The 110,818-nt window shown below is 63.6% G+C and carries 110 protein-coding genes, 3 tRNA genes, 3 rRNA genes and 1 pseudogene (2 of these 117 cut by a window edge); 73 read left to right on the top strand and 44 right to left on the bottom strand.

Features of this window, described 5'->3' with window-relative positions:
• Positions 1-43 carry the final stretch of an NADPH-dependent FMN reductase gene (locus tag F7R26_RS11555; protein ID WP_150991032.1) on the top strand. Its footprint begins 518 nt before the window's first position, so only the last 43 of its 561 coding nucleotides appear in the window; the start codon falls outside the window, past its left edge; its stop codon occupies positions 41-43.
• A 130-nt stretch (positions 44-173) separates the two neighbouring features.
• Here F7R26_RS11555 and F7R26_RS11550 read toward each other — a convergent pair whose 3' ends face one another.
• The 4 genes from F7R26_RS11550 to F7R26_RS11535 form a co-directional block, all read right to left on the bottom strand.
• Positions 174-392 (bottom strand): hypothetical protein, encoded by a 219-nt coding sequence (locus tag F7R26_RS11550; protein WP_241754306.1) that lies wholly within the window; start codon positions 390-392, stop codon positions 174-176.
• A gap of 179 nt (positions 393-571) precedes the next feature.
• Positions 572-835, bottom strand: coding sequence for a hypothetical protein (locus tag F7R26_RS11545; RefSeq protein WP_150991036.1), 264 nt, complete (start codon positions 833-835; stop codon positions 572-574).
• A gap of 100 nt (positions 836-935) precedes the next feature.
• Positions 936-1,193 (bottom strand): hypothetical protein, encoded by a 258-nt coding sequence (locus F7R26_RS11540; protein WP_193692065.1) that lies wholly within the window; start codon positions 1,191-1,193, stop codon positions 936-938.
• Positions 1,194-1,251: 58 nt separating this feature from the next.
• The gene (locus F7R26_RS11535; protein ID WP_150993666.1) at positions 1,252-1,509 is read right to left on the bottom strand and encodes a hypothetical protein; all 258 of its coding nucleotides are present in this window, start codon (positions 1,507-1,509) and stop codon (positions 1,252-1,254) included.
• Between the two features lie 433 nt (positions 1,510-1,942).
• Here F7R26_RS11535 and F7R26_RS11530 point away from each other — a divergent pair, with 433 nt between their 5' ends.
• Positions 1,943-4,024, top strand: a complete 2,082-nt coding sequence (locus F7R26_RS11530; RefSeq protein WP_193692064.1) for a serine/threonine-protein kinase — start codon at positions 1,943-1,945, stop codon at positions 4,022-4,024.
• Positions 4,025-4,049: 25 nt separating this feature from the next.
• On the opposite strand, the gene F7R26_RS11525 is transcribed toward F7R26_RS11530, so the two are convergent.
• The gene (locus tag F7R26_RS11525) at positions 4,050-6,059 is read right to left on the bottom strand and encodes an SUMF1/EgtB/PvdO family nonheme iron enzyme (protein WP_150993581.1); all 2,010 of its coding nucleotides are present in this window, start codon (positions 6,057-6,059) and stop codon (positions 4,050-4,052) included.
• Between the two features lie 422 nt (positions 6,060-6,481).
• On the opposite strand from F7R26_RS11525, the gene F7R26_RS11520 reads away from it, so the two are divergent.
• On the top strand, positions 6,482-6,907 hold the full coding sequence (locus F7R26_RS11520; protein WP_150993583.1) for a DUF4399 domain-containing protein: 426 nt from the start codon (positions 6,482-6,484) through the stop codon (positions 6,905-6,907).
• A gap of 44 nt (positions 6,908-6,951) precedes the next feature.
• The gene (locus F7R26_RS11515) at positions 6,952-7,392 is read left to right on the top strand and encodes a DUF4399 domain-containing protein (protein ID WP_150993585.1); all 441 of its coding nucleotides are present in this window, start codon (positions 6,952-6,954) and stop codon (positions 7,390-7,392) included.
• A 75-nt stretch (positions 7,393-7,467) separates the two neighbouring features.
• Here F7R26_RS11515 and F7R26_RS11510 read toward each other — a convergent pair whose 3' ends face one another.
• A complete protein-coding gene (locus F7R26_RS11510; protein WP_193692063.1) occupies positions 7,468-7,707 on the bottom strand; it encodes a hypothetical protein in 240 nt (79 codons plus the stop codon).
• 101 nt (positions 7,708-7,808) lie between these two features.
• On the opposite strand from F7R26_RS11510, the gene F7R26_RS11505 reads away from it, so the two are divergent.
• The 8 genes from F7R26_RS11505 to F7R26_RS11470 all read left to right on the top strand — a co-directional run bounded on the left by F7R26_RS11505 (position 7,809) and on the right by F7R26_RS11470 (position 19,583).
• A complete protein-coding gene (locus F7R26_RS11505) occupies positions 7,809-8,066 on the top strand; it encodes a hypothetical protein (protein WP_150993666.1) in 258 nt (85 codons plus the stop codon).
• 58 nt (positions 8,067-8,124) lie between these two features.
• The gene (locus tag F7R26_RS11500) at positions 8,125-8,385 is read left to right on the top strand and encodes a hypothetical protein (RefSeq protein WP_193692062.1); all 261 of its coding nucleotides are present in this window, start codon (positions 8,125-8,127) and stop codon (positions 8,383-8,385) included.
• Between the two features lie 267 nt (positions 8,386-8,652).
• Positions 8,653-10,092: an efflux transporter outer membrane subunit gene (locus tag F7R26_RS11495; RefSeq protein WP_241754528.1), complete on the top strand. Its 1,440-nt coding sequence runs from the start codon at positions 8,653-8,655 to the stop codon at positions 10,090-10,092.
• Between the two features lie 216 nt (positions 10,093-10,308).
• Positions 10,309-12,897: an FHA domain-containing protein gene (locus F7R26_RS11490; RefSeq protein ID WP_150992905.1), complete on the top strand. Its 2,589-nt coding sequence runs from the start codon at positions 10,309-10,311 to the stop codon at positions 12,895-12,897.
• Positions 12,866-14,248 (top strand): HlyD family efflux transporter periplasmic adaptor subunit, encoded by a 1,383-nt coding sequence (locus F7R26_RS11485; protein ID WP_150992903.1) that lies wholly within the window; start codon positions 12,866-12,868, stop codon positions 14,246-14,248. The genes F7R26_RS11490 and F7R26_RS11485 overlap by 32 nt, the downstream gene beginning before the upstream one ends.
• A 109-nt stretch (positions 14,249-14,357) precedes the next feature.
• Positions 14,358-15,110, top strand: a complete 753-nt coding sequence (locus tag F7R26_RS11480; RefSeq protein ID WP_150992901.1) for a peptidylprolyl isomerase — start codon at positions 14,358-14,360, stop codon at positions 15,108-15,110.
• 20 nt (positions 15,111-15,130) lie between these two features.
• Positions 15,131-18,190, top strand: coding sequence for an ABC transporter transmembrane domain-containing protein (locus tag F7R26_RS11475; protein WP_150992899.1), 3,060 nt, complete (start codon positions 15,131-15,133; stop codon positions 18,188-18,190).
• 85 nt (positions 18,191-18,275) lie between these two features.
• The gene (locus F7R26_RS11470; protein WP_150992897.1) at positions 18,276-19,583 is read left to right on the top strand and encodes a sigma-54 interaction domain-containing protein; all 1,308 of its coding nucleotides are present in this window, start codon (positions 18,276-18,278) and stop codon (positions 19,581-19,583) included.
• A gap of 29 nt (positions 19,584-19,612) precedes the next feature.
• Here F7R26_RS11470 and F7R26_RS11465 read toward each other — a convergent pair whose 3' ends face one another.
• Positions 19,613-20,383: a PP2C family protein-serine/threonine phosphatase gene (locus F7R26_RS11465; protein WP_150992895.1), complete on the bottom strand. Its 771-nt coding sequence runs from the start codon at positions 20,381-20,383 to the stop codon at positions 19,613-19,615.
• Positions 20,384-20,498: 115 nt separating this feature from the next.
• Positions 20,499-20,786, bottom strand: a complete 288-nt coding sequence (locus tag F7R26_RS11460) for a hypothetical protein (protein WP_043347272.1) — start codon at positions 20,784-20,786, stop codon at positions 20,499-20,501.
• 624 nt (positions 20,787-21,410) lie between these two features.
• Here F7R26_RS11460 and F7R26_RS11455 point away from each other — a divergent pair.
• From F7R26_RS11455 to F7R26_RS11445, 3 genes are all read left to right on the top strand, one after another.
• Entirely contained in the window at positions 21,411-21,632 is a 222-nt protein-coding gene (locus tag F7R26_RS11455) for a hypothetical protein (RefSeq protein WP_150992893.1), read from the top strand.
• 107 nt (positions 21,633-21,739) lie between these two features.
• Positions 21,740-21,961, top strand: coding sequence for a hypothetical protein (locus F7R26_RS11450; RefSeq protein ID WP_150992891.1), 222 nt, complete (start codon positions 21,740-21,742; stop codon positions 21,959-21,961).
• A 143-nt stretch (positions 21,962-22,104) separates the two neighbouring features.
• Complete coding sequence (locus F7R26_RS11445; protein ID WP_150992889.1) at positions 22,105-23,553, top strand: sensor histidine kinase; 1,449 nt, start codon at positions 22,105-22,107, stop codon at positions 23,551-23,553.
• Here the strand turns inward: F7R26_RS11445 and F7R26_RS11440 are convergent.
• Positions 23,550-24,047 (bottom strand): acyl-CoA thioesterase, encoded by a 498-nt coding sequence (locus F7R26_RS11440; protein ID WP_150992887.1) that lies wholly within the window; start codon positions 24,045-24,047, stop codon positions 23,550-23,552. The genes F7R26_RS11445 and F7R26_RS11440 overlap by 4 nt on opposite strands.
• 498 nt (positions 24,048-24,545) lie before the next feature.
• On the opposite strand from F7R26_RS11440, the gene F7R26_RS11435 reads away from it, so the two are divergent.
• Positions 24,546-24,794: a hypothetical protein gene (locus tag F7R26_RS11435; RefSeq protein WP_150992885.1), complete on the top strand. Its 249-nt coding sequence runs from the start codon at positions 24,546-24,548 to the stop codon at positions 24,792-24,794.
• Between the two features lie 461 nt (positions 24,795-25,255).
• Here F7R26_RS11435 and F7R26_RS11430 read toward each other — a convergent pair whose 3' ends face one another.
• Positions 25,256-25,906 carry an SOS response-associated peptidase gene (locus F7R26_RS11430; protein WP_150992909.1) on the bottom strand — a complete coding sequence of 217 codons (651 nt, stop codon included), beginning with the start codon at positions 25,904-25,906 and terminating at the stop codon, positions 25,256-25,258.
• 119 nt (positions 25,907-26,025) lie between these two features.
• A complete protein-coding gene (locus F7R26_RS11425) occupies positions 26,026-26,289 on the bottom strand; it encodes an integrase (RefSeq protein ID WP_150992881.1) in 264 nt (87 codons plus the stop codon).
• A gap of 174 nt (positions 26,290-26,463) precedes the next feature.
• On the opposite strand from F7R26_RS11425, the gene dusA reads away from it, so the two are divergent.
• Positions 26,464-27,441 (top strand): tRNA dihydrouridine(20/20a) synthase DusA, encoded by a 978-nt coding sequence (gene dusA, locus F7R26_RS11420; protein ID WP_241754527.1) that lies wholly within the window; start codon positions 26,464-26,466, stop codon positions 27,439-27,441.
• Between the two features lie 869 nt (positions 27,442-28,310).
• Here dusA and F7R26_RS11415 read toward each other — a convergent pair.
• A complete protein-coding gene (locus F7R26_RS11415) occupies positions 28,311-28,610 on the bottom strand; it encodes a hypothetical protein (RefSeq protein WP_150992877.1) in 300 nt (99 codons plus the stop codon).
• Between the two features lie 1,368 nt (positions 28,611-29,978).
• Between F7R26_RS11415 and F7R26_RS11410 the strand changes: the two genes are divergently transcribed.
• The 5 genes from F7R26_RS11410 (at position 29,979) to rrf (ending at position 35,303) form a co-directional block, all read left to right on the top strand.
• Positions 29,979-31,509 (top strand): 16S ribosomal RNA (locus tag F7R26_RS11410).
• 61 nt (positions 31,510-31,570) lie between these two features.
• A tRNA-Ile gene (locus F7R26_RS11405) sits at positions 31,571-31,647 on the top strand.
• A gap of 47 nt (positions 31,648-31,694) precedes the next feature.
• Positions 31,695-31,770, top strand: a tRNA-Ala gene (locus F7R26_RS11400).
• Between the two features lie 315 nt (positions 31,771-32,085).
• A 23S ribosomal RNA gene (locus F7R26_RS11395) occupies positions 32,086-35,054 on the top strand.
• Positions 35,055-35,190: 136 nt separating this feature from the next.
• Positions 35,191-35,303: ribosomal RNA gene (rrf, locus tag F7R26_RS11390) — 5S ribosomal RNA — on the top strand.
• The 16S, 23S and 5S rRNA genes sit together here with 2 tRNA genes alongside, the layout of an rRNA operon.
• Positions 35,304-35,396: 93 nt before the next feature.
• On the opposite strand, the gene F7R26_RS11385 is transcribed toward rrf, so the two are convergent.
• A complete protein-coding gene (locus F7R26_RS11385) occupies positions 35,397-36,341 on the bottom strand; it encodes a DUF808 domain-containing protein (RefSeq protein WP_150993007.1) in 945 nt (314 codons plus the stop codon).
• A 358-nt stretch (positions 36,342-36,699) separates the two neighbouring features.
• On the opposite strand from F7R26_RS11385, the gene F7R26_RS11380 reads away from it, so the two are divergent.
• The gene (locus F7R26_RS11380) at positions 36,700-36,978 is read left to right on the top strand and encodes a hypothetical protein (RefSeq protein WP_150993009.1); all 279 of its coding nucleotides are present in this window, start codon (positions 36,700-36,702) and stop codon (positions 36,976-36,978) included.
• Between the two features lie 144 nt (positions 36,979-37,122).
• On the top strand, positions 37,123-37,341 hold the full coding sequence (locus F7R26_RS11375; protein ID WP_150993011.1) for a hypothetical protein: 219 nt from the start codon (positions 37,123-37,125) through the stop codon (positions 37,339-37,341).
• Positions 37,342-37,691: 350 nt separating this feature from the next.
• Here F7R26_RS11375 and F7R26_RS11370 read toward each other — a convergent pair whose 3' ends face one another.
• The 4 genes from F7R26_RS11370 to F7R26_RS11355 are packed head-to-tail and all read right to left on the bottom strand — an operon-like array spanning position 37,692 to position 39,893.
• On the bottom strand, positions 37,692-38,789 hold the full coding sequence (locus tag F7R26_RS11370; protein WP_150993013.1) for a tyrosine-type recombinase/integrase: 1,098 nt from the start codon (positions 38,787-38,789) through the stop codon (positions 37,692-37,694).
• Entirely contained in the window at positions 38,786-39,019 is a 234-nt protein-coding gene (locus tag F7R26_RS11365; RefSeq protein WP_170302025.1) for a DUF4224 domain-containing protein, read from the bottom strand. The genes F7R26_RS11370 and F7R26_RS11365 overlap by 4 nt, the downstream gene beginning before the upstream one ends.
• Positions 39,020-39,079: 60 nt before the next feature.
• Positions 39,080-39,295 (bottom strand): hypothetical protein, encoded by a 216-nt coding sequence (locus F7R26_RS11360; protein ID WP_150993017.1) that lies wholly within the window; start codon positions 39,293-39,295, stop codon positions 39,080-39,082.
• A 37-nt stretch (positions 39,296-39,332) separates the two neighbouring features.
• Positions 39,333-39,893: a DUF1643 domain-containing protein gene (locus tag F7R26_RS11355; RefSeq protein ID WP_193692061.1), complete on the bottom strand. Its 561-nt coding sequence runs from the start codon at positions 39,891-39,893 to the stop codon at positions 39,333-39,335.
• A gap of 34 nt (positions 39,894-39,927) precedes the next feature.
• Here F7R26_RS11355 and F7R26_RS11350 point away from each other — a divergent pair, with 34 nt between their 5' ends.
• Positions 39,928-40,185: a hypothetical protein gene (locus F7R26_RS11350; RefSeq protein WP_150993021.1), complete on the top strand. Its 258-nt coding sequence runs from the start codon at positions 39,928-39,930 to the stop codon at positions 40,183-40,185.
• 2 nt (positions 40,186-40,187) lie between these two features.
• Here F7R26_RS11350 and F7R26_RS40965 read toward each other — a convergent pair whose 3' ends face one another.
• Genes F7R26_RS40965 through F7R26_RS11335 form a run of 4 tightly spaced genes read right to left on the bottom strand, consistent with a single transcriptional unit; the run spans position 40,188 to position 42,224 of the window.
• A complete protein-coding gene (locus F7R26_RS40965; protein ID WP_241754305.1) occupies positions 40,188-40,409 on the bottom strand; it encodes a hypothetical protein in 222 nt (73 codons plus the stop codon).
• The gene (locus F7R26_RS40960) at positions 40,391-40,759 is read right to left on the bottom strand and encodes an ASCH domain-containing protein (RefSeq protein ID WP_241754304.1); all 369 of its coding nucleotides are present in this window, start codon (positions 40,757-40,759) and stop codon (positions 40,391-40,393) included. The genes F7R26_RS40965 and F7R26_RS40960 overlap by 19 nt, the downstream gene beginning before the upstream one ends.
• Entirely contained in the window at positions 40,753-41,277 is a 525-nt protein-coding gene (locus F7R26_RS11340; RefSeq protein WP_150993023.1) for a hypothetical protein, read from the bottom strand. Before F7R26_RS11340 ends, F7R26_RS40960 begins: the two co-directional genes overlap by 7 nt.
• Positions 41,274-42,224 (bottom strand): phage Gp37/Gp68 family protein, encoded by a 951-nt coding sequence (locus F7R26_RS11335; RefSeq protein ID WP_150993025.1) that lies wholly within the window; start codon positions 42,222-42,224, stop codon positions 41,274-41,276. The genes F7R26_RS11340 and F7R26_RS11335 overlap by 4 nt, the downstream gene beginning before the upstream one ends.
• A gap of 38 nt (positions 42,225-42,262) precedes the next feature.
• On the opposite strand from F7R26_RS11335, the gene F7R26_RS11330 reads away from it, so the two are divergent.
• A complete protein-coding gene (locus F7R26_RS11330; RefSeq protein ID WP_150993027.1) occupies positions 42,263-42,868 on the top strand; it encodes a hypothetical protein in 606 nt (201 codons plus the stop codon).
• 71 nt (positions 42,869-42,939) lie between these two features.
• Here F7R26_RS11330 and F7R26_RS11325 read toward each other — a convergent pair whose 3' ends face one another.
• The 3 genes from F7R26_RS11325 to F7R26_RS11315 are packed head-to-tail and all read right to left on the bottom strand — an operon-like array spanning position 42,940 to position 46,410.
• Entirely contained in the window at positions 42,940-44,856 is a 1,917-nt protein-coding gene (locus tag F7R26_RS11325) for a DNA cytosine methyltransferase (RefSeq protein WP_150993029.1), read from the bottom strand.
• Positions 44,853-45,320: a hypothetical protein gene (locus F7R26_RS41935; RefSeq protein ID WP_241754303.1), complete on the bottom strand. Its 468-nt coding sequence runs from the start codon at positions 45,318-45,320 to the stop codon at positions 44,853-44,855. Before F7R26_RS41935 ends, F7R26_RS11325 begins: the two co-directional genes overlap by 4 nt.
• A gap of 1 nt (position 45,321) precedes the next feature.
• Entirely contained in the window at positions 45,322-46,410 is a 1,089-nt protein-coding gene (locus tag F7R26_RS11315) for a hypothetical protein (RefSeq protein WP_170302024.1), read from the bottom strand.
• A 95-nt stretch (positions 46,411-46,505) separates the two neighbouring features.
• On the opposite strand from F7R26_RS11315, the gene F7R26_RS11310 reads away from it, so the two are divergent.
• From F7R26_RS11310 to F7R26_RS40950, 14 genes and pseudogenes are all read left to right on the top strand, one after another.
• Positions 46,506-47,468, top strand: coding sequence for a hypothetical protein (locus tag F7R26_RS11310; RefSeq protein WP_193692060.1), 963 nt, complete (start codon positions 46,506-46,508; stop codon positions 47,466-47,468).
• Complete coding sequence (locus tag F7R26_RS11305; RefSeq protein WP_241754302.1) at positions 47,465-48,130, top strand: phage baseplate assembly protein V; 666 nt, start codon at positions 47,465-47,467, stop codon at positions 48,128-48,130. Before F7R26_RS11310 ends, F7R26_RS11305 begins: the two co-directional genes overlap by 4 nt.
• Entirely contained in the window at positions 48,127-48,507 is a 381-nt protein-coding gene (locus F7R26_RS11300) for a GPW/gp25 family protein (protein WP_150993035.1), read from the top strand. Before F7R26_RS11305 ends, F7R26_RS11300 begins: the two co-directional genes overlap by 4 nt.
• 1 nt (position 48,508) lies before the next feature.
• Positions 48,509-49,648: a baseplate J/gp47 family protein gene (locus tag F7R26_RS11295; RefSeq protein ID WP_150993037.1), complete on the top strand. Its 1,140-nt coding sequence runs from the start codon at positions 48,509-48,511 to the stop codon at positions 49,646-49,648.
• Positions 49,649-50,320, top strand: a complete 672-nt coding sequence (locus F7R26_RS11290) for a hypothetical protein (RefSeq protein ID WP_170302027.1) — start codon at positions 49,649-49,651, stop codon at positions 50,318-50,320.
• A gap of 850 nt (positions 50,321-51,170) precedes the next feature.
• Positions 51,171-52,571, top strand: a complete 1,401-nt coding sequence (locus F7R26_RS11285; protein ID WP_170302028.1) for a gp53-like domain-containing protein — start codon at positions 51,171-51,173, stop codon at positions 52,569-52,571.
• Between the two features lie 11 nt (positions 52,572-52,582).
• Positions 52,583-52,978: a tail fiber assembly protein gene (locus F7R26_RS11280; protein WP_150993039.1), complete on the top strand. Its 396-nt coding sequence runs from the start codon at positions 52,583-52,585 to the stop codon at positions 52,976-52,978.
• A gap of 81 nt (positions 52,979-53,059) precedes the next feature.
• Positions 53,060-53,470 (top strand): hypothetical protein, encoded by a 411-nt coding sequence (locus F7R26_RS11275; protein ID WP_206702488.1) that lies wholly within the window; start codon positions 53,060-53,062, stop codon positions 53,468-53,470.
• The gene (locus F7R26_RS11270; protein WP_193692059.1) at positions 53,463-54,008 is read left to right on the top strand and encodes a glycoside hydrolase family 19 protein; all 546 of its coding nucleotides are present in this window, start codon (positions 53,463-53,465) and stop codon (positions 54,006-54,008) included. The genes F7R26_RS11275 and F7R26_RS11270 overlap by 8 nt, the downstream gene beginning before the upstream one ends.
• Positions 54,009-54,094: 86 nt before the next feature.
• On the top strand, positions 54,095-54,586 hold the full coding sequence (locus tag F7R26_RS11265; protein ID WP_150983668.1) for a hypothetical protein: 492 nt from the start codon (positions 54,095-54,097) through the stop codon (positions 54,584-54,586).
• Positions 54,573-54,992, top strand: a complete 420-nt coding sequence (locus tag F7R26_RS11260) for a hypothetical protein (RefSeq protein ID WP_150983667.1) — start codon at positions 54,573-54,575, stop codon at positions 54,990-54,992. Before F7R26_RS11265 ends, F7R26_RS11260 begins: the two co-directional genes overlap by 14 nt.
• Positions 54,989-55,246: a hypothetical protein gene (locus F7R26_RS11255; RefSeq protein ID WP_150983666.1), complete on the top strand. Its 258-nt coding sequence runs from the start codon at positions 54,989-54,991 to the stop codon at positions 55,244-55,246. The genes F7R26_RS11260 and F7R26_RS11255 overlap by 4 nt, the downstream gene beginning before the upstream one ends.
• 336 nt (positions 55,247-55,582) lie before the next feature.
• Complete coding sequence (locus F7R26_RS11250) at positions 55,583-56,788, top strand: hypothetical protein (protein WP_150983665.1); 1,206 nt, start codon at positions 55,583-55,585, stop codon at positions 56,786-56,788.
• Between the two features lie 416 nt (positions 56,789-57,204).
• Positions 57,205-57,543 (top strand): annotated as a pseudogene (locus F7R26_RS40950) (DNA adenine methylase); the annotation flags it as partial.
• A gap of 153 nt (positions 57,544-57,696) precedes the next feature.
• Here the strand turns inward: F7R26_RS40950 and F7R26_RS11235 are convergent.
• From F7R26_RS11235 to lexA, 8 genes are all read right to left on the bottom strand, one after another.
• Positions 57,697-58,935, bottom strand: a complete 1,239-nt coding sequence (locus F7R26_RS11235; RefSeq protein ID WP_150983662.1) for a hypothetical protein — start codon at positions 58,933-58,935, stop codon at positions 57,697-57,699.
• Positions 58,936-59,043: 108 nt separating this feature from the next.
• Positions 59,044-59,685 carry an SOS response-associated peptidase gene (locus tag F7R26_RS11230; RefSeq protein ID WP_150983661.1) on the bottom strand — a complete coding sequence of 214 codons (642 nt, stop codon included), beginning with the start codon at positions 59,683-59,685 and terminating at the stop codon, positions 59,044-59,046.
• Entirely contained in the window at positions 59,675-60,097 is a 423-nt protein-coding gene (locus F7R26_RS11225; RefSeq protein ID WP_150983660.1) for a hypothetical protein, read from the bottom strand. The genes F7R26_RS11230 and F7R26_RS11225 overlap by 11 nt, the downstream gene beginning before the upstream one ends.
• 20 nt (positions 60,098-60,117) lie before the next feature.
• The gene (locus F7R26_RS11220) at positions 60,118-60,384 is read right to left on the bottom strand and encodes a hypothetical protein (protein ID WP_150983659.1); all 267 of its coding nucleotides are present in this window, start codon (positions 60,382-60,384) and stop codon (positions 60,118-60,120) included.
• A complete protein-coding gene (locus tag F7R26_RS11215; RefSeq protein WP_241754301.1) occupies positions 60,372-60,674 on the bottom strand; it encodes a hypothetical protein in 303 nt (100 codons plus the stop codon). Before F7R26_RS11215 ends, F7R26_RS11220 begins: the two co-directional genes overlap by 13 nt.
• Positions 60,675-60,961: 287 nt before the next feature.
• Positions 60,962-61,037: transfer RNA gene (locus F7R26_RS11210), tRNA-His, on the bottom strand.
• 105 nt (positions 61,038-61,142) lie between these two features.
• Complete coding sequence (locus F7R26_RS11205) at positions 61,143-61,313, bottom strand: hypothetical protein (RefSeq protein ID WP_170301734.1); 171 nt, start codon at positions 61,311-61,313, stop codon at positions 61,143-61,145.
• A 108-nt stretch (positions 61,314-61,421) separates the two neighbouring features.
• Positions 61,422-62,078: a transcriptional repressor LexA gene (gene lexA, locus F7R26_RS11200; RefSeq protein ID WP_006163593.1), complete on the bottom strand. Its 657-nt coding sequence runs from the start codon at positions 62,076-62,078 to the stop codon at positions 61,422-61,424.
• Positions 62,079-62,306: 228 nt separating this feature from the next.
• On the opposite strand from lexA, the gene F7R26_RS11195 reads away from it, so the two are divergent.
• From F7R26_RS11195 to F7R26_RS11160, 8 genes are all read left to right on the top strand, one after another.
• A complete protein-coding gene (locus F7R26_RS11195; protein WP_150983657.1) occupies positions 62,307-63,305 on the top strand; it encodes an asparaginase in 999 nt (332 codons plus the stop codon).
• Between the two features lie 101 nt (positions 63,306-63,406).
• Positions 63,407-63,781: a 30S ribosomal protein S6 gene (gene rpsF, locus F7R26_RS11190; RefSeq protein ID WP_006163598.1), complete on the top strand. Its 375-nt coding sequence runs from the start codon at positions 63,407-63,409 to the stop codon at positions 63,779-63,781.
• Positions 63,782-63,855: 74 nt separating this feature from the next.
• The gene (priB, locus tag F7R26_RS11185; protein ID WP_150983656.1) at positions 63,856-64,155 is read left to right on the top strand and encodes a primosomal replication protein N; all 300 of its coding nucleotides are present in this window, start codon (positions 63,856-63,858) and stop codon (positions 64,153-64,155) included.
• 3 nt (positions 64,156-64,158) lie between these two features.
• The gene (gene rpsR / locus F7R26_RS11180) at positions 64,159-64,437 is read left to right on the top strand and encodes a 30S ribosomal protein S18 (protein WP_006163606.1); all 279 of its coding nucleotides are present in this window, start codon (positions 64,159-64,161) and stop codon (positions 64,435-64,437) included.
• Between the two features lie 31 nt (positions 64,438-64,468).
• Positions 64,469-64,921, top strand: coding sequence for a 50S ribosomal protein L9 (gene rplI / locus F7R26_RS11175; RefSeq protein WP_150983655.1), 453 nt, complete (start codon positions 64,469-64,471; stop codon positions 64,919-64,921).
• Positions 64,922-65,176: 255 nt separating this feature from the next.
• Positions 65,177-66,568: a replicative DNA helicase gene (locus F7R26_RS11170; RefSeq protein ID WP_043347242.1), complete on the top strand. Its 1,392-nt coding sequence runs from the start codon at positions 65,177-65,179 to the stop codon at positions 66,566-66,568.
• 211 nt (positions 66,569-66,779) lie between these two features.
• On the top strand, positions 66,780-67,406 hold the full coding sequence (locus F7R26_RS11165; RefSeq protein WP_043347240.1) for a DUF47 domain-containing protein: 627 nt from the start codon (positions 66,780-66,782) through the stop codon (positions 67,404-67,406).
• Positions 67,407-67,419: 13 nt separating this feature from the next.
• Positions 67,420-68,430, top strand: coding sequence for an inorganic phosphate transporter (locus F7R26_RS11160; RefSeq protein WP_150983654.1), 1,011 nt, complete (start codon positions 67,420-67,422; stop codon positions 68,428-68,430).
• A 97-nt stretch (positions 68,431-68,527) separates the two neighbouring features.
• Here the strand turns inward: F7R26_RS11160 and F7R26_RS11155 are convergent, their stop codons facing one another.
• From F7R26_RS11155 to F7R26_RS11135, 5 genes are all read right to left on the bottom strand, one after another.
• Positions 68,528-69,208, bottom strand: coding sequence for a C40 family peptidase (locus tag F7R26_RS11155; RefSeq protein WP_416351282.1), 681 nt, complete (start codon positions 69,206-69,208; stop codon positions 68,528-68,530).
• Positions 69,209-69,283: 75 nt separating this feature from the next.
• The gene (locus F7R26_RS11150) at positions 69,284-69,706 is read right to left on the bottom strand and encodes a hypothetical protein (protein ID WP_150983652.1); all 423 of its coding nucleotides are present in this window, start codon (positions 69,704-69,706) and stop codon (positions 69,284-69,286) included.
• Positions 69,707-69,915: 209 nt separating this feature from the next.
• Positions 69,916-71,637: a PhoH family protein gene (locus F7R26_RS11145; RefSeq protein ID WP_043347227.1), complete on the bottom strand. Its 1,722-nt coding sequence runs from the start codon at positions 71,635-71,637 to the stop codon at positions 69,916-69,918.
• Positions 71,638-72,008: 371 nt separating this feature from the next.
• Positions 72,009-72,473, bottom strand: a complete 465-nt coding sequence (locus F7R26_RS11140) for a peroxiredoxin (protein WP_150983651.1) — start codon at positions 72,471-72,473, stop codon at positions 72,009-72,011.
• 145 nt (positions 72,474-72,618) lie between these two features.
• Positions 72,619-72,999 carry an Mth938-like domain-containing protein gene (locus F7R26_RS11135; protein WP_150983650.1) on the bottom strand — a complete coding sequence of 127 codons (381 nt, stop codon included), beginning with the start codon at positions 72,997-72,999 and terminating at the stop codon, positions 72,619-72,621.
• Between the two features lie 318 nt (positions 73,000-73,317).
• Between F7R26_RS11135 and F7R26_RS11130 the strand changes: the two genes are divergently transcribed.
• The 7 genes from F7R26_RS11130 to crcB all read left to right on the top strand — a co-directional run bounded on the left by F7R26_RS11130 (position 73,318) and on the right by crcB (position 79,997).
• Complete coding sequence (locus F7R26_RS11130; RefSeq protein WP_150983649.1) at positions 73,318-74,550, top strand: pyridoxal phosphate-dependent aminotransferase; 1,233 nt, start codon at positions 73,318-73,320, stop codon at positions 74,548-74,550.
• A 54-nt stretch (positions 74,551-74,604) separates the two neighbouring features.
• Positions 74,605-75,915, top strand: a complete 1,311-nt coding sequence (locus F7R26_RS11125) for a homoserine dehydrogenase (protein ID WP_006161584.1) — start codon at positions 74,605-74,607, stop codon at positions 75,913-75,915.
• Positions 75,916-75,923: 8 nt separating this feature from the next.
• The gene (thrC, locus tag F7R26_RS11120; protein WP_150983648.1) at positions 75,924-77,372 is read left to right on the top strand and encodes a threonine synthase; all 1,449 of its coding nucleotides are present in this window, start codon (positions 75,924-75,926) and stop codon (positions 77,370-77,372) included.
• A gap of 214 nt (positions 77,373-77,586) precedes the next feature.
• Entirely contained in the window at positions 77,587-78,828 is a 1,242-nt protein-coding gene (locus tag F7R26_RS11115) for a molybdopterin molybdotransferase MoeA (protein ID WP_150983647.1), read from the top strand.
• Positions 78,829-78,842: 14 nt separating this feature from the next.
• Positions 78,843-79,100 (top strand): molybdopterin converting factor subunit 1, encoded by a 258-nt coding sequence (gene moaD / locus F7R26_RS11110; RefSeq protein WP_043347211.1) that lies wholly within the window; start codon positions 78,843-78,845, stop codon positions 79,098-79,100.
• Between the two features lies 1 nt (position 79,101).
• A complete protein-coding gene (moaE, locus tag F7R26_RS11105; protein WP_150983646.1) occupies positions 79,102-79,617 on the top strand; it encodes a molybdopterin synthase catalytic subunit MoaE in 516 nt (171 codons plus the stop codon).
• Positions 79,617-79,997, top strand: coding sequence for a fluoride efflux transporter CrcB (gene crcB, locus F7R26_RS11100; protein WP_150983645.1), 381 nt, complete (start codon positions 79,617-79,619; stop codon positions 79,995-79,997). The genes moaE and crcB overlap by 1 nt, the downstream gene beginning before the upstream one ends.
• Here the strand turns inward: crcB and F7R26_RS11095 are convergent.
• The gene (locus F7R26_RS11095) at positions 79,979-80,911 is read right to left on the bottom strand and encodes an alpha/beta fold hydrolase (RefSeq protein WP_150983644.1); all 933 of its coding nucleotides are present in this window, start codon (positions 80,909-80,911) and stop codon (positions 79,979-79,981) included. The genes crcB and F7R26_RS11095 overlap by 19 nt on opposite strands.
• A 228-nt stretch (positions 80,912-81,139) precedes the next feature.
• On the opposite strand from F7R26_RS11095, the gene F7R26_RS11090 reads away from it, so the two are divergent.
• From F7R26_RS11090 to clpB, 11 genes are all read left to right on the top strand, one after another.
• Positions 81,140-81,745, top strand: a complete 606-nt coding sequence (locus F7R26_RS11090) for a TetR/AcrR family transcriptional regulator (RefSeq protein ID WP_150983643.1) — start codon at positions 81,140-81,142, stop codon at positions 81,743-81,745.
• Positions 81,742-82,521 (top strand): enoyl-CoA hydratase/isomerase family protein, encoded by a 780-nt coding sequence (locus tag F7R26_RS11085; RefSeq protein ID WP_150983642.1) that lies wholly within the window; start codon positions 81,742-81,744, stop codon positions 82,519-82,521. Before F7R26_RS11090 ends, F7R26_RS11085 begins: the two co-directional genes overlap by 4 nt.
• Before the next feature lie 148 nt (positions 82,522-82,669).
• The gene (locus F7R26_RS11080; RefSeq protein ID WP_150983641.1) at positions 82,670-83,854 is read left to right on the top strand and encodes a substrate-binding domain-containing protein; all 1,185 of its coding nucleotides are present in this window, start codon (positions 82,670-82,672) and stop codon (positions 83,852-83,854) included.
• 20 nt (positions 83,855-83,874) lie between these two features.
• A complete protein-coding gene (locus tag F7R26_RS11075) occupies positions 83,875-84,699 on the top strand; it encodes an ABC transporter ATP-binding protein (RefSeq protein ID WP_416351331.1) in 825 nt (274 codons plus the stop codon).
• Positions 84,692-85,456 (top strand): ABC transporter ATP-binding protein, encoded by a 765-nt coding sequence (locus F7R26_RS11070; RefSeq protein WP_150983639.1) that lies wholly within the window; start codon positions 84,692-84,694, stop codon positions 85,454-85,456. Before F7R26_RS11075 ends, F7R26_RS11070 begins: the two co-directional genes overlap by 8 nt.
• Positions 85,457-85,549: 93 nt before the next feature.
• The gene (locus F7R26_RS11065; protein ID WP_150983638.1) at positions 85,550-86,581 is read left to right on the top strand and encodes a branched-chain amino acid ABC transporter permease; all 1,032 of its coding nucleotides are present in this window, start codon (positions 85,550-85,552) and stop codon (positions 86,579-86,581) included.
• 17 nt (positions 86,582-86,598) lie between these two features.
• A complete protein-coding gene (locus F7R26_RS11060) occupies positions 86,599-87,675 on the top strand; it encodes a branched-chain amino acid ABC transporter permease (protein WP_150983637.1) in 1,077 nt (358 codons plus the stop codon).
• Positions 87,676-87,737: 62 nt separating this feature from the next.
• Positions 87,738-89,285: an acyl-CoA synthetase gene (locus tag F7R26_RS11055; protein ID WP_150983636.1), complete on the top strand. Its 1,548-nt coding sequence runs from the start codon at positions 87,738-87,740 to the stop codon at positions 89,283-89,285.
• A gap of 121 nt (positions 89,286-89,406) precedes the next feature.
• Positions 89,407-91,572: a D-(-)-3-hydroxybutyrate oligomer hydrolase gene (locus tag F7R26_RS11050; RefSeq protein WP_150983635.1), complete on the top strand. Its 2,166-nt coding sequence runs from the start codon at positions 89,407-89,409 to the stop codon at positions 91,570-91,572.
• Positions 91,572-92,501, top strand: a complete 930-nt coding sequence (locus tag F7R26_RS11045; RefSeq protein ID WP_150983634.1) for a MaoC/PaaZ C-terminal domain-containing protein — start codon at positions 91,572-91,574, stop codon at positions 92,499-92,501. Before F7R26_RS11050 ends, F7R26_RS11045 begins: the two co-directional genes overlap by 1 nt.
• Before the next feature lie 198 nt (positions 92,502-92,699).
• Entirely contained in the window at positions 92,700-95,288 is a 2,589-nt protein-coding gene (gene clpB, locus F7R26_RS11040) for an ATP-dependent chaperone ClpB (protein WP_150983633.1), read from the top strand.
• A gap of 188 nt (positions 95,289-95,476) precedes the next feature.
• Here the strand turns inward: clpB and F7R26_RS11035 are convergent, their stop codons facing one another.
• Together F7R26_RS11035 and F7R26_RS11030 are read right to left on the bottom strand one after the other, a co-directional pair.
• Positions 95,477-95,845, bottom strand: a complete 369-nt coding sequence (locus F7R26_RS11035; RefSeq protein WP_150983632.1) for a hypothetical protein — start codon at positions 95,843-95,845, stop codon at positions 95,477-95,479.
• Between the two features lie 108 nt (positions 95,846-95,953).
• Positions 95,954-96,595, bottom strand: a complete 642-nt coding sequence (locus F7R26_RS11030) for a hypothetical protein (protein ID WP_150983631.1) — start codon at positions 96,593-96,595, stop codon at positions 95,954-95,956.
• Positions 96,596-97,142: 547 nt separating this feature from the next.
• Between F7R26_RS11030 and F7R26_RS11025 the strand changes: the two genes are divergently transcribed.
• From F7R26_RS11025 to F7R26_RS11015, 3 genes are all read left to right on the top strand, one after another.
• Positions 97,143-97,853, top strand: coding sequence for an RNA ligase family protein (locus F7R26_RS11025; protein WP_241754300.1), 711 nt, complete (start codon positions 97,143-97,145; stop codon positions 97,851-97,853).
• Positions 97,854-97,930: 77 nt separating this feature from the next.
• Entirely contained in the window at positions 97,931-99,055 is a 1,125-nt protein-coding gene (locus F7R26_RS11020; protein WP_241754525.1) for an AAA family ATPase, read from the top strand.
• Positions 99,056-99,287: 232 nt separating this feature from the next.
• Entirely contained in the window at positions 99,288-99,665 is a 378-nt protein-coding gene (locus F7R26_RS11015) for a c-type cytochrome (RefSeq protein ID WP_206702518.1), read from the top strand.
• Positions 99,666-99,853: 188 nt separating this feature from the next.
• Here F7R26_RS11015 and F7R26_RS11010 read toward each other — a convergent pair whose 3' ends face one another.
• The 3 genes from F7R26_RS11010 to F7R26_RS11000 form a co-directional block, all read right to left on the bottom strand.
• The gene (locus F7R26_RS11010) at positions 99,854-100,714 is read right to left on the bottom strand and encodes a cytochrome c (RefSeq protein WP_150983628.1); all 861 of its coding nucleotides are present in this window, start codon (positions 100,712-100,714) and stop codon (positions 99,854-99,856) included.
• Positions 100,715-100,838: 124 nt separating this feature from the next.
• Positions 100,839-103,568, bottom strand: a complete 2,730-nt coding sequence (locus F7R26_RS11005) for a UPF0182 family membrane protein (RefSeq protein ID WP_150983627.1) — start codon at positions 103,566-103,568, stop codon at positions 100,839-100,841.
• A gap of 384 nt (positions 103,569-103,952) precedes the next feature.
• Positions 103,953-104,855 (bottom strand): LysR family transcriptional regulator, encoded by a 903-nt coding sequence (locus F7R26_RS11000; RefSeq protein ID WP_150983626.1) that lies wholly within the window; start codon positions 104,853-104,855, stop codon positions 103,953-103,955.
• 286 nt (positions 104,856-105,141) lie between these two features.
• Between F7R26_RS11000 and F7R26_RS10995 the strand changes: the two genes are divergently transcribed.
• The 4 genes from F7R26_RS10995 (at position 105,142) to F7R26_RS10980 (ending at position 109,804) form a co-directional block, all read left to right on the top strand.
• Entirely contained in the window at positions 105,142-106,122 is a 981-nt protein-coding gene (locus F7R26_RS10995; protein WP_150983625.1) for a hydroxymethylglutaryl-CoA lyase, read from the top strand.
• Positions 106,112-107,266: a CaiB/BaiF CoA transferase family protein gene (locus F7R26_RS10990; RefSeq protein ID WP_150983624.1), complete on the top strand. Its 1,155-nt coding sequence runs from the start codon at positions 106,112-106,114 to the stop codon at positions 107,264-107,266. Before F7R26_RS10995 ends, F7R26_RS10990 begins: the two co-directional genes overlap by 11 nt.
• Positions 107,267-107,335: 69 nt before the next feature.
• A complete protein-coding gene (locus F7R26_RS10985; RefSeq protein WP_150983623.1) occupies positions 107,336-108,325 on the top strand; it encodes a Bug family tripartite tricarboxylate transporter substrate binding protein in 990 nt (329 codons plus the stop codon).
• 222 nt (positions 108,326-108,547) lie between these two features.
• Positions 108,548-109,804: a serine hydrolase domain-containing protein gene (locus F7R26_RS10980; RefSeq protein WP_150983622.1), complete on the top strand. Its 1,257-nt coding sequence runs from the start codon at positions 108,548-108,550 to the stop codon at positions 109,802-109,804.
• Here the strand turns inward: F7R26_RS10980 and F7R26_RS10975 are convergent.
• Positions 109,801-110,818 carry the 3' portion of an EAL domain-containing response regulator gene (locus tag F7R26_RS10975; protein WP_150983621.1) on the bottom strand. The gene runs 287 nt beyond the window's last position, so the window shows 1,018 of its 1,305 coding nt (coding positions 288-1,305); the start codon falls outside the window, past its right edge; the stop codon is at positions 109,801-109,803. The two genes, F7R26_RS10980 and F7R26_RS10975, sit on opposite strands and share 4 nt — an antisense overlap.

Below are 110,818 nucleotides of genomic sequence, written 5' to 3'. Positions count from 1 at the left end.
GGCTACCTATGCCGCCTGGATCGAGCGCAACGCGGCTCGTTAATCGGCAAGATAGCCGGCAAAGTAACCGCCAAAGTTCTCAAATCCCACCCCCCAGAAACACTGACGCCCGTTGCCGGCAGGGCAACGGGCGCGGAGGGCAGAATATCGCTGCCTTGCGCTTCTGATTCGACTTACTTGCGCTTGATGTCCCCGGCCGGCCGCGACTGCGTGCCTGCCAGCGGTTGGCCTGGAAAGCCCTCCGGATAGCTGATGACGCGCAAGGATCCCCCGAGCTTGCGCGACGTCCATGCATGACCGGCGCGCGTTCTCGCGCCGCCTGTGATTGCCACCATGGCTTCTCTGTCGAGATCCACGCTGTCGGGCAAATCCTTGATGACGATGACGGCCATGACTTCCTCCTGCAGGGTGGCGAAGGCCGGCTTGGCCGGGGCTCGCCGGGTGGGTGCGCGCGATGCGGCAAGCCCAGCCAGATCAGTATAGGCCACGGGTTTTACCTCCGGGGCAGTGCCAGCTCGTGCGCAACAGCCGTGGAAACCCTTGGGTTCCCACGGAGCGGGGCGCATCTCGCTCAGACCGCGGCGTGGGTTGCGGCCCACTGCGACGGGTTGACGTCGATGCTCAGCGGGCCGAAGCCGGAGCCGATCACGCCGACGTTGTTGAGCGTGTTTACGTTGATGCTCTGTAGCTGGGCGATGTTCTGGTTGACGTTGACATTGACGTTGGCCACCGGGCCCAGTCCTTGCAACCAGGAATTGCCGCCGCGCACCTCGGCCAGGGACTTGCTGTCGAGGTCTTGGTTAAGGGCGAGGTCGCGCACGATGATGGATGACATGATGGTTCTCCTAGACTTCACTTGACTTGATCGCTGGAAATGGCGGGTCCTGGCTGGCAGCGGAGGCGGCGGGACCGCCTCTTGCCGGTGCCGGGACCATTCAATAGATGTTGTTGCTGGCGTTCTGGGTCGACGTCACGTGGGACTTGATGTCGTCGGCAAAGGCGGTGTTGTTGCCGTTCATGTTGACGACGTTTTGCGTCTGGCCGATCAGCTGCTGGGCATTGAAGGTCGAGTCGATCTTGGTCAGGCTGAAGGCAGGCATGAAGGGCACGAAGCCGCCGCGCACGGCGCGCATGGCGCGGGTGTCGAGTTCTTCGGTGACCGACAGGTCCTTGATGGCGAGGATGGTAGTCATGGCAGTTCTCCGGGGTATTCAGTGGATGGCGAATTCGGCTTGGGGCGTGGCCCGCGGCTCAGTAGATGTTGTTGGTGGCGTTTTGCGTCGAGTCGACATGGGACTTGATGTCGGTCACGAAGGCGGCGTTGTTGCCGTTCATGTTCACGACGTTCTGGGTCTGGCCGATCAGCTGCGAGGCGTTGAAGGTCGAGTCGAGCTTGACCGAGCTGAAGACAGGCATGAAGGGCACGAAGCCGCCGCGCACGGCGCGCATGGCGCGGGTGTCGAGTTCTTCGGTGACCGACAGGTCCTTGATGGCGAGGATGGTAGTCATGGCAGTTCTCCTTGGGAGCGATTGGGACTTGGGTTCATTTGGGTTGAGCATCTGTGCTGCGCTCGGGAGGTACAAACGCATGGAGTGTGCCAAGGCGGGCCATGCCATCGCAGATCGCCCGCAAACGCAGGCGGGGCCTGGGGAAAAAATTTATCGAGCCGGAAAAGACGTGCCAGCAGGCGGTCCGGGGTGGCCTGGATCTGATGGGCGGCGGCCAACACAACAACACCGGGTGTTCGCGCATGTGCGACAGGCAGCGACTCTTGCGGCGCCATCGTGCCGCTGGCGTGGCTTGCCGGCGTTGGTGCAAAGCACGAGGGGTTTGCGATTGGCGTGAGTGCGCACTAGTATCCATCGTGGGCAGGTACTCGCTGTAGACGGGCGAGTGGGCGCTCAATGCGCAACTTCGCGCAATCACGTCGTGGCTGCATCGATGCCTAGCATTCCAGACCTGATACGTACCTTCCAAAGCGGTGGTCTGTCGCACGACGAACTGTTGGCCCGCATTGACAGCACCTTGGCCGCGGACCAGGCGAGCGCCACGCAGCTAGCGGACATGCTCAGCGAGGAGAACACCCGCTTCCCGCTGCCGCCTGGCGTTTATGAAGAGGTGTTGCGGCGCATCGAGCGCCGCGGGGCAACCCAGTTCGAGGATGGCGGCGAGGAAACCCGTGTGCAGACTGGCCACGCCGGCATGGCGTCCACGCCCTCCCCGCCACGGCAGCCGAGCACGAGCGATCAGGCAATTGCCGGGGCGGAGCAGACCAAAGGGGTGGGCGATACCTTGAATGGCCGCTTCGTGCTGGAGGAGTGCCTGGGCGTGGGCGGCATGGGAACGGTCTACAAGGCGCTCGATCTGCGCAAGCTCGAGGCCTCGGACCGCAAGCCGTACATCGCCATCAAGGTTCTCAATGTGCAGTTCCGCGGTCATCCGAAATCGCTGATCGCGCTGCAGCGCGAGGCGCGCAAGGCGCAGACGCTGGCGCACCGCAATATCGTGACGGTCTATGACTTCGACCGCGATGGCTCGGTGGTCTACCTGACCATGGAGTACCTGTCGGGCAAGTCGCTCAATCGTGTCTTGCGCGCGCCAGACTTTGCCGGCATGCCTTACGCCAAGGCGCTGCCGATCATCACCGGCATGGGCCGGGCTTTGTCTTATGCGCACGAGCGCGGCTTCGTCCACTGCGACTTCAAGCCCGCCAATGTCTTCCTCACCGATAGCGGCGAAGTGAAGGTGATCGATTTCGGTATCGCGCGCGTCTTCCAGCAACCGGCGGACGACGCGGACCCGACCGTGTTCGACCCGGGGACGCTCGGTGGCATGACCCCCGCCTATGCCAGCCCCGAGATGTTCGAGCATCGGGAGCCGGATCCGCGCGACGACATCTACGCGCTGGCTTGCGTGACCTATGAACTGCTGACCGGCAGGCACCCCTATGAGCGTCTGTCGGCTAACCAGGCGCGCGGCGCCGGCCTCAAGCCACAGCGCCCCAAGGTGCTCAGCCGCGGGCAGTGGCGAGCACTGCGCGCGGCGCTGTCTTTCGATCGCGCGACGCGCACGCCTACCGTGGCGCGCTTCCTGGCCGAGATGGGCGCCGAGCGCCACGGTGGCATGCCAATGGCCAAGCTGGGCGCCGCGTCCGTGGCCGGCGTGCTGCTGGCCGGCGGGCTGGGTTACTACGTGTGGCGCGCGCGCACCGCGCAGGAGGGCCGGCAGCCTGCCGCGCAATCCTCGGCAAGCGCGGTGGTATCCGCCACGCCCCAAGCCGCAGTGACGCCATCCGCCGCGCCGGGGTCGCCGCCGCTGGCGCAACCGAGGGAGCAAGCCCGGCCCGAGCGCGCGCTCTCCATGCAGGCCGTGGCGCCGGTGCTGGCACGCGCGCCTTGCTCGCTGCTGTCGGCCACCGGGCAGGGCCATGTACTGCAGGTGCGTGGCTACGTGGCGGAGCGCTTTGGCATCAAGCGCCTGAAAGACGAACTGGGCGCAGTGCCCGGCGTGCAGACGCTGAACCTGGACGTGCAGACGCTGGGCGATGACAAGTGCGACGTGGTCAAGCTGATCTCGCCTTACTGGTCGGGGCGCCGCAGCGCAACCGCGCTGACCACGATCCACACCCGAGCGCCCGGCGCGCAACTCACGGAGGGAACGCCACTGATCGTGGATATCACGACGCCGCCTTACGACACTTACGTCTACGTCGACTACTACATGGCCGATGGCAAGGTCGTGCATATGGTGCCAAGCCAGCGTGCCAAGGCCAACCAGGCACCCGCCAGCTACACCGCTGCCGTGGGCAGCCTCGGGGACTGGGTGATCTCGAAGCCGTTCGGCACGGAGTTGATCGTGCTGCTCACCACGCCTGCGCCGCTGTTCGACGCGCTGCGCCCCGAGTCAGAGCCCAGGCAGGACTACCTGCGCGCGCTCGACAGGCAACTGGGTCCGATGGCGGCGAAGCACGGAGAAAGCCACATCGGTGCCGACATGGTGCAGATATCCACCAACCCGCGCTAGCCAGGCAAGGCCCCATTGGCTGTGGCTACTTCAGGTCCCGTACGACGCGAAAGCCGTTTTGCGACTGGCGTACGCTCGCGCTGTACTTGAAGCGGGTGGAGGAGAGCATGTAGCTCGCGCCTTCATGCCATGAGCCGCCGCGGATCACGCGTACGCCGCAGCCGGGCTCGTCCCAGGCGCGTGCGTCGGCAGGTGCGTTCTTGTAAGAGACGTGCCAGCAGTCGGCAACCCATTCCCACACGCTGCCGTTCATGTCGTGGAGGCCATAGCCGTTGGCGGCAAAGGAGCCGACGTTGGCGGGTGCGTCGGCATTCCACGGTTCGCCGCAGTCCTTGCAGTTGGCCGTGCCTTTGCGCATCTGGTCGCCCCACCAGTAGAGCGTGGTGGTGCCGCCCCGGGCGGCGTACTCCCACTCGGCTTCGGTCGGCAGGCGGTAGTGCTTGCCGCTGACCTTGCTCAGCCAGGCGACGTACTGCTGGGCATCGTCCCAGCTCACATCGCGCACTGGGGCGTTCCTGGGTGCATTGGCGACAGTGGCGATGCGCTGGCATGCCCCCGCATCAGCGCAGGCACCCCATTGTTCCACCGTGACTTCGTACTTGCCGATGGCAAAGGGCTGGCCGATGGTGACGTGATGCGGCGGTTTCTCGGTCGGGTCACCGCCGTTGCTGCCCATGGTGAAGCTGCCCGCCGGCAGGCTGTGCAACACGGGACAGGCAGGGCAGTCCTTGATCTCGCCCGGCTTGATCTCGACCGTCACGGCGCCGGCCGCGGCAGCTCGCTGCGTGGCGGGTGAAGGTGCGCTTGCGGCCGGGGCGGGTGGAGTGGATGCGGCAGGTGCGGTTGCTGTGGGCGCGGCAGGCAGCGCCTGCACCTTGCCCGACTGCGCGCGCGCTGGCGGTGGCGTGACGGTGCCTTGCGCGGTGGCTTGCCCGGATGAGGCGCCTGGCGTGCGAGCACGCTCGGCAGGCGCGCCGGCCTGCGGCCCCGCCGCGCGCAGCCGCTCGATCCTGGCACGCGCCAGCGGCGCGAAGCGGCCGTTTGGATAGGCTTTGAGGTAGGCCTCGTAGTCGCTTGCGAAGTTGCTGTTCTTGATGGAGTCCCAGAAGCTGAGCTCGTACTGCTCGTCGCTGTCCTTGGGAAGGATGCCGCGATGCTGCGCAAGGATCAGCGGATCGGCTTGCGTGTGCGCGTGCGTGAAGGCTGCGTCGTCGTGGTCGATGTTGTCGCTTCCGGTGGTGGCTCCGGCGTTTGCCATGAATCGAAGCGGGGCGGATAACGACGATGATATCCACGGTTGCTGCCGCCGCCCGGTTTGCTGGCTCACGATTTCACCAGCCCGGCGCAGGGCCGCCTCGGCATCAAGGCCGGGCATGCGCATCGTGCGCAGCAGGGCGCCGGTGAACGCGCCGTGCCGCGCGCCCTCGGCCGCCACGGCACCTGGGGCCGTGGCATAGGCGATCAGCGTGTTGGCGGGGGCGGCGGGCGGCTTGACGGCACTGCCGCGATAGGGGTTGTCCAGGCAGCTATCGAGGATCACCACGTTAAGCATGTCCGGCCTTGGCGCCGACATGCTGGCCAGTATGGCGTCAAGCGCGGTGCCCGCGGTGAGCAAGCGGCCAGGTGTACGGCTGCCGGCATCGACGGGAATCATCACCGGGCTGTCCGCGACCTCGATGCCGTGCCCCGCGAAATAGAACAACCCCATGCCACCGGTCTGCAGGCGCTGCTGGAATTCGGCAAGCGCGCGCGCCATGCCTTCCCAGTCCAGGTTCTCGCGGAACATGACGTCGAAGCCGAGCGCGGCCAAGGTGCGGCGCATTGCCCTTGCGTCATTGGCGGCGTTGGGCAGCGGCTCGTCCACATAGGCGCCGTTGCCGATGACCAGGGCGAGGCGCTTGCCCGGAGCGCCTGCGGGGGCGGCGGCCGGTTGCCTTGTTGCTTGGGGGGGCAGGGTTGGCGTGTCGATACCGGCTTCGGCGCGCACGGCCGCAGCCAACCCGAGCAGGCACACGACAAGGAATTTTCGCCACATATGCAGGCCTTGTTCGTACGGCGCCGAAGTGCATCGGCGGTCCACGTGCCAACGGCGTGGCGCGGCACGCGAGAGCGATGATGCCCGGCCATCACCTGGCCGGACCGCCTCGTCCTTTGCGCCGACGTGATGCAGCGCTAGCGGCACTGGGCTGGCTCAATCAACCATAGCACAGCGATTGTGAATCCGGAGGTGCTTCGCAACACCGGGTGGCGTAGCAAGCTCACAGCCACGCGGCGCCTACGCGGCGCAGGGTATCGCCAAGTATCTTTTTGCTGTTTTCCGTTCTAAGCTGAATGACGAAATCGGATGGCGAAATGCAGCGCGCCGGCCTGAAGCCAATCAACGAATCAGCCAGAAGCCAAGCACCAATAGCAAGAATTCACCGCGTTTCGAGACAAGCTGTTCGGGAGGGCTAACGTATGCACAGGCGAACCGTGCTCGGCACATTGGCAGCGTCGCTGCTGGCTCCGTTGCCTTCGATCTCGTTGTCCACGACATCCCCGCCCAATGCCGAGGTCTACATCATCTGGCCGCCCGACGGCGCCGTGATCGATGGCGGCAAATTCTGGGTGCGCATGGGCCTGCGTAATATGGGGATCGCCCCCAAGGGCGTCGACATGGCCAACGTCGGCCACCACCACCTGTTGATCGACACCGACCTGCCGCCGATGGACAAGGAGATTCCGAATGACCGGAACCACCTGCACTTCGGCGCCGGCGAGACAGAGGCCCGGATCGAGCTGCCGCCGGGCAAGCACACCTTGCAGTTGCTGCTCGGCGACAAGGATCACAAGCCCCACGACCCGCCGATCTACTCCAAGAAGATCACGATCACCGTTCGATAAGGCCCCGGGCCGCCGGGCCGGCGGCCCGATACGGGAGACAGTCCATGCGTAAGCTCATTCCGGCTGCTGCGCTCGCCGCCAGCCTGTTTCTGATCGTTGGCATGCCGAGCGGTGCAAGCGCGGACGCCACGCCCGCACCCGCCAATGCCTACCTGTACATCGGCTTTCCCAACAACAATCAGGTCCTGCCGGCGGGCAAGCCGATCAAGGTGTGGTTCGGGCTGCGTGGCATGGGCGTGGCGCCGCGCGGCGTGAAGTTTCCAAACAGCGGCCATCATCATCTGCTGATCGACACCGACCTGCCGCCCATGGACAAGGAGATCCCGAACGACCGCAACCATCTGCATTTCGGCGCCGGCGAGACGGAGACCACGATCGAGTTGCCGCCGGGCAAACATACCTTGCAACTGCTGATGGCTGACGACAAGCACATTCCGCACAACCCGCCGATCTACTCCAAGAAGATCACGATCTACGTGAAGTAACGCCGATCGTTCATTCGGGTTCGGGTTTTTTTGCGGCGCCGCATGACGCGTGCCGGGCGTGCTTAGCTGCTGATCTCATTGCGCGCTTGACAGGCCGCGCTCGCTGCACAGTTCCCCTGCAAACGCATCGCTCCGGCCGCGCGCGTCGCGCGGTGCGAGCGTTTGTCGCCAGCGAGCAAACACATGGTGTCTGTTGTGTTTGCCGCCGCCCATCAGATCCAGGCCACCCCGGACCGCTTGCTGGCACGTCTTTTCCGGCTCGATAAATTTTTTCCCCAGGCCCCGCCTGCGTTTGCGGGCGATCTGCGATGGCATGGCCCGCCTTGGCACACTCCATGCGTTTGTACCTCCCGAGCGCAGCACAGATGCTCAACCCAAATGAACCCAAGTCCCAATCGCTCCCAAGGAGAACTGCCATGACTACCATCCTCGCCATCAAGGACCTGTCGGTCACCGAAGAACTCGACACCCGCGCCATGCGCGCCGTGCGCGGCGGCTTCGTGCCCTTCATGCCTGTCTTCAGCTCGGTCAAGCTCGACTCGACCTTCAACGCCTCGCAGCTGATCGGCCAGACCCAGAACGTCGTGAACATGAACGGCAACAACGCCGCCTTCGTGACCGACATCAAGTCCCATGTCGACTCGACGCAAAACGCCACCAACAACATCTACTGAGCCGCGGGCCACGCCCCAAGCCGAATTCGCCATCCACTGAATACCCCGGAGAACTGCCATGACTACCATCCTCGCCATCAAGGACCTGTCGGTCACCGAAGAACTCGATGCCCGCGCCATGCGCGCCGTGCGCGGCGGCTTCGTGCCCTTCATGCCTGCCTTCAGCCTGACCAAGATCGACTCGACCTTCAATGCCCAGCAGCTGATCGGCCAGACGCAAAACGTCGTCAACATGAACGGCAACAACACCGCCTTTGCCGACGACATCAAGTCCCACGTGACGTCTACCCAGAACGCCAGCAACAACATCTATCGTTGAAGCCACCGCTGCCCTCCCGGCGTGCCGGGCAGGGCGGCCCTTTTCTTGCCGCAGGGCCTCTATTTACAGGTTGGATCGCGCCGCTAGCGGATACACAATGCATGCATGGCGTGTTGATGGCGCGGCTCCTTCGCATCCGGGCCGTGACTGACCCGGCGCAACTGGCGCTGGCGATGTGGCTGACGGGGGCCAATGCCCGCCGTGGCCTCTTCATCCCGCCGACGCTCGCAGGAGGCGATCGTGCCAGACCATTCCACCCCGTTCATCATGCATGGTGCGCGCGCCGCGTTGCGGCGATGCCTGATGGCAGGCACCTGCCTGCTAGTGCTGGCCGCTTGCGCCGACTTTCGTCCGCCGGTGTACCAGCGGCCCGAAACGCCGGCCAAGCCGGACTGGGCACGCCAAGGATCGATCACGGTTTCGCCGGCGGAGACGATCGTGCCGAACTGGTGGCAGGCGTTCCGGGATCCATACCTCGACGGATTGGTCGACAAGGCGATTGCGGGGAACTACGACATCAAGGTGCTGGCCGCACGCATCAAGGTGGCGGGCGCGCAGATTGCCGAGGTCAAGGCTGGCGCGCTGCCGGTCTTTGACGTGGGGGCAGGGGCAAGCTTCGAGAAGAGCACAGGCACGTCGCTCGTCAAGACCTATAACCTCGGCACCCAGGTCAACTGGGACATCGATATCTGGGGCAAGGTGGAGAAGGGTGTGCAGGCCCAGACCGCCGAATTCAACGCAACCGAAGCGGATTGGCGTGCCGGCTACCTCACCCTGGTCTCGGATGTGTCCACCACCTACTTCCAGATACTGCAGTTCGACGAACAGATTGATCAGCAGAGCAAGACGCTAGCGAGGAACAAGCAGATCCTCTCCACCTACCAGGCCATGTTCCAGAACGGCCTGATCCCGAAGATCCGCGTGATGCAGCAGCAGGCCGAGATCAACCGGCTCACCAAGAACCTGCTGGAATTGCGCCGCTCGCGCGACATCTCCGAGAACGCGCTGGCCACGCTGGTGGGCGTGCCGGCCGGTGTGTTCAAAGTGCCGGCCGGGCGACTGCAGGAGCGCGTGCAGCTGCCGGCGGTGCCGGCCGGGCTGCCATCGCAATTGCTCTCGCGGCGCCCTGACATCGTGGCGGCGGAGTATCGCGTGCTCGAGTCCGTCAACCTGGTCGGCCAGGCGCGCCTGGCGCAGCTGCCCAGCGTCAGCCTGACGGGCCGCGGCGGCACGGCGAGCTTTGCGCTGAGCGACCTGCTGAAGTCCTTCACCTTCGGCTTCATGCCGAGCATCAATCTGCCCATGCTGGACCCGGGCGTGCGTGCCCGGGTGAAGACCAGCGAGGCGCAGACCAAGGTCGCCGAGAGCGAATACAGCCGCACCGTGATTACGGCATTCGAGGAAGTGGAGAATGCGCTGGTCAATGTCGACGCGCACAAGAAGCAGCGCGTGGAACTGCAGCAGGAGGTTGCGCAATTGCGCGTGGTGTCGGCGCAGATCGAGGCCCAGCTCAAGGAAGGCGTGGTGTCCCAGCTCGATGTATTCGAGACCGAGCGATCGCTACTGAGCGCGCAACAGGAATTGTTGGCCAACCACCAACAGATCCTGGCCGACACTGTCACCCTCTACAAGGCACTTGGGGGCGGGTGGCCAAGCACCGAGGTGAGCAACGCGCCGCAAGAGACGTCGCAGCAGGTCTCGAAGTAGGGGGCTGCAACCCGTTGCGCGCGAGAAGCCGGGCACGCCCGGCAAGGCGCGAAGTACGCCCCCGGCGGACGTTTGACTACGGGCAAGCGTGGCCTACTATGTCCTTAGTCAACACGTTCACGACGCAGCGGGCCGCACCGGCTCGCGCCGTCGCCATGAAACATGGCTTGCCGCCGGCGCACGCGTGGTGGCACGCGCTGTTGGTGGTATCGAAACATGGCTCCAGACGAAGCTCTGATTGTCGAGATGCGGGCGAAGGTGGGGCAGGCGTTCGATATCGTGCTCGAGCCTATCTCCAACCCTGAGCTCGGCGAAATCCGCATCGACGAGAGCCTGTTCGCCGTGGGTCGCGCGGAAGCGCCTTTCGCGGCATACCCGCCCGATGTGGCCGCGGTGCTCTCGCGCCGTCATGCGCGCATCTTCTCCGAGCATGGCGCGGCGTATATCGCTGACCTGGGCAGCAAGAACGGCACCACCGTCAACGGCGCGGCCGTGGCACAGCAGCCGGCCAGGCTGCGCGATGGCGACGAACTGCGCTTCGGTGCTGCGCTGTCCTACCTGGTGCGGCTACGCGCGCGCGCGCCGGTCCAGGCGGCAAGCCCGGCGCCGATGGTGCTGGCGCTCGTGCCCGAGCGCGACGATCTTGGGCTGCAGCCGATCGAGGTGGCTGGCTTTCCCTTCCTGATCAGCAAGGCGGATGAGGCTTTCTCCCGTTACAAGGAGAGTTATCCGCACCAGGTCAACTATGTCTCGCGCCGCCATGCGCACATCTTCCTGAAAGGGAACGATCCATTTGTCGAAGACCTCGGTAGTACCAACGGGACCTTCGTCAACGGCAAGCGGGTCGATGAGCACGCGGTCGCACTGGGCGAGGGAGACCTTCTTGCGTTCGGTGGCAATCATTTTGTCTATCGGGTTGGCATATGCAACGGGGCCGCCGCCGACGCCACCCTCACGCGTGCGATCCTGCCGCCGCCCGCTGTCGCCGAAGCGCCTGCCCAGGACAAGGCGGCTCCTGTCTTGGCCCCGGTGGCACCGGCACCCGCCGCGGCGCCAGCACCCGCCACGCCGGCGCATGATCCCGACAAGACCACGTTTGTCGCCGCGGCGGGTTCCTTCCTGGATATTTTCTGCGTCGACTATGCCGCCCAGCAGGAGGATGAGGTCAACCAGGAGGCATTGCCCCAGCCGGAAGGCGATGGGGGGGCGACGGATACGCCGCGCGCGCAGGGCAAGTTCGCGCTTGTCATGGGCAGGCTAGGCAGCAGCTTTGGCGCTTCGGAGCGCGCTGGCCTGAAGCGCGCGGCGCGCTGGGGCGGTGCCGTCGCCATAGCGGTAGTGGCGTTGCTGCTCTTCCTGTACTTGCGCGGCGCGCCCGAGCGCGAGATGAGGTCCTTGATGGCCGGCGGCGACTATGCCCGCGCCGCTGCCGTGGCCGACGCGTACCTGGAGCGCCACCCGGATAATGCACAGTTCCGCGCGATGGGTACCGAGGCGCTGCTGCGCGACCAGGTGCCGGGATGGATCGGCAAGCTGCAGGCGCGCGACTTCCATGGCGCCGAAACGGCGCTGGCGCGTATGAAGACGCTCGGCGCGCACAATGCCGACGCGCGCGGCGTGCTCGATGAACTCGACTGGATCGGGCGGCTGAACCGCTTCGTGGCCGGCCGGGGCGGCGTGGATGCGCCGATCCGCATCTTCACCGATGAGGCCAGCATGCGTGCGCTGCTCAAGCACTGGAATGACGACACGCCCGCGCACCAGCGCACGCTGGACCGCATTGCCGCCTATGTGCCGCAATTCAGGGAGCCCTATGCCGATGCACTCAGCTATGTGCGCAAGCTGCAGAGCGACGACTCGGTCTATCTGGCCGCCATCGACCGCTTGAATGCTTCGCTTGCCACCGGGTTGGCGAGCGACCACCCTGAGGCGCTGCAGGCCATGCTGGCGGACTACGCGGAGAAGTATCCAAGACTCGCCGGCATGGATCGCATCAAGGAGGACCTGCGGCAGTACATTGCGCTGGACGGCGCGGCGCGCGCCGCCACGCTTGGCCCGCTGATGGCCCAGATGGCCAAGGCCAGCTTTTCCACGCCGCCCTTCCAGGCGCGCTTTCGCGAACTGGCAGCCAGCCGCCTGCCGCCGCCGGATCTGGTGCGGCAGTACGCCGAGGTGGACAAGGCCTGGCGCGCGGGAGACAGCGCCAAGGCGTTCGCCGGGCTGCAAGCGATAAAGACGGGGCCGTGGGCCGAGGCCGCGGCCAGGGACCTCGCGCGCAAGCAGGCCGTCGCCGCGCAGTTTGTCGATCTGCAGAAGGCGCGCGGCAGCAAGGGCTATGAGGACGCCTTGCTGTCGTTCTACGCCATGCTCGATCCCGCCGAGGATGCCTACTTCCTGAAAGCGGTCGAGCCCGATGTGGCGGCGATACACGATGCCGCGATCCGGCGTGCGCAGGAACTGATGAACGCCGCGCTCGCGTCGTGGCGCCAGTATCGCCGCGATGGCGCCATCGGCGGCGAACAGCGGCTGGAGCCGGACATTTCCGCCAAGTTCCGCGCGCAGGCACGCCTGCTGTCCAATGCCAGCGCGCAAGCGCGCCAGGGCATGCGCATCTACGCGCAGTTGAAGGTTGGCGATACGGCGCAATGGAGCCAGGTCCGGGAGGATATCGATTCGGAGACGGAGATGCAGCGGCGTTCCCTGCAGGAACTGCGCATGGTGCTGAGCCCGGCGCTGCTCAAATCCAAGCTGGCATTGATCGGAGGGGAGGGTGATGAAGGACGACAGCCGAGACAATCGCCTTAAGCCGCTGTCCGAGGCGCTTGAGGACCACAGCGCTGAGGGCATTGCCATTCTCAGCGCGGAGCCGTGGAAGCTGATGCAGATCTCCGTGCTGGTCATGGTGTCGCTGGTCGTCTGTGCGCTGGCCTGGTCGTTTGTGGGCCACGCGGATGTGATCGTGTCCGCGGACGGCACTCTCGCCCCGGAGTCCGAAGTGCGGCGATTCTATGCGCCCGTGGACGGGGAACTGGCGGATCTCTATGTGGCCGAGGGCCAGCCGGTGAACAAGGACGACGTGCTGGCGCGGCTCAATGCGCGTGGCGCGATCGAGGCTGCCACCAATGCGCTGGAGGCGCAGCTCAAGCTGCAGGATTCCGAGCGAGAGTGGAAGCAGTTTCCCGACAAGAAGCTGTTGATGGAGCGCAAGGCGGCAGCGTTGAAGCAGCAGATCGATGTGGCGGAGCGCCTGCACGAGAATCGCACGGCAGAGGGCACGACCCGGCTCGCGGAACAACAGCGAGCACAGTTGCAGCAGGCGCGCAGCAACCTGGACAGCGCGCGTCGGACGCGTGAATTCGCGCGCCTGGAGCAGGACCGCTATGCCCGCCTGTTTGCGCTGCCGGGCGGCGGCGGGGTCTCGCAGTCACAGGTGGAGAGTAAGCGGATTGCGGCTGTCGAGGCGGAGAACGCGTTGCAGATTGCCCAGTCGCGCCTGGCCGAGCTGGATTCCAAGCTGAGCCAGGAATTCAACCAGGCCACCGTGCAGCTCGAAGGCAGCAGCCAGGAGCTGACCAACCTGCGCATCCAGTACGACGCCGCGCTGCGCGAGATAGCCAATACGGAAGACAAGCTGCGCCTGCAGGTGCAGACCGCGCGGCTGGTGGCCGAGGCCGCGGCGCGCATCCGTTTCGAGAATATCGACAAGGACAACTTCCTGCTGATCCTGGCGCCCGTGGCGGGCGTGATCACCGATGTCAGCTCCACGCAGCGCGGTGACAAGGTCCTGGCCAATACGCCATTGGGCGGCATCGCGCCCAAGAACGCACGCCCCGTGCTCAAGATCGAGATTGCCGAGCGCGATCGCGCCTTCCTGCGCGAGGGCTTGCCCGTCAAGCTGAAATTCAACGCCTTTCCTTACCAGCGCTATGGCTTGATTGCCGGCACGCTCGAGTACATCTCGCCAGCGACCAAGCTGGCGGGGCCGAACAAGCAGCCGGTGTACGAGGGGCGCGTCCGCCTGGCGCAAGACTACTACACGGTGGCGGACAACAAGTACCCGCTGCGCTACGGCATGACCGCCACGGCGGAAATCGTGGTGCGCGAGCGGCGCCTGATCGACCTGGGGCTGGATCCGTTCCGGCAGGTGGCGGGATGAAGCCAGCGGGTGGCGGCAACGCCCGGAAGGTGGTTGGAGACGCATCGGCGGCCCGCACTCGCGTGCGGGCGGATTCTGGCGAATGGGAAACCATCAAGGAGCTGACGAGATGACAGCGATTGTGCGGGTCGACGATGAAGTCATCGGGGTCGAGGAATTCATCCGGGTCCTGAAGCTCACGGGCCAATTCGAAGGGCTGATCGAGCAGATCGTCAGGGACAAGCTCACGGTGCACGCGGCGAAGAAGCAGGGCATCACCGTGTCTCCGCAGGAGATCCAGGAACGCGCCGATCAGTTCCGGCGCGTGCAGGGCTTGCACCGCGCGACGGAGATGAACCATTACCTCGATGTGCTCGGTGTGAGCCTGGACGAGTTCGAGGCGTTCGTGACCGATAGCCTCTACCAGGAAAAGATGCTTGCCGAGGTGGCCAGCGACAAGGCGGTCGAGGCCTACTTCAAGCTGCACTCGCCGAAGTTCGACAGCATCGAGGTGAGCCATATCGTGGTGGACGCCGAGGGCAAGGCAAAAGAGCTGATCTCCTATCTGCGCGACGATCCCGACAGCTTTGCCGAGATGGCGCGCGAGCACTCCATCGCGGACACGAAGGAGCAGGGCGGCGCGATCGGCAAGGTTCTGCGCGGCTCGCTGAAGACGGATATCGAAGCCAAGGTGTTCAACGCCGCCCCTGGCGACCTGCTCGGTCCGTTTCCGTCACAAGACCGCTCCTTCTTCGAGATCTTCATGGTGAGCGCCAAGCATCCTGCCATGCTCGATGCCGAGGTGGCGGCGGAGGTGCGCCGGCTCCTGCGTGAAGACTGGCTGATGGCCAGGGCGCAGGAACACGTCATCGAAGCGCGTTAGCCGCGAGGGCCCAGACGCATATGGAAGCCAGCCCCGAACTGCATCCGCTCGCCGATTTCCTGGCTGGCGTGGAAATACTCTCGCCGTTCTCGCGCGAGGAAATGGAGCGGCTGGCGGAGCATGCGCAGGTGCTTTCGTACGGCTTTGGCGAGACCATCTGCAATGCGGGCGAGGCGGCAGACGGGCTCTTCATCATCAAGTCGGGGTCCGTGCGCATCTTCAACGAAGACAATGGCAAGGAAGTCAGCCTTGGCGTGCGCAAGGCGCGCGAGGTGTTTGCCGACATTGCCATGCTGCGCGAGTACCGGCATGAATCCTCGGTGCGCTCGTCCGCCAAGACCGAGCTGCTCTTTATTCCGCGCAGCGTGACCGAGCCCATGATTGCGCAAAATCCGGCGGCGATGGCTTTTGTCGCCAGCTATGTGGCGATCAGTTCGGCCGGCGGCTTTGTCGCCCGCTTGTTCGACCTGCGCGGCAAGCTCGACAAGAGTGAGCTGGAGGAGGCCGTGCGCAGCGTGGGGGTGAAGCGCGTGTCCGCCGGCAAGGAAATCCTGAAGCAGGATGCGCGGGAGGATCGCCGCCTGTACGTGGTGCGCCAGGGCGAAGTGCGCATCGTGCGGACCGAGGAGGGTGTCGAGTATCCATTGGCGACCTTGCGCCAGGGCGACATCTTTGGCGAGCGCGCGTGCGTGATGCGCCAGGAGCAGATTGCGTCGGCCATCGCCGGCACGGATGCGCGGCTGCTGGTGATTCCGGAAAAGACCGTGCAGCTGATCCTGGAGCGCAATCCAAAGCTGCGCGAGGTGCTGGAAGAACGCATCCGCTTTATCGACCGGGAGCTGCACCGGCAGAAGAAGATGGCTGAGCGGCGCAAGCATCCGGTGATGCTCGACCTGCGCTCGAAGCCGGAGTTCGGCGAACGCGTTATCCGCCGCTTCGCCCTGGTCGAGCAAGCCGAGGAGATGGATTGCGGCGCTGCCTGCCTGGCGATGATCTGCCGCCATCACGGCATCCCCATGACGCTCGGCAAGCTGCGCGAGCTGGCCAACGTGACCACGCAGGGCGCCACGCTGGACAGCCTGGCCCGCGCAGGCGAGTCGCTCGGCTTTACCACGCGCGGCGTGCAGTGCACACATGATTCCTTGCTGGGTTTCGAGCTGCCGTTCATCGTGCACTGGGAGGGCTACCACTACGTGGTGGTCTACGGCGTATCGAAGCGCTGGGTGTGGGTGGCCGACCCGGCCCTCGGCTTTCGCAAGATGGGCGTGGAGGAATTCGAGCGCGGGTGGAGCGGCACCTGCCTGCTTTTCACCTCCGGCGAAAGCATGGCGCAACTGGCGGTGGCGCGCTCGCCCTGGCTGCGCTTCATCGGCTACCTGGCGCCGTACAAACGGATCCTTGCGCACTTGTTCATGGCGACCTTCGTGATCCAGGTGCTGGGCGTGGTGCCGCCCCTGATCATCCAGAACATCCTTGACGGGGTGGTTGTGCACCAGAACATGGGCCTGCTGAACCTGCTGATACTTGGGTTGATCGTTTCCAGCGTGTTTTCGCAACTGATGAGTTCGGTGCGGGCGTATCTCGCCAATTTCATGGTGCGCAATATGGACTTCGCCATGATGTCGCACTTCTTCAAGCACACCTTGTCGTTGCCATTTTCCTTCTTTGCCAAGCGCAAGACGGGCGACATCTTCGCCCGCTTCCAGGAGAACCAGACCATCCGCGCTTTCCTGACCGAGTCCACGGTCACGACGGCGCTGAACCTGCTGATGGTGTTTATCTACTTCACCATCATGTTTCTCTACAACGTCAAGATGACGCTGGTGCTGATCGCCTTCGTGATCCCGATCGCGATCCTGACGATCGTGGCAACGCCAAAGGTCAAGGCTTTCGCACGCGAGGTGTTCACCACCACGACCGATGCGCGCTCCTACCTGATGGAGGCGCTGGGCGGGGTGGAGACGGTCAAGGGCATGGGAATCGAGCGACCGGTGCGCCTGAAGTGGGAGAAGAAGTACGCCAAGGCGCTGGAGGTCCAGTACAGGGCGCAGGCGTTCCATATCCTCGTTGGGCTGGCCAGCCAGTTGCTCAATGCCGCGACCACCATCGCGGTGCTATGGGTGGGTGCCAACCTGGTGCTGCAGCGCGAGCTGACCGTTGGCCAGCTCATTGCGTTCAACGCCTTCATGGGCAGCGTGCTGGCGCCGTTGATGGGGCTGGTGGCATTGTGGGGCCAGCTCAACGATGCCGGCGTGGCGATGGAGCGCCTGGGCGACGTGCTGGACCTCGATCCGGAGCAAAAGCCGCAGGATCTGGCATCGCGCGTGATGCTGCCGGACCTGCAAGGCGAGATCAACCTGGAAGGCGTCTATTTCCGCTACGGCGGCGCCGAGACGCCCTACGTGCTGGAGAACATCAGCTTCAGCATCAAGCCCGGCGAGTTGCTGGCCATCGTGGGGCGCAGCGGATCGGGCAAGACCACGCTGGCCAAGATGCTGGTGGGGTTCTACGTGCCCACGGAAGGCAAGATCACCGTGGACGGCTACGATCTCGGCGTGATCGACAAAGAGTATTACCGCGCGCAGATCGGCTACGTGATGCAGAGCAACCTGCTGTTCTCGGGCACCATCGCCGAGAACATCGCCTGCGGCGACGACAGCCCTGATCGCCGCCATATCGAGGAAGTCGCCAAGATGGCCGATGCCCACGCGTTCATCAGCAAGCTGCCGCTGGGTTACGAGCAGGTGGTGGGCGAGCGCGGCGTGGGTTTGTCCGGCGGCCAGATCCAGCGCCTGTGCATTGCCCGCGCGCTTTATCACGATCCGCGCTTGCTGGTCTTCGACGAGGCAACCTCTGCGCTGGACACGCAATCGGAGAGCAATATCCTTGGCAACATGCAGGAGATCCTGCAGGGCCGCACGGCCGTGATCATCGCGCACCGCCTGAGCACCATCATGCGCGCGGACAAGATCCTGGTGCTGTACGAAGGGGCCATCGTCGAGCAAGGGCGGCATGAGGAACTGCTGGAGCGCAAGGGCATGTACTACCAGCTGGTGCAGAAGCAACTGAGCTCGGAGTGAGCGCTTTCGCACGGCCCCGGCGCCGCCGGGCAGCAATGGCGCTTCTGGCATCTCTGCCGTATCGCGACGCATGGGGGAGCGCGACATGAAGCTGTTCAACCAGGGTGGCTCCGTCGGGTCGGCCATCTCCTACGCCGGGCTGATCGAGAAGATCGAGATCCTGCGCTCCACGTTGCGCTGGGCCTCCAAGCTGGAGCGCACGGAGATCGAGAAGCTGCTCAAGCAGGCCACCACGCTGCGCGACGAGGTGATGCAGCTATCGCACAAGGAGCGCTTTGTGCAGGCGGCCGTGGCGGAACCTGTGCCGGCCGACCTGGCGCCGCGCGAGCGCCGCCAGGCGTTGCTCGAACGCAGCTTTATCTTTGAGGGCACCTTCGGCGACAACCCCAAGCTGCTGGAGGCGCTGGAGATCGCCGAGAAGGCCGCGCCCACCGATCTGCCGGTGCTGATCGATGGCGAGAGCGGCACGGGCAAGGAGCTGATGGCCAAGGTGATCCATGCCAATGGCTCCAGGACGGACAAGCCCTATATCTCGGTGAACTGCGGGGCCATCCCTGAGAACCTGCTGGAGTCGGAGTTGTTCGGCCACAAGAAGGGCGCCTTCACGGGCGCCGCCAACGATCGCCGCGGCAAGTTCGAGAGCGCGCACACCGGCACCATCTTCCTCGATGAGATTGGCGAATTGCCTCTCACCGGGCAGGTCAAGCTGCTGCGCGTGCTGGAGTCGCACGAGATCCAGCGGGTCGGCTCCGACGAGACGATTTCAGTCGACACGCGCATCGTCGCAGCCACCAACCGGGACTTGCGGCGCCTGAGCGAGGAAGGCAAGTTTCGCGAAGACCTGTTCTACCGCCTCAGTGTGATCCACGTCACCCTGCCGCCGCTGCGCGAGCGGCGCGACGAAATCGCCTTGCTGGTGGCTTATTTCGGCGACGAGGCTGCCGGCGCGCTAAAGCGCCGGCCCATCAAGCTGACCCCGCGCCTGCGCGACTTCCTGATGAATTACGCCTATCCGGGCAACATCCGCGAGTTGCGCAACCTGATGTACCGGACCTCCTGCCTCGCCGGCGACACGGCTGATCTCGAGCATCTTCCGCAGGACCTGCGGCCTAAGTCATCGGCTGCGGCGCCAGTAGCCGGCGGCGCCGTGGCACCGCTGGTGGTGGATGCGTCCACGGCCACTTCGCTCAGCGAAGCCAAGCGCGCCGCCAGCGATGAAGCTGAACGCGCTTTTCTCGAGCGGGGATTGCAGGAGGTCGGCGGCACGGTGGCGGAGCTGGCCAGGCGCTTCGACATGAATCGCTCGCACCTGCAGATGCTGCTGAAGAAACACGGCATCCATTCCAAGGATTTTCGCAACCCGGGCGCGGCGCAGGGCGGCAAGGCGCGGTAGGAGGGGGGCGGTGAGCCGCGCTGCCAGCGCTACAGCGCTGGATTCACCATGGTCTTGTCCGAGGCGTAGAGATCCTCCGCGCGCGCCACCACCGCCGAAATGTTGTCGTGGCCGCCGCGGCCCAGCGCCGCGGTCACCAGCGCCTGCGCCGCCAGTTCGCAATCGCCGCAGGCCAGCACGCTGGCGATCTCCGGGTCCCGCAGTTCATTGCTCAGGCCGTCGCTGCAGAGCAGGAACATATCGGCGTCCGCGACTTCCACCCAGGTCTGGTCCAGTTCCAGTGCCGTATTCGCGCCGACCGCGCGGGTGATGGTGTTGTGCGCAGGGTGATGCACGGCTTCTTCCGCGGTGATCAGGCCGCGCGCCTTGAGTTCTTCCACGCGGCTGTGGTCCCGGGTCAACTGGGTCAGGTGCGCGTCCCGGTACAGGTAGATGCGGCTGTCGCCTGCCCACAGGCAGCCACAGAAGCGTTCGCACGCCATCAGCACCACCACCGTGCTGCCAATGCGCCGGACCTGCCGGCGCGCGGCTTCCTCCAGCAGTTCGCGATTGACTTCCTGCAAGGCGATACGGGCCCCGTCGAGCAAGCTTTCGAGGCTGTGCGGCAGGGCTAGCCGGGACAGCGTCTCCACGACCAGATTGCTGGCATAGTCGCCGACCGCGTGGCCGCCCATGCCATCCGCCACCACCCAGAGCCCTCGCTCCGGCTGGGCGAGGCAGGCATCCTCATTGCGCTCCCGTACCAGGCCGACATCGGTGCGAGCGGCTGAAGTCCAGCGGAATTGCGATGCACAGGTCACGATCATCTCCGGTGTTCGGGCGAGCTAGGACGCCACAATGCCACGCCAGTGCCTGGGTGGCATTGGCGTGGCGGGCGGCGCATGGCCGGACCGTGCGGGCTGTGCGCGAACCGGGCTACATCCGGCCGTCGTTCCTTGCCCCTTGTCCCGCTTGCACATTGATGTTCGCGCCGGGCGCCGTATTGCGAACGTCGATGTTCTGGAACTGGTTAACCATCTGATCAGCATAGAAGCTGTTGTTGATCTCGTAAAAGTTGACGACGGGCCCAACACTTTGCCGGGGCGGGGAATAGGGCTGGATCCAGCCGAATACCCAGGGCGCGCCGCCGCCCCGGATGGCCGCCATGGCCTGGCCGTCCAGCGTGCGGTTGGTGTAGAGGTCTTTGATGGTGAGCGCCGCCATGATGGTCTCCGGTGCGTGGGATGGGTAGGGGCTGTGTTGCGGTCCGTGGCTACTTGCCATGCTTCTATAGAGCAAAGCGCATGCCAGTGATGTGGCTGGCCCGATGCTGCACCATAAGTGCTTGAATTTTCTGTGTTTCCCCTCCTCCTTGGCGACGCCGGGCCAATCTCGGACTTCACGGCGGGGCCGTAAGCGTTGGCGCAACGCCAACATCCTCCACCGGTATGGTGGGGGAAGCCCACCGATTTGACTCGGGCTCGCCGCCCGGCAGCCGTCTTGCGCGAAGTCGCGCGGTTGCTCATTGCGACGGCCGTCGCTTCCGCACCGGCATGGCTTCCACGGTCTCGAGGACCGCTTTGATGGCAGGCCGCCAACACTATTGGCATCAGGCTGTTGGCTGGCCGCAGACGCTTATCTCCTGCCCGGCCGGTTGCAAGCTCCGCAATCCCTTGAACTACTTGGGACTGCGGCGGGTGGCACGGTTGATGCGGATGGTGTGGCAACCATCAGGCAATGCCTGCAGCCAGCAAACAGATCAGAGGCAGCCATGTCCGGTGCCCGTGTCGTCTAGCGCCTGGCGCGTGACGTGGGTCGCTTCAACGAGGCCAGTCAAGGAGACTGATAATGCAAACCGCCAAGATATCCCTGCGTGGGCTGATCGACAAATGGCTTGGCTCCAACTTGGCGGCGCCCGCGCGGATCACTCGCGTGCGCAGTTCGCGGGCTTGCCGTAGCGGCTGTATCCGAGTGGATGTGGCCCGCCCGTCGGGGCAGTTGTCGATGTTCTTCTTCCGCCATGCCGATGGGTGCTGGTGCGTATTCCCGCCAGCGCTCAAGGTGGGCTGAGGTGCTTGACCCGCGCCAAGCCGGATGCGGGCGCAATGCCTTCTCCTGGCCACTCGGCGACGTGTCCATCTATCATGGCTTCATCCCCAGCGACGAGGAGCCGCGCGATGGAACGACGATTCGAGTACGGCGGCTATGCCGTGGTGGTACGCGCGGCAGCGCTGGCTGGTGGCGGCTATACGGCGACGGTTATCATTTCCGACGCCTTTGGCGACGCGCCGCAGCCTTCATTCGAGGAAGAGGCTGGCGTGGCCGGCACGGCGGAAGCCGCGATCGCCCTGGCGGAAGCCTCGGCCATGCGGACCATCGACGCCGGGCAGGTGAACTAGCCAGGCAGGCCCCGGCACTTCAATATCGTGCAGGGCTGTCATTAGCCGGACTTTGCACAGGTGCGCTTGCCGCGACTTAAAATGGCGGCTGCCGGTCAGCCTGACGCCCGTCCGGGCGCGCCGACCCGCCCCTCCGGAACCCCATGTACGCCATCCTGCCAGCCTTCGTATCCGCCATTTTTCTGGGATTCGGCTTGTACGTGCTGGTCACCAAGGGCGTCACGCGCATTTCCACGTCCTTCTTTCTGCTGTGCGTGACCACCTTTGCCTGGCAGGGAACCTGGGCCTTCCTGTTTCAGGCTGAGCAGCCGGATGTGGCGCTGCTGCTCGCCAAGGTGGGCTATCTGTTCATCATCTTTCTGCCAACCTGTTTCTATCACTTCGTGACCGAGGTCACCGAGTGCCGCACCGAGCGGCCGCCGCTGCTGTTTTCCTACGGACTGTCCCTGGTTCTGGCGGTGATGGTGCTGACTGGCGGTGAGGTGGTGTCCGGTGTCTACATCTATTTCTTCGGTGAGTACCCCAAGGCCGGGCGGTTGCATCCGCTGCATGTGGCGCAGACGGTGCTGCTTGCCTGCCGCAGCGGCTGGCTGCTGCTGGCCGCGCGCCGCAACGCCACGGGCGAGAAGCGCAAGCGTCTGGATCTGTGCCTGGTGAGCCTGTGCCTCTACTCGCTGGCAGCAGTCGACTATGCGGCCAACTACGGTTATGCCTTCTATCCGCCAGGGGTAATATTCATCGGCGTCAGCCTGGGCATTCTTGCGGTGACCATCGTGCGCTACGACTTGATGCACCCCTTCTCGCTGGCGGCTACCGTGGCGCACGAGGTGCGCACTCCCTTGACCACGATCCGCCTGCAGGCCGACGAAATCGGCCGAGCCTGGCCCGATCTGCTGGCTGGCTATCAACTGGCGGTGGCGCACGGCTTGTGCAAGGACCGCATGCGGCCCGGGCAACTGGACCGGGCAGCCGGCCTGGTCGCCTCCATTCAGCGGGAGATCGATGGCACCCACACCGTGATCGACATGGCGCTTGCCTCCGTCACGCTGGAACGGCTGGACCGCCATAGCTTCACCGCGCAATCCCTGCAGCACTGCGTGGTGTCCGCTCTCGAACGCTATCCTTTCCTGGCGGGGGAGCGCGAACGTGTGGCGGTAGGGCCGATTGACCCGGCCTGGTGCTTCCGGGGCTCCGATACGCTGCTGGTCTACGTGCTGTTCAACCTGCTCAAGAACGCACTGCAGGCCATGCGCGCGAGCGGCGACGGCCGCATCGAGATCGGCGTGGTGCAAGAGCGCGGCTGCTGGCTGCTTCGCTTCAGCGATACCGGCCCCGGCATCTCGCCAGAAATCCTCCCACGGATCTTCGATCCCTTCTTCTCCACCAAGGCTCACGGCAACGGCGCCGGCATGGGGCTGGCCTTTTGCCGCCGTGTGGTCGAGGCTTTCGATGGCCGCATCCAATGCGAATCCGTGCGTGGTGTCCGCACCACCTTCACGCTGCGCCTGCCCGACGCGCACACGGGCAAAGGCAGTGCCATGCGTGCCCGCCCCGCCAGCCAGGTGCCGGCCAGCGGGGCGGAGCCTGTTTAGCTAGCGAAGGCAGGCAACTTCAATTCATACTCCTTGACGCGCTCCACGATCTCCTTCGGGAAGCGCATGATGCGCTTGTCCCTGCCGGCGAACACGATCTGCTGGTAGCCGAGCGACACCGGGCGCCCCCCGACGCAAAAGCGGAACAGCAGGTAAGCCGAGCACTGCTTCACCTGGAAGGTATTCAGGTAGCAGTCCACCTTCTGGAACGGGAAAGTCTCTTCCACGTACTCCTGATGCGCGCGCTTGGTCACGAACACGCCTCCGGCAGCCAGCAGGTTGTCATGAATGCATTCATGGAACCAGCGTTCCCGGCAGACACCCTGCCACTCGAAATAACGCGCAAAGTAAGTATTCATGAAAGCGTTGGAGTCCTTGAGATAGATATCGATTGCATGATGGAACGTCTTTTGCGGGGGCGTCTCCTGTATGTCTCGCGTGAACATGTCGCTACCGCGGCTAAGCACATGGGGGATTGCGTCTCGCATCAACATTGAAAGCTCCTGGCTAGGAATGGCTGCTGGCGGCAGCCACGCACGCCCCCCCGAACGGGTGGGGCACACCGCATTCTGTCTGCTTTGCCGCGATAGGTGACGTGAACGAGATTTGCTGTTGCGCGGGCGGGCGGGTGGGCGCGCGTTTAGGGAATGCACTGGGATGGGCGTGCAGGGATCGAGGCTGCCGCCGGACGCCCGAAAAACCTAGCTTTGAAGCTGTAAGAGGATGAATTCCCGGTACCTGCTCATCGCCATTGCATGATTGCGTGATTGCGTCTCGTTGGTTCTTTGAAACGGCGCAGTCCCATTCATCGGCGGGCACTTACACGCGCGAATCTCCCGCGTAGGAACTCGTCATCGAGTCCAACCGACACATGGAGGATGCAGTGAGTAGGTCCATCAATGCTTGCTTCTCCGGTCCACTCTGTGTCCTGCCGTTGTGCGCTCAGGGTCCTTGGACCATGCTACGATCCTATTGAACAACTGGAGAAAGCTATGGATCTCCAAGGCTTCACGTACTACAAAGATCACTGGTACGAGGCTTCCGCGGCGTCCCCAACCGGCGGGCCCTGGCATGGCGAGGTGACGATCTGTGCAAAGGCGGCGGACGGCAGCTCGATCAAGATCTTCGAGCACGAACCCGTGCCTGGGCAGTACTTTTCCGAAGGCGAGGCGTGGCAGCATGCGCGCGACTATGCCGAGAAGCTGATAGACGAAGGCCGGGCGAACCCAGGCGCTCACTGATTCGCGCACCGTATCACCATCAGCGTCAACCACATTGCGTGCTACGGTATTCCGACATACAGGGAGGGGGGCACATATGGACTTCAAGTACAGAGGTCGGGATATCTCCATCCAGACGAGAGAGGTCGCCAGCAATCGGTGGGACTGGTCGTATGTCATCCGTGGGCACGGGCACAGGCAAAATACTCGGGAGCCGGCGGTCTCGGAAGAGATCGCGATCGATGATGCATATCGAGTTGCGAAACGCGAGATTGATCTGATCAGCGTTGACTGGGACGACTAGCATCTCGCATTTCGGGCACTTTTCAAGCCAGGAAACGTGAGCAGCAAGAGTGGGAAGTCCTCGCCAAGGCAGTCGAAGTGCCTCCCTGTAGTTCGTCCAGCGTATCGACCTGATCGCCGAATGGCCGCTCATGGCTGCGGATTCAACCGGTCAATTTCCATCCCGCCTGTATGGGGCGCTACCCGGCAGCCTTCGCCCGCGGCGCTGGCTCAGCATCCATCAGTTCGGGTGGGTAGGCCCGCATGAAGCTGCGCGCCCGCTCAGGCTCCCGGCAAGTCAGCCAGTCATTCCATTCTGCTCGCGGCACGATTACGATCATGCGTTTCTCTTTGCCCGGGGCGTGGAAGCGGTTCATAAGGGGGTGCTTGTCGGAGTTGATGGTCAGCATGGTGAAGCTGAACACCTCTGCGCCGGCGTCGCCCGGCCACGCGCGCCACAGACCTGCGATGGCGAACTCTGGCTCCTCCTTCAGCCAGATCCGCCAGCGCACCGACTTTGACCCGCTCTCGTAGTTCGGCTCGTAGAAGCTGGTGGCCGGCACCAGGCAGAACTGGCCCTTCTTCCAGGGGCCAGAGAACGACCGCTTCTCGCCGACCGTCTCCGATCGCGCATTGGTGGTGTCGAACCTGGCCACGCCTGGCGGGATCCGGGCCTTCGGCACCATGCCAAACGTGCCAACCAGCGCCCGGCGCTCGCCGTTGCCAGCGGCCACGACGATCGGTGCGGCATAGTCCGGCCAGGTCTCTGGTGGGTAGTCGGGGGGCGGCGGCTCGACGCCGAAGACATCGCGCAGCAACTGGCGCTGCACCGGGGCGTAGTTTGTGCACATGGGTGACCAACTCTGGGCGTTCGCGAGCCACGATTGTGCCACCGCCGCGAGCGCGATCACGTCGAGCCACTTCCAGCCCACAAAGCGGTCGCCGACATGCCTTAGGTGCGTGTAGCGCTTCAGGCTCTGCGATGTCTTTGCGAGGCATCTCTGATGTGGCGGTCGATCACGGCGCTCAGCCGTGGGGCATCCCGCTGCGCGGGTTCCAGCGCGCCGGGCTGCGCCAGTTCGCGCTCGCGTTCTTCCATCCAGGTCACGGCGGCCTGGCGGCGATCAAACGTCTTGGTTTCGGTAAGCACCACCTTGCCGCCTTGCTTCAGGCGGATCACGGCGGCGTAACCTATACTCTCGTCCTTGCGTTCGCGCTGAAGAATGTTGCCCATGGTTTCCGGTGCAACATGGTTTTCTTCGGTGCTACATTGAAACATCCAAGCTCAAAAATGAGCCTAAAGAGGCAGTAACCGTAGGAAATGGCACACGTTCAGAATCCCCCGCAAACCGAGGCTGGAGGCGGAATCCCCGCAAAAACAACGGGCCGTAGAATATCGGTTGCACCGATGATGGATTGGACTGATCGTCATTGCCGCATGTTTCACCGGCAACTGAGCCGCCATACTTGGCTGTACACGGAGATGGTGACCACCGGCGCGCTGCTTTATGGCGATGTGGCTCGTCATCTCGACTTCGACGCCGCTGAGCAACCGGTGGCCCTGCAACTTGGCGGCAGTGAGCCTGCTGACCTGGCCGCCGCGGCGAAAATGGGCGAGCAATGGGGCTACGTGGAGGTTAATCTGAACTGCGGCTGCCCTTCCGAGCGGGTGCAGCGCGGTGCATTCGGCGCTTGCCTGATGGCGGAGCCGGAACTGGTGGCGGATTGCGTGAAGGCGATGCGCGACGCGGTATCGATTCCCGTGACCGTCAAGCATCGCATTGGCATTGACACGATCGAACATTACGACTTTGTTCGCGACTTCGTCGGCACTGTGGCCGATGCGGGGTGCGAGACCTTTATCGTGCATGCGCGCAATGCGATCCTGAAGGGGTTGAGTCCGAAGGAAAATCGCGAGATCCCGCCGCTGCGTTACGAAGTGGCTTACCAACTCAAGCAGGAATTCCCGCATCTCGAGATCCTGATCAATGGCGGCATCGTCACGCACGACGAGATGGACGAGCACCTGGCGCATGTGGATGGCGTCATGATTGGACGCGAGGCCTATCATCAGCCCTACGTGCTGGCGGAAATGGACAGGCGTTTCTACATTGCGCAGACCCCGGTGCCGTCACGGCTGGACGTTGAACTGGCGATGCAGCGCTATATCGGGGATTTGGTCGAGAAGGGCGGCTATATGGGTGCGGTGACGCGCCATATGCTGGGCCTGCATCGTGGTATCCATGGTGGCCGCGGCTGGCGGCGGGTTTTGTCGGATGCGCGCCGCATGCACGCGGTGCGCACACGCGCAGCCGTCGACGCCATGTTTGAAGAAGCGCGGGCGCATCTGCTGCAGGGTGGTGCGCCATCCCCCGAGGCGGCTTGAGCAAGATCCGCTCGGGCTGGCGGGTGGAGTCCGGATTATCTGGGCGTACTCGCGCGCGGCCAGCAAGCAGTCCTGATTGCGAATAGATCGCGTTTGTGCGCCCCGAGCATAATGGATTTTGAGCGCTCGTTGTCGTGTTGGCTGGAGTATTCCCTCTAACTTCGAATATTCTTTTTATGCTCGGGAGCCGCGGGGGGCTGTGACGCGCACTTGATCGTCGCGGCGGGACGGTTTCCCGCCATGGCAGAGGGATTCCCCTAATTAGTCACGAAGCCGCAAGTTCTTACACTGTGCTTGCCCTCGAATACAGGGCTTTCTTCAACTGATTGTTCAGCCCGCCTAGTGCGGGCTTTTTTTTATCGTGGCGGCTGCGACTGTATGGTCGACTTCGGTTTACCCGGATAGTACGAATGGAAAATGACAGCTAGATTACCAAGGCCTTCAGGGCAATTGAGATCGCAAATTTAAGAACCCGCGCAGCGGGTTCTTTTTTTACCTGTTTCTGCCTGTTATCGCTCGCCATCTAGTGGGCGCCTTGGCAGGTCGCGCGCTACTTTTCGCTGGTGCGTGAGATGCCGACATCAACGGTGCCATATGCGGTGATGCTTGACTCCCGGCCCTCTGCGCTTTGGCTGGCACATCCGACAAGTAGTGCCAGTAGCGCGCCGCCCGCCAACAGTCCCCACAACGTTTGCTTCATGGTTCTTTCCCGGTGTTGCCGAGGAAACGGCATTCCCTATTGGGTATCTGCCACCGGGTTTGGTTCCTGTATGGAGGCAATCCACGCAAACCGGCGGCGGCGAGCTCCCGCGGGCGAATTGGGCGGACAGAAGTCGGGGGCGCTACCTTGCAAGCATTGGATGTCTGGCTTACCCGATGACAAAGCGGTGCAGCAGCAACGTCGCAATGGCGGGGCAGGCGAGGACCAGCCCACCCAGTGCGGGGAATCGCTGCGACCACATACCGATCAGGGCGGGGATCGCAGCAATCGGAGCAAGGATATGCATCAGCAAGGAAAGCAGGGTGTTGGGGTTGCCGGCATTCGCAGCCTGCGACACTTCGCTTCCGCCATGCGGGCCAAAAAGCCCGTACGCACTTCCGAACAGGAGGACGACCAGGCAAAGGGTGGCGGCTAGCTTGAGGGTGAGTTTGGCGCTGAAGGACCGCATCGCTGTGTTTTCCACTTGGATTGTGAGCCCCACGGTGGGCCGGGTAGGGCGCTTGGCGCATGCCAAGAATGTTTGTGAAAATAGCGCAAACTGCACCTAAACCAACTGAGACTTTTCTAAGTCAGAATTAAATCGAGTCGAGGCGGCGGCCAGTGCCCTTGGCGGCGCGTGTCGTTGTTTGCGGTTTTGCGGCGAGGGCGTCATTGCGGAAGACGTCCTGCGTTGGATGCCGCGGCCGGCAGTGGCAAGCCGGCTGTGGCCCTTTGAGGCGGCGGAGCCCGCCAAGACTCCATGCGCTGGCAAGCTACGCCTCGCGGCAGGTGACGGGGGGTGCTTTGTTCTTCCTTCGGCGTGATCTAGCATGGAACCGTCAGATCTTCCTGACACGGGTTTGAGGAGACGGCTGTGGGAAAGTGTGATCTGGATGAGGAGTGTTCCGCAGGGGGTTGTGCCGCCAAGGGCTTAGCCATTGGCGTGCTTGTGCTGGGTGCCTTGCTGGCGTTCGGGTGCCTCTGCTGCGAGCGGCACAAAGCCTGCCGCAATCGCGAATAGACGACTTGAGTGAACTCGTGTGGGCTGCGCGACGGGGGCTGCGTCATCCTGGCTATCTCATTGTTTGTGAGTTGTGAGTCGCAAGTTGCAATCGGAGGTGGACGCCCTGTGGGAGCAGTTGTCCGCTGGTGGGGAGGATGTGCGGTTGGCTCAGGGATAAGGTTGGCGTGTCCTGGTGGATCGATTTGTCGATCCTCTGCCTGCGGCTCCAGGGCAGGGATGCTGGCAAGTCGGCTCGGATCAGGGGGCGATATTCAAGATGCGTAAGCTCGACATTGCTTTGCTAGCGCGGGCATGCGAGCGGAATTGATCTTAAATGTTATCCATGATCAACTTTATTCATCTCGAGGAATTCGCTCAAGAAAACGCTTGCCAAGGCCGAAGGGGTCCCCTATGATTCGCCCCCCTCGCAACACGAAACACCGCTGCAAAGCAGACGGGACAAGGGTTGCGGGGTTGGCAGGGGTGGTTGGCGGCGCGAACGGCGCGGCGAACTGAAGGAAAAAAACCTATTGACGAAACGATGATCACGCTTCATAATCTCGTTTCTCTGCTGCAGCAAACGCAGCGACGCGGTAAGCAAAGCGAACCGCGGTCAGTTCTTTAACAAACAAACAACCGATAAGTGTGGGCGCTTGATAGCGGATGCGGAAGACTTCGGTCTTTTAGCTTACAAGTTATAAAGTGCTCGCACAGTAAAACATGTTGGTTATGTCCGGGGTGCAAATCGCGGATGTAGCCAGTCAGTTTTCTGAGAGTGAGCGACCGCTCGAAAGAGCGAGATCCATAGGGAAACCGAAGGATCACACAGGTATTAAACTGAAGAGTTTGATCCTGGCTCAGATTGAACGCTGGCGGCATGCCTTACACATGCAAGTCGAACGGCAGCACGGGAGCAATCCTGGTGGCGAGTGGCGAACGGGTGAGTAATACATCGGAACGTGCCCTGTCGTGGGGGATAACTAGTCGAAAGATTAGCTAATACCGCATACGACCTGAGGGTGAAAGCGGGGGACCGTAAGGCCTCGCGCGATAGGAGCGGCCGATGTCTGATTAGCTAGTTGGTGGGGTAAAGGCCCACCAAGGCGACGATCAGTAGCTGGTCTGAGAGGACGATCAGCCACACTGGGACTGAGACACGGCCCAGACTCCTACGGGAGGCAGCAGTGGGGAATTTTGGACAATGGGGGCAACCCTGATCCAGCAATGCCGCGTGTGTGAAGAAGGCCTTCGGGTTGTAAAGCACTTTTGTCCGGAAAGAAATCCCTTGCCCTAATACGGCGGGGGGATGACGGTACCGGAAGAATAAGCACCGGCTAACTACGTGCCAGCAGCCGCGGTAATACGTAGGGTGCGAGCGTTAATCGGAATTACTGGGCGTAAAGCGTGCGCAGGCGGTTTTGTAAGACAGGCGTGAAATCCCCGAGCTCAACTTGGGAATGGCGCTTGTGACTGCAAGGCTAGAGTATGTCAGAGGGGGGTAGAATTCCACGTGTAGCAGTGAAATGCGTAGAGATGTGGAGGAATACCGATGGCGAAGGCAGCCCCCTGGGACGTCACTGACGCTCATGCACGAAAGCGTGGGGAGCAAACAGGATTAGATACCCTGGTAGTCCACGCCTAAACGATGTCAACTAGTTGTTGGGGATTCATTTCTTCAGTAACGTAGCTAACGCGTGAAGTTGACCGCCTGGGGAGTACGGTCGCAAGATTAAAACTCAAAGGAATTGACGGGGACCCGCACAAGCGGTGGATGATGTGGATTAATTCGATGCAACGCGAAAAACCTTACCTACCCTTGACATGCCACTAACGAAGCAGAGATGCATCAGGTGCCCGAAAGGGAAAGTGGACACAGGTGCTGCATGGCTGTCGTCAGCTCGTGTCGTGAGATGTTGGGTTAAGTCCCGCAACGAGCGCAACCCTTGTCTTTAGTTGCTACGCAAGAGCACTCTAGAGAGACTGCCGGTGACAAACCGGAGGAAGGTGGGGATGACGTCAAGTCCTCATGGCCCTTATGGGTAGGGCTTCACACGTCATACAATGGTGCGTACAGAGGGTTGCCAACCCGCGAGGGGGAGCTAATCCCAGAAAACGCATCGTAGTCCGGATCGTAGTCTGCAACTCGACTACGTGAAGCTGGAATCGCTAGTAATCGCGGATCAGCATGCCGCGGTGAATACGTTCCCGGGTCTTGTACACACCGCCCGTCACACCATGGGAGTGGGTTTTGCCAGAAGTAGTTAGCCTAACCGCAAGGAGGGCGATTACCACGGCAGGGTTCATGACTGGGGTGAAGTCGTAACAAGGTAGCCGTATCGGAAGGTGCGGCTGGATCACCTCCTTTCAAGAGCGTGCATCTTAAGTCGAGCGTTCACACTTATCGGTTTGTTTGCTGTTACAGCCAAGGGTCTGTAGCTCAGGTGGTTAGAGCACCGTCTTGATAAGGCGGGGGTCGTAGGTTCAAGTCCTACCAGACCCACCAAGTTACGGATGGTGGTTCGAAGCCGAACCTCCGGACAGAAGTAAATTGGGGGATTAGCTCAGCTGGGAGAGCACCTGCTTTGCAAGCAGGGGGTCGTCGGTTCGATCCCGTCATCCTCCACCAATTACCTCGCACTTCGGTGTGCACCTTGGATTGGTCGTCAAAGGCAAGCGCTTAGGATTGAGCGTTTGCCTTTGGCCTTGGCCAAGACGTTGCGAGACGCAGTTTCGCACGGCTGTTCTTTAACAATATGGGATGTAGTAAAGGTGTCGTGAGCGTTGATGAGACGCTGCAGTAAAAACACGATACCGGGTTGTGATTGTATCAACCAAAATGTATTTAAGTGATCGAAAGATGACTTGGAATACGGCACAAATGCGAGAACTCATCCTGTAGCGAGCACGGCTTGAACGCAAGTTTGAGACACACTCGTTATAGGGTCAAGCGAACAAGTGCATGTGGTGGATGCCTTGGCGATCACAGGCGATGAAGGACGCGGTAGCCTGCGAAAAGCTTCGGGGAGCTGGCAAACAAGCTTTGATCCGGAGATGTCCGAATGGGGAAACCCGGCCCGAATGGGTCATCCCTGACTGAATACATAGGTCAGGGAAGCGAACGCGGCGAACTGAAACATCTAAGTAGCTGCAGGAACAGAAATCAACCGAGATTCCCAGAGTAGTGGCGAACGAAATGGGAAGAGCCTTGTACTCTTTAGCAGCATTGTTAGCAGAACGGGATGGAAAGCCCGGCCATAGCAGGTGATAGCCCTGTATGCGAAAACAGCGTTGTGGAACTAGGTGTACGACAAGTAGGGCGGGACACGTGAAATCCTGTCTGAAGATGGGGGGACCATCCTCCAAGGCTAAATACTCGTGATCGACCGATAGTGAACCAGTACCGTGAGGGAAAGGCGAAAAGAACCCCGGGAGGGGAGTGAAATAGATCCTGAAACCGCATGCATACAAACAGTCGGAGCCTGGAAACGGGTGACGGCGTACCTTTTGTATAATGGGTCAGCGACTTACATTCAGTGGCAAGCTTAACCGATTAGGGAAGGCGTAGCGAAAGCGAGTCCGAATAGGGCGTTCAGTCGCTGGGTGTAGACCCGAAACCAGACGATCTATCCATGGCCAGGTTGAAGGTGCGGTAACACGTACTGGAGGACCGAACCCACTAACGTTGAAAAGTTAGGGGATGAGCTGTGGATAGGGGTGAAAGGCTAAACAAGTCTGGAAATAGCTGGTTCTCTCCGAAAACTATTTAGGTAGTGCCTCGTGTCTCACCTTCGGGGGTAGAGCACTGTCATGGTTGGGGGGTCTATTGCTGATTACCCCGCCATAGCAAACTCCGAATACCGAAGAGTGCAATCACGGGAGACAGACATCGGGTGCTAACGTCCGGTGTCAAGAGGAACAACCCAGACCGCCAGCTAAGGTCCCTAAGATTGGCTAAGTGGGAAACGAAGTGGGAAGGCTAAAACAGTCAGGAGGTTGGCTTAGAAGCAGCCATCCTTTAAAGAAAGCGTAATAGCTCACTGATCGAGTCGTCCTGCGCGGAAGATGTAACGGGGCTAAGCCAGTCACCGAAGCTGCGGATGCGTGCATTCCTTTAAGTGCACCTTGCTTGTCGATGCGCAGCATCGACAAAGCGCCCAACAGAGATCGTTGGGAGGCAAGTGAAGTGGATTTAAAGGAGTGCACGCATGGTAGGAGAGCGTTCTGTAAGCCTGTGAAGGTGTCTTGTAAAGGATGCTGGAGGTATCAGAAGTGCGAATGCTGACATGAGTAGCGATAAAGGGGGTGAAAAGCCCCCTCGCCGTAAGCCCAAGGTTTCCTACGCAACGTTCATCGGCGTAGGGTGAGTCGGCCCCTAAGGCGAGGCAGAGATGCGTAGCTGATGGGAAGCAGGTTAATATTCCTGCACCGTCGTATGATGCGATGGGGGGACGGATCGCGGAAGGTTGTCCGGGTGTTGGAAGTCCCGGTCCCTGCATTGGAGAAGGCGCTTAGGCAAATCCGGGCGCGGAATTCAAGGATGTGGGGCGAGCGGCCTAGTGCTGCGAAGCAATTGGAAGTGGTTCCAAGAAAAGCCTCTAAGCTTCAGTCATACGAGACCGTACCGCAAACCGACACAGGTGGGCGAGATGAGTATTCTAAGGCGCTTGAGAGAACTCGGGAGAAGGAACTCGGCAAATTGGTACCGTAACTTCGGGATAAGGTACGCCCTTGTAGCTTGACTGGCCTGCGCCAGGAGGGTGAAGGGTTGCAATAAAATGGTGGCTGCGACTGTTTAATAAAAACACAGCACTCTGCAAACACGAAAGTGGACGTATAGGGTGTGACGCCTGCCCGGTGCCGGAAGATTAAATGATGGGGTGCAAGCTCTTGATTGAAGTCCCGGTAAACGGCGGCCGTAACTATAACGGTCCTAAGGTAGCGAAATTCCTTGTCGGGTAAGTTCCGACCTGCACGAATGGCGTAACGATGGCCACACTGTCTCCTCCCGAGACTCAGCGAAGTTGAAGTGTTTGTGATGATGCAATCTCCCGCGGCTAGACGGAAAGACCCCATGAACCTTTACTGTAGCTTTGCATTGGACTTTGAACCGATCTGTGTAGGATAGGTGGGAGGCTTTGAAGCGTGGACGCTAGTCTGCGTGGAGCCGTCCTTGAAATACCACCCTGGTTTGTTTGAGGTTCTAACCTTGGCCCGTGAATCCGGGTCGGGGACAGTGCATGGTAGGCAGTTTGACTGGGGCGGTCTCCTCCCAAAGTGTAACGGAGGAGTTCGAAGGTACGCTTGGTACGGTCGGACATCGTACCTAAAGTGCAATGGCAAAAGCGTGCTTAACTGCGAGACCGACAAGTCGAGCAGGTGCGAAAGCAGGACATAGTGATCCGGTGGTTCTGAATGGAAGGGCCATCGCTCAACGGATAAAAGGTACTCTGGGGATAACAGGCTGATACCGCCCAAGAGTTCATATCGACGGCGGTGTTTGGCACCTCGATGTCGGCTCATCTCATCCTGGGGCTGTAGCCGGTCCCAAGGGTATGGCTGTTCGCCATTTAAAGAGGTACGTGAGCTGGGTTTAAAACGTCGTGAGACAGTTTGGTCCCTATCTGCCGTGGGCGTTGGAATCTTGACGGGGGCTGCTCCTAGTACGAGAGGACCGGAGTGGACGTACCGCTGGTGTACCTGTTGTCTCGCCAGAGGCATCGCAGGGTAGCTATGTACGGAAGAGATAACCGCTGAAAGCATCTAAGCGGGAAACTCGCCTGAAGATGAGGATTCCCTGGAGCCTTGAGCTCCTTGAAGGGTCGTTCGAGACCAGGACGTTGATAGGCTGGGTGTGGAAGCGCAGTAATGCGTTAAGCTAACCAGTACTAATTGCCCGTAAGGCTTGATCCTATAACCAGTGTGTTTCTACCTGGTGTGAGTGTCGCGTGCCGCTGCCGCAGCAACAAGCAGCTTGGCCGATACGCACAACCCCTACTACATCCCTATTCGCTGCGTTGAGCACACCTCAACGCGGCCACCGTTTATGCCTGGTGACCATAGCGAGTTGGAACCACCCCTTCCCATCCCGAACAGGACCGTGAAACGACTCCACGCCGATGATAGTGCGGATACCCGTGTGAAAGTAGGTAATCGCCAGGCTCTCCCTTGAAACCCCTCAGTACGAAAGTACTGGGGGGTTTTGCTTTTGTGGCTGCGATTTTGTGGCTGTGGATTTGAAAGACAAGCAGGCATCTATTCCGTCGACGGCCGCAGGGCCCGCATTCCAAGTTTTGCAACGGTGACCACCGCCGTGACCAGTGCTCCTGCAACGATGCCCGCCAAAGCATTGATCAATACCGGTCCCAGCATTTCCAATCCACTGCCGACTAACGGTACGCCTGCCAGTATTTCCGTCGTCGGCTCCGCCAGATGATGCGCGGCAGGAATCCCATGCACCAGAATGCCGCCGCCCACCAGGAACATAGCTACGGTTCCCACAACGGAAAGCGCGCGCATCAGCCAAGGCGCCAAGCGCAGGATACTGCGCCCGGCGGCGCGCGCAGTCGCCGAGGTCTTCTGGCTCAAGTACAACCCCGCATCGTCCAGTTTGACGATACCCGCCACTAATCCGTACACCCCGACCGTCATGATCAAGGCGATGGTCGACAGCACCGCAACCTGAGTGCCGAACGTCGCACCGGACACGGTCCCAAGCGAGATCACGATGATCTCTGCCGACAGGATGAAGTCCGTGCGCACCGCTCCACGGATCTTGGCTTTCTCATAGCCAGCCACATCGGTCTCGAGGCTTGCAGCTTCGGGCTTGCCCCCAGCATGGCTTGTGTCTTCCCCTGAAACGCTATGCAGGAAGCTGTGGGCAATCTTCTCGAAGCCTTCATAGCAAAGAAAGGCACCGCCGGCCATTAGCAGCGGCACGATGGCCCAAGGCGCTGTCGCGCTGATCGCCAGCGCAGCCGGCACAAGAATCACCTTGTTGCGCAAGGATCCCATCGCGACCGCCCACACCACAGGTAACTCACGATCGGCTTTCACGCCGCTGACCTGCTGCGCATTCAAGGCGAGGTCGTCGCCCAGTACGCCGGCCGTTTTCTTGGCCGCCAGCTTGCTCATGGTGGCCACGTCGTCGAGGATGGAGGTAATGTCGTCGATCAGCAGAAGCAGGCTGGTACCAGCCATATCCAAAGCTCCTATGAAGGTGAGAACGCGTGCCTCGTCATGTAGACAGGTCACGCCCGATACTGTGCCACAGGCGTCGCAAGCGATGTAGGCCATCGCCAATCTGGCAGTTCAGAATGAAAATTGAGACAACCCCGGCGTCCGGCAAAAAAAAACCAACGGAATGGCAGGACTGCGTACGGGAGTCTCGTCGGGGTCAGTCAACGAGCATTTGCACTACGCCAAACGGCACGGAAGCTTACTATGCGCCGTCGGTAGGATGCATTTCGAATCGCCTGCAGATGGCGTAGCCGACGAGCTGCTCAAGGATGCACGAATTGGCCATGTTAGGATCCCAGCGAGGCACCGGGAGATGGCCATGGTTCAAAAGCTGTTCTACGAATTGCCAGCGGATGAGCGTGAGAGTTTCGAGTCCGCTTGCGCACGGCATGGATTTGTACAGCAGGATTTCGATGTCGCAGCAGAGGAGGGCACGCCGCTAGCCGGCAGGCCGAGTCATACTCCGCGGGAAATCACCGTCGCCCGTGTAATCGGAGGCGAAGTTCGGCGCTATCCAGACAGGGCGGGGTCTTCGTGGATCGCAGCGTTCGAGCAAGATCTGGCGCGGGATGTCTTTGGCTTCCCTCTTGCCGATTAGTTGGTTGTTCACTTCCGCCCATGCGACGTTCATCGTGATGGCGTCCAGTGCAGCGCGATAGCCCGGGAAGGCATCTGATCTCAATGCTTTCATGCCTTTTTGGCGGCGTGCTGCTGCTTGCCGGCACGCGACTTCAGGGGCAGCGTGAGCGGCGACACGCTGCGCATCGCCTTCTACACCAATGCCAATTCGTTGATCGAGGCGGAGTTGCGTGTGGGTGAGCAGACCATCCTCGGCACTTTCATCAACCCCAAGGGCCGCAAGACCTGCCGCCTTGCCTGTCCTGGGCCGGTGGCGATCGGCCTGACGGCAGGCCGATCCTGCAGAACCATGGCACACTGTCTTTCTGGCGGAGGTGGGTGAGCAGATCCGGCTGGCGCTGGCTGAACGCGCATCGCGTAGAGCATGAATCCACGGCCCCACCGTTAGGCGGCCGCGGGGTGGGGATGAGGGTGCCGAGTATTCCCACCGTGGGAATATGGCGGTAATAGAACACCGCTTTGAGACGCACAAACAAAAACAGCGCCTTGGATAAGGCGCTGTTTTGTAAAGCAAATTCTGGGGTGGCTGATGGGACTCGAACCCACGACGACAGGAATCACAATCCTTGTTCAATTTTCATTGAAATCAATGGGTTAGGTTGTTTTATTGGAATTTGACCCACCTCGAAACCCGCGTCGTTTCGTGGTCATTTTCGTCAAGTTCCAACAAATTCAGGCTGTCGGCCGCACCTTTCTGACCCGCCGCCGGTCGTAGATTTTGGCCACCATCTTGCCGTCGGCATGGCCGGTGGCATCCGTAATTCGGTCGTCGCCTTCCTCCATCCGATCGGTCACCGCGCTGGGTCGCATGTCCGCCAGCGTGAAGCTGCTGAACGTGACACCACGCTCTTCCGCGGCCTTTCCACAGTACCCCATCAGGCGTTTCCAGATCGTGTTCCAGCCGCTGCGGCTGTACACCTGGCCGGAGGTGTTGCCGAACACGTAGACGCTCGCCGTGCGCTGGAGCGCCAGGGCTTCGTCGACTGCCTGGCGCAGAGCAGGGGACCAGCGCACGACCTTGGTCCGCTGCATCTGCCCGGCCTTGCGCTTGCCGACGGGCACCAGCAGGCCGTCAGGCGTGATGGCCTGGCGCACAAGGCTACGCATCTCCTCCGGCCGGCTGACCGTCAGGTAGGCCGTCTGCACGCACAGGGCGAGGATCAGGTAACTGCCGCCGCGCACCCGCGCGATCTCGACGGCTAGCGCCACTTCTTCTGGCCTGACGTACTTCTGCCGCGGCTTGGTCGGGTTGTACTTGATGCCGGTGCACGGGTTCCTCTCCAACTCGCCAAGCCGGCGCCCGTACTCGAGCGTGGCCGACAGCAGAGCGACTTCCTTGTTGGCCTTGGCCGGTGCACCCTGTTTCGCCCGCAGGTCCAGATATCGGTAAATGTGATGCGGCTTGATCGCCGCCGGCTTCACCTTGCCGAACACCTTGCAAACGGTCTTGGCTTCCACCCGGTTCTCGGTCAGGGTCACGGCGGCCTTCTTCCGCTCGTCCGCTTCGGGCAGGCCCTCTTGCCAGCTGAAGTAGGCGTCGAAAAGAGCCTGAGTGGTGCCCGCCAAGACCGCATCACCGTTCAGCTCGTCGGCGCGCCGGCGCGCCTCGCGATCGATCTCGGCGACGGCCTCGGCGTTGTTCCTCTGCGCGGACAGGCGGAATGCCCATTTCCCGTCGGGCAGCTTGTAGCCATAGCTGACCTTGAACTTGCCCTCGCGGCGGTAGAGCCGGAAAGGCAGGCCGTCAGGTGTCTTGCGTCTCGAAATCATGCGGCTAGCGCTTCAAAGTTGGGTTCTTGTTCAGGTTCGTCGGTGCCGGTGGCCGACGCAAGGCCGGAGAGGCGCGCCTGGAAATAGGCGCGGCTCACTTGCGGCACGCCGGCGATATTCACCGCGAACGGCCAGCCGTGCTTCTTGAGCCAGCGCTTCATGCAGGTGTGGCTGCGAGGCTGGCAGCCGACCAGTTCGGCTAGTTCATTCACCGTGAGATACGTGCTCACCTCGGTCTCCAATCCGCCAAGCCTGACGGGTCAATTCGATGATTCGTTTTGCTGCGTCGTTCATTTGCCCTCGAATACGGCTCTGAGGCTGGCTGCGAGCGTGCGGTACTCGTCGCGATCCGCCTTCTGGGCTTCGCTGCCTTCCCAGCGCCGGCCTCGCATGAACGTTTCGTCCATGTCGCTGGCCAGTTGGTCCATCAGCTCGGCCGCACGCTTGATTGCCTTCTCTTGTTTTTCCGTCATTCTCGTTTCACCCATCAGATTGGTAAATGTCATTTACGCGTGTGGTTGCTAAGCTGTCGGCCCGGAAGGGCTACGGGGTAAAGGGCCGCGGCCGCACCTTCGCCGCGATATAGAGGGGATGCTTTGGGCTGCCGTCCTGGTTCAGCCCGAGGTGATGCTTTGGGCTGCCGTCCTGGTTCAGCCCGAGGTGATGGAGCAGGGCGCCGCGGCCGCACAACCGGACGATGCGCAGCACCTCTGCTGCGCGCGCTGGCGCCGCCTTGTGCGCGCCCCAGGCGCAGATCACCAGCGAGCAGCGATCGAGCGCGTCCATGATGGCGGCGTCGTTCCGGTCAGCCCGGTCGCCAAGCGGCGCCGGGCGAGTCAGCAGGCCGTCCGGGTCCGTCGAGCGAAGCGGGAACAGGTTCACCACTTCCAGGCGGCCATAGCGCCCGGCGAGCGCGCGCTGCAGGCAACGGGTGATCGTCGGGTCGTTAGCCTGGTGGTCTGCGGTCGACGGGTTGAGCATGATGAAGCCCAGTGCCGGGCGGCCGCGATCCCACTCGCGCCAGAGGCGGTAGCGGTACTGTTCGCAGTCGGAGAGGATGCAGCCTGCTTCGCCGTCGAGGGTCTGGGTGGTCAGGTGCTTCATGCTACGATCCCTCCAGAACTTGGGAGACACGGCTATGCTTCAACATTTCTCGGTACATTCGCCGCGGGACGATCACCCTAACGAGCGGGTAACGTTCCGATACAAGACGAACGATAGGGAGGGCGATGGCTATCTCTCTCGCACAACGTTGGACCAACTCGCCAAGGGCCAGCCCGGTACCCCGCTTGAGATTTTCGACCGGTACCGAGATCAAATTCTCAAGGCTGCATACCTGCACTGGACCGTGAATCCGCTGAACAAGGTCATTGTTCTTGGCGCGCATGATTTTTGATTTCATCGTCCGACCCTCCCAAATTCCACCACCCACACCCAGGGGTTCGCCTCCCACGCGCCAGCACCGTTGATGCTGTCCCACAGAGTGCGATACGAATCGACCGGGTTCACGCACATCTGGCAACTCGGGTTGCTGTAGTCCGTCCAGCCGTCCAGCTCCGGCGCGATGCCCTCGGCCAGCGCATCGGCCACGCTGCAGTCGTTCAGCTGCTCGACACGCACCGCGGTGATCTCCAGCAGGATCCGCGACAGCGCGCGCGGCATGTGAATGCTCGCTTCCAGGTGATCGCTTCGGCCGGCGGCAAGTTCTCGTACTTGCCGAGCACGTTGTCCGGGTAGTCGGCGCGGTAGAACGTTGGGCCCGGATCGAGCGTGGTCGGCTGTGCCCAGGTCTCGCGCACGTAGAGGCGGTCGCCGGGCTTGCCGTATGGACAGAGCGCCAGGTCGCCGCAGTCTTCGATGAAGTGGTAGCGATGGCGCTCGCTCATGACGCGCCGCGTCTGAGTCTTCCGGCCGTCCAAGATGGCCCGCACCATGGCGCCGCTGAAGAGGATGGGGCGTTCTTTCACCATGGCAGCCCCTTCTCCGCGGTGCTGGCCCTGCGTTCCGCGGCCTCAGCCTCAAGGGCTGCGATCAGTTCGGCCGGCTTCCCGTCGAACTGGTTGAGGTGGGTATCGCACAGGCTGCAACGCCAGTCCGTGACGGCGCGCCACCCCCTCGCTACGTGCACGCGCCAAGTGTCGTGCTTCACTCGCTCGCCCGTGTAGGACGGTCTTGGGCAAAGCCGGCAAGCATTGCCGCAGGTGTCCGGCCTGATGCTGCGGAAGCGGGGGTACTGGGCTGCCTCGGCCTCCACTTGCTCATCGGTCAACGCGGCCACTGCGGCGCTGAGCTCGGCCCAAGTGGCGAACTTGCGCTCCGGCAGCGCTTCGTGAAACCACGTCTCAATGAAGCCGCTCCGACCGCTCTCGCGACGCGCCTCCATTTGGATGCCCAGGCCAGCGGTGTCCTCGTAGCCATAAAAGGCCATGCCATTTGCGCCATGGCCGTGCGCGGTCTCGCGCAAAGTGAGTTTGTCGGGGATGTTCATGCCGTGATCTCCGGGAATCCATCGTGCTGCACGCCGTCGAGCAGGCGGCCAGCGGCCTTCTTGCCCACGCGTACAGGCGCGTCGCTGGCATTGAGCTCGATCGGGTCGTGGTCGTGATTGCCGTCTTGTCCCGCGCCTAGCCATTCGCCCCACTGCTTGAACAAGAACGGCACGCCGGCCGCCGCACACTGGTCGCGCAGGCTCCGGGCCCAGTCCGGATGCATCGGCCGCGCGCCTGCGCCGCTTTCGCCGCCGGCGATCACCCAGTTGACGGCGGGATAGCGCTTGTGCCGGCTGCAATGCGGTTGGTGGTGCCATTGCAGCGCGTCGCCGAAGTAGCCCGGGCTGGCGACGTAGCTGACTGCGGTCAGGTCTACCGGCCCGAGTAGCGGCTCAATACTCAGGAAGCGCACGCGCGCCGGCACCGCCAGCAACTTCGGGATGTCGCGGTCCGCTTCCTCCTGGTTGCAGATCGTGGCACCGATCCAGACGTTGGGCAGGTAGTTGTCGCGCCAGCCCTCGCGGCCAACCGTGAGCGCGCGCATGGCCTGCTCCAGCATCTCCGCAGCGTTGCCGATGCGCTTCGTCAGCAGCAGCCAATCCAAGTTGGGGGTCTCGACGATCAGCCGGAGCAGGTCAAAGCGCCATTGCGCGCTGACGGCGTTGTCAAACACGTCGGCCAGGCTGGCACAGAAGACGCGCTGGCGCCGCCGGTGCAGGGCGTAGAACACGCCGGCGTTGCGGTTCCAGGCGAGCGGCTTGCGCCAGTTCGCAGGGCTCGTGCGTCGGCGCGGCGCGCCCGGGCCCCAGTTCACCACCTGCCCGCCGCCGAAGCGCGCGTTGCGCGTTTCTGCATAGCAGTGGTCGCAGCCGGGGCCGACCTTCTGGCAACCCTCCCACGGGTTGAAGGTGTGGTCGGTCCATTCGATCTTGCTGTGCTCGCTCATGCTAGGATTCCCGCATACATTGTTGACGGAGTGCGACGATGAAGTTCGGACGAAAGGCGGTCCTTCTGGGCATCGCTGGCGTGATTGCAGTGGTTCTCGTGTCTGGTCTGGCGACGACGATTGCCCCGGGGGCATTCGGGCAAACCATGGCGGCTTGGCTTCAGGCCATTGGGTCGATCGGAGCAATTCTTGGGGCTGTCTGGATCGCAACAGAGCAACGAAAGCAGGCAGCAGATCGTGACGTGCAAATGGAGTTGGATGATCGAAAGACACTCTTCGATATCACGATATCCTTTGGCCGCGCAGCTACCCGTTCGATCGAGAGACTCGACGCTTACGCAACTATTGAGAAGCTTCCGTTCCACGTTAAGTCGAAAACTGGCGTCGAGTTTCTCAACCTGGAACGTGTCAAGGACCAGCTTGGTCAGCTTCCCATATATCGACTCAAAGACGTTGACGCTATTGATGACGTGATCGAGATTCAACGAATTTTGACGGACATCACTACGCGTGCTCCAGGTGTTGATGGAATCGACTTTAGATATCTTGAACTCTTGAACGAGAAAACTAAGCTTGAGAACCGCGTAGGCAACTTGCGGCTGATACTGCAGCAGGTACAGACTAAGTCCGCCGGGGGGCTGTGAGCGAGCGACCGAACCTCCGCCCTCAGGATTGATCGACGCTTGTTGACCATTTGCGAGGTACTGGCCACTGATCATGCTGCCTCCACAGGCTGCGCCACCGAGAGCGCCACCGCCACCGGTCGAACCCACACGGGCGTGGCCGACAGCATGAACGTCTCGCCAGTCTCGGCAAGTAGCAAAGTGGTGCCCATCACCTCCGCGATTGCGCGCGCCGCATCTGGCGGCACAGCATTGCCGATACGCTCGCGCCAGGCCTGATCGCTCAGGCCGTCCAGCTCTAGGTATTCCTCCGGCTCGATAAGCGACTGCAGCGCGGCCAGTTCTAGCGTGGTGAAAGGGCGGTGCCATGTGCCGTCCAGCGCGCGGATGATCGCGACCAACTTGTCATTCGCCGCGGGCAGGCGCGGATCAGCGACCGACCAGCGGCCGTTGTCGTGGCCAGCAGCTGCCGACACTGCGCCGCTCGGTTGTTCCCATCCCACCACGCCATAGTGGCCACCGGTCAGGTAGTGGTCGCCGCGCTCGCGTCGCATGCCAGGGCGTGGGTCGGCCACGGCCAGCGCGCCGCTGCCGAAGCGCGCGCCGGTGACGGTGCTGGCCGGTTGTTCGAAGCCCGTCACCTTCAGCTTGCTGCCGTGGGCCGTCGCGGGCCAGTCGGTGCGCGGGTCGGCCACAGCATATGCACCCTGGCCGGTGTCGCTGCGCGCGATCACAGTGCCCGCCGGCTCGTCAAAGCCGGTGATGCGGTACTTGCCCGCGCCCTCGAAGCCGGTCGACGCGCGCGGGTCCTGCACGCACTGGCCGGTGCCGTGGGCGCTGGTAACCGCGCCGGCGGCCTGGTTCCACGGCACGATCCGGAACTCGTTGTTGTGCTTGGCCGGCCCCGCGTGGCGTGGGTCGGCGACGGTGTAGTAGCCCTGGCCTGGCATCTGCTGCGCGGCGATGGTGTTCGCATGCTGGTCCCACGGCAGCACGCCGTAGGCATGGCCGTCATTCCATTTCGCGCTCTTGGCGAAACGCGGATCCGCTACGCTGAACGTGCCGTTCGTCGGTCCACTGCGACCGGCGACGGTCCCGCTTGGCTGGTCCCACCGATTCACTCCCATGTAGCCGTCGCGATACTCGGGCACAATCAGGTAATCGCTGAGATGCCCGTTCTCCACCGCCAGCTTGTTCAAGCTGCGCCAGTCGCTGCCGGCCTCGACAAATGCTAGCCGCACCCAGGTCTTCCACTGCAGCGACGGCACGCGGTGCATCGGGCCACCGGTGACGTCGCCCGGCAGCGGCATGCGGCCCAGCACCGTGCCGACGCCTTGCAGGCGGCGCAGCTCGGGCTCGTACAGGAATGCCGGGACCTTCTCCATGTGCCGGGCCACCAGCAGGAAGCGCTTGCGGCTCTGGGCCAGCCCGCCGATCCCGCCGCAGTCGTGCGTCGTCTCGTTCACGGCGTAGCCGTAGAGGCGCAGAATCTGGTTGATCTGGTCCAGCAGATGCCGGCCGCGCGTGGCCAGCCGCGGCACGTTCTCGAAGACGATTAGCTCGACGGGGTCGTCCTTCCAGGCCTCGCACATCAGCCAGACGCAGCGCAGCGTCAGTTCGTTGAGCGCCTGGTATTTCGGCGTGCGGCTCAGGGCCTCGGAAAGCAGTCCGGACGCGCCCTTGCACGGCGACGAGATGAACACGCAGTTCGGGCGCTCGCCGCCGGCGGCGCGTCGGATGTCGGCGGCCGTGGCCTCGCGCCAGCCTACCGGCGGCTCTTTGCCGTGAAAGGCGGTGTACATGGCCCGCGTGAACAGGTCCATGACCGTGCACTTCACGCCCACGAGCTGCTCGAAGTCGCGCGCGGCGGCCGGGTCGACGTCGATACCGCCGATGCACTTCCAGGTGGCGACCATGTTGCCGACCTGGGAAGCGGCCTTCTTGAAGCCCTTGGCGCCGCCGCCCAGGCCACAGCAGAAGCCGAATGTCTTGTATTCGCGGCGGATCATGCGAACACCTCGAATGCTTGAGGTTTGCTAGACTCCTGCCAAAAAGATGGGGCGATAGCGATGGAATTGAGCTTGGTTCGAACAACAGCGCTGATACTCTGCGCAGCTGGGTTGGTGTCATGTGGAGGCCTAACTTTGGCACTGACTTCGGCGCCGCCTGACAAGTTGGCTTGTCTGCTTGCAAATCCGAAATACCCTGCGGCGGCGAGGGAGCAGGGCATCGAGGGGAAAGCCTCTATCAGGGCGACGATGGATGCTACTGGCGAAGTTGTCCGTGCTGATGTATTGCAGTCGTCTGGAAGCCCCGCGCTCGACTCCGCTGCGGTCGAGGCAGTGATGGAGTCTCGTTGCAACCCGTATCGAGATCCGACCACGGGAGAGTTGCGTCCGATGACTGTTGTCCATCCCATCAATTTCGCGTTGAAGTAGCCGTTCGCGACAGCAAACAGTTGGGCTCTTGTCATCTCATTGATCCTGTTGTGGCTTCGACAGCGAAGCGAGGAATGCGGCCTCGGGCCCGAACTTCACCCAGCGCGCCAGCGGCTGCAGCGGGTGGGTCTTCGCGTCGGTGTTGAGCGCGCGCGCAAGGCGCTCGAGCTGCAGCAGGCGCGATGCCTGCACGACGCGCGCGGCCGGCGCAATCTCCGCAGATGATGCGGTGATTGATAGCCTATTCACCGCATCGCGCACGTCCTCGCCGGGCTGCTCTGCGGCCAGGAGGGCGCGGGCCTGGTCCGCGATTTCCTGCATCTCCTTACTTAGGCCGCCAAGTTCCTGCTCACGCTCCGTGATCAGTGCATTGAACTGCCGCAGCACGCGCATTGCATCCGTCAGCGCCTTGGCGCTCGGTTGCGCACCGTGCCCCTTCTGGCAAAGGCCGTCATCGCAAGATGCGCAGTATTCGGCCACCCCGACCTGTTGTGCCTTGGCGCTCGGTTGCGCCCTGGTGTTGGCCGCTCGCGCCTCGATAGTCTTTTGCGCGCACTCGGCTCCCATGTTTTCGTGAGGATGCGAACGTGTGCATCCCTGGGCGATGGCGCTCGATTGCAATGCGGCCTTACCCGCTGCAAAGCCCTCCGCTCTAGCCTCGGCCAAGGCTGCTTCGCGGCTCGCGTCGTTCGTCACGTATTGCCCGGTCCGCTCTAGGAAATCTGCGATGATTTCTTGCGCGGCAGGCGATGCGCTCGGCGCAGGGGTGGCGTAAAGCTTCGTACCGATGGGGAGTGATTGGTGCTCCGAATTCAACGCAACCCGCCTGCCGCTTGGCGTATAGCACGGGACAACTTCCGCCACCGGCTCGCTGCCACCCTCATTGGTGAGGGGAGCGGACTGGGCGCGGCCGGCTTGGAAGCATCCGAAGTTGATGCGGGTCTCTGCATCTTCATACTCGCCTTCGCTGTCTTGCGCAGGCTCCCATTGGTAGCCGGTGCTGTCCATGTGCTGCGCGAATGCCGCGTGCTCATCCGCCCCGCCAACAGGTGCCGGGGGAGCGGCGGCCAGCAGAAAACGCTCCACTTCCTGACCGAGTGGCAAATCGGCGTCGTCGTCTTCCATGCGGGCAACGACTCGGATACCAGAACCTGACTTCGTCGGAGATCGCCATCCAACTGGCACAGGCGCACGGCCTGACGCCCGTCGTGACGGCGACCATGACAAAGGCCGGCAGCCTGTATGCCTATGACCACGTGCGGATGGTCGATCAGCGCAGCGAGTGGGACTTGCTCACATGGCTGGCGTCGGAAGAGGGGTTCATCTGTTACGTGAAGGGGCAGGAACTGCATTTCGAGCCGCGGCAGGAAGACACGCTGCCAGTGGTGCCAGTGGACAAGGCTGCCCTGCAGAAGGAGTTCGACGAGGTGTCGGCAGCGTGGCGGGCCGAGCAGGAGAAGGCGAAGGTCCTCAACAAGGCGGCGCTGGCCGACTCCGATGCGAAGGATGCTGCGGTGGCCGCCGGCGACGACGCCGCGGCTGCAGCCGCGCAGCAGGCGGGGCTCGCCAAGGTGGCAGAGGCGACGGCAACCCTGGATAGGGCGCGCGGGCTGTACAAGAAGCGCTACCACGACCTGAACGAACAGCTCAGCGGCATCTCGTCTGCACCAGTGGGCGGGCCTTCCAACGTTTATGAGCTGCGCTGGGTCGTGGACGACCAGGGGAACCCGTCGGCCAACGTGCGAGATCTGCGTTTGTCCCGCAGTCTGACGGTCGCGAAGGGCGTCACGGTAGTGGTGCGGTCCTGGCACCTGAAACCGAGCAACAGGATCACGGCGTACTACCCCAGCCGGGGGAAGACGATCCAGCCGGGCAAGGCGTCGCCCTTCGGAAACCAGCAAATCTACACGTTCAATCGCGGCGGCATGGATCAGGATCGGGCCAACACGTTCGCGCAGCGGATGCACCGCGAGATCACGCAGCACGAGATGAAGTTGCGCGCGCGGCTGCCGGCCGACAACGTGCTGACGCAGACCACCCTGGTGCGCCTGACTGGCACCGGGACCGCCTTCGATCAGGATTACTACGTGGATGGCATCACGCGCCAGATGAGCCTGGAAGACGGCTACGTGATGGACATCTCGGCCAAGAACCACAACCCGGACTCGGTACCGCCCCTATGATGCAGCGCTTTCGCAACCAGATGGCCCTTGCTGCCGAGCTGGCACAGGCCGGGCGGGCGGAATGCTGCGTTGGCATCGTCACCAGCTACGACCCCGGCACCGCTTCGGCGCGGGTCCGCCTGGAACCCGCCGACCCGGACTTTCCCGACCGGACCCTGACGGGGTGGCTTCCGGTTGCCTCGCCATGGGTCGGCAATACCTGGGGACTGGACGCACCGCCAAGTCCCGGCGATCAGGTCGAGGTGAAGTTCTTTGGGGGCGAAATCGAGACTGGCTACGTGTGCGGGCGACTGTATAGCGATGTGGCGAGGCCACCCGGCGCGCCGTCTGGAGAGTTCTGGATCGTGCACCAGTCCGGGTCGGCGCTGCGATTCAAGAACGACGGCACCGTCGAGGTGGTGGCACAGACCACGGCCAAGTACACCGCACAGCTGCACCACTTTGTCGGGCCCGTGCAGATGGACAACACGCTGCTGGTCGAGCAGACCATCACCGGGCAGGGCGGCATGGCCATTTCCGGTGACAACGGTTCGGGCGCCACCTCGACGGTGACCGGCAACCTGGACACCACCGGCACCATCCACAACAACGGCGTCGACATCGGCAGCACGCACCGCCATAGCAACGGCAACGGCGGCGCCAACACAGGCATACCGGTATGACCCAGCAGCTTCTCAACGACATCGACCACTGGGTCGGGAACGACCTCGGCGTCTCGCCGACCGGCGATCTCGGACAGGCCAGCGGTGATACGCGCACGCAGCAACGCATCGTGCGCCGATTGGTCACCAACCCAGGCGAGTACATCTTCCACCCGGAATACGGTGCGGGCCTGCCGGCCAAGATCGGCCAGAACGCCGATCTGCCTGCGCTGCGCGCGCTCATCCGCAGCCAGGTCCTGATGGAAGACGCAGTTGCCCGGCAGCCCGAGCCCGAGGTGGACCTGCAGCAGATCAATTCCGGCTTCGCCGTGACCGTCCGGTACACCAGCGCGACCACGCGCAAGCCGGTAACCCTCAGCTTTGACGTGAACCGCTGACATGGCCATTTCCACGAAGGACTTCACCACGCTGGTGCGCGAGAGCGTGACGGCCATTCAGGGCTATGCGAGCGTCCTCCTCGATCTCACGATCGGGTCGATCCTGCGTGCGGTTGTCGAGGCGAACGCCGCGGTGACGGTCTGGCTCGAAAGCCTGATCATGCAGGTCCTGGCGATCACGCGGGCGGCCACGTCAAGCGGTGCCGACCTGGACAGCTGGGTAGCCGACTTCGGCGTGAGCCGGCTGCCGGCCACATACGCGACCGGGCAAGTCACGTTTTCTCGCTTCACCGCGACGCAGCAGGCTGTGGTGCCGGTTGGCACCACCGTCCAGACGGGCGACGGCACGCAGCAGTACGCGGTCGTCGCTGACATGACCAATCCGGCCTACAGCGCCGCGCTGGGCGGCTATGTCCTGGCGGCGGGCATGCCCAGCGTGAGTGTGCCCGTCCTAGCGGTAGTGGCCGGCGCGGCCGGCAACGCTGTGATCGGGGCGGTCTCGGTGATCGCCGGGGCGATTTCGGGCGTGGATACCGTCACGAACGGCGCCAGCTTTGCCAATGGCGCTGACGCTGAATCGGACCCAGCCTTGCGCACGCGCTTCATCGCCTACATCCGCAGCCTGTCCAAGGCAACAAAGGACGCGGTGGGCTACGCCATCACGTCCCTCAAGCAGGGCGTCACGTACGCACTGGTCGAGAACCAGACCTATGCCGGCGCGGTGCAGATGGGCTACTTCTATGTGGTGGTAGATGACGGCACCGGTGCGCCCGGCAGCACGTTCCTCGCCACCGTGTCGAACGCGATCGACGCGGTGCGGCCGCTATGCAGCAGCTTCGGCGTGTTCGCGCCGGCACTGTTGAATGCCTCGGTGGCAATGACCTGCACGATCGGCGCGGGCTACGACGGCGCCGCCACGCGGCAGCTCGTTGTGACGGCGTTGACCAACTACATCAACGCGCTGCCGCGCGACCCGGTGACGCAGACCATGACGCTGCCCTATAGCCGCCTGGCACAGGTGGCCTACGATGCGTCGCCAGGGGTCACCAACGTGACGGGCGTAACTCTGAATGGCAGCACGGCTGACCTGGTGGCCACGGCCAAGCAGACCGTCAAGGCCTCTACGATCTCGGTGGCATAAATGGCAGTCGGTGATCAAAACGATGTCTACCGCCGGCTGCGCGGCTACCTGCCGCGCTGGTTCCCCGATGAGAACCAATCCCCGGTCATCACCGGCCTGCTGCAGGGTCTGGCCTACACAGGCGCGTTCATCTACAGCCTGCTCAGCTACGCGCGGCTGCAGACGCGCATCAAGTCCGCCACCGATGGCTGGCTCGACATGATCGCGGCCGATTTCTTCGGCTCGGCGCTGATGCGCGCGGCAAACCAGTCCGACGACTCATTTCGAGCGCGGATCCTGATCAACCTGTTCCGCGAGCGGGCGACGCGCGCGGGGCTGATCCGGGTGCTGCAGGACCTGACGGGTCGCACACCGGTGGTGATTGAGCCGACGCGGCCGGTGGACACCGGGGTGTATGGCGGCCCGCTGATCGGGTACGGCGTGGCAGGGGCCTACGGCTCGATGCTGATGCCATTCCAGGCTTTCGTGACGGCCTACCGACCGGTGGGCACCGGCATTCCCCTCGTGGCGGGCTACGGGATCTCCACTGGCGGGTACGGGCAGCCGTCCCGCGCCTCGTACGCAGCGCTCTCGATGATCCAGGGCGGCGTGACCGACGCGGACATCTACGCCGCGATCGACAGTATTAAGCCGGTGGCCACCATCGTTTGGACGCGTATTGCACAGAACTAGCTCATGCCGCCTCGTGGTCACGCCGCCAACTGCAGTGTCAGGGTGGCGTGCGAGCTGGCCGCCGATGAACTGTTGGCGCTGGGCGGCATCATTGTCACGCCGGCACCGGGGACGCCTTATCGAGTGTGGGCGTGAGTCGGTGAGGTGCCCGCCCCGTAGGTTCTTGCACCAGGAGTTTTTAGTGGAGGACTGCTCTTGATGGCCTCCTCTAGTAGATCCGCGAGCGCTCGGATTCGTCGCTCGGCTAGTTGCTGTGCCGTGAGCTGTATTTGCTGAGTCGCGGTTGAGCAGCTGTTCGCGTGCATCACTGCAAGATCCTTGTGACAGAGAAGTTCGGTGGGAAGGGATAGCAAGTCCCAATCTAACGGGCCGTCGGTATTTTGCGTTGATGTAGCTGCTGGACGATCCCCCAAGACGGGGGAATCTGCAGCGCCAACGATGGCAGGCAGCGCGCCGGACCTAGCCACCTGCTGCTCACCTAAATGAATCAGCCACTCGTCGCCTAATTGGCCAAGGGCGTATCGCCAGGATCCACGCGCAGATTAGCGGGCCTACAGCCGGAATGATTGCGAGGAAGGCAATTGACGTGGGTAGGTGCGTGCGCGCAAAGATTCGGCGAAGAGGGAAAAACCAGAGCAACTGGAAAGCGAAGAGGCAGGCGAGTTGGGTCATATCAGCAACTGAGGCTATCGAGTCCGGAGCCAGATTGGCGGCAGGAATAGTGCGCCGATTGCCCGGAAATCGCTCCCCTACAAAGGGGGATATTTTGAGCGCCCTAGCGTCTCAAGATCACAGACACCAGATCATTCACAGCCCGCGTTGCGCGGGCTTTTTCATTTCCGGAGCCTAAATGGACCGCCAAACCGTCTACCCGGGGCAGATCCCCCTCGAAACGGACCTGCTGAACACCAACAAATTCGCCATGATCGCTCTGGCGAAGCTGGCTGCGGTCATGCTGGGTACCGCCGCCGTGGTGAACGGCCTTGGCTGTGTGCCGACCGGCCCGGCATCGCTACAGGTGATCGTGAACCCTGGCGAGATATACGCCCTGGCGAACATCGACGCCACGGCCTATTCCTCGCTGCCGGCGGACACCTCGCACAGCATCCTGAAGCAGGGCATCTCGCTCGACCCCGTGACGCTGAGCTGCCCGGCGCCGGCCACCGCCGGCCAGAGCGTCAACTACCTGATCCAGGCGGCCTACCTGGATTCCGACACTGGCCTGATCACGCTGCCGTACTACAACGCCAGCAATCCCACGCAGGCCTGGTCCGGCCCGGGCGGAAGCGGCGCCCAGCAGGCGACCGCGCGCAAGGGAATCGTTAGCATTTCGGCAAAGGCTGGCGTGGCGGCCGCCACCGGCACGCAGACGACGCCGGCCCCGGATGCGGGCTATACCGGCCTGTGGGTGGTGACCGTCGCCAACGGCCAGACGACCATCACCTCGGCCAACATCGCCCAGGCTGCGAACGCGCCGATCTTGCCGGCCGACCTGCTGCATGCGATCCAGCAGAACGCGTTGACGACTGCGGTGGATACCGGCGCGGCCAACGCCTACGCCGTCAGCTACAGCCCCGCCATCACTGCGCTGACCGATGGCATGGTGCTGTGGTTCAAGACCAAGACCGCGAACAGCGGCGCCTCGACGCTGAACGTCAACAGCCTGGGCGCACAGCCGCTGGTCGGCGGCGCGCACAGTGCGCTGCAGGGCGGGGAGATTGTCGCTGGCGGTAAGTGCCAGGCGGTCTGGCGCGCGGACATCAGCTCGTGGGTGCTGATTGAGTGCACGGGCGGCGCGCTGCAGGTGGCAGCGCCTGTGCAGAGCAACCATGCGGTGAGCCTTGGGGCAGGTGACGGGAGGTATGCGGCCCTTGCCGGGTTGGCTAGCCAGCTGTTCGCAGTAGCTGGGCCAACTGCGACTCAACATGCGGTCAACCTTGGGCAGTTTGCGGCAACCCTCTCGGCGAACGGCTACGTGAAGATCCCGGTCATTGCAGCGGGCGTTAAGTACAACTTGATTCTGCAGTGGGGGCAGGTGAACGCAGTGACTGCGGCTGGTGGCTCTAATGTTACCTTCCCCATCGCATTCCCAAATGCTTTCCTCTCAGCTGTCGCCTCATTCGTCAACAGTGGTGGTGTTTCGACAGCGTCTGCGGGGGGATGGGGCATTCCGTCAACAACCGGGATGACACTGTTTAACAACGGGAACGGCGCGGCTTCCGCGATTTCCTACTTTGCTATCGGCTGGTAAGGCGCACGACCATGAAAACTTTCTACTCGAAAAGCACTGGCGGCTTCTATCCCGAGGATCTGCAGGATGCCTATGAGGCGGCCGGGACATGGCCGGGCGACCTGGTGGAGGTCGCGCCTGAAGAGTACGCGGCGCTCATGGCCGGGCAATCGGCCGGGAAGGTCATTGATGCTAACGCCTCCGGACACCCAGTGGCCATTGATCGACCCGGGCCGAGTGATGCAGATATAGCTGCCAACGCACGTGCGAGCCGCGACGCCTTGCTGGCGGCCACCGATTGGACGCAGCTTCCGGACGTTCCTGCCGCGACAAAGGCCAAGTTCGCGGCATATCGCCAGGCACTTCGTGACGTGCCAGAGCAGCCTGGATTCCCCCGCGCGATCGCATGGCCGTCGGCACCTTCCTGACCGATGATGCTTTCAATGGCCACCTCCGGGTGGCTTTTTCATGCCCGCCCCGAGTGGGCATTTTCTTTTCCGGGGTCACAAATGTCCGAACCAATCAGCGGCGGTGCCGCAGCCGGCGCGGCGGGCGCTGCTGCCTTCAAAGCCTTCGGCGGCCCGGCGGCGGTTGCCGCCGGCGCATCCGGTCTCGCCGCCCTCGTAGTGATGATGATGATGACTCCACGAAGCCCAAGAGAGTGGGCGGTAGGGCTGATCTCTACCGTCGTTTCCAGCGTGGCCGGCGGCGCGGCCGTCGTGCAGAAGTTCGGGCTGCAGGCCTGGACGCACGACTACATCGGCCTGGTGGCGCTGTTCGGCGTTGTATTCGCCTGCGGCCTGCCGGGCTGGGCTATCGTGCGCTGGCTGTTCAACTTCATCGAGCGCCGGCGCGACAAGGACCTGGCCGAGGTGGCGGGGGAAGTGCGCGATGCGGTGACGAGGGGCAATCATGGCTGATGCACTGGTTACCGCTGCGCAGTTGCGCGCCATCATGCCGCTGGCCGGCGCGCGCGCCGACGCGTTCGCTGCGCCGCTGGCCGCCGCGATGCTGCAGTTCGAGGTCAACACGTCCACGCGCGCGGCTGCGTTCCTCGCCCAGGTTGCGCACGAGTCCGGGCAGTTGCGCCTGCTGCGCGAGATCTGGGGGCCGACGCCTACGCAGCGCCGGTACGAGGGCAGGGCGGATCTGGGCAACGTCGAGCCCGGCGACGGCAAGCGGTTCATGGGGCGCGGCCTGATCCAGGTCACCGGGCGGAAGAACTACCTGCTGTGCGGCTTCGGCCTGCACCTGGACCTGCTGACGCAGCCCGAGCTGCTCGAGCTGCCCGTGCACGCGGCGGCGTCTGCCGGCTGGTACTGGCACACCCACAACCTGAACCGCTTTGCCGATGCGGGCGACTTCGTGGGGCTGACGCGGGCCATCAACGGTGGGATCAATGGCATTGCCGAGCGGCGCGCCTTCTGGGCGAAGGCCAAGGCCGTGCTGGGCGCCTAGTCTCCCCGTCGCAGTTTTTCCCCAGACATCCAGCATTTTTCTCATTCCAGCCGCCTTCGGGCGGTTTTTTGCATTCTGAGGCCCTTATGGCTGTCACCGATACCCACGAAGAGAAAGAGACCCTGGCGGTCGACGTGCTTCTGCCCGGGCACGAGGCGCGCACCACGACGCCCCTGTTCCTGCATTCCAAGAAGGCGTTGATCGAGCGCGAGGGCGGCCGCTGCTTCATCTGCGGCGAGACGGCAGAAGAGAGCGGCCATCCGCTCGAGGCCCACCACCATCCTATCGAGCGCTCGCTGGCGAACATGATCGACTGGGCCAGCGTGGCCACATTCGCGCGCGCCGGCGCGCTGGGGCCGCACGCGGCCGTCTTCGACTGGGACCACTTCGACCCGGCCAACCCGTACAGCTTCGTTGACGACATGACGGTCAACGGCCTGCTGCTCTGCAAGGCCCACCACACCGGCAAGGACGAAGGCATCCACGACATGCCGTTCCCGCTCTGGATCGCCCAGAAGTACGCCAGGGAAGGCTACCAATTCACGCCCATGGAGGTGATTCACCATGCTGATTCTTGAAGCCATTGGGACGGCTACCAAAGCCGTCTTCGCCACGCCCGAACGGATCTTCTTCGCCGCGGTGCTGGTCGTGCTGGCACTGGCCGGCGGCTCGGTCTGGGTCTATCGCGGCGAGCGCGACTCGGCGCGCGCGGAGCTGGTGAAGGCCCGGGCCGACCTGGCCAAGGCCAAGAGCGATAACCAGGCGCTAGCGGCATCCGTTTCGACGCAGAACGCCGCGGTGGCCGGCCTAGAAGCGCAGGCCAAGATCCGCCAGTACCAGGCCGCGAAGGCCGACGCCGAAGCGCAGGCGACCCAGTCCAAGTACACGCTGCTGGCCGGCAAGATCCAGGCGCAGGCGCCCGGCGCCAACCAGTGCGCATCGCTGCACGGGCTGCGCCAGACTTTCGTGAAGGAGCGCCCATGATCCGCGCGCTGATGTTGTGCCTGGTGCTGGCCGGCTGCGCCGCCGCGCCGCAGGTGATCGAGAAGCCGGTGGAGGTGAGGGTGCCGGTGGCCGTGCCGTGCAAGACGGCGAAGATCCCCGAGCCGAACTGGCCGCTGGCGAAGGTGCCGGAGACGGCCAGCGACTTTGAGTTTTTCCGGGCGGTGCTGGTGGAGCTGGCGCTGCGTGCCGGGTATGAGGTCCGGTTGAAGGCAGCCGTGGAGGCATGCCAATAAAAAAACACCGCCCACATGCGGGGCGGTGGCGAGGGTCGCAAAAGGGCCAGGTAGGAGCCTCGCCCTGAGTCGAAATCCTAGCGCCTTGTCTGTAAAAATTTCCTTAAATTTATCCCGCCAGCACGAGAAAGTGCGCGTTGGGTATGAGGTCAGGCTGGATGCGGCTGTGGCGGCTGGCCGTTATGACTCGCAGCTCCGCGTCTCCAATCAACGGGGTGAGAACTTTAAAAATGGAATAGACTCGGTTGGCAACGCAGACTTTGCGATGCGAGTTGCTTGTGATGTTGGATATGTCTTGGTGGGGCCTTCAATTTTTCCAGAGCAACCACAGAGGGAATGGAAATGAAAAGAATAAAAGAATTTCTGTCGTGTATTTTTGCGGTGTTTGCCTTGATCTCTGCCGCGTATGCGCAGGGCGGGGCGGGGCAGTTAAATCCATCTTATCCATATCAAAGAACGTTTGCGGGCGCCAAGGTTATCGGGGTATATAATGGAGTTGTATATGGACTTCAGTTTGGTCAGAGCGGTACGGTGCCGGGGTACGATAATTTTTTGTATAGTAATGACCAGGGAAATACTTGGATTAATACTGGGGTTTCGTCTAGTCAGGCGTTGGGTAACGCTGGGAGCGTTATCCAGATGGTGTTTCAGTGCAATATGCAGTTCATAATAACAAATAATGGGAAGATATATAGAAACCAGCTGAATGCTTGGTCGAATTGGGCTGACGTTTCCGTTCCAAATGTTCCCGCAAATACCACGGGTCGCCCCGATAGTTTGGCTTCAAATGGGCTGTATCTTTATTATGGAAACTACAACGGAGATACAAATAATCCTGGGGTCGGTGCGCATGTCTATTCTTCTCCAAACTGCGGAACCTCATGGTCGGAGGTATTGGCAACGAATGGTCGGCATGTACACGCCATTGGTGCTGATCCCTCAAATATTAGCTCGATTTGGGTAAGCATAGGCGATGGGGGCTATGCAGATGCAGGACTCTGGCATTCTTCTAGTTCGGGAAGCGGGGGGTCGTTTGTACGTGTATCAGGCAATCGATATGGTATTGACCTTGCATTCCCGCCTCAGGTTAATGGCTTGCCAGGATGGGTGCTTCTCGAAGGCGATGGATCGAATCCGAGTGGATTATTTGCGCCGCCCGTTGTAATGGCATTCGATAAGGCCAATCTAAGTGGTTCACCCGGAATACTTAATTCCACTACAGAGGGATTGATTTGGCCGAACTCCAGAAAGACTTCTCCTACCATACCTGGGTGTACCCAGGCTTCTTACTGGGGAGGGAGCGGTGCCGGTATTAGTGTGACATCCGAGGGAAATCTGTTTTGGATAAACAGCAACGAAGGTGATCCTTGCATCAGAACCGGCGTTTGGTTGGCGCAAGGGCCGGATTTTACTTCATGGGCGCTTTTGGAAGAGCTCACTGGGCAGATTACGGGGTGGGAGTATTACAAGACTTTCGAGATTGGGCCGTATCTTTTTAATAATATATACAGAATTAAAAAGCCACGATTCGTAGGGCAGTAAAATTGACCCGGCGGCCGGACTCGCCAACAAGGCGTTGGCCGCGCCGCCGTAGTTTTCACGCAAAGGATTGTCGCTGTATCGTTTGGAGACCTTTTTCGGGCGGCTCAAGGGCACACCACCAATGCCTAAGAGCAGATATGGCACTCGTCGGCACCGTGGAGTATCCGCGGCGTCGACTTCTTAATGATGAACTGAGGAAACGCTCAAGCGGCGCGGCACTTGCCCGCTTGACCTTCACCCAGTCCCGGGACCACGCGCCGGCCTGATAGGCGCCACCGCAGATCCCGGCGCTGCCGGTGGAGATGGTGAAGCGCGAGCCGAACTTGCTCCAGAGGCTGCAGCAGCTCTCGACGCCATCGCCCGAGACGGCGACCGCTGCCGGTGTTAGCGCACCGCCGGCGGCCGCCGGACACACTGCCTACATCGAGCAGTTGGACTGGGCGGTGTGCATGGCACGCTACAACCGCGCGCATACGCTGTTCTACCTGGATCCGCCGTATTAGGAAACTGAGGGCTATGGCGTCGGCTTTCCGCTCGCGCAGTACGAGCGCATGGCCGACATGATGCGCGAGCTCAAGGGCAAGGAGATTGTCAGCCTGAACGACCACCCCGAGATCCGGCGCGTCTTTGCCGATTTCCAGATGGAGTCGCTCGACATTGAGTACCAGGTGGGTGGTGCCGACAAGCCGGCTGTGCGGCGCGAGCTGATCATCTACAGTTGGGATCGCCAGGCTGAGCCGGTTGGACTGTTCTAGCGATCAGCTCGGTTGGAAAGTCGGATCGGGTGAGAATGGCCGGCGGTCGAAGCCCCTCTTGTGCCTTTGTTGGATATGTTGTAGCGACTAGGGGGCTTCGCGGCCAGCTGCGGGCAGATAATGTTGGTTGGTAGCGAGCTATATATCGCTTTGCTATTTCCCTTTGGTGCTCGATAGTATGTCTTTAAAGGCATCAAGAATCTTTTCTGGCGGCAATTTCTCAAGCGCTTTTTCAAGTATCTCGCTGATGGGTGAGGCCGGTTCATTTTTTGATAAAACTCTCACGGGGTTGGCGCCGAAATTCTTGATCGCGTACTCTCGCAGTAGTTGTAGCATTTCTCCGTCGTCGCCCATTTCATTTCTGTAGCCGACGAATGAATGGGCGGCAGCTTCCTTAAATGCGTAGTCTTCAGTCAGTCTTAGAATGTGTCCATATTGCTTCGCCGAAAACCACGTGAGCCAGATGAATGGAGCTAGGAGTAGATATTTCGAAAGACCAACAATTAGCGCTGTCTTTTCTGATGAAAATTCAACTGAATTTGTCTTTGTGTCGTGCCAAATAAATGCGCCAGAGAGGACAAGAAATGTAATGCCGATCAAGAACAGTGCGGCCCACAAAATCTGAGTTCGATCTAGGCTCTCGCGGCGATCCTTGAACGATTTCGCAAGAGCAATTTTGCTTGCTCCTTCTAGTGTGCCCTCAATGTCGGAGCGCTTGTCGTCAAATTGCTTGAATAGCTTCTCTTGGGCGATTGAGGCGGTACTTAGGGAAGCTACATATTGATCGACTTTCAGCTTCTCGGCTTCCGCTGCGGCCGCGCTTGCTAATGCATTTGTTTGTGCGGTTGCTGACGTCCTTTCTGCGCTGCTGATTAACTCAGACCTGTCGAGGATTTCCTTGGTGATTTTCTCGGCATCAGATGCTATTTTTTGAATCTTCTTTTGTTGTCCTAGTATTAATTTGCTGACCTCTTCTATTTCGTGGCGTTTTGCTAGTGTTTCTCCAATGGCTGGTGATGGCGGAAATCCATCCTGCTCTGTAGGTATTAGCCATTGTAGCTGGCTTCGCAGTCCCCATAGGTGACTGACGATGGTGGGTGTGGTTTGAGAAAGCCATGAGATGCCATTGGACTTGGCGGTACTCATATAAGACTCTATTTGCTGCGTCGAGTTTGTAATGGGGGGCCACAGCAGCGACATTAATACCTGGTCTTTTTGGTACTTCTCGACGGAGGCAACCGCCGCGATCAATGTCTCGAACCAGTCCGTAATTTGTTCCGTTGGGACGTTCATATTGCTTCCCCCGAGTGCTGTCGCACCCAGGCCGGGAGCCATTTCATCCCAAACACTTTTCGCAGCCGTCAAGCGACCGGCGAACTCTGTCTCACTCATCTTATCCCCCTGTTTGAATTGCTCGTCATTATGCCTAATGACGGGGTAATGAGTGGGAGAGTGCTGTTGAAGGAGTTGCTTTCTTGTTGTGGCGCCCTTTCTATGGAGCTACTTGCCCACTGGCGTGCGAGGCGCCGGCTCGGCTGTCATCTTCGAGGCAGGGTAGGGCTGCATGAGACTTCGGGCCTGCTCAGGATCTCTGCAGGTCAGCCAATCGTCCCATTCCGCCCGCGGCACGATGACGATCATCCGTTTTTCCTTGCCCGGGGCATGGAAGCGGTTCATCAGCGGATGCTTGTCCGAGTTGATGGTCAGCATGGTGAACGAGATGGCACCATCTGGCCAATCCCGCCACAGGCCGGCGATGGCGAACTCAGGTTCGTCCTTCAGCCAGATCCGCCAGCGCACCGACTTTGCTTGCCCCTCCGCATAGAACGGCTCGTAGAAACTGGTGGCTGGCACCAGGCAGAGCTGACCCTTCTTCCACGGCCCGGAGAACGACCGCTTCTCGCCGACCGTCTCCGATCGCGCGTTGGTGGTGTCAAACTTGGCTACGCCAGGCGGGATGCGCGTCTTGGGCACCATGCCGAACGTCCCCACCAGGGCCTGGCGCGCGCCGTCGGCGCCGGCCACAACTATCGGCGCGGCATAGTCCGGCCAGGTTTCAGGCGGATAGTCGATGGGCGGTGGCTCGACGCCGAAGACGTCGCGCAGCAGCTGGCGCTGCACCGGGGCATAGTTAGTGCACATCCTCATCTCCTGGCAGGGGCGTTAGTGGCAGCACCCGCCGCGCCTTCTCCGAGACGCGCCGGTGCTTGTCCTGCGCATCTTGCCACGTCGCCGAGGTGAAGATCTTGTCGATGCCGCCCCCGGACAGGTGGGTAAGAAAAACTGGCTTGTCGTTCATCTTGTCCGGCCATGGGCAGAAACATGTCCAGACGCGGGCATCCTGCTCGGGAAGGTCAGTGCGCAGCACGAAGCGTTTGAACCAGCCCCTCAGAAATTCATGATGCGCGTTGCCGTCCAGCGTGTGGACTGGCTGGCCGTGAGGGTCCAGGACGTACAGCTGCATGCTGAAGGGGTCGCCATAGGCATCCGGCGTGCCGCCGCGAACGGCGTGGCGTAGCGCGCGTACCCAATTCTCTGGGGTGTTGGGTGGCATGGCGAGGCGGCTGCTGCTAGTCAGCGGCGCGGGAACCGCGCGCGCAGCGGCGTCTTCACCGCCGGCCGGGCCACCTTGATCCGATGGTGCTGGCCGTCCTGCTCGAAGGAGAGGTAATCGGCCGTCCACACCATCTTCTCGATGTGGCGCGTCTCGATGCCGTGCACGGTCACGGCGCTGGCTGACACCGTGACGCCTTCGCAGTCCAGGCGCAGCTCGGCCGTGTCGCCGGGCAGGAACTGGGTTTCCAGGAAGATCGATGCCGCCTGGTAGGTCACTGGGAACATGCCATCTCCTGCCGGGTGGCGTAGTGGCGTTCGCCGCGGGTGCGTAGTCGGATGGTGTTCGGGCCGAGGATGTCAGCGCCATAGGCGAGGCAGAAGCTCAGTCGCGCACCGTCGTGTTCGAACGCCAGGCGGTCGATGGTCCACGGCAGCGCCTGGATGGCCGCTGTATCGACACCCATCAGGTGCAGCGTGGCGCCGGCGGCCTGAGCGGCGGCCTCTACCTCCGGGTTCCAGGTGTCGGCCGTGAGCAGCGGATCGTCGATGGTGAGGCGGGGGCGGCGGATGGCCAAACGCGCAGCCCCGTGGGACTGACTATATAGATAGACGGTATCGGGGGCGCAGGCGAACATGTCTCTCTCACTAGATACTGTATGGATGTCCAGTATAGGAGTCGTCCTAAGCCAAGCGCGGATAGTTGAGTTAACTGTATGGATATACAGTGTTGATGTGCGATGCGTCGAGCCAAAGCAAAAAGCCCACCGAAGGGGTGGGCTTTTCAAGTTCCAAAAATTGGAAGATGTTCTTCCAAAATTCTGGCTAAGTTAGCAACTGCAAACCTCGCTAACCTTATATATTCTGGGGTGGCTGATGGGACTCGAACCCACGACGACAGGAATCACAATCCTGGACTCTACCAACTGAGCTACAGCCACCGTCGATGTCGTTCTGCTTGGTGCCGAACGACGAAGAACAAGATCATACAATGCCAAAAGCCGGATGGCTAGTACTCTGCACAAATTTTTTTCAGTGCCACCTGCTTAACCCGCCAGCTTGGAGGATTCCTCCAGCTCGAGCATTCGGCAGATAGCGGCCATGCTGCCAACCATGGTGCGTCGTTGCGCGCCCTGGTAGATGCGTACGCCTTTGGACTGGCGGAAGGGCACGGGCTTGACGGGGCGGCGGGCGGAAAGGCGGTTGGCTGGCAGCATGGCTACACCTGGTGACTTGCAACAACAGTTAGCGGTACCCGCTATGCGGGTGCGTTGGCACAATCGGGTGTCGGCTTGTACGGGGTTAGCCCGCCTCAGCCGCACTCGTCAGAAGGCGCCGGGGCGGATGAGGCCGACGGCGATGCCCTCCAGTGAGAACTCTTCGCGGCCGGCTTGCACGATGATGCTGGGGAAGTCGGGGTTCTCGGCAATCAGCTCGATGGTGTCGCCGCGGCGGTTGAGGCGTTTGACGGTGACGTCGTCGCCCAGGCGGGCGACAACGATCTTGCCGTTGGCGGCTTCGCTGGCGCGCTTGACGGCGAGCAGGTCGCCATCGAGGATGCCGGCGTCGCGCATGCTGAGGCCACGCACCCGCAGGAGGTAATCGGGTTGCACGTCGAACACCGAGGCGTCGACCTGGTATTGGCGATCGATGTGTTCGGCGGCGAGGATCGGGCTGCCGGCTGCAACGCGCCCGACCAGTGGCAGGGTTAGTTGCATGACGCCGGCCATAGGCAGGGAAAACTGGTCGGGTAGCTCCGAGTCGCTGCGGGAGACCTTGAGGCGGATGCCGCGGGAGGCGCCGGGGGTGAGCTCGATCACGCCTTTGCGGGCCAGGGCACGTAAGTGTTCCTCGGCTGCATTGGGTGAGGAGAAGCCGAACTTGGCGGCGATCTCAGCGCGCGTGGGCGGGAAGCCCGTGTGCTGGAGGCTGCTGCGGATCAAGTCGAAAATCTGCTGCTGTCGCGGTGTCAGGGTCGCCATGGTCGCCGATGTTTGGAAGCACTGTATGTTTAAACAGTATGCTGTGATTTTATACAGTATCGAGTGAAGTGCAAGCGGAATTTTTGGGAGTTTGCGCATTGACAGGTGCGTTCCACGAATCTTGGCGCGTGCCGTGATGTGCGGGCAGAGGGATTACAATCCGCGGCACCTGAAGCGTGTTGCGCTGCTTGCTGTTCAACTTTTCTGGTTCCCGACCACTTTCCCGCCATGTCTCTCCTGCCTCGCGTCGTCGTGCTCGCTACTGGCGGCACCATTGCCGGTTCTTCCTCCAACCCAGCTAGCAGCGCGAAGTACCAGGCGGCGACGGTGCCGGTGACAGCGCTGCTCGACGCGGTGCCGGCGCTGGGCGCGGTAGCTCGGATCGAGGCCGAGCAGGTTGCGCAGGTAGATAGCAAGGACATGTCGTTCGCGCTCTGGTCCACGCTGGTGGAGCGTGTGGCGTACTGGTCCGCGCAGCCCGATGTGTCGGGCATTGTCATTACGCACGGCACCGATACCCTGGAAGAAACGGCCATGCTGCTGCACCTGGCTTGCGTGGGTACGGTGCCAGTCGTGCTGACGGCTGCGATGCGGCCGTCGACCTCGTTGTCGGCGGATGGCCCGTTGAACCTGCTGGATGCGGTGCGCGTAGCAGCGGATGCTGGCGCGACGGCCAAGGGCGTGCTGCTGGTGATGAATCAGGAGATCCACGCAGGGCGCGATGTGATGAAGGCGCACACATCGGCGGTGAATGCGTTTGTGTCGCCGGTATCTGGGCCGATTGGCTTTGTTCAGGACAACCTCGTGCGCTTTGTGCGTATCCCCAGCCGCTTGCCGGTCAAGGCCTGGCCGGTCCCTTGCGCATGGCCGCAGGTCGAGATCGTGGCTAGCTATGCGGAGCCGGGCCGGATCGTGGTGGATGCCTTGGCGCGGGCGGGCGTGGCAGGCCTGGTCGTGGCGGCCGCTGGCAACGGGTCCGTCCACCAGTCGCTGGTGGAGGCGCTAACCGATGCTGCTGGCGCGGGCGTGGCAGTGGTGCGCAGTTCGCGCACAGGAGCGGGGCATGTGGCGATTCCTGCGCCTCCCCGGCCGGCGTCGGGCGTTTTTGTTTCGGCCGGCGACCTCAATCCCTATAAGGCGCGCGTACTGCTGGCGCTGGCGCTGGCTGCGGAGCCTGGATTGGCAAAGGATCCGGCGGCGCTGCAGGCACTATTCACCGAAAACTGAGGCGGCTTGCTCCCGATAGCAAAAGCACGCTATACTTTAAGGCTATTCAACCTTGCTGCACCGGACATGGCGCTCGGGCAGCTTATCCAAAAGGAGCGTCAATGCGTCATTACGAAATCGTATTTATCGTCCATCCGGACCAGAGCGAACAAGTCCCGGCCATGATCGAGCGTTACAAGACGCTGGTCACGTCCCAGGAAGGCCAGATCCACCGCGTGGAAGACTGGGGTCGCCGTCAGATGGCCTACATGATCCAGAAGCTGGCCAAGGCTCACTACGTTTGCCTGAACATCGAATGCGGCAAGGAAACCCTGGCTGAACTCGAACACGCGTTCAAGTTCAACGATGCAGTGCTGCGCCACCTCATCGTTCAGACCAAGAAGGCTGAAACCGCACCGTCCCCGATGATGAAGGAAGTGCAGCGCGAAGAAGCTCGCAAGGCCGCGCAACAGACCAGCGAAGTCCAGGCCGCCTAAGTGCGGACTGTTGTGGTTGCCGCCGGCGTTGATCGCCGCGGCGGCAAGTGCGGGCATCGGTGCGGGAGAGTGCGTTGAACCAGTTAAGGCTCTGCGCAACGCTCGCGGAACGCGATGCCTTGCGTTACACCCCGGCCGGGGTCCCCGTGGTCAACTGCATCTTGCAGTACGCGGGCGAGACGGTCGAGGCGCAAACGCCCAGGCAGGTGGAGTTCTCCATCGCCGCCATGGGAATTGGTCAGATCGGCCAGCGGCTTGAGCGTACCCCGCTCGGCGCGATGCTCGACTGCGAAGGATTCCTGGCCCGCAGGCACCGCAACAGCAAGGCTCTCGTCTTTCACATCACTGGATGTAAAGCATTCGAAAAGGATTGAATCATGGCATTCGTCAAACGTGACAACAAGAACAAGAAGCGCTTCCAACAGCAAAACCCGCTGTTCAAGCGCAAGCGCTTCTGCCGCTTCACCGTGGCTGGCGTGGAACAGATCGACTACAAGGATCTGGACACCCTGAAGGATTTCATCGGCGACAACGGCAAGATCACGCCGGCCCGCCTGACCGGCACCAAGGCGCACTATCAGCGTCAGCTCGACACGGCCATCAAGCGCGCGCGTTTCCTCGCGCTGATGCCCTACACCGACCTGCACAAGAACTGATCGGCCCTAGGTCCGTTAAGGAGAAAACACGATGCAAATTATTCTGCTTGAAAAAGTCATCAACCTGGGCAACCTGGGTGACATCGTTCGCGTGAAGGACGGCTACGCCCGTAACTTCCTGATCCCGAACAAGAAGGCCCGCCGCGCTACCCAGACCGCTATCAGCGAGTTCGAAGTCAAGCGCGCTGAACTGGAAAAGGCAGCCGCTGAAAAGCTGGCAGCTTCGCAAGCTGAAGGCGAAAAGCTGAATGGCCTGACCGTGCAGATCACCCAGAAGTCGGGTGTGGACGGCCGCCTGTTCGGTTCGGTGACCAATGCCGACATCGCTGAAGCCCTGGCTGGCCAAGGCTTCAAGGTCGAGAAGGCGCAAGTGCGCCTGCCGAATGGTCCGCTGAAGGTTGTTGGCGACCACCCGGTCAGCGTCTCGCTGCACACCGACGTGCTGGTCGACGTGACGGTTTCCGTCCTGGGCGAACACGCCTAAGCATCGGCCTTGCTGCCGGCGCCCACTTGTCCTTCGGGCTGGTGGGCGCCGGATGCCAGCGCCGCTTGCTTGACCAAACAAAAAGGCAGGAGCATCGCGCTCCTGCCTTTTTGTTTGGCCGCGCCCCTTGCTTGCCTGATCGCCCGATTGCTACGGGGCGGGGCCGGTTGTCCCGCCGTCACACGGCAGGATGCCCCAACGGCGGGCTGCGAATTCTCCGCCGGCTCGCTGGCGTCGACCGTTATAATCCCCCCTATGAACGCGCCTGTCGCAGACCCCCAACTAGACAATCTCAAGGTACCGCCGCATTCCATCGAGGCCGAGCAATCGGTGCTGGGTGGCCTGCTGCTGGACAATGCCGCCTGGGACCGTATCGCCGACTTCCTGAACGAAGCCGATTTCTATCGCTTCGATCACCGGATGATCTTCCAGAGCATCTCCCGGTTGATCGCTGCTACCAAGCCGGCTGACGTGATCACCGTCTACGAGTCGCTGCAAGGCGCAGGCAAGGCGGAAGAGGTGGGCGGCCTGGCCTATCTGAATTCCCTGGCGCAGAACACGCCCAGCGCGGCCAATATCCGCCGCTATGCGGAGATCGTGCGCGAGCGCTCGGTGCTGCGCAAGCTGGTGACCGTGGCCGACGATATCGCTACCGCGGCTTTCGCCCCGAAAGGGCGCGAGGTGCGGGAACTGCTCGACGAGGCGGAATCCAAGGTATTCGCCATCGCCGAGGAAGGCTCGCGCGGGCAGAAGGGGTTCCAGGAAATCCAGCCATTGCTGACCCAGGTGGTCGAGCGCATCGACGAGCTGTACCACCGTGACTCGAGCACCGACGTCACCGGCGTGCCTACCGGTTTTATTGACCTGGACCGCATGACCAGTGGCATGCAGGCCGGCGACCTGATCATCGTGGCGGGGCGCCCCTCCATGGGTAAGACCGCTTTCTCGCTGAATATCGGCGAGCACGTGGCGGTGGAGCAGGGCCTGCCGGTGGCCGTGTTCTCCATGGAAATGGCGGGCACGCAGCTGGCCATGCGTATGCTGGGCTCGGTCGGCCGGCTTGACCAGCACCGCCTGCGTACGGGCCGCCTGCTTGACGAAGACTGGCCGCGGCTCACGCACGCCATCCAGCGCATGAACGATGCGCAATTGTTCATCGACGAAACGCCGGCACTGAGCTCGATGGAGCTGCGCGCGCGTTCGCGCCGGCTGGCGCGCCAGTGCGGCCAGCTCGGGCTGATCGTCATCGACTACCTGCAGCTGATGTCGGGCTCGGGCGGCGGGGAAAACCGCGCCACCGAAATTTCGGAAATCTCGCGCTCGCTCAAGGGCCTGGCCAAGGAACTCAACTGCCCGGTGATTGCACTGTCCCAGCTGAACCGAAGCCTGGAACAGCGCCCGAACAAGCGCCCGGTGATGTCCGACTTGCGTGAATCCGGCGCTATCGAGCAGGATGCCGACGTGATCCTGTTTATTTACCGCGACGAGGTCTACAACCCCGATTCGCAGGACAAGGGCACGTCCGAGATCATCATCGGCAAGCAGCGTAACGGCCCAATTGGCACCGTGCGGCTGACGTTCCTGGGGCAGTTCACCAAGTTCGACAACTTCAGCGGTGGCCCCGCCTTCTTCGACAACGACAACTGAAGCCAGCCCTGGCGCGGCTTGCCGGGCCTCGTGGCCCGGTGGCCACAGTCGATTGTGCCTGCCGCGTGTCAAAGTCCCCCGGCATCGCCGCACAAACCTGTAAAATATTGCGTTTTGATGACAGCCGCCCTCGGGCGGCTGTCGTTTAATGCGTATCCGCCTGATTCAGTAACTACCCGCGGCGCCCCCGCGCTTCGACAAGGAACATTCCATGTTCGGCCGATTCATGCCCACTGAGGGCAAGTTCTTCGAATACTTCAACCAGCATGCCGATTGCGCGGTGACCGCCGCCCGCGAGCTGGAAGTGCTGGTCAACGACCTGCCCAATGCGGAGGCCCACGCTCGCCGCGTGCAGGCCACGGAAAAGAAAGCCGATCGCATCACGCATGACACGATCGACCTGCTGCACAAGACCTTCATCACGCCGCTGGACCGCGATGAGATCCACAAGCTCATCACCACCATGGACGACATCCTCGACCTGATGGAAGACGTGGCTGAAACCATCTCGCTGTACGACGTGACCAGCCTGACCGATGAGGCGCGCAAGCTGGCCTCCATCTGCGTGCAGTGTTGCGACCAGGTCAAGATCGCGGTCGGCCTGCTAGAGGACATGAGCAATGCCGGCGCCATCCTGAAGACGGCGCAGCAGATCGACCAGCTCGAGTCCGAGGCCGATCGCGTGATGCGCGCCGCCATGTCCAAGCTGTTCCGCGACGAAACGGACGTCAAGCGCCTGATCAAGCTGAAGGCGATCTACGAGCAGCTCGAAACCATTACCGACAAGTGCGAGGACGTCGCCAACATTCTCGAAGGCATCGTCCTGGAAAACGCCTGAGGCACAAATCGGCATGCAAACAATACAAATGAGCCTGTGGGTCATTGGCCTGCTGGTGGCTCTCGCCCTGCTGTTCGATTTCATGAACGGCTTTCACGATGCCGCCAACTCGATTGCCACGGTGGTGTCGACGGGCGTGCTCAAGCCGCACCACGCGGTGGCCATGGCGGCCATGTGCAACGTGGTGGCGATTTTCATCTTCCACCTGAAGGTGGCGGCAACCGTCGGCACTGGCACGATCGACGTCAACATCGTCGATCACTACGTGATCTTCGGTGCCCTGATGGGGGCCATTGCCTGGAACCTGATCACCTGGTACTACGGCATCCCCTCGTCGTCCTCGCACGCGCTGATCGGTGGCTTGGTCGGGGCTGCGGTGGCCAAGAGCGGCACCGGCGCACTGGTCGGCGGCGGTCTTCTCAAGACCGTGGCTTTTATCGTCATTTCGCCGCTGCTGGGCTTCCTGCTCGGCTCGCTGATGATGGTGATCGTGGCCTGGACATTCTTCCGCACGCCGCCGTCGCGGGTCGATCGCTGGTTCCGCAGGCTGCAACTGGTCTCGGCATCGCTGTACAGCCTGGGCCATGGCGGCAATGACGCGCAGAAGACTATCGGCATCATCTGGATGCTGCTGATCGCCAGCGGCCACGTGGCGCAGGGCGGTGCGGAGCCGCCGATCTGGGTCATTGTTTCCTGCTACGTGGCGATTGGCATGGGCACCATGTTTGGCGGCTGGCGCATCGTGCGTACCATGGGCCAGAAGATCACCAAGCTCAAGCCGGTAGGCGGCTTCTGCGCGGAGACAGGCGGCGCCATCACGTTGTTCATTGCCTCGGCGCTGGGCGTGCCGGTGTCGACCACCCATACCATCACCGGCGCCATCGTCGGCGTGGGCTCGGTGCAGAAGATGTCGGCGGTGCGCTGGGGCGTGGCCGGCAACATCGTCTGGGCCTGGGTGCTGACGATTCCCGCATCTGCCTTCATGGCCGCCATCGCATGGTGGATTGGCCGGCATATCCTCTAAGCCATCGGGCCATCGGATTCCCGCTCGACAAGCAAGCAAAAAGCCAGGCGCCATGCCTGGCTTTTTGCTTGTCGGGAAGGCCGGAGCCGATGGCTATCTATCGATTGGCGAAAGCGGCAATCGGATCGTCATCCACGGGGGCCGGGGGTACAACGGAAGGCGGCGGTGCTGCTGGTGCGGCCGGGGGCGCGGCCGATGCCGGCGCCTGGTTGATTCCCGATGCAACCCGTCGCGCGCCGTTGTAGCGGGAGGCCCAGTATGACTTGCTCATGTCTTCGAGCCGAACCGTGCCGCCGGTGGATGGCGCGTGGACAAAGCGGTTCTGCCCGACATAGATGCCGACATGCGAATTGGCCCGGCCGGTGGTATTGAAGAAAACCAGGTCACCCGAGGCCACCTGGCTGCGCTCCAGCGAGACGCCGCGCTCGCCCATGGCTTCGGTGGTGCGTGGCAGGTTGACGTTGGCGGCGCGTAGCACCACATAGCGGACCAGGCCGCTGCAGTCGAAGCCCGAGTCAGGCGTATTGCCGCCGTAGCGATAGGGCGTGCCAACCAGCGACATTGCCTGGATGGAGACTTCTTCCAGCCCGGCGCTGGGATCCACCATGGGGGTGCCTGTCGGGCGCGGCTGGCCGCTATAGCGCCCAGGCGGCGGTGTCGAAGCGCAGGCGGCGAGCAGCAATGCCGCCGAGCAAAGCAGGGGCAGGCGGGCGGTGTGGAAGATGTGGGCCAGGCTGGGCACACGTCTTCCGGCAGGGGCTTTCTGGCGCAGAGGCATCCTTCTTGGTCCGATCCCGGGCCAGGAGCCGTGGCGTGAAGGGTGCCGCCCGGCGAGGGTGCCTCCCCTGGCGCCTTACCAGCGCAATTGCGCGTTGTAGGTGCCCGTACTCACGTTGACCGACTTGGCCTGTCCCTTATAAGTCGCTTCGATATTGTAGCTGCCTTGCGGAGCCTTGATCAGGCACTTGGGCCCGGAAGCGGTAAAGCTGGCCACTTCGTGGCCTTCGCGCGTCATCTTGACGGCCACGTCGGCGAGGAATTCGCCGCGCTCGCCCTGGGTAAACAGCAGGCCCATGTTGAAGTTCTTTTGCTGCGCGGCCAGTTGCCGCTGTTCGTCCGCGGCAATGCCGCCGCAGACGTAGCTGACGGGTCCCATGGTGCGGATTACCATTTCGTCCGCGGCGAGCGCGGGACCCGCAAGCAACGAGGCCGCGGAAATTGCGACGCTGCTGGCCAGCGCGAGCCGCAGCGATGTGTGGTTCAGGTGGTTGTCCATCAATGTCTCCATCGATCCAACAAGCCGGGAGGGGCAAAAAAAGCGCCCGCCAGGCGCCGGCACGCAAGATGCCGAAATGGCGGGCGCTCCGGATGCTTTGATGCTAGGCCACGCCGGCAGGCAAATCTGCCGGTCGCGGTCCTACAAGGCATCCGACGGTGCCAGAGGTTGCGAACGCTTAGTCTTCAGCGATGATGCGCTCCCGCCCCTTAGAGGACATCCGCGGCATGGTCGGCCAGGCGCGAGCGTTCACCGCGCGCCAGCGTCACATGGCCACTGTGGCTCCAGCCCTTGAACCGGTCGACCACGTAGGTAAGGCCGGACGATCCTTCGGTCAGGTAAGGCGTGTCAATCTGCGCGATATTGCCCAGGCAGATGATCTTGGTGCCGGGGCCGGCACGCGTTACCAGCGTCTTCATCTGCTTGGGCGTCAGGTTCTGAGCCTCGTCGATGATGACGAACTTGTTGACGAAGGTGCGTCCGCGCATGAAGTTCATGCTCTTGACCTTGATGCGCGAGCGGATCAGTTCCTGGGTGGCCGCGCGACCCCACTCGCCGGCGCTGTCGTCGCTCTTTTGCAGCACTTCCAGGTTGTCGTCGAAGGCGCCCATCCAGGGCTGCATCTTTTCTTCCTCGGTGCCCGGCAGGAAGCCGATATCCTCGCCGACCGGCACGGTGGCGCGGGTGACGATGATCTCGTTGTAGAGCTTCTGGTCGAGCACCTGCTCCAGGCCCGCGGCAAGCGCCAGCAGTGTCTTGCCGGTACCGGCCTGGCCCAGCAGGGTGACGAAGTCGATCTCCGGATGCATCAGGAGGTTGAGCGCGAAGTTCTGCTCGCGGTTGCGGGCGGTCACGCTCCACACATTGTTCTTGTGGTGCGTGTAGTCCTTGAGCGTCTGCAGCAGCGCGGTCTTGCCGTTGATCTCCTTGACCTGGGCGTACAGCGGCAGGCTACCGTCGCTGGGTTCCAGGAAGACAAACTGGTTGACCAGGAAAGAGGGCACCAGCGGGCCTGTCAGACGATAGAACATCGCGCCGGACTTCGGGTCCTGCCAGCTTTCCACTCCCTTGCCATGCTTGGCCCAGAAGTCGTTGGGCAGCAGCATCACGCCCGAGTACAGCAGGTCCTTGTCCTCGAGGACCTGGTCGTTGAAGTAATCCTCGGCGGGCAGGCCGAGCGCGCGCGCCTTGATGCGCATGTTGATGTCTTTCGACACCAGCACGACCTGGCGCTCCGGGAACTGCTGCTGCAGTGCGCTGACCACGCCCAGGATCTGGTTGTCCGCCTTGCCCTGCGGCAGGCCGTCGGGCAGCTTGATCTCATTGAGCTTGGTCTGCAGGAACAGCTTGCCCTGCGCGTCGCGGTTGCCCAGCTTGGCGAGCGGCAAGCCGTCGTCGAGCACGCCGTCGGTGCCGCCCACCAGCGCATCGAGGGTGCGGCTGACGGTGCGGGCGTTGCGCGCGACTTCGCTCATGCCCTTCTTGTGGTTGTCCAGTTCCTCGAGCGTCATCATCGGCAGATAGACGTCGTGCTCTTCGAAGCGGAACAGAGAGGACGGGTCGTGCATCAACACATTGGTGTCCAACACGAACAGCTTGCTGGGGCCGGTGTGCTTCTGCATACGACGGTTGGTCGTGCCGGGGGCCTTGGCGGGAGCCTTGGGCACGGCGGCCAGCGATGGCACGGACTTCAGCGCGGACGGCGGCGCATCCTTGGTGCGCGCTCGTGTCGAACCGCTGGCACTGGCCACTACGGCCGGTGCATTTTCCGCTTTGCTAGTTCCGGTTTCCAGCAAGGCCACACGCTCTAGCGCCGGCACAGGTTTCTTACCCTGCGACGCTGATTTGGCCTTAGTCAGCTTGGTCACCGGGGCGAATTCGCTCGGGTCAAGCAATTGGGCAGGCTTGGCGGGCATGGTCGGCAGCGGCATGCTAGGCTTTCCTTTCAGGGGGAGAAGACGGCTGGAAAACAGCGCAGGACACTGGCGCGGCCGCATGGCGCCGCGTACTTGGGGATCGTGTCCTGTGCGTACAAAACACACAAACAAAAAAGCCGCCAACCTGGGTAGCAGGTTTGGCGGCTTTTTTTCGGACCGGAGACACGGCAGGTCCGCTACCGGCCTGTGGCAGGGTGCGCCTGGGCCGGGACGATGAAGCAGCGTGGCATCCGGATCTTGAACTCATTAAAGGTCAATGTATCCGAAGGTTTTCTCTTTTGCAATCGCTTGCCGAGAGGACTTTTGAAGGTGTTGCTGCGCCGCATGAAAGCGCCGGGCCGAATCGCCGTGGATCAAGCCCCGGATCAGAGTCCGCGCACGATTTCCAGCACCTCGTCGACGTGGTTGGGCACCTTGATGCCGCGCAGCGCATGGCGCAGGATGCCCTTGCCGTCGATGATGAAGGTGCTGCGCTCAATGCCGCGCACTTCCTTGCCATACATTTTCTTCATCTTGATGACATCGAACAGATGGCACACGGCTTCATCGCCATCGGAGATCAACTCGAAGGGCAGTTCCAGCTTGGCCTTGAAGTTCTCGTGTGACTTCAGGCTGTCGCGCGAGATGCCGAAGACCACCGTGCCCGCCTTGACGAAGTCGTCATGCTGGTCGCGGAAATTCATGGCTTCGGTGGTGCAGCCCGGGGTGTTGTCCTTGGGGTAGAAATACAGGACAACGGTCTTGCCACGCTGGGCGGCGAGGCTGAACGTGCCGCCGGTGGCGGGCGCGCTGAAATCGGGTACGGGCTGGCTGAGACTGGCTGTTGTCATTCTTATGGCTCCTGGGAGGGGCAGGAAGGAGGTGGCTGCGTGAGTGCGGCCACCATGGTGGCGGCAGATGGGGGCGGGGCGGCTAACTTCAAGCGCGGCGTATGCCCAACTTGCGAGAACCGGCCCCCAGGGCCGCCGGGCGGGCTCAGGCAGGCTCCTCCAGCAGCAGGATGGCTGCCACTTTTCGGCCTTCAGCCATCAGGATGTTATAGGTGCGGCAGGCGGCCTGCAGATCCATGGCGTCCACCCCGACATGCAGGCGCGCCAGTGAGGCGGTCAGCCGGGGATGCGGGAAGCGCAGGCGGCTGCCGGTGCCCAGCAGCACCACCTCGGGCGAGTGCGCCAGCAGGCCCTCGAAGTGCGCGGGTTCCAGGTCTTCGAAGCGTTGCACCGGCCAGGGCCGGATCTCGCCTTCGGGCATGACCAGCACGGATTGGGTGTGGCGCACCATATTGATTTCGATATAGCCCGGGCCGTACGACGTTACCGTGTTGAGGGCATTGGGCTGGTCAGCGTGGAGTTTCAAGGGCGAACCTTATCTGGCGCTGCCCTTCGCGGCGCGCGCGGCGACTCGGCCGGGGCAGCGCAGGGCGGGTTGAGAGCATTTTGGGGCAGGCGGGCCGGGCGGCTTTGCCGCGGCCCCGTGGTACCGGCGGCGTACGCTGCAATGCAAGAATCCCTGCCGAAGTCTGTCATAATCCGATAAATTATAGCTTTTGCCTCCCTGCCTGCCACGTTTTGCGTTGCAACGCAGCGCACAGGCTACCCGGGCCGCTCCATTTCCACCCAGATTCCCTAGATAGCCGCCGCTACCCGGCGGCGCTTGCCTCCTGCCAACATCGCCGTGAAACCGATCCAGAAATCCAACAAGCTCAACAATGTTTGCTATGACATCCGCGGCCCGGTGCTGGAGAAGGCCAAGCAGATGGAAGAGGAAGGCCACAAGATCATCAAGCTGAACATCGGCAACCTGGCTGTCTTCGGCTTCGATGCGCCGGAAGAGATCCAGCAGGACATGATGCGCAACCTGCCCAATTCAGCTGGCTACTCGGACTCCAAGGGCATCTTCGCCGCGCGCAAGGCGGTCATGCACTATACGCAGCAGAAGAATATCGAGGGCGTGGGCCTGGACGACATCTACGTCGGCAACGGTGCCTCCGAGCTGATCGTGATGTCCATGAATGCGCTGCTCAACAGCGGCGACGAAGTGCTGGTCCCGGCGCCGGACTATCCGTTGTGGACCGCGGCGGTGAGCCTGTCGGGCGGCACCCCGGTGCACTATGTGTGCGACGAGGCCAACGAGTGGATGCCCGATCTGGACGATATCCGCGCCAAGATCACGCCGAATACCAAGGCGATCGTCGTCATCAACCCGAACAACCCCACCGGCGCGCTGTATTCGGATGAGTTGCTCAAGTCCATCGTGACGATCGCGCGCGAACACGGCCTGATCATCTTTGCCGACGAGATCTACGACAAGGTGCTGTACGACGGCCATAGCCACACGTCCATCGCCGCGTTGTCGACCGATGTGCTGACCGTGACCTTCAACGGCCTGTCCAAGAACTACCGCTCGTGCGGCTACCGCGCCGGCTGGATGGTGGTGTCGGGCGACAAGCGGCCCGCACTGGACTATATCGAGGGGCTGAACATGCTGTCCTCGATGCGCCTGTGCGCCAACGTGCCGGCCCAGTGGGCCATCCAGACCGCGCTGGGCGGCTACCAGAGCATCAACGACCTGGTGGGCGAAGGCGGGCGCCTGCGCCGCCAGCGCGATCTTGCCCATGAGCTGATCACGCAGATCCCGGGTGTCACCTGTGTCAAGCCCAAGGCCGCGCTGTACCTGTTCCCCAAGCTCGACCTGTCCATGTACCCGATCCAGGACGACCAGGAGTTCATTTATGAGCTGCTGCAGGAGTCCAAGGTGCTGCTGGTGCAGGGCACTGGCTTCAACTGGGGCAAGCCCGACCATTTCCGTATCGTGTTCCTGCCCCATGAGGAAGACTTGCGCGAGGCCATCAGCCGCGTCGGGCGCTTCCTCGAGACCTACCGCAAACGCCACGGCCGCGCGGCCTGAACCGGCACGCTTGCGGCGCAATCCATTTTTCAGCAACTCAGAGTCAGATCGTCCATGAATCCCATCAAAGTAGGCCTGCTTGGCATCGGTACCGTCGGTAGCGGCACGTTCAATGTGCTGCAACGTAACCAGGAAGAAATCCGCCGCCGCGCCGGGCGCGGCATCGAGATTGCCATGGTGGCCGACCTCAACACCGAACGCGCCCGCGAGCTGACCGGTGGGCAGGTCGAGGTGGTGGCCGACGCCAACGAGGTCGTCACCCGCCCCGAGATCGACATCGTGATCGAGCTGATCGGCGGCTACGGCATCGCCCGCGAACTGGTGCTCAAGGCCATCGAGAACGGCAAGCACGTGGTCACCGCCAACAAGGCGCTGCTGGCAGTGCATGGCAACGAGATCTTCGAAGCCGCGCGCAAGAAGGGTGTGATCGTGGCCTTCGAAGCCGCGGTGGCTGGTGGCATCCCGATCATCAAGGCGCTGCGCGAAGGCCTGACCGCCAACCGCATCGAGTGGATCGCCGGCATCATCAACGGCACCACCAACTTCATCTTGTCGGAAATGCGCGACAAGGGCCTGGACTTCGACACCGTGCTCAAGCAAGCGCAAGCGCTGGGCTATGCCGAGGCTGATCCCACCTTCGATATCGAAGGCATCGATGCCGCGCACAAGATCACGTTGATGAGCTCGATCGCCTTTGGCATGCCGGTGCAGTTCGACAAGGCCTACGTGGAAGGCATCACCAAGCTGTCGGCCGTGGATATCCGCTACGCGGAAGAGCTGGGCTACCGCATCAAGCTGCTGGGCCTCACGCGCCGCCGCGAAAACGGCATCGAGCTGCGCGTGCACCCGACGCTGGTGCCGGCCAAGCGCCTGATCGCCAACGTGGAAGGCGCCATGAACGCCGTGCTGGTGCAAGGCGACGCCGTGGGCGCCACGCTGTACTACGGCAAGGGCGCCGGCGCCGAGCCAACCGCTTCGGCCGTGATCGCCGACCTGGTCGACGTGACCCGCCTGCACACTGCCGACCCCGAGCACCGCGTGCCGCACCTGGCGTTCCAGCCGGACGAACTGTCCAGCGTGCCGGTCCTGCCGATCGAGGAAGTCACCAGCTCGTACTACCTGCGCATGCGCGTGGCGGACGAGACCGGCGTGCTGGCCGACATCACACGCATCCTGGCCGACGCCGGCATCTCCATCGATGCCATGCTGCAGAAGGAGTCGCGTGAAGGCGAGCCGCAGACCGACATCATCATGCTCTCGCACCTCACGCTCGAGAAGCAGGTCAACGCCGCCATCGCCAAGATCGAGGCGCTGCCGACCGTGCTGTCCGCCGTCACGCGCCTGCGCATGGAAGAACTGAACTGAACGCACCGATGAAATACCTGTCGACGCGCGGCCATGAGATGCCGCAAACCTTCTCCGAGATCCTGCTGGGCGGCCTGGCCCCGGACGGCGGCCTGTACCTGCCCCGGGAGTACCCGCAGGTCACGGCCGACGAGCTGGAAGCCTGGCGCAAGCTGTCGTACGCCGATCTTGCCTTTGAAGTCCTGTCCCGCTTCTGCGACGACATCCCGGCCGAGGACCTGCGCGCCCTGACGCGCAAGACCTACACCGCCGAGGTGTACTGCAACGCCCGCCCCGGCGACAACACCGCCGACATCACCCCGCTGCGCACGCTGGGCGAAGAGGGCGGCACGCAGCTGCAGCTGCTGGGCCTGTCCAACGGCCCCACGCTGGCCTTCAAGGACATGGCCATGCAGCTGCTCGGCAACCTGTTCGAGTACGCGCTCGCGCGTGCCGGACAGGAGCTGAACATCCTGGGCGCTACCTCCGGCGATACCGGCAGCGCGGCGGAATACGCCATGCGCGGCAAGCGTGGCATTCGTGTCTTCATGCTCAGCCCGCACCGCAAGATGAGCGCGTTCCAGACCGCGCAGATGTTCAGCCTGCAGGACCCGAACATCTTCAACCTGGCGGTGGAAGGGGTGTTCGACGACTGCCAGGACATTGTCAAGGCAGTCTCCAACGACCTCGGCTACAAGGCTCGCCAGAAGATCGGCACGGTCAACTCGATCAACTGGGCGCGCGTGGTGGCCCAGGTGGTGTACTACTTCAAGGGTTGGCTGCTCGCTACCGACGGCCCGGGCCAGAAGGTCTCGTTCTGCGTGCCGTCGGGCAACTTCGGCAACGTCTGCGCCGGCCATATCGCCCGCATGATGGGCCTGCCGATCGACAAGCTGGTGGTTGCCACCAACGAGAACGATGTGCTCGACGAGTTCTTCCGCACCGGTACCTACCGCGTGCGCAAGTCGGCCGAGACGTATCACACCTCCAGTCCGAGCATGGACATCTCGAAGGCGTCGAACTTCGAGCGCTTTGTCTTCGACCTGCTGGGCCGCGATGGCGACAAGCTGGCCAAGATGTTCCGCGAGGACGTCGACACCAAGGGCGGCTTTGATCTGTCCGGCACGCCGGAATTCGAGCGCATCCGCGCCTTCGGCTTTGTCTCGGGCCGCAGCACGCACGAAGATCGCCTCGCCACCATCCGCGACCTGTCCGAGCGCTACGGCATCACCATCGACACCCACACCGCCGATGGCATCAAGGTAGCGCGCGAGCATCTCACGCCCGGCGTGCCGATGCTGGTACTGGAGACCGCGCTGCCGGCCAAGTTCGCCGACACCATCCGCGAGGCGCTTGGCCATGAGCCGGAGCGTCCGGCAGCCTTCGAAGGCATCGAAAACCTGCCGCAGCGCTTCGAGGTGATGCCGGCGGATGCCGACCGGATCAAGGCTTACATCGCCGGCCACACCGGCCTGTAAGCCCCGGCCGCTGCCGGCGGTGTTCCTGCCGGCAGCGCGCCAACTCGCTACAATCAGACTTGCCGAGCAGAAATCGCACGGCCCTCGCATTGCTCCGGATGTATCGGGGGCGGTACGCGGGCCGTTTCCCATGGGCGCTGCATGGTCATGGGTTTGCGGCCTGACACTGCTTACGCTGACGCTGACCACGCTGTCTCACTTACCCGTTTTCCTCATGACCCAAGCCGCCGCGCCCGCCCGTCCCCCCATGTTGACCATGGCCCAGGCCCTCGAAGCCTTGCTGGCCGGCGCCCGCCCGCTTGCCGAGGCAGAGCGCATCGCCACGCTCGACGCCAATGGCCGCGTGCTGGCCGCGCCGGTGGCGAGCACGCTGGACGTGCCGCCGGCCGACAACACCTCGATGGACGGCTACGCGGTGCGCAGCGCCGACCTGACGGCGCCCGGCACGCGCCTGCGGGTGGCCCAGCGCATCCCCGCCGGCCATGTCGGCACGGCGCTGGCGGCCGGCACGGCGGCGCGCATCTTTACCGGCGGGCTGATTCCGCCGGGGGCCGACGCGGTGGTCATGCAGGAGCAGTGCGTGGCGCAGGATGAGGATGTGATCGTCAATCACACGCCGCAGCCGGGCGAGTGGATCCGCCGGGCCGGCGAGGACATCCGCGCCGGCAGCGTGATCCTGCCTGCCGGCACGCGCCTGACGCCACAGGCGCTGGGCCTGGCGGCCTCGGTGGGGCAGGCGTCGCTGGACGTGGTGCGGCGCGTCAAGGTGGCTGTGTTCTTTACCGGCGACGAGCTTGCCATGCCGGGCGAGCCGCTCAAGCCGGGCGCCATCTACAACTCCAACCGGTTCACGCTGCGCGGGCTGCTGGAAAACCTCGGCTGCGAGGTCAGCGATTTCGGCATCGTGCCTGACACCCTGGCCGCGACGCGCGACACCCTGCGCCGGGCCGCCGAGGGGCATGACCTGATCATCACCTCGGGCGGCGTCTCGGTGGGCGAGGAAGACCATATCAAGCCGGCAGTCGAGGCCGAAGGCCGGCTCAACCTGTGGCAGATCGCTATCAAGCCGGGCAAGCCGCTGGCGTTCGGCGAGGTGGCGCGCGCTGGGCAGGCGCCGGCTTTTTTCCTGGGGCTGCCGGGCAATCCCGTCTCGAGCTTCGTTACCTTCCTGCTGTTTGTGCGGCCTTTCATCCTGCGGTTGCAAGGCGTGCAGGACGTGATGCCGCGCCGGCTGCCGCTGCGTGCCGATTTCGACCTGCCCAAGGGCGACCGCCGCAACGAGTTCCTGCGCGTGCGCCTCAACCAGGCCGGCGGGCTCGACCTGTTCCCCAACCAGAGCTCGGGTGTGCTCACTTCCACGGTGTGGGGCGAGGGCCTGGTCGACAATCCGCCCAACCAGCCGATCGCGCGGGGCGATACCGTGCAGTTCATCAGCTTCGACGGCCTGCTGGCATAAGGAGCGAGACCGCCATGAACATCGAACTCCGTTTTTTTGCCAGCGTGCGCGAGCAACTGGGCCTGGGTCAGGAGCGCGTCGCGGTGCCGGCCGAGGTGGCCACCGTGGCGGACCTGCGCCATTGGCTCGGAGCCCGCGGCGGCGCCTGGGCCGAGGTGCTGGCCGAGGGCCGTGCCTTGCGCATGGCCGTGGACCACGAGGTGGCCAGTGCGGACAGCGTGTTGGCCGAGGGCTGCGAAGTGGCGTTTTTTCCGCCCGTGACCGGAGGCTGAAATGAGCGTCAGAGTACAGCGCGAGGATTTCGACCTGGGCGCCGAGGTGGCGGCGCTGCGCAGTGACCAGCCAGGCGTGGGCGCGGTGGCCAGCTTTGTCGGCACGGTGCGCGACATGAACGACGGCAGCGCGGTCAGTGCGATGGAGCTGGAGCACTATCCCGGCATGACCGAAAAGGCGCTGGCCCGGATCGAAGCGGTGGCGCGGGAGCGCTGGGCGCTGCTTGGCGTCACCATTGTGCATCGCGTGGGCCCCTTGCTGCCGCTGGACCAGATCGTGCTGGTGGCGGTAGCCTCCGCCCATCGCGGCAATGCCTTTGCCGCCTGCGAATTCATCATGGATTACCTCAAGTCCGAGGCGCCGTTCTGGAAGAAGGAGCAGACGCCGGAGGGTGCGCGCTGGGTCGACGCGCGCGTGACCGATGCGTCCGCGCTGGCGCGCTGGGGCATTCGCTCGCTCAATGCCAGCGGCGAAGGCGAGGCGGAGCCGGTGGAACCCTTGGGTCTCAAGCGCTGATGGGCGCGCTCGGTTTTGTGGCGGTCGGGGTCGGGGCCGCGGTGGGAGCTTGGCTGCGCTGGGCGTTCTCAGTGCTGTGGAATGCCGCCAACCCGGCGTTGCCTTATGGGACACTGACGGCCAACCTGGTCGGCGGCTACCTGATCGGGCTGGCGGTGGGATTCTTCGGCGCGCATGCGGAGTTGTCGCCCGAATGGCGCTTGCTGGCGGTGACCGGCTTCCTGGGCGGCCTGACTACGTTTTCCACGTTCTCCAGCGAGGTCGTGGGCAACCTGATGGCGGGCGATTATGGCTGGGCGGCGGTGCACCTGCTGGCGCACCTTGGCGGCTCGCTGCTGCTGACCGTGCTGGGCCTGTGGACCTACCGGCTGCTGGCCTGAGCGCCCGTAGAAGCCAATGAGCCTGACGACCCCAGTGAATCCAATGAATCCAGTGAGTCCAGTGAGTCCAGCCACCCAAGCATCTGCGCCAGCGCGGCGTTGAAGGCGGCTGGCCGTTCCATGTGCGGGGCATGGCCGGTGCCGTCGATGGTGACAAGCCGGGCAGCCGGCTGCAGTGCCAGCGTGGCCTGTCCCACTGCTGGCGCGTAGAGTCGGCTGCGCTCCCCGACCAGATGGAACAAGGGCAGGCGAGCCTGGCGCAACGCCGGGCGGTAGTCCTGGCGGGCCATGTCTTCCCACAGCGCGGCAAGCGCATCCGGCGCGCACTGGCGCATGATGCCGGCGATCCGGTCCGTCTCGTGCGCATCGGGCTTGCTGCCGGCGGCCCATAAGCCGGCGCGCACCGAATCGATCAGGCGCGGCCAGTCCCGGCGCACGTGCGCGGCCATGTGGGCTGCCTGCGCTGCGTCGTAGTTCGGATGCAGGCCGTGCGGCCAGTCCGCCGCGCTGGCCAGCCGCGGTGTCATGTCAATGGCGCCGATTGCCGCCAGGGGCAGGGCGGGATCCCCGCGCATCAATTCCCAGGCCACCATGGCACCCATCGACCACCCGATCACCACCACGTCCCGCAACCCCAGGTGCCCGATCAACCCGGCAGCATCGGCGGCAAGCTGCGCCAGGCTGGCTTGTCCGGCGTGCGGCAGTGCAGCAGACAAGCCATGCCCGGCATGGTCCGGGGCGATCACGCGATAGCCATGACGCGCCAGCGCGCGCTGGCCGTCGAACGCCTCGCCGGATAGCGACCAGCCGTGCAGCAACAGCAGTGCCCGGCCATCGCCTGCCTCCCGCCAGCCGGGACGCGAACCGGAAGCAGGGTGGCTATCGAAGGCGGGGGCGGGCTCGGCGTTAGTCATCGCGTGCGAAGCATCCAATGGCGAACTTGCAGTCTGGGCATCTGGCCTGGCCACGTGCGTGGCCAAAGCTCCGGGTAAGCCATGTATTGACATACGGATCGCTAACTTTATATCATGAAACATGAATCAGTTATCATGTTTTGAGGGTCGCCGGAGGACGCAGTTTCCGCGGTGCAATGCCGCTGCCTGACTGCTGTTTCCGGCCTGACCAGCCACTGCGGAGCCCCGATGTCCCTTACCGAATCCGGCGTAAGCCAGCCCAAGACCGCGCGCGGCCAGAAGACCCGCGAAGCGCTGCTGCGCGCCGCCGAGAAAGTGTTCGGCGAGAAGGGCTACTACGTGGCTTCGATCTCCGAGATCACGCAGGAGGCAGAGGTGGCCATGGGCACCTTTTATCTCTATTTCAAGGACAAGGAAGACATCTTCCGCGCGCTGGTGCAGCACATGCTGGAACTGGTGCGGGCCCACCTGCGCAAGCACGTGGGGCCGGCGCAGACGCAGATCGAGGCCGAGCGGCTCGGGCTCAAGGCTTTCCTGTCCTTTGTGTCGCGCCACAAGAATCTGTACCGCATCGTGCTCGATTCCTACTCGGTTGACGAGACCATCTACAGCAGTTACTTCCAGGTGTTTGCCGACGTCTACAGCCGGCGCCTGGGCAAGGCCGAAGACCAGGGCGAGATCTCGCCCGGCGACGCCGAAGTGCGGGCGTGGTGCCTGATCGGCATCAGCAATTTCCTAGGCATGCGCTATGCGCTGTGGAAGCGGCCGGCGTCGATGGACAAGGTGGTCGATACGGCCTTCGACATGATCTCGCATGGGCTGGCGGCGCGATGAGCGCGTTGGTGCTGGTCGAACGTGTTGGCAGCACGGCCGTGCTTCGGCTCAATCGCGCGGAGCGGCACAACAGCCTGGTGCCGGAACTGCTCGAAGCGCTGCTGGCCGCGCTGGAGCGCATGGAGGCGGACCCGGATGTGCGCGCCGTGGTGCTGAGCCATGCGGGGCGCTCGTTTTCCACGGGTGGCGATGTCGGTGCTTTTGCCGCCTTCGTGCCGCAAAGCGCGGAACTGGCGCAGTATGCGCAGCGCCTGCTCGGCCTGCTCAACGCAGCCATCCTGCGCCTGGCGGCACTGCGCTGCCCGGTGATCGCGGCGGTAGAAGGCTGGCTGACTGGGGGCTCACTGGGTTTGGTGCTGGCCTGCGACATGATGGTGCTGGGCGAGGGCACGCGCATTGCGCCTTACTACACCGTGGTGGGATTCAGCCCGGACGGTGGCTGGACGGCGATGCTGCCGCAACTGATCGGCGCCGCGCGCGCGCGGGCGATCCAGCTTGAGAACACCACGCTGACGGCCAGCCAGGCCGTGGCACTGGGCCTGGCGACGCATCTCGCGCCGGCCCGCGAGGCCGAGGCGATGGCGCTGTCCCTGGCGGCCGGCCTGAAGGACAAGATACCTGGCAGCGTGGCGCATACGCGCGCGCTGCTGTGCTGGGATGCCGAAGTGCTGGCCGCTGGGTTGGAGCGCGAGCGCGTGGCGTTCGTGGCGCAGGTGACGAGCGCCGAGGCGGCGGCAGGCATGCGTCGCTTCCTTGGCGATGGGGGCACAGGCTAAGGCAGCAAACGGAAAGGCAGGACGGCAGGAAAGAGCATAGAAACGAGCACAAAAACGAGCGCAGGAACGAGCACAGGAAAGCGAAGCAGCAACAAGCAGGCAGGATCTGCACTTGCAACGACAAGCGACACCCTCAGAGGAGACAAGAATGCAATTCAAGCACCAAGCCGTTGGCGCCATCGCACTGGCCAGCCTGCTGGCCGCCGGCGGCGCACTTGCCAAGGACATCCGCATCGCCCACGTCTACGACAAGACCGGGGCGCTCGAGGCCTACGCCAAGCAGACCCAGACCGGGCTGATGATGGGGCTGGATTACGCCACCAACGGCACCATGATGGTCAACGGCAACAAGCTGGTGGTGATCGAGAAGGACACCCAGGGCAAGCCCGACGTGGCCAAGGCCCAGCTTGCCGCGGCGTATAGCGATGATCGCGCGGATATCGCTGTGGGGCCGACGTCCTCCGGCACGGCGCTGGCGATGCTTCCGGTGGCCGAGGAGTACAAGAAGATCCTGCTGGTCGAGCCCGCCGTGGCGGATTCCATCACCGGCGAGAAGTGGAACCGCTACATCTTCCGCACAGGCCGCAATTCGTCGCAGGACGCCATCTCCAACGCCGTGGCGCTGGACAAGCCCGGCGTGCAGATCGCCACCCTGGCGCAGGACTACGCCTTTGGCCGTGACGGCGTGAAGGCCTTCAAGGGCGCGCTCAAGAACGCCAAGATCGTGCACGAGGAATACCTGCCGACCAACACCACGGACTTTACCGCCGGGGCGCAGCGCTTGTTCGATTCGCTCAAGGACAAGCCGGGCCGCAAGATCATCTTCATCATCTGGGCGGGCGCCGGCAACCCGTTCAAGATTGCCGACCTCGATCCCAAGCGCTACGGCATCGAGATCGCCACCGGCGGCAATATCCTGCCCGCCATGAACAACTACAAGAACTTCCCCGGCATGGAAGGCGCGACGTATTACTACTTCGGCATTCCCAAGAACAAGGCCAACGAGTGGCTGGTGTCCAACCACTACACCAAGTTCAAGTCGCCGCCCGATTTCTTCACCGCCGGGGGCATGACGGCTGGCATCGCCCTGGTCGAGGCGCTCAAGAAGACCAATGGCGACACCAACACCGAGAAACTGATCGGCGCGATGGAGGGCATGTCGTTCGAGACGCCCAAGGGCAAGATGACCTTCCGCAAGGAAGACCACCAGGCGCTGCAGTCGATGTACCACTTCAAGATCAAGGTCGATCCCGCATTCGCCTGGGGAGTGCCCGAGCTGGTCCGCGAGATCAAGCCGGAAGAAATGAACGTGCCGATCCGCAACAAGCGGTGATGACCGTGGGCGCCTCTTCCATCGATACAACGGCGGCGCTCTCGCGGGCGGTGGCGGGGCCGCCCGCGCTTGAGACGCGAGACCTCACCATCCGCTTTGGCGGCCACGTGGCGGTCAACGCGGTGTCCTGCGCGTTTCATCCCGGCGAGCTGACCTGCATCGTCGGCCCCAACGGGGCCGGCAAGACCACGTACTTCAACCTGATCTCGGGCCAGTTGCCGCCCAGCGCCGGGCAGATCCTGCTCGACGGCGAGGACGTGACGCGCCTGCCGGTGCCGCACAAGGCGCTGCGCGGCATTGGCCGCGCCTTCCAGCTGACCAGCCTGTTTCCCAATCTGTCGGTGTTCGAGAACGTGCGCCTGGCGGTGCAGTCGCGCCGGCGCATCGGGCTGGATCTGTGGAGCGTGTGGAGCGCAAACCGCGCGGTCCGCGAGCAGGCCGAGGACTGTCTCGAACGGGTGGCCCTGGCCGACAAGCGCCACCTGCCGGTGGCCTCCTTGCCGCACGGCGACCAGCGCAAGCTGGAGGTGGGCATCCTGCTGGCGCTGCAGCCGCGCATCTTCATGTTCGACGAGCCGACCGCCGGCATGAGCGTGGACGAGGTGCCGGTGATCCTTGGCCTGATCCAGGAGATCAAGCGCGACAAGAGCAAGACGGTGCTGCTGGTGGAGCACAAGATGGATGTGGTGCGCTCGCTGGCCGACCGCATCATCGTGCTGCATAACGGCAACCTGACGGCCGATGGCGATCCGGCCGAGGTGATCGCCTCGCCGATCGTGCAGCAGGCGTACCTGGGCATCGCTGCCGGCGACGAGAGCCCGCAGCAGGAGGGCAGTCATGGCTGAAGCACCGGCAGCACCCGCATTGTCTGCGGCATCCGCCGCACCCATCCTGAGCCTGGATGGCGTGCAGACGCATATCGGGCCGTATCACATCCTGCACGGCGTGAGCTTTGCCGTGCCGCGCGGCGGCGTGACCATGCTGCTGGGGCGCAACGGCGCGGGCAAGACCACCACGCTGCGCACCATCATGAACCTGTGGCAGGCGAGCGAAGGGCGGATCGTGTTCGACGGGGCCGACATCACGCGCCGCGGCACGCCCGCCATCGCGCAGGCCGGCATCGCCTATGTGCCGGAGAACATGAGCGTGTTCGCCGAGCTGACGGTGGCCGAGAACATGCGGCTGGCCGCGCGCAGCGGCGCGATCGACGGGCAGCGGCTTGACTGGGTGTTCCGCATGTTCCCCGCGCTGAAGATCTTCTGGCACCAGCGCGCCGGCGTGCTGTCCGGCGGGCAGAAGCAGATGCTGTCGGTGGCGCGCGCCATCATCGAGCCGCGCAAGCTGCTGATCGTGGACGAGCCGACCAAAGGCCTGGCGCCGGCCATCATCCAGAACATGATCACGGTGTTCCGCGAGCTCAAGCAGACGGACGTATCGATCCTGCTGGTGGAGCAGAACTTTCACATGGCCAAGTCGGTGGGGGATACCGTTGCCGTGATGGACGACGGGCGCGTGGTGCATACGGGAACGATGGCAGCGCTGGCGGGGGACGAAAGCCTGCAGCAGCGGCTGCTCGGATTGTCGCTGGCGGCGCACCAGTAACGCGCATCAGCGCACATCAGCGCGCATCGACAGCGGCCAGCAAGACAAGACACACAACAAGACACATAACAAGATATCGTCAGGACCGAGACAATGGCGAGTACAAGCTCCTTACCCACCACCCCGGCGACACCGGCCGATCTGCCCAAGGTCCGGCTCGACTGGACCCCGCTGGCGCTGGCGCCGCTGCTGATGCTGCTGGCCTATCCCTTGATCGGCAGCGGTTCGACCTGGCTGACGCTGACCATCGCCGGCCTTGCCATGGGCATGATCGTGTTCGTGGTGTCGTCGGGCCTGACGCTGGTGTTCGGGCTGATGGACGTGCTCAACTTCGGGCACGGCGCGTTTATCGCGTTGGGAGCCTACGTGGCGGCATCCGTGCTGCTGCCGCTGGGCGCCTGGGTAGAGGCAGACAGTCTGTGGCTCAACCTGGCGGTGTTTGGCCTGGCCATCCTGGCGGCGATGGCGGCGGCGGGCGTCATTGGCTTCCTGTTCGAGCGCATCGTGGTGCGCCCGGTCTACGGCCAGCACCTCAAGCAGATCCTGATCACCATGGGCGGCATGATCGTGGCCGAGCAATTGATCAAGGCGATCTGGGGTGCCGAGACCATCGCGCTGCAGGTGCCCACCACCTTCCGCGGCGCGGTGCTGCTGGGCGACGCGGCCATCGAGAAGTACCGGCTCATCGCCGTGGTGCTCGGGCTGGTGATCTTTATCTCCATGGTGCTGGTGCTCAATCGCACGCGCATCGGCCTGCTGATCCGGGCCGGCGTGGAGAACCGCGAGATGGTGGAGTCGCTCGGCTACCGCATCCGGCTCTTGTTCATCGGCGTGTTCGTGGTGGGGGCGGGGCTGGCCGGCATGGGCGGCGTGTTGTGGGGGCTGTATCAGCAGAACATCACGGCGTCCATTGGTGCCCAGGTCAATGTGCTGATCTTTATCGTGATCATCATCGGCGGTCTCGGCTCCACCACCGGCTGCTTTGTCGGCGCCTTGCTGGTGGGCCTGATGGCCAACTACACCGGCTTCCTGTTTCCCAAGGTGGCGCTGTTCTCGAACATCCTGCTGATGGTGATGATCCTGCTGTGGCGTCCGCAGGGCCTTTACCCAGTAGCCAAGCGCTGAGCGCCCAGGAAAAAACCATGACCCGACTGCTTTCCGGCGACCTGCCACGAAGCCGCGTGCTGACCGTGATCCTGGTGGCCATGCTGCTGGCGCTGGCGTGCGCGCCTTTCCTGTTTCCCGGTGCGCGCGCGCTCAATATGGCGGCCAAGATCTGCATCTTCGTGGTGCTGGTGGCCAGCTACGACCTGTTGCTCGGCTATACCGGCATCGTCTCCTTTGCCCACACCATGTTTTTCGGCATTGGCGGCTATGGCGTGGCGATCGCCATGTCGCGGCTGGAGCCGGGGTGGGGCGCGCTGGCGCTCGGCACGTCGGGCGCGCTGCTGGTGTCGATGCTGCTGGCCTTCCTGATCGGGCTGTTCTCGCTGCGGGTCAGGGCGATCTTCTTTGCCATGATCACGCTGGCGGTGGCCACCGCCTTTGCCACGCTGGTGTCGCAGCTCTCCGAGTGGACCGGCGGCGAGGATGGCATCAGCTTCAAGGTGCCGGAGGTGTTCACGCCGGGCTTTTCGCTGGGCGACGCCGAGTGGCTTGGCGTGCCGCTCAACGGCAAGCTGTTTTCCTATTACTTCGTGTTTGCCAGCGCGCTGGTGTTGTTCCTGTTGCTGCTGCGTGTGGTGAACTCGCCATTCGGCCGGGTGCTGCAGGCGATCCGCGAGAACGATTTCCGGGCCGAGGCCATCGGCTACCGCACCGTGGTGTACCGTACCGTGTCCACCGTGCTGTCGGCCGGGTTTGCCACGCTCGCTGGTGTGCTGATGGCGCTCTGGCTGCGCTACAACGGCCCGGACACCTCGTTGTCCTTCGAGATCATGGTCGACATCCTGCTGATCGTGGTGATCGGTGGCATGGGCACGCTGTATGGCGCGCTGATCGGCACCACGCTGTTCCTGGTGGCGCAGACCTACCTGCAGGACGTGATGAAGCTGGCGAGCGATGCCACCGCGGCGATCCCGCTGCTGTCGGGGCTGCTGCATCCGGACCGCTGGCTGCTGTGGCTCGGCTTGTTGTTTATCCTCAGCGTGTATTACTTCCCGCAAGGCATTGTCGGGCGGCTGCGCGGCGATCGCGCCGAGCACGAGGTGGCGTCGTAGATCTGCATGCAATAAAAGGCTAGCAAGATAACAAGAACATCCACAAGCGGAGATCCCGGACCATGTACGTAGTCGACTGGCTGCACAAGAACGCCCTGCATACGCCGGACAAAGTCGCCCTGGTTGACGTGGAGAGCGGCCGCACGGTGACCTATCGGCAGTTCGACGAGCGCGCCAGCCGCTTCGCCGAATACCTGGGCGAGCGCTTGGGGCTGGCGCCCGGGGCCCGCGTGGCCGTGCTGGCCCACAACAGCTCGGACTATTTCGAGATGCTCTATGGCTGCGCCAAGGCCGGCATGGTGATGGTCTGCCTGAACTGGCGGCTGCCGGCCGCGGAGCTGCTGCCGATCCTGCGCGACTGCTCGCCCGACGTGCTGGTGGCCGGTGATGGCTTTCTTGCCACCGCCGCCGCGCTTGCCGATGCCTTGCCGCTGCGCGCGGTTTTACACCTGGCCGACGACGAGAGCGCGGACGTGCCGGGCGGCTGGACCGAGTACGAAGCGATGCTGGCAGGTAGTTCCGGGCGCGTCATCGAGATGCCGTGCCGCGACGAGCACGAGGTCTGGCACCTGCTTTACACCTCGGGCACCACGGGACGGCCCAAGGGCGTGATCCAGACCTATGGCATGGTGTTCTTCAACGCCGTCAATGCCATGCTGGCCAACAAGATCACGCGTGACGACGTGTTCCTGAACGTGCTGCCGTTCTTCCATACCGGCGGGCTGAACCTGTACGCCAACCCCGTGCTGCATGCCGGCGGCACCGTGCACATCATGCGGCAGTTCGACGCCGAGGTGACGCTGCGCAAGCTCGATGCCAGCGCCGGGGAGGGCATCACCATGTTTTTCGCGGTGCCCGCGGTCTATCTGTTCCTGAGCCAGCATGCCGGCTTCGCGGCGGCAGATTTTTCCTGTGTGCGCAATATGTCCGCGGGCGGCTCCGCGGTGCCGCGGCCGCTGCTGGAGGCCTACCTGGCCAAGGGCGTGACGATCTGCTTCGGCTTTGGCATGACCGAGACCGGGCCAACCGTATTCGTGTGCGACGAAGCCACGGCGCGGCGCAAGATCGGCACCATCGGCAAGCCGGTCGGCTCCATGCTGACGCGGGTGGTGGATCCGCAGGGCCGCGACGTGGCGCCGGGCGAGCGTGGCGAGTTGCTGATCAAGGGGCCGGGTGTCACGCCCGGCTACTGGAACCTGCCGCAGGCCACCGACGCCGCCATCCGTGGCGGCTGGCTGTATTCCGGCGATATCGCCTACATGGACGAGGAGGGCGACTACTACATCGTCGACCGCGCCAAGGACATGTTTATCTCCGGCGGTGAGAACGTCTACCCGGCCGAAGTGGAGAATGTGCTGTTTCAGCTTGCTGCCGTATCCGAGGCCGCCGTCATCGGCGTGCCCGATGCGCGCTGGGGCGAGGTCGGCATGGCGCTGGTGGTGGCAAAGCCCGGCATGGCGCTCGATGCCGAAGGCGTGCTCGCGCATTGCCGCGCCGCGCTGGCAGGCTACAAGGTGCCGCGCCACGTGCGGATGATCGAGGCGCTGCCGCGCACGCCGTCGGGCAAGGTGGAAAAGCACAAGCTGAGGGCGCGCTTCCAGCCGCAGTGATGGCGGCGCGCAGTGTGAAGTCATGCGGTGGCTGTCTCGTGAAAATCTCGTTTCTGTCGTTTCTGTATTGCGTTCCGATCGATCCAGCATGCCGGTCCGGCATGCAATAAGGGGGCACAACATGTTGCGCGGACTTGCAGGGCGTAGCGATTTGACCAGATACGGCGCGCGCCTGGCGCTGGCGGGGGCGGGGGGCTTATTGCTGGCGGCGTGCGGCTCGGGCGATAACAGCACCAGCAGTGGCAATACCAATCCCAATACCAAGCCGGCCAATATCGGCACGGTCACGATCAAGACCTACGACGGCAACACGGACGACCTGCTCACCGCGGGCCTCGGCAAGGACGGCCTGGGCTCGGCCACCGCGCCGTTGCCGCTGAATCCGTCCGCGCCCACCGCGGCCGAGCTGCGCCGCTACGCCATCTACACCAACTACCGCGCGCTGGTGGACACCACGGCGGGCGGTGGCTATGGCTCGCTGTACGGCCCCAACGTGGACGCGCAAGGCAACATCACGACGGGGCAGGGCAAGGTCGCCGGGCGCGAGTACCTGGCTTTCTCCGACGATGGCAGCGGCCAGCAGAACGTAACCATGCTGGTGCAGATTCCCGACAGCTTCAATGTGGCCAAGCCGTGCCTGATCACCGCCACGTCGTCCGGCTCGCGCGGCGTCTATGGCGCGATCTCCACCGGCGAGTGGGCACTCAAGCGCGGCTGCGCCGTCGCCTACACGGACAAAGGCACCGGCGCCGCGCCGCATGACCTGGACACCGACACCGTTGCGCTGATCGACGGCACCCGCGCCAGCCGCGCCGCGGCCGGCGCCAACGCGCAGTTTGCCGCCCCGTTCCCCAACACCAGCCTGGCCGCGTTCAATGCGCTGGCGCCGCACCGGCTGGCGTTCAAGCACGCGCACTCGCAGCGCAACCCCGAGAAGGACTGGGGCACGTTCACGCTGCAGGCCGCCAGTTTCGCCATCTGGGCCATCAACGACCGCTTTGGCAACGTGGCCACGGATGGCACGCGCCAGCGCAGCCTGGGCCCGGACAAGATCGTGGTGATCGCGTCCAGCGTGTCCAACGGTGGCGGCGCGGCGATTGCCGCGGCGGAGCAGGACACCCAGGGCCTGATCGACGGCGTGGCGGTGGGCGAGCCGAACCTCAACCTGCCCAGCAACACAGGCGTCACCGTCACCCGTGGCGGCGTGCCGGTCAGCCTGTCCGGGCGCCCGCTGTATGACTACACCACCACGGCCAACCTGCTGCAGCTCTGCACCTCGCAGGCGACCGCGCTGGTGAATGCGCCGGGTGTGGCGCTGTACGCGCTGCCCACCGTCGGACTGGCGCAGCCGGCGCTCAACCGCTGCCAGTCGCTGGCCAACGCGGGCCTGGTGACCGGGCCGGATGCCGCCAGCCAGGCCGCCAGCGCGCTGCAGGCGCTGCACGCCTTTGGCTGGGAATCCGAGTCCGATGCGCTCCATCCGTCGCTGGCCCTGTTCGAGGTGGCCAATGCGGTCTCGGTGACCTTTGCCAACGCGCTCGCGCGGGCCGGCGTGGCGGATCGCTTGTGCGGCTTCAGCTTTGCCGCGACCGGCACGGCAGTCCAGACGCCGGCGGCGATTGCGCCGGCAACGCTCAATGTGCTGTACGCGACTGGCAATGGCGTGCCGCCGGCGGCCGGCGTGCAGCTGATCAACGACAACAATCCCGGCGGCCCGCTGCGCGACATCTATTCCCAGTCGCCGAGCAACAATGTGGCCGACGCCAACCTCGACGGCGCGCGCTGCCTGCGCGGGCTGCTCACCGGCACCGGCGCGCAGGCCCAGGCGCTGCAAGCGGGCCTGGCCCAGACGCTGCGCTCGGGCAACCTGCACGGCAAGCCGGCCATCATCGTGCATGGCCGCAGCGATGCGCTGCTGCCGGTCAACCATACGTCGCGGCCGTATCTCGGCTACAACCGGCTCCAGGAGGGCAGCGCCAGCAAGCTGTCCTATATGGAAGTCACCAATGGCCAGCATTTCGACAGTTTCATCGGCGCGGTAGCGGGCTACGACAACCGCTTCATCCCGCTCCACGTCTACCTGAACCGGGCGCTCGACGCGGTCTACGACAACCTCGCCAACGGCCGCGCGCTGCCACCCTCGCAGGTGGTGCGCACGGTCGCGCGCGGCGGTACCGCGTCGCCTGCACCCGCCATCTTGCCCACCAATCTGCCGCCGTTTGCCGCAACGCCCGCCAATGCGGACCGGATCACGGTCAACGGCAGCACCGTCGAGGTACCCAACTGATGAAGGCATCCCGCCCACGCGTTCTGACGCAAGAAGATTTCGACCGCTTCGCCTCGCTCTCGCGCGATGACAACCCCATCCACTGCGATCCCGCGTTCGCCCGCACGACGCATTTTGGCGCCACGGTCGCGCATGGCATGTTCCTGTTCTCGCTGCTGTGCGCGCAGATGCAGCGCAGCAACCCCCGGCCGGTGCTGCCCATCGCGCAAACGCTGATGTTCCCGCGTCCCACCTTTGTCGGCGACGGTGTGGCCGCCGTGCTGGTGTTGAACGAAACGCCCGGGCGGGACCGGATCGCGCTGGACACGTCGGTGCGCTGCGTGCAGCGTGGCCGCAACCGCACGCCTGTCACCGACGAGCAGATTACGGCACATGGCGACGCGGTGCTGCTGGTCGACGCCAGCGCGGAATCGCTGGCCGAGGCCCAGCGCCAGGATGCCGACGAAGTTGCGCAGTCCGCCGCGCACCTTGTGGGGCAGCCTGCCGGCGACCGTACGCTCTATCACCTCAGCGTGGGCCAGGAGGCTTCGGCAGTACGCAGCTTCAGCGCGGGCGATATCGATGAATACGTGGCGTTGACCGACGATGGCAATGCCTTCTATACCGACCCGGTGTTCGCCCACAGCCGTGGCTTCGAGGGCACCATCGTGCCGCTGCCGTTGCTGGCCGGCATGTTCTCGGATCTGCTGGGCACCCGCTTGCCCGGCCGCGGCACCGGCTGGATGAAGCAGTCGCTGCGGTTGCGCTCGCCGGCGCGGCTGGGCGAGCTGCTGAGCGCATCGGTGCGCATCGTGCGCCTGCGCGGCGACAAGGACCTGGTCAACCTGGCCACGGTGGTCACCGGCGACGATGGCCGCGTGGTGCTGGCCGGGGAGGCACTGGTGCTGGTGCGCAACCTGGAGGACAAGCGGTCGCTGGCGGCTGCCTGAAGCCGCGCGGCAGGCCAAGGCGCAACGTATTTCCTGCGCCACATCAAGGGCCGTGCAGTCAGGCCTTGAAATGCACGCGCAAAGCCTTATCTTTCGATCAGACACCAGTGTCCGGCCCGCGTGGCGGGATCGGCAGGCCGAGGCGCAAGCGCCCCGCCTTCCGCATCGGGACACTCATCCGAAAAAGAGGGCTCCTATATGCGACTTGACAAACTGACTACCCGATTCCAGGAAGCGCTGGCCGATGCCCAGAGCCTGGCGATCGGCAACGACAACCAATACATCGACCCGCTGCACGTGCTGCGCGCCTTGCTGGCGCAGAACGACGGCGCCGCCCGCGCGCTGCTGGCGCGTGCCGGCGTCAACGTCGGCGGCCTGACCACCGCGCTGGATGCCGCCATCAAGCGCCTGCCGCAGGTGCAGGGCACCAGCGAGGTCCAGGTCGGGCGCGAACTCAGCGCACTATTCAACGCTACCGAGAAAGAGGCCATCAAGCGCGGCGACCAGTTCATCGCCAGCGAGCTGTTCCTGCTCGCGGTGGCCGACGACAAGGGCGAGGCCGGCCGCATCGCGCGTGAAAACGGCCTCTCGCGCAAATCGCTCGAAACCGCCATCGAAGCCGTGCGCGGCGGCGACTCGGTCAACAGCGCCGACGCCGAAACCCAGCGCGAAGCGCTGAAAAAGTACACGGTGGACCTCACTGAGCGCGCCCGCATCGGCAAGCTCGACCCCGTGATCGGACGTGACGACGAAATCCGCCGCACCATCCAGATCCTGCAGCGCCGCACCAAGAACAATCCCGTGCTGATTGGCGAGCCGGGCGTGGGCAAGACCGCCATCGTGGAAGGCCTGGCCCAGCGCATCGTCAACGGCGAAGTGCCGGAAAGCCTCAAGAACAAGCGCGTGCTGGTGCTCGACATGGCAGGGCTGCTGGCCGGCGCCAAGTACCGCGGCGAGTTCGAGGAACGCCTCAAGGCCGTGCTGTCGGACATCGCCAAGGACGAAGGGCAGACCATCGTCTTTATCGATGAGTTGCACACCATGGTCGGTGCCGGCAAGGCCGAGGGCGCGATCGACGCCGGCAACATGCTCAAGCCGGCTCTCGCGCGCGGTGAGCTGCACTGCATCGGCGCCACTACGCTGGACGAATACCGCAAGTACATCGAGAAGGACGCCGCGCTGGAGCGCCGCTTCCAGAAGGTGCTGGTCGACGAACCCAGCGTGGAGGCCACCATCGCCATCCTGCGCGGCTTGCAGGAGAAGTACGAGCTGCACCACGGCGTGGAGATCACCGACCCGGCCATCGTCGCGGCGGCGGAGCTGTCGCATCGCTATATCACCGACCGCTTCCTGCCCGACAAGGCCATCGACCTGATCGACGAAGCCGGCGCGCGCATCAAGATGGAAATCGACTCCAAGCCGGAGGTGATGGACAAGCTCGAGCGCCGCACCATCCAGCTCAAGATCGAGCGTGAGGCCGTCAAGCGGGAAACCGACGAGGCGTCGAAGAAGCGGCTCGAACTGATCGAGCAGGAAATCGGCCGCCTGGAGAAGGAATACGCCGACCTCGAAGAGATCTGGAAGGCCGAGAAGGGGGCCGCCCAGGGCGCCGCCGCGCTCAAGGAAGAGATCGACAAGATCCGCCTGGAGATCACGCGCCTGCAGCGCGAAGGCAAGCTCGACAAGGTGGCGGAGCTGCAGTACGGCAAGCTGCCTGAACTGGAAGGCAAGCTCAAGGCCGCCACGGCCGCCGAAGCCAGCGAGCAGAAGCAGCCCAACAAGCTGCTGCGCACGCAGGTGGGTGCCGAGGAGATCGCCGAAGTGGTAAGCCGTGCGACCGGCATCCCGGTGTCCCGGATGATGCAGGGCGAGCGCGAGAAGCTGATCCAGATGGAGGACTACCTGCACCGCCGCGTGGTGGGCCAGGACGAGGCCGTGCGCCTGGTGTCGGACGCCATCCGCCGCTCGCGTGCCGGCTTGTCGGACGAGAACAAGCCCTACGGCTCGTTCCTGTTCCTCGGCCCTACCGGGGTGGGCAAGACCGAACTGTGCAAGGCGCTGGCCGAGTTCCTGTTCGATTCGCAGGACCACCTGATCCGCATCGACATGAGTGAGTTCATGGAGAAGCACAGCGTGAGCCGGCTGATCGGCGCGCCGCCGGGATACGTGGGCTATGAAGAGGGCGGTTACCTGACCGAGGCCGTGCGCCGCAAGCCGTACAGCGTGATCCTGCTCGACGAAGTCGAGAAGGCCCACCCGGACGTCTTCAACGTGCTGCTGCAAGTGCTGGACGATGGCCGCCTGACCGATGGCCAGGGCCGCACGGTGGACTTCAAGAACACGGTGATCGTGATGACCTCGAACCTGGGATCGCACATCATCCAGGCAATGACCGGCGAGCCGCACGAAGCGGTCAAGGGCGCGGTATGGCAGGAAGTGAAGACGCATTTCCGGCCCGAGTTCCTGAACCGTATTGACGAGGTGGTGGTGTTCCATTCGCTCGACCAGCAGCATATCGAGTCGATCGCCCGCATCCAGCTGGAGCGGCTGACGGCACGGCTGGCGCGCATGGACATGACGCTGGAGGTGAGCGAGGCTGCGTTGGCCAAGATCGCCAGCGCTGGCTACGATCCGGTGTTCGGGGCGCGTCCGCTCAAGCGTGCGATCCAGCAGCAGATCGAGAACCCGGTGGCGCGTCTCATCCTCGAAGGCAAGTTCGCCGCCAAGGATGTGGTGCCGGTGGATTACCAGGACGGTGAGTACACCTTCGGCCCGAAGGGCCACTGAGGCACGGCACTACCACGGCATTGCCACGGCAGTACGCCAGAACGAAAAACCGCCCCTTTGCCGGGGCGGTTTTTCTTTGTAATCAACGTTAATAAAATGCGGTCCGGGCCGTTGCATCCGCGCCACTCCCGGGTCACGTCTGCATCACATGCGTCACATAGGCCGCATGCATCCCGGAGATCCGATCGTTAGCGCCGGTACGGGTAAGCGTGATGGTAGGCATACCAGTCGCGGCGCGCCCACCAGCGGCGTCCATCCCAGTAGCGATCGCCGTGCCACCCGATCACCACCGCCGGGGCCACCACTACCGGCGGCCCATACCCGACATACCCGGGAGGTGGCCCATAGACCGGCGCCGGCGCGGGATAGGCCGCGGGCGGCGGGGGCGCGGGATAGGCGGGCGGCGCCTGATACACGGGCGCGGGGTAGGCCGGTGCCACCACCACCGGCGCAGGCACGCCGATGTTCAGGTCCACATCGACGCGTGCCAGTGCGGGCTGGGCGAGCGCCAGGACAAATGCGCCAAGCCCCAGCGCGTAGAAGTTACCTTGCTGCATGTCGATCCTCATCTTGCAGTCGCAATAAGCTGACTCTAGCTACGCCGTCGCGCTGCCGGGGATTGCAACTGTAACGATATTTCACGGCGCGCCGGGCGCTGTGGGCTATCAGGCCGAGCGCTCGTTGGTAAGGCGATACACGGGCATCAGTTCACGCACGCAAGCGTCCGAGGCCGATTTGCTTTCCACCCTGATTGCACGGGTCACGGCATCCTTGACCCGGCGCAGCCCGCCCTGCTCAAGGAAGGCCTTTAGTGCGGGGTTTTCCATGAAGCGGTTGAATTCGAGCCGGTCGGCACCCGTAATGCCGGCCTCGCCGATCTCCTTGCCCGACAGCGCCGCCTCCCTGGTCTTGCGCCCGACCGGGGAGCCCAGCAAGCGCGCCAGCTGCATCGCCAGCCCTGCATCCTGGATCTCCGGTGCCAGCGCGGGCCGGACCGCTGCTTCGACCACCTCGGGCGAGAGCTTCGCGCGGGCGCATTGCGTGTAGCGCTCTTTGGGGATGGGCCCGATTTTCGCCGGCAGCCTGGCAAAGGCCTGGTCCAGGCCAGCGGCAAGGATGGCGCCGACGTCAAACGCTCGGATCAGCGCCGTGACCGCTTCATCGTAAGTCGGGGGAAACAACTGGGGCGGCACTGTCGGACGCTCTTCGATGCTTAGCGTGGGTTGCTCGGCCTGGGGCGCCGCCCAGCCGTCGTGGCTGTGGCCGAGTGCCAGCGCCAGCGCGGCTGCCAGAAGTATCGCCGGCAAGATCGGCGGCTTCCCGGTCGGCTTCCCGGTTGGTATTGGGGCAGCAACGCCATGGGCGCCATGGGTAACCTTGCCAAGGGGAGCGGCAAGCCCTGGTTGACCGCATCGGGGACAGTCGTTCATGTTTTGCGCCGGCTCGTCTGGGTATCTCCTGCGGATTATGCCGGGATTGGGCGCGCACGGCCCGCCCGTGCCACGCTGCAAAGCGCCAATCGGGCCGCAGCTCCGGGCGCACGTCGTGTGGAAAACGCGCAACGCGCGATTTACGCACCCGCGCCGCCTGTGTAATATCCGGCACCTGCAGCGCTTGTGCTGTTGATCGGTCACCCCTTGTTACTGGAGAGTAAAGTGCCCCGCACGTTCGCCATCACCCTCTGATGCCGACGACACCTGCACACGCAGAGTGCCGATGGCGCGCCCGCGCTCTTCACCTGCTGTGCTTGCCTCAAGCGCTTACGCTGTCCCAGGCCTGAGTCGCCTGCCGGGGCACCGCCAATGCCACCACGCGCCATCCCATCGTCGGCTCCCATCTTTTCTGGAGTTCGAAATGACGATGCAAGAACCCGAAGTGCTTCGGGAAACCAACCCTGCCGACCCGATTGCCGATCGCGTGAAATATCCGCGCACGCCGCATTTGCCGTGGTCGCCAGGACTAAGCGATGATGACCGGAGGATCGAGTCCCTGGATGCCTTCCAGGGCTGCCGCGTGATTGTCACGTCCAAGATGGACGGAGAAAACACCTCGCTCTACCGCACGGGCATGCACGCCAGGAGCCTGGACAGCCGCCATCATCCAAGCCGTGACTGGCTCAAGGGGTTCTGGGGCGCGATGCGCATGGACATCCCGCAGCGCTGGCGAGTGTGCGGCGAGAACCTGTTCGCCACGCATTCGATTCGTTACCGCGACCTGGCTTCATTCTTCCTCGGGTTCTCGATCTGGAACGCGCGCAACGTATGCCTCGGTTGGGATGAAACGCTGGCGTGGTTTGCCCTGCTCGGTATCGAGCCGGTGCCGGTGCTTTACGACGGCGTGTTCGACGCCGCTGCGATCCAGGCCCTCTGGAGCGAACGCGAGCGCGAGCGGATGGAGGGCTATGTGGTCCGGATCGCGGGCGCGTTCCCCTATGCCGGCTTCAGGCGCTGCGTGGCGAAGTTCGTGCGCAGCGGGCATGTGCAGACGGACGCGCACTGGATGCACAACCACGCGTTCGCGCAGAACCACATGCGTGAACACGCAGGAGAGCCGCAATGGGAATGACCGAACTGCTGACCGCGGCGAACCTGCAATCGCTGCACACGGCATCCGAGCTGCGCGCGCCGGCCTACACGAGCCTGATGGCGCTTGTGCCTGCCCCGGGTGTTGACCCGGACTGGCAGGCCTTGATGGCGGCACTCCCATGCCTGGCGCCGTTGCGCCGCACGCCGCAGGACCCGCGTTATCACGCGGAGGGCGACGTCTGGACCCATACAAAGCTGGTGGTCCAGTCCCTGGTCGGGCTGGACGACTATGCGGCGGCCACGCCCGAGCGCCGCTTTGTCCTGTTCCATGCGGCGCTGCTGCACGACATCGCCAAGCCCGCCACCACGCGGGTAGACCCGCAAACCGGGGCGATCGGCCAGCCGGGCCACTCGGCGCGCGGCGCGGTCGATGCCCGCGTGCTGCTGTGGCGCAGCGGTGTGCCTTTCGCCTTGCGCGAAGCGGTTTGCCGGCTGATCCATGTGCATCAGCTGCCGTTCTATGCCATCCGGGGAAGCCGCTCCGGCGAGTCCGCGGAGATGGTGGTGCGGCGTTTGTCGCTGGAACTCGATCTACGCGAGCTGGCGGCGCTGGCCGAGGCCGACATGCGTGGGCGGGTATGCGCAGACAGCGAAGACGTGCTGGTCGACATCGCGCTGTTTCGCGAGCTGGCGCGCGAGGAGGGATGCTATGGCCAGCCGCGCGCCTTCGCGGACCGCTGGACCCGGATGCGCTACCTCCGGGGCGAAGACGTCCATCCGGACTATGCTTACCACCGCGAGGCGGGCTCCACCGTGACGGTCCTGAGCGGCCTGCCGGCCACAGGCAAGAGCACTTGGATCAAGACACGCTGCGCCGGTCTGCCGGTTGTGGGGTTTGACGACGCACGCGAGGCCATCGGGCTGAAGTACGGGAAGAACGAGGGCGCGGCGATGCACTTTGCTGTCGACCAGGCAAAAGCGCTGCTGCGCGAGGGCAGGCCATTCGTCTGGAACGCGACGCACCTGAGCCGGCAGATGCGCGCGAAAACCCTAGACTTGCTGTTCGCCTACGGCGCCGAAGTCAATGTCGTCTATCTGGAGGCCGCGGAGCAGACCATCCTGTCGCGCAACCGCAAGCGCGACACCACGCTGACGAACGCGGCCATCGAGAGAATGCTCCACAGGTGGGAGGTGGTGTCGCCGGTTGAGGCGCATTCGGTCACCTATCACATTGTCAATTGAACCGGATGCCGGACCGTGCTAGGCGTGGCGCGAAAACGAAGACCGTGGCTTGAGGGCTTGTGGGCTTGAGAGCTTGTGGGGGCAATGCCGGCGAGCCGGCCGACCTCTTGCGAGCACATTGCCAATTAACAATCTCGTTTAAAATGTTATCGAGGAGAATTGAGTGTTGCAGTGGAACCTCCGGGTCTTTCCCTCGATTCAGATCTGATTTATACAACAAAGCCACATGAAAATGAAAATATTATTCATCGCTTCGCTGGGAATTTTATCGCTAATTCAAGCATCACAATCCTTCGCGGATAATGCAAATGGGAAAAATCTCTATTTGCAGAGATGTGCCATGTGCCACGGAGTGGATCTCAAGGCAACAGGACCATTGGCGAATAAAAGCAATCCTCCTACGCCTGATCTTACAACATCCGCCTTCAGAAAACGGCTAAATGATTATCCGGGTGTCATTGTTTCATCGGTAATACTTCGTCCGAATGGAGATTTGATTCCAAAAACCTTGCGAGAGAATGGTGTAAAGCTGTCGCCGTACTCGTGGCGTATTAATGATTTTCGCGATTTAAATCAATACATGAGTGGTGTGATTTCAAAAAATCGATGATTTTGAGTTGAGAGGTGGGCGCGGAAATCCAAGAGCCATTTCAGGGTTGGCCTTTGGGGAACCGGTCATACGTTTCCCGCGCCACGCAGGCACGCAACGTGATGCCATCTGGATCGTGGGGCGCGCCGTGCCGGCCAAGGGCGGCTCATTGGCCGGTTCCGCCCTGCGGCTGCCGGGCGTCCGCGGAGTCAGGGCGCGGCAGGCGCCGCCACCTTGCGGCCGGCCATATGATGCAGGTACGCCAGCAAGTCCTTCAGATCCGCGTTGGGCAGCGTTTTCTCGTCGATCGCCGACATGCGCGCGTTAGGCCACCAGCGCAACGACTGCGGGTCGCGGATCAGCGTGGCCAGCTTGTCGTCGCCCAGATAATCGACGGCGCTGTGCGGCACATTCAGGTCGGGGCCAAGGTGCGCGTCGCCGACCCGGTTGAGCGAGTGGCACGAGAAGCAAACGCGCTGGAATGTCGCAAAGCCGCGCATGACCGCGCCGTCCGCCGGCAGGCCGGGGGCGGGGCGGATGGCCGCAAAGCGCTCGGCCGGCGGCGCGGTGATGTCGATGCGCACAATGCTGTACGTCCAGAGGCTCTCGTTAACAAGGGAAGCGGCGCGGCCCGCCGGCACTGTCCAGATCAGGCGGAACGGCCCGATGTCCTGGCCCTTGAGCGTCGGCCACGGCGCGGCAGGATTTTCCACCGCCAGCCAGGCGCGCGGCTCGTCGGCGCTATCGGCCAGCAACAGGCGCGTCGGCAGGTGGGAGACATAGCCATCGCTGGCCGCGGTCGTCGCACTCGCGTCGGCCGTCACCGGCATGCCGTGCAGCAGGGCGGCCAAGGGAATCGCCTGGAAGGTCAGGCGGCGTTTCAGGTTGTCGTCGTCCACCGTCACGTCGGTCAGGCGGCGGTCTTTCAGCAGCGCATCCCGCGTCCAGTTGCGCTGTTGCGCACCGGCGGCAATGGTCAGCGTCGCCGTGTCCGTGGCGCAGGATGGACCCGCCAGGAACGCCATGGCGCAGCCAAGCGCGCCAATGGCCATTGCGATCCAGGCTTTCATGGGTCTTCCTCCAGAGCGAGCGAACAATGTGCGGCGGTGGCTGGCGATCATTCTAGCCGTTGCAGGCGAACGTCGGCCTTTTCGCCGGCTCGGCGCCAGGCACGATCGTTTGCATGATCGTTCGTCATTTCTGCGTATCGGCGCGCCCGGCGCCGAGCGCTTCGAGCAGCGGCTTCAGCGCGTCGAGTTCCGCGCCAAAGCCGCCCCAGTCGCCCGCCTTCAATCGCTCCATGGCGCGGTCATAGTGGGCGAGTGCCTCGCGGGCGCGGCCGTCTGGTGGGCCACCGGGCGCGGCCACCACCGGGGCCGCCTCCTTGAAGAGCGCCGCCAGCGCCGCGCCCAAGGTTTCCTCCATCACCACATGGTCGCCATAGGCGGCGATCACCCGTTTGAGCTCTGGCAACTGACCGGACTCCGCGCGCAAGTACAGCGGCGAGACGTAGAGAATCGAGTTGTCGATGGGCACGACCTGAAGGTGGCCGCGGATGACGCGCGAACCCATCTGGTTCCACAGCGAAATCTGCTGTGAGATCTCGGTGTTTTGCTGGATGCGCGCCTCGATCTGGAATGGCCCATAGACCAGCTTGTCCTTGGGAAAGGCATAGACGACGAGCTTGCCGTAGTCAGGCGGATCGCAACGCGCCGCCAGCCACGCAATCATGTTCTCGCGCTGGCTGGGCACCATCGGCAGCATCAGCACGAATTCGGCGCGCGGCTGCGCGGGCAGCCGCACGATCATGTAGTAGGGCGTCATGGGCGTGCCGGGGCCGGTGCCCGCATCGATGTCGGCCTGCTTGCGCGGGAACTGCCAGAGATCCTCGCGGTTGTAGAAGACTTCCGGCGTTTCCATGTGATAGGCGCGGTAGACCTGCGCCTGGATCAGGAACAGGTCTTCGGGGTAGCGGATATGCTGCTGCAGGTCTTGCGGCATCGCGCCCAGCGGCTTGAACAGCCCCGGGAAAATGCGCTGGTACGTCCGCACCACGGGATCGGCGGGATCGCTGATGTAGAAATCGGCAGTCCCGTTATACGCATCGATCACCACCTTGACGGCGTTGCGGATGTAATTGTCGCCGTCACCGGTGCCCGGCTGGGAGTATGGGAACCAGCGGCTGGTGGTGTAGGCATCCTGGATCCAGAAAAGCCGCCCGCCGGCGACGACGATGTAGGGGTCATGGTCCAGGCTGAGGAACGGGGCGATCGTACGCACCCGGTCCTGGATATTGCGATGGAGCAGGATCCGGCTCGCGGGCGTGATGTCGCTGGTCACCAGGATGTTGGGATCGTCGAATTGCCAGGCGAAGAGGGCCTGCAGCGCCATGCTGCCGATCGCGATGCCGTCACGCCCGTGGTAGGTCGTATAGACGTTCTTATCGCCTTTGGGGTAATCGAATTCGGGCGTGTTGCCGTTGACGATCACATAGCCCTTGCCGCCTTCACCAAAGTACAGGCGCGGTTCACCGATGGGCGGGCCGCCGCTGGAGGCGGGCGGAATATCCTTCAGGTAGAGGGTAGGCAGGCCCTCCGCGGATTTCTCCGTGACCGGCGACATCACCACGCCATTGCCGTGGGTGAACAGGAGATGCAGGTTGACCCAGGTTTGGGCATTGGCCGGAAGCAGCGACGGCTCCAGCTCCCGCGCCGAGAGCATCACCTGCTGGTAACGGGCGTCGAAGCGGTAGCGGTCGATGTCCGTCGCCAGGAATTTGTAATAGGTCCTGATCTCCTGCAACTGCGCGTAGGTATCACGCAGCGGCTGCAGATCCCACAGGCGGATGTTGTCGATGGTCGGGCGATTGGCCTGCAGCGCGGCGAGATCGAGGTTCTGCTCGGCGGGAAACGGCTTTACCGAGATTTGCGCCAGGCCATAGGCGTCGCGTGTCAGCGCAATATTGTGGGCGATATAGGGCGTCTCCAGCAGCAGTTCGTTCGGCTTGACATAGAAACGCTGGAATAGCGCCGGGTAGATCAGCACCAGTACCAAGGCGCTGCCGAACACGGCCAGCGCCGAGGCGGCAGGAATGCGATAGCCCCGCCAGCGCATATTGGCCCATGAAGCGGCTGCGGCCGCGGTGGCCAGGCCGATCAGCGGCCACAGGACTGGCAGCCCCACGTGGATATCCGTATAGCTGGCGCCCACCACCACGCCGTTGTCCCCATAGAGCAGCAGAAAGCGGTCGAGCCAGTAGGACCAGGCCTGCAGCAGGAAGAACAAGCCCAGCAGGGCCGAGCCGTGGGTGGCGGCCGCAGGCGAAAGCCCGCGCGGCGAGCGCATGCAGGCGATGTCGCCGCGCATTCCGCACACCGCGGCGGCGGCCGCCGCGCAGCAGCACAGCAGCAGTAGCAGCCAGTTCCTCAACGCAAGATAGGCGGGCAGCGAGAAGAGATAGAAGCCGATGTCCTTGCCAAAGATCGGATCGGCCTTGCCAAAGGGCACCTGGTTGAGGTAGCGAAGCACGAGGTCCCAGTCCGGGATTTCGCTGGCGGCGAGCAGCAGGCCCAGCAGGACGGCGGCACCGGCGATGGCGGCATGCCACGGCAGGTGCGGCGCGACTTCGCCGACCAGCTCGCTCAGGACCTCCGCCCTCCAGGAGCCGGGCGGGCTCGCATAGTGGTGCGCCAGCGCTCCCGATACCCAGATCGCGCCCGCCGATGCAGCGAAGACCGCAGCGAACAGAAGCAACTTGGTGACAAGGACCGTCCAGAAGACGTTGACATAGCCGATGGAGGAAAACCACAGCCAGTCGACCAGCATGCCGGTGAGGCGGCCGATGACGATCAAGCCGATGATGCCAACCGCAACCCTGGCGGCAATATGCCTCAGGCGCAGGCCGGATATCGCTGCCGAGCGCATCGATCATGCTCCTTTGCCGGACCGTCATCCGTGGCCTGCGGCTGCCCGCAACAAGGCGAAGGTCCAAGCTGGCCCGGCCCGACAATTCATTGTAGGTGGGGATCATCCGGCAGCGGATGGACATTTACGGGCTGTTTATGCCTGGCTGATAGCTTTCTACGCCATTTGCATGGGCGAGTTCTTAACCTGTGGGCTGTCACAATTCGGTGAGCAACATCATGCCGCACAGCCGCAATGCAGCACTCCGCACAGGCCAACCTCATCACGGTGGCGGGTATTACCTGAAACTGACCGGATGCCTGCTGGCCCTCGGTTTGCTGTACGCCCTGTCATCGTGAAACCAGTCTGCGCCGACTGCGCAAGGCGACGCACGCAGGCGTGCCGTCAGCCTGCTGCCTTTTGTTCCAGGTAGTCCACCAGCAGCCTTGCCGCTGGCGAAAGGCTTGCCTCGTCGCGCATGCAGATTGCGAAGCGGCGCTGTGCCCAGCTATCGGCGAGCGGGATCACCCGTACGCCAAAGCTGGCGTAAGTGGGCTCGACCACCTCGCGGGGCATGATGGCAAGACCCAGATTCGCGCGCACGCAGCGCAGGGACGCATCGAACGAGGAAACCACCACGCGGTATGCCATCGGCAAGCCGATGATGGCCGCGGCGCGCGCGAGCATGGTGTGCACTGCCGTCTGCCCGGGCAGCCCGATGTGGTCGAACTCCAGCGTTTGCGCAAACGTGCAATCCGGCTGGCCAGCGAGCGGATGCTCGGGATGCACGATGGCCGCCAGGGCATCGCCGCGATAGGGGCGGGTCTGGAATCCTTCCAGATCCGCGGCATCCCAGCAGATGCCCAACGGCGCGGAGCCCTCACGCAATGCGCGGACGAGGTCGCGGCTGAGGCTTTCCTCGACGGTGACGCGGATGTCCCGGTGCTCGGGCACCTGCAGGAAGCTCGCGATATCGTCGGGCAGCGACTCGGCCATGCACGATACGGTGGCCAGCAAGCGGACTTGCCCCTTGATGCCGGTCCCGTAGTCGGCCATGTCGCGCTCCACGCGATCAGCCGCGGCCAGCATGGCGCGAGCGTGCTCAAGCAGGATCTCACCCGCCGCGGTCGGGATCACGCCGCGCCGGCGCCGCTCGAACAGCGTCACGCCCACCGTGTCTTCCAGCTGCGCCAGCCGCTTGCTGATGGCCGAAGCCACGATGTGTTGCTGTTCGCCGGCGCGCGCCATGTTGCGGGTCTCGCAAACCGCAACAAACAGGCGCAGGGAGGTGAGGTCTAGATCACGCATCGAAAGCCTTCCACGGTGGATTTCCAATCTGGAAATCAAGTGCGGCCATCTTAACGTTTCTTGTCATCACCGGAAATTCCTCGGTCTGGACGCGAGCGGTGGCACGTGGCACCTCGTGTGCGGCAGTCGGCGGACCGCTGGCTTGGGGGACGCATCGGCGTGACTCGTTCAGATGTTCCAATCCGGAATGCCAGCGCTTCTTGATTACCGCTTCTGGCCTGTGCCGGAACAACATAGAGTGCATAGGCCAGACCAAAGCACCAACCTCCGAGGGGACACTGATTCAATGACAAGGCACACTCAATCGGCACCGCGCCAGGCCGTGATCCGCGAGGTCGGGCTGCGTGACGGGCTGCAAAGCATCGCCACCATCCTGCCGACTTGCGCCAAGCGCGAGTGGATCCAGGCGGCCTATGCGGCGGGCCAGCGGGAGATCGAAGTCGGCTCGTTCGTCCCGGCCAAGCGATTGCCGCAACTTGCCGACACGGCGGAACTCGTGGACTTTGCCAGGTCGCTGCCGGGGTTGTTCGTCTCGGTTCTGGTGCCGAACCTGCGGGGCGCGGAGAACGCCATCGCCAGCGGCGCGGACCTGATGCTGGTGCCGCTGTCCGCCAGCCATGCGCATAGCCTGGCCAACCTGCGCAAGACCCCTGACGAAGTCGTGGCCGAGGTCGCCAGGATCCGCGCCGAGCGCGACGCGGCCGGCTCCCGCACGCTGATCGAAGGTGGCGTGGGCACGGCCTTTGGCTGTACGATCCAGGGCCATGTGGATCCGGACGAGGTGCTGCGGCTGATGCAGGCCCTGCTGGACGCGGGCGCCGATCGCGTGAGCCTGGCCGACACGGTGGGCTACGCCGATCCCGGCATGGTCCGCCGCCTGTTCGAACGCGCCACGGCAATGGCCGGCGACCGCCTCTGGTGCGGGCACTTCCACGACACGCGCGGACTCGGGCTGGCCAACGTCTATGCTGCCCTGGAGGCCGGGGTGACCCGCTTCGATGCCTGCCTCGCCGGCATCGGCGGCTGCCCGCACGCGCCCGGCGCCAGCGGCAATGTCGCCACCGAAGACCTGGCCTACCTGCTGGGCAGCATGGGCTTCGATACTGGCATCGATATCCGCCGTCTGCTGGCGCTGCGCGAGCGCGTGGCCGGCTGGCTGAGCACGGAAACCCTGCACGGCACGCTGTGGCGCGCCGGCCTGCCCAAGACATTTCCCGCGTCGGTTGCCGATGCGGCTTTCCGCCTGAGAGAGAACCATGCACGCTGAACATGCCTCCTTGCCGCTCGCCGGCGTCCGCGTGGTTGAGTTCACGCATATGGTGATGGGCCCGACCTGCGGCATGATCCTCGCGGACCTGGGCGCCGAAGTCATCAAGGTCGAGCCGCCCGGTGGCGACAAGACCCGCAACCTGCCCGGCCTTGGCATCGGCTTTTTCCGCTCGTTCAACCGCAACAAGAAGAGCGTGGTCATCGATATCACCACCCCGCAAGGGCAGGCCACGGCAGTGGAGCTGGTTGGCCAGTGCGACGTGTTGCTGGAGAACTTCCGCCCGGGGCTGATGGCGAAATGCGGGCTGGATTACGCCACGCTGTCCGCCAGGTTTCCCAAGCTGATCTACGTCTCGCACAAGGGCTTCCTGCCCGGGCCCTATGAACACCGCCTGGCGCTAGACGAAGTCGTGCAGATGATGGGCGGCCTGTCCTACATGACCGGGCCCAAGGGCCGCCCGCTGCGCGCCGGCACCTCGGTCAACGACATCATGGGCGGCATGTTCGGCGCCATCGGCGTGATGGCGGCACTGCGGGAGCGCGACCGCACCGGCAAGGGGCAGGAAGTGCAGAGCGCGCTGTTCGAGAATTGCGTGTTCCTGTCGTCCCAGCATATGCAGCAGTTCTCGATGACCGCCGAGCCGCCGCCGCCGATGCCGTCGCGCGTGTCCGCCTGGAGCGTCTATGACGTGTTCACGCTGGCCGAAGGCGAACAGCTCTTCATCGGGGCCGTCAGCGACAAGCAGTTCAACACCCTGTGCGACGTGCTGCAACGTCCCGACCTGGCCGCCGATCCGGCACTGGCCACCAACGCCATGCGGGTGGCGGTGCGCCCGGCATTGCTGGAGCGGCTTGGCGAGATTCTCAAGGACCACCGCGTGCAAGCGCTTGCGCCGAAGCTTGAAGCCGCGGGCATTCCCTACGCGCCCATCATGCGTCCGGAGCAACTGCTCGATGACCCGCACCTGAGAGCAAGCGGTGGCCTGGTGCCGATGCAGACCGAGGACGGCGGCACCACGGACGTTGTGCTGTTGCCGCTGTTGATGGGCGGACGCAGGCCCGGCGTGCGCATGCCGCTGCCGGGCATTGGCGAGCACAACGACGAAATCCTGTCCGGCCTGGGCGCGCATAGCCCGGACTGAATCTTTCCGCATTGCCACGTGGCTTCGGACGGCCACGCGGACCAGAACGATAAACATACGGAGACAGACATGGCATTCCCCCTTTGGCGCCGGGCAGCACTCGGCTTGGCCACTTCGGCTATCGCATTGACGCTTGCCTTGCCGGCCGGCACCGTGCTGGCCCAGGGCTCGGGCCGGCCGGTGCGCCTGATCCTGCCGATCAGCGCTGGCTCGGGCGTGGACGCGATCGCACGCGCTGCCGGGCCTGCGCTGGGCAAGAGCCTGGGCCAGCCGGTAGTGATCGAGAATCTTCCCGGCGCCGGCGGCATGACCGGCGCGGCGGCGGTGGCCAAGGCGCCACCCGACGGCACCACGCTGGGCCTGTTCTCCAACAACCACGTGATCAACCCGAGCGTGTACAAGAAGATGCCGTTCGACGCGATCAAGGACTTCACGCCCATCAGCGTGATCGGCTCGACGCCGCTGGTCCTGGTGGTCAACCCCAAGGTCCCCGCCAGGAACGTGCAGGAACTCATCGCCTTGCTCAAGGCCAAGCCCGATTCGCTCAACTATGCGTCGTCGGGCAACGGCACCATTCTCCAGCTCGCCGCCGAGATGTTCCTCGATGAGGCACATGTCAAGGCTCGCCATGTGCCTTACAAAGGCACCGGACCGATGATGACCGACCTGATCGCGGGCCAGGTGGAGATGGGTGTCGTGGCCTTGAATGCCGTGGCGCCGCACCTGAAGAGCGGATCGCTGCGCGCGATCGGCCTGTGCGGCGCGACGCGCTCGCCGGCCGCGCCGGATATCCCCACCATCGCAGAACAAGGCTTGCCCAACTACGCGGTCGAGGGCTGGTTTGCCGTGGTAGGCCCGGCGGGGCTGCCGCCGGTCGAGGTCAAGCGCCTCAACATGTTGTTCGCCAGGGCATTCACCAGCCCGGACGTGCTGGAAGCGATGAAGAAGCAGGGCAATACGATCAGTCCCGGCACGCCGGAGGCAGCCGCCAGGTTCTTCCAGAGCGAAGCGGCGCGCTATGCGGCCCTGGTCAAGAAGGCCAATGTGACCCTGGAGTAAGGGCAGGGGCCGCATAGCGCGTCGCATCGTGTGGTGAGTCGGTGCGATCCGGGCGGCAGACGCCGGCCCACCGCTTCTCCGGTTTCATTGCGTGTTGCCATTGCCCGCGCGGCCCGCTTGGCGTGGGCAGGCGCCGATGTCATGATGGCGAGGTGCGAGCGAGCGGCAGTTCCAGCCAGCGCGCCGGCATTTCACCTACGGTATCAATGAGGAGACACGGATATGCAAGGCAGGCAAACGCAGGGGATGTCGCGCGAGCGGCTTGGGCGGGTCGAACGTTTCATCGACGACGCCTATATCGCGACCGGCAAGTTGCCCGGCACGCTCATCCAGGTGTGGCGGCGCGGCGAGTTGGCGCTGAACTCGGTGTTGGGCCTGGCCGACCGCGAGCGGCAGGTTCCGTTGGCCGAGGATTCGATCTTTCGCATCTATTCGATGAGCAAGCCGGTCACCTCGGTGGCGGTCATGATGCTGGTCGAGGAATGCAAGATCGCCCTGGACGATCCGGTCAGCAAGTACATCCCGGCATGGGAAAACCTGGGCGTCTACGCCGGGGGCTTCATGGAGAGCTTCCAGACGCGCCCGGCTGCGCGCCCGATGCTGGTGGTCGACCTGCTGCGCCATACGTCCGGCCTGACCTATGGTTTCCAGCAGAACACCAACGTCGACGCGGCTTACCGCAAGCAGATGCTGGGCGAACTCGCCACCGGCGGCACGCTGGACGACATGATCGGGAAGCTGGCCAAGCTGCCGCTCGAGTTCTCGCCGGGCGAGGCCTGGAACTACTCGGTCGCCACCGACGTGCTGGGCTACCTTGTCGGCAAGATCAGCGGAATCCCTTTCGAGACCTTCCTGAAGGAACGCATATTCGATCCGCTGGGCATGGTTGACACTGCCTTTCACGTGCCGCAAGACAAGGCCTCGCGCTTTTGCGCCTGCTACGCCGTCGGCTCGCTCGGTTCGAAGGTGGTATCCGCGCGCGCGCCGGTCCTGCAGGACGATCCCCGCACCAGCCCCTACCTGAAGCCGCCCAGCTTCATCTCCGGCGGTGGCGGCCTGGTGTCCACCGCGGCGGACTACATGCGCTTCGCACGCATGCTGTTGCAAGGCGGTGAGCTGGATGGGGCGCGCCTGCTGGGGCCGAAGACCCTGGCGCTGATGACCGCCAACCATTTGCCGGGCGGCGTGGACCTGCCGCGCATGTCGCGCTCCATGTTCAGCGAAGCCACCTATGATGGCGTTGGCTTCGGGCTCGGCTTCGCCACCACGGTGACGCCGGCGACCACGTTGATTCCCGGCAGCGCCGGCGACTTCTTCTGGGGCGGCGCGGCCAGCACCTTCTTCTGGGTCGATCCGCAGGAGGACCTGATCGGACTGTTCCTGACCCAACTGCTGCCGTCGTCCGCCTACCCGGTGCGCCGCCAGCTGCGCACGCTGGTCTACAGCGCCATCACCGAGCCGGGGGCGGCGGCACGCTAAGCGCCTGGCGAGCCGCGACCCGTGGCCTCCCAAACGCTGCCAAGCACGTCCCCCTGCCCAATGTCGCAACCCTCCCATTTGAAGAACTGCAGTTCTTCCGAGCTGGCCAGGCCATTGGCCAGCACCTGCATGCCGAGCGTGTGTGCCAGCGCGATCACGGCACGCGCGATGGCGGCGCGTTTGGCATCGGTTGCCACGTTACGCACGTAGTCCTGGGGAATCTGCAGCCGGTCGGGCAGCAAGCGCTGCAGGTTGGCCAGCGAGATGGGCGTGTTGCCAACGTCGGCCAGCGTGACGGACGCGCCTTGCTCCTGGATGCGGGCGCAGGCCAGGCGGGCGGCTTCGGTGGCGGTGCCCAGCAGGAGGCCCGGCAATTGCAGGTCGAGCACGCTGCCGGCCTGGGCGGTCTCGCGCAGGTATTGGCGGAGCAGCTCCGGCAACGCCAGCAGTTCGGACTCCTCGGCGCCGGCCATGAGCGGCAACAGGATGGGGACGCTGACGCGGGCCGCGCCGGATAGGGCGGATTGCGAATCCGCGTGCCAGGCTAGCGCGAGTTCGCACGCGCGGCGCAGCAGCGCGGCATTGATCGCGCCAATGAGGCCTGGGCTGCGCACGTGGCTGGCGATTTCGGCGTGCGGCATCCAGCCGGTGGGGCTCGGCCACGCCGGCAGCAGCGCGATGGCCGCGACGGCGGCGGAGCCCAGGTCGAACTGGGAAACGGCTTGCAGCCGGTACTGGCCGCTGTGCAGCGCTTGTTCGATGGCGGCTTCGATCCGCGCGCTACCTGCCTCGGCGGCCGTGCGCTCGGGCGCGCGCGGCACGCCTTGCGCGTGCGGGGCCGGCTGAGGCAGGGCATGAGCTTGCTGCAAGGCTTTTACGTACTGGTACGCGCGCAGGCCGCCGATCACGACGGAGGTCAGCTTTTGCGCGGTCATCTCCGTCTTGAGGAAGTAGCCATTGATCTCGTAGCCGGTCACCACCTCGCGCTCCGGCGCCATGCCGGGATGCCCGGTG

The sequence above is a fragment of the Cupriavidus basilensis genome, from assembly GCF_008801925.2.
In the GTDB taxonomy this organism is placed as follows: Bacteria; Pseudomonadota; Gammaproteobacteria; order Burkholderiales; family Burkholderiaceae; genus Cupriavidus; species Cupriavidus basilensis.
Note: the sequence above shows the minus strand (reverse complement) of the source record. Positions and strands in the feature narration are given on the sequence as shown.

Bases quoted from the DNA above. Each gene is read 5' to 3' on its own strand.
- F7R26_RS11235 (WP_150983662.1), bottom strand. From the start codon at position 58,935: ATGAGTGAGACAGAGTTCGCCGGTCGCTTGACGGCTGCGAAAAGTGTT.
- F7R26_RS11220 (WP_150983659.1), bottom strand. From the start codon at position 60,384: ATGTTCCCAGTGACCTACCAGGCGGCATCGATCTTCCTGGAAACCCAG.
- F7R26_RS11415 (WP_150992877.1), bottom strand. From the start codon at position 28,610: ATGCGGTCCTTCAGCGCCAAACTCACCCTCAAGCTAGCCGCCACCCTT.
- F7R26_RS11265 (WP_150983668.1), top strand. From the start codon at position 54,095: ATGGCTGTCACCGATACCCACGAAGAGAAAGAGACCCTGGCGGTCGAC.
- F7R26_RS11195 (WP_150983657.1), top strand. From the start codon at position 62,307: ATGTCTCTCCTGCCTCGCGTCGTCGTGCTCGCTACTGGCGGCACCATT.
- F7R26_RS11550 (WP_241754306.1), bottom strand. From the start codon at position 392: ATGGCCGTCATCGTCATCAAGGATTTGCCCGACAGCGTGGATCTCGAC.
- F7R26_RS11115 (WP_150983647.1), top strand. From the start codon at position 77,587: ATGACCCAAGCCGCCGCGCCCGCCCGTCCCCCCATGTTGACCATGGCC.
- F7R26_RS11535 (WP_150993666.1), bottom strand. From the start codon at position 1,509: ATGACTACCATCCTCGCCATCAAGGACCTGTCGGTCACCGAAGAACTC.
- F7R26_RS11455 (WP_150992893.1), top strand. From the start codon at position 21,411: ATGCAAACCGCCAAGATATCCCTGCGTGGGCTGATCGACAAATGGCTT.
- F7R26_RS11150 (WP_150983652.1), bottom strand. From the start codon at position 69,706: ATGGACAACCACCTGAACCACACATCGCTGCGGCTCGCGCTGGCCAGC.
- F7R26_RS11255 (WP_150983666.1), top strand. From the start codon at position 54,989: ATGATCCGCGCGCTGATGTTGTGCCTGGTGCTGGCCGGCTGCGCCGCC.
- F7R26_RS11260 (WP_150983667.1), top strand. From the start codon at position 54,573: ATGCTGATTCTTGAAGCCATTGGGACGGCTACCAAAGCCGTCTTCGCC.
- F7R26_RS11310 (WP_193692060.1), top strand. From the start codon at position 46,506: ATGACAAAGGCCGGCAGCCTGTATGCCTATGACCACGTGCGGATGGTC.
- thrC (WP_150983648.1), top strand. From the start codon at position 75,924: ATGAAATACCTGTCGACGCGCGGCCATGAGATGCCGCAAACCTTCTCC.
- F7R26_RS11045 (WP_150983634.1), top strand. From the start codon at position 91,572: ATGAAGGCATCCCGCCCACGCGTTCTGACGCAAGAAGATTTCGACCGC.
- rpsR (WP_006163606.1), top strand. From the start codon at position 64,159: ATGGCATTCGTCAAACGTGACAACAAGAACAAGAAGCGCTTCCAACAG.
- F7R26_RS11380 (WP_150993009.1), top strand. From the start codon at position 36,700: ATGGTTCAAAAGCTGTTCTACGAATTGCCAGCGGATGAGCGTGAGAGT.
- F7R26_RS11315 (WP_170302024.1), bottom strand. From the start codon at position 46,410: ATGGAAGACGACGACGCCGATTTGCCACTCGGTCAGGAAGTGGAGCGT.
- F7R26_RS11340 (WP_150993023.1), bottom strand. From the start codon at position 41,277: ATGAACATCCCCGACAAACTCACTTTGCGCGAGACCGCGCACGGCCAT.
- F7R26_RS11460 (WP_043347272.1), bottom strand. From the start codon at position 20,786: ATGGCGGCGCTCACCATCAAAGACCTCTACACCAACCGCACGCTGGAC.
- F7R26_RS11330 (WP_150993027.1), top strand. From the start codon at position 42,263: ATGAAGTTCGGACGAAAGGCGGTCCTTCTGGGCATCGCTGGCGTGATT.
- F7R26_RS11540 (WP_193692065.1), bottom strand. From the start codon at position 1,193: ATGACTACCATCCTCGCCATCAAGGACCTGTCGGTCACCGAAGAACTC.
- F7R26_RS11080 (WP_150983641.1), top strand. From the start codon at position 82,670: ATGCAATTCAAGCACCAAGCCGTTGGCGCCATCGCACTGGCCAGCCTG.
- F7R26_RS11055 (WP_150983636.1), top strand. From the start codon at position 87,738: ATGTACGTAGTCGACTGGCTGCACAAGAACGCCCTGCATACGCCGGAC.
- F7R26_RS11485 (WP_150992903.1), top strand. From the start codon at position 12,866: ATGAAGGACGACAGCCGAGACAATCGCCTTAAGCCGCTGTCCGAGGCG.
- F7R26_RS11295 (WP_150993037.1), top strand. From the start codon at position 48,509: ATGGCCATTTCCACGAAGGACTTCACCACGCTGGTGCGCGAGAGCGTG.
- F7R26_RS11370 (WP_150993013.1), bottom strand. From the start codon at position 38,789: ATGATTTCGAGACGCAAGACACCTGACGGCCTGCCTTTCCGGCTCTAC.
- F7R26_RS10990 (WP_150983624.1), top strand. From the start codon at position 106,112: ATGCACGCTGAACATGCCTCCTTGCCGCTCGCCGGCGTCCGCGTGGTT.
- F7R26_RS11360 (WP_150993017.1), bottom strand. From the start codon at position 39,295: ATGACATTTACCAATCTGATGGGTGAAACGAGAATGACGGAAAAACAA.
- F7R26_RS11060 (WP_150983637.1), top strand. From the start codon at position 86,599: ATGACCCGACTGCTTTCCGGCGACCTGCCACGAAGCCGCGTGCTGACC.
- F7R26_RS11025 (WP_241754300.1), top strand. From the start codon at position 97,143: ATGACGATGCAAGAACCCGAAGTGCTTCGGGAAACCAACCCTGCCGAC.
- F7R26_RS11355 (WP_193692061.1), bottom strand. From the start codon at position 39,893: ATGAAGCACCTGACCACCCAGACCCTCGACGGCGAAGCAGGCTGCATC.
- rplI (WP_150983655.1), top strand. From the start codon at position 64,469: ATGCAAATTATTCTGCTTGAAAAAGTCATCAACCTGGGCAACCTGGGT.
- F7R26_RS11085 (WP_150983642.1), top strand. From the start codon at position 81,742: ATGAGCGCGTTGGTGCTGGTCGAACGTGTTGGCAGCACGGCCGTGCTT.
- F7R26_RS40960 (WP_241754304.1), bottom strand. From the start codon at position 40,759: ATGGTGAAAGAACGCCCCATCCTCTTCAGCGGCGCCATGGTGCGGGCC.
- F7R26_RS11495 (WP_241754528.1), top strand. From the start codon at position 8,653: ATGCATGGTGCGCGCGCCGCGTTGCGGCGATGCCTGATGGCAGGCACC.
- crcB (WP_150983645.1), top strand. From the start codon at position 79,617: ATGGGCGCGCTCGGTTTTGTGGCGGTCGGGGTCGGGGCCGCGGTGGGA.
- F7R26_RS11160 (WP_150983654.1), top strand. From the start codon at position 67,420: ATGCAAACAATACAAATGAGCCTGTGGGTCATTGGCCTGCTGGTGGCT.
- F7R26_RS11300 (WP_150993035.1), top strand. From the start codon at position 48,127: ATGACCCAGCAGCTTCTCAACGACATCGACCACTGGGTCGGGAACGAC.
- F7R26_RS11440 (WP_150992887.1), bottom strand. From the start codon at position 24,047: ATGTTGATGCGAGACGCAATCCCCCATGTGCTTAGCCGCGGTAGCGAC.
- moaE (WP_150983646.1), top strand. From the start codon at position 79,102: ATGAGCGTCAGAGTACAGCGCGAGGATTTCGACCTGGGCGCCGAGGTG.
- F7R26_RS11450 (WP_150992891.1), top strand. From the start codon at position 21,740: ATGGAACGACGATTCGAGTACGGCGGCTATGCCGTGGTGGTACGCGCG.
- F7R26_RS11140 (WP_150983651.1), bottom strand. From the start codon at position 72,473: ATGACAACAGCCAGTCTCAGCCAGCCCGTACCCGATTTCAGCGCGCCC.
- F7R26_RS11005 (WP_150983627.1), bottom strand. From the start codon at position 103,568: ATGCGCTCGGCAGCGATATCCGGCCTGCGCCTGAGGCATATTGCCGCC.
- F7R26_RS11170 (WP_043347242.1), top strand. From the start codon at position 65,177: ATGAACGCGCCTGTCGCAGACCCCCAACTAGACAATCTCAAGGTACCG.
- F7R26_RS11065 (WP_150983638.1), top strand. From the start codon at position 85,550: ATGGCGAGTACAAGCTCCTTACCCACCACCCCGGCGACACCGGCCGAT.
- F7R26_RS11530 (WP_193692064.1), top strand. From the start codon at position 1,943: ATGCCTAGCATTCCAGACCTGATACGTACCTTCCAAAGCGGTGGTCTG.
- F7R26_RS11305 (WP_241754302.1), top strand. From the start codon at position 47,465: ATGATGCAGCGCTTTCGCAACCAGATGGCCCTTGCTGCCGAGCTGGCA.
- F7R26_RS11230 (WP_150983661.1), bottom strand. From the start codon at position 59,685: ATGTGCACTAACTATGCCCCGGTGCAGCGCCAGCTGCTGCGCGACGTC.
- F7R26_RS11050 (WP_150983635.1), top strand. From the start codon at position 89,407: ATGTTGCGCGGACTTGCAGGGCGTAGCGATTTGACCAGATACGGCGCG.
- F7R26_RS11225 (WP_150983660.1), bottom strand. From the start codon at position 60,097: ATGCCACCCAACACCCCAGAGAATTGGGTACGCGCGCTACGCCACGCC.
- F7R26_RS11280 (WP_150993039.1), top strand. From the start codon at position 52,583: ATGAAAACTTTCTACTCGAAAAGCACTGGCGGCTTCTATCCCGAGGAT.
- F7R26_RS11425 (WP_150992881.1), bottom strand. From the start codon at position 26,289: ATGGGCAACATTCTTCAGCGCGAACGCAAGGACGAGAGTATAGGTTAC.
- F7R26_RS11035 (WP_150983632.1), bottom strand. From the start codon at position 95,845: ATGCAGCAAGGTAACTTCTACGCGCTGGGGCTTGGCGCATTTGTCCTG.
- F7R26_RS11545 (WP_150991036.1), bottom strand. From the start codon at position 835: ATGTCATCCATCATCGTGCGCGACCTCGCCCTTAACCAAGACCTCGAC.
- F7R26_RS11155 (WP_416351282.1), bottom strand. From the start codon at position 69,208: ATGCCTCTGCGCCAGAAAGCCCCTGCCGGAAGACGTGTGCCCAGCCTG.
- F7R26_RS11095 (WP_150983644.1), bottom strand. From the start codon at position 80,911: ATGACTAACGCCGAGCCCGCCCCCGCCTTCGATAGCCACCCTGCTTCC.
- F7R26_RS11165 (WP_043347240.1), top strand. From the start codon at position 66,780: ATGTTCGGCCGATTCATGCCCACTGAGGGCAAGTTCTTCGAATACTTC.
- F7R26_RS11270 (WP_193692059.1), top strand. From the start codon at position 53,463: ATGGCTGATGCACTGGTTACCGCTGCGCAGTTGCGCGCCATCATGCCG.
- F7R26_RS11090 (WP_150983643.1), top strand. From the start codon at position 81,140: ATGTCCCTTACCGAATCCGGCGTAAGCCAGCCCAAGACCGCGCGCGGC.
- F7R26_RS11470 (WP_150992897.1), top strand. From the start codon at position 18,276: ATGAAGCTGTTCAACCAGGGTGGCTCCGTCGGGTCGGCCATCTCCTAC.
- F7R26_RS10995 (WP_150983625.1), top strand. From the start codon at position 105,142: ATGACAAGGCACACTCAATCGGCACCGCGCCAGGCCGTGATCCGCGAG.
- F7R26_RS11020 (WP_241754525.1), top strand. From the start codon at position 97,931: ATGGCGCTTGTGCCTGCCCCGGGTGTTGACCCGGACTGGCAGGCCTTG.
- F7R26_RS11490 (WP_150992905.1), top strand. From the start codon at position 10,309: ATGGCTCCAGACGAAGCTCTGATTGTCGAGATGCGGGCGAAGGTGGGG.
- F7R26_RS11125 (WP_006161584.1), top strand. From the start codon at position 74,605: ATGAATCCCATCAAAGTAGGCCTGCTTGGCATCGGTACCGTCGGTAGC.
- F7R26_RS11335 (WP_150993025.1), bottom strand. From the start codon at position 42,224: ATGAGCGAGCACAGCAAGATCGAATGGACCGACCACACCTTCAACCCG.
- lexA (WP_006163593.1), bottom strand. From the start codon at position 62,078: ATGGCGACCCTGACACCGCGACAGCAGCAGATTTTCGACTTGATCCGC.
- F7R26_RS11435 (WP_150992885.1), top strand. From the start codon at position 24,546: ATGGATCTCCAAGGCTTCACGTACTACAAAGATCACTGGTACGAGGCT.
- F7R26_RS11290 (WP_170302027.1), top strand. From the start codon at position 49,649: ATGGCAGTCGGTGATCAAAACGATGTCTACCGCCGGCTGCGCGGCTAC.
- F7R26_RS11205 (WP_170301734.1), bottom strand. From the start codon at position 61,313: ATGCTGCCAGCCAACCGCCTTTCCGCCCGCCGCCCCGTCAAGCCCGTG.
- F7R26_RS11430 (WP_150992909.1), bottom strand. From the start codon at position 25,906: ATGTGCACAAACTACGCCCCGGTGCAGCGCCAGTTGCTGCGCGATGTC.
- F7R26_RS11350 (WP_150993021.1), top strand. From the start codon at position 39,928: ATGCTTCAACATTTCTCGGTACATTCGCCGCGGGACGATCACCCTAAC.
- F7R26_RS11325 (WP_150993029.1), bottom strand. From the start codon at position 44,856: ATGATCCGCCGCGAATACAAGACATTCGGCTTCTGCTGTGGCCTGGGC.
- F7R26_RS11015 (WP_206702518.1), top strand. From the start codon at position 99,288: ATGAAAATATTATTCATCGCTTCGCTGGGAATTTTATCGCTAATTCAA.
- F7R26_RS11525 (WP_150993581.1), bottom strand. From the start codon at position 6,059: ATGTGGCGAAAATTCCTTGTCGTGTGCCTGCTCGGGTTGGCTGCGGCC.
- F7R26_RS11070 (WP_150983639.1), top strand. From the start codon at position 84,692: ATGGCTGAAGCACCGGCAGCACCCGCATTGTCTGCGGCATCCGCCGCA.
- F7R26_RS11475 (WP_150992899.1), top strand. From the start codon at position 15,131: ATGGAAGCCAGCCCCGAACTGCATCCGCTCGCCGATTTCCTGGCTGGC.
- F7R26_RS11385 (WP_150993007.1), bottom strand. From the start codon at position 36,341: ATGGCTGGTACCAGCCTGCTTCTGCTGATCGACGACATTACCTCCATC.
- F7R26_RS11505 (WP_150993666.1), top strand. From the start codon at position 7,809: ATGACTACCATCCTCGCCATCAAGGACCTGTCGGTCACCGAAGAACTC.
- F7R26_RS11275 (WP_206702488.1), top strand. From the start codon at position 53,060: ATGTCCGAACCAATCAGCGGCGGTGCCGCAGCCGGCGCGGCGGGCGCT.
- F7R26_RS11145 (WP_043347227.1), bottom strand. From the start codon at position 71,637: ATGCCGCTGCCGACCATGCCCGCCAAGCCTGCCCAATTGCTTGACCCG.
- F7R26_RS11520 (WP_150993583.1), top strand. From the start codon at position 6,482: ATGCACAGGCGAACCGTGCTCGGCACATTGGCAGCGTCGCTGCTGGCT.
- F7R26_RS41935 (WP_241754303.1), bottom strand. From the start codon at position 45,320: ATGACAAGAGCCCAACTGTTTGCTGTCGCGAACGGCTACTTCAACGCG.
- F7R26_RS11515 (WP_150993585.1), top strand. From the start codon at position 6,952: ATGCGTAAGCTCATTCCGGCTGCTGCGCTCGCCGCCAGCCTGTTTCTG.
- moaD (WP_043347211.1), top strand. From the start codon at position 78,843: ATGAACATCGAACTCCGTTTTTTTGCCAGCGTGCGCGAGCAACTGGGC.
- F7R26_RS11000 (WP_150983626.1), bottom strand. From the start codon at position 104,855: ATGCGTGATCTAGACCTCACCTCCCTGCGCCTGTTTGTTGCGGTTTGC.
- F7R26_RS10980 (WP_150983622.1), top strand. From the start codon at position 108,548: ATGCAAGGCAGGCAAACGCAGGGGATGTCGCGCGAGCGGCTTGGGCGG.
- dusA (WP_241754527.1), top strand. From the start codon at position 26,464: ATGATGGATTGGACTGATCGTCATTGCCGCATGTTTCACCGGCAACTG.
- F7R26_RS11445 (WP_150992889.1), top strand. From the start codon at position 22,105: ATGTACGCCATCCTGCCAGCCTTCGTATCCGCCATTTTTCTGGGATTC.
- F7R26_RS11510 (WP_193692063.1), bottom strand. From the start codon at position 7,707: ATGCCATCGCAGATCGCCCGCAAACGCAGGCGGGGCCTGGGGAAAAAA.
- F7R26_RS11010 (WP_150983628.1), bottom strand. From the start codon at position 100,714: ATGAAAGCCTGGATCGCAATGGCCATTGGCGCGCTTGGCTGCGCCATG.
- F7R26_RS11480 (WP_150992901.1), top strand. From the start codon at position 14,358: ATGACAGCGATTGTGCGGGTCGACGATGAAGTCATCGGGGTCGAGGAA.
- F7R26_RS11500 (WP_193692062.1), top strand. From the start codon at position 8,125: ATGACTACCATCCTCGCCATCAAGGACCTGTCGGTCACCGAAGAACTC.
- F7R26_RS10985 (WP_150983623.1), top strand. From the start codon at position 107,336: ATGGCATTCCCCCTTTGGCGCCGGGCAGCACTCGGCTTGGCCACTTCG.
- F7R26_RS11250 (WP_150983665.1), top strand. From the start codon at position 55,583: ATGGAAATGAAAAGAATAAAAGAATTTCTGTCGTGTATTTTTGCGGTG.
- clpB (WP_150983633.1), top strand. From the start codon at position 92,700: ATGCGACTTGACAAACTGACTACCCGATTCCAGGAAGCGCTGGCCGAT.
- F7R26_RS11285 (WP_170302028.1), top strand. From the start codon at position 51,171: ATGGACCGCCAAACCGTCTACCCGGGGCAGATCCCCCTCGAAACGGAC.
- rpsF (WP_006163598.1), top strand. From the start codon at position 63,407: ATGCGTCATTACGAAATCGTATTTATCGTCCATCCGGACCAGAGCGAA.